Below are 113119 nucleotides of genomic sequence, written 5' to 3'. Positions count from 1 at the left end.
TCACCACGGAGAGTGACGCGCGCCGTGTCGATCCTCACCGACTCGTGGTACACGCCCGGCGCGACCAGCACCAGGTCACCGGGGTGAGCGAGCGACACCGCGTCCGAGATCGTCGGGGCATCGCCAGGCACTCGGATCGTCACATGCGCACCGCTCGGTCGCCGGCCTTCGGCCGATCGGGTGTCGCCGCCGCCGCAACCGACCACAAGTGTCAGGGTGCCCAGTACCGCCGCCACCACCCGGAGAGCTAATCGAGGCATGATCCCAGTCTGGCATGGCGCCCGGTTCCGCGTCTGGTGACGTCCAATTCCGCGCCCGAATCGCCAGGTTGACGGGCACCGGTGATTCCGGTGTGGCACTCTGCACACCATGCACCGAGCCGATCGCCACCCGTCGCGCCGCGCGTTCCTCGATGTCACCGGCACCATGGTGGCCGCCGGTCTGACCGCCGGGTGCACATCGGGCTCCGCCCGGCCAGGCCGGCACGCCCCTTCCGCAGCGGCCACGCCCATGCCGGTTCCGGCGACGGGCCGTCACCAGGCGGGCATCACACTCCCCCGGGTGGCCCAGCCCAACCTGCTCGCCGTGGTGGCCGACCTCGGTGCCACCGTGGCGGCCGGCCCGTTACTGGACGAACTCGGCCAGGCCATCCGGGCGCTCACCGCGGGAAACGACCCGCGACTGCTGGGCCTGCCGCCGGGCGACCTCACCGTGACCGTCGGCGTGGGCCCCCGCCTGGTGCGCACGGCCGGTACCTCGCTGCCCGGTGCGGCCGACCTTCCGCGCTTCTCCCGCGAGCGGATCGCCCCCCGGGCACGCGGCGGAGACCTGCTGATACAGATCTGCGCCAGCGACGCAGTGCTCCTACCGGTCGCCGCCGCCGCGCTCCTGGACCTGGCCGGCGACCGCGTCCACGAACGCTGGCGCCAGTCCGGGCGCCGCGGTACGAACGTGCCCCTCGGGAGCGGCCCTGCCGCGCAACGGAACCCACTCGGTTTCATCGACGGCATCGTGGGCCCGCACACGGCCGCGGAACGACAACGCGACCTGTGGCTGACCGGGCCCGCCGCGGTCGCCGGCGGCACCCTTGCCGTACTGCGGCGGATGGAACTCGACCTGCCGCGGTTCGCCGCCCTGTCCGTGGCCGAGCAGGAAGCGGTCATCGGGCGGCGCCGGGCCAGCGGCGTCCCCCTCTCCGGCGGCACCGTCGCCTCCAGCCCGGAACTCGGCGCCAAGACACCCGACGGACGCTACGTCGTCCCCGCGGACGCCCACGTGCGCAGGGCGAACCCCACCGTGGTCGGTGCCGGCCTGATGCTCCGCCGCTCCTACAACACCGACGAGCCCACCCCCGGCCTGCTCTTCACCAGCTTCCAGAACGACCTGCGGACCTTCACCGCCACCCTCACCCACATGGACACCTCCGACGCACTGCTGCCGTTCACCACCACGACGGCCAGCGCGACCTTCCTGATCCTCCCCGGCTTCGACCGACGGCACCCGCTCGGTTCCCGGTTGTTCGGCTGATCACAGCCGGAGTGGCCGGTCAATGGCGGATCCGCCGGGGGGCCGGTATCCGCCGGGAGCCGGTCGTCACAGGGCGCGGCGGACCGCCTCCTCCAGGAGGTCCACGCCCAGGGCGAGCGCCTGCTCGTCGAAGTCGAAACGGGGCGTGTGGTGCGGCGCGGCGAGATCGGCGCCGATGGCCAGGTAGGTCGCCATCCCGCCGTGCTCCTGGACGCGGCGCATCAGCGCGGTGGCGTCGTCGCTGGCCACCCCGCTCTCCCCGGTGGGGGTGACCAGGCGCAGCCCGCGGGCGGCGGCCGCGGCCTCCACCAGTGCGACCGCGTCGGTGTCCGCACGCGCCGTGGTGACCGAGCCGATCAGCTCGATGTCGACGTCCAGGCCGTACATCTCGGCCGCACCGCGCAGCGCCTGCCGGGCGCGCCGCTCCAGGTCGGCGTTGACGTCCCCGTCGTCGGCCCTGGTCTCCAGGAGCAGTTCGGCCGTGTCCGGCACGATGTTGCTGCTGGTGCCGCCGTGCAGGGCGCCGACCGCGACCCTGGTCACATGGCCGGGGACCCGGGGCAGCCCCTGCACCGCGAGGGTGGCCGCCGCGGCGCCCAGCAGCGCGTTGCGCCCCTCGTGCGGGGCGAGCGAGGCGTGCGCGGCGGTGCCGCGGAACACCGCGCGTATCTTCGCGTTCGCGAGCAGCCCGTCCAGCGAGCTGACCACCGTACCGGTGGGCTGGTTCAGGCCGAGGTGGGCGGCGAGGAGGACGTCCGCGGTGTCGACCGCCCCGCTCGGCACCATGGCCCGTGCGCCGCGCCCGCCCTCCTCGGCCGGCTGGAAGAGCAGGGTGAGGGAGCCGGCGGGCGGCGGGTCGGCGGTGATCCGCTCGGCCAGTTCCATCGCCATGCCGATGTGGCCGTCGTGGCCGCAGGCGTGCATCACCCCCTCGTGCGCGGAACGGAAGCCGGCCCGTGCGGGCAGGTGGCCGTCCGCGTCCGACTCGGTGATCGGCAGTGCGTCGATGTCCGCCCGCAGGGTGAGCGCGGGGCCGGGGCGCCCGCTGTGCCAGGTGGCCAGCACGGCCGTGTTGCCGCCCCGCAGCGACGGCAGATGGCGCTGGTCGGCGCCCTCGTCGGCGGCCCGCCGGTACGCGGCGTCCAGCACCTCGTCGGCGGGCACGCCCAGCCGGGCGCCGGGGCTGATCGCCTCCTCGCCGGCGCGCACCTGCCAGCCGAGGTCGGCCAGCCGGCCGGCGATCAGGCTGGCGGTGCGGAACTCGGTGAAGCCGACCTCCGGGTGGCGGTGGATGTCCCGCCGCCAGCGGACCGCCGTGGACTCGGCCATGCTCCGTTCCTTCCTGCCGTGGTGTGCGTGCTTCGGGCCGCTCGCCCTTGCGGGTGTCCGCGTGCCGGTCCTCGTGGGTGTGCGCCTGCCGCGGTCAGTGCCCCAGTCTCGTGGGCACGCCGGGGCCGAACGGGATTCCGGCGAAGTAGAAGACCGCGAAGAGGGCCACCCACAGCACCGCCACCGGCAGCACGAACAGGCTCAGCCGGGCGAAGACCATGCCCAGGGTGAACCGCCGGTCGTAGCCGCGGGCGGAGAGTTCCAGCATGTAGACGTACGGGTTGAGGGGCGAGACGGGGTGCGTCACCGAGTCGCCGACCCGGTACGCCGCCTGCACCGCCGCCGGGTGGTAGCCGAGGCCGACGAAGACGGGGACGAGCACCGGCGCCAGCACCGTCCACAGCGAAGAGCCCGAGAACACCACCAGCGACAGCAGGGCGCTGAACACCAGCGCCACCAGCAGCGCGGGGAACCCCGTCAGGTGCGCGGTGCGCAGCACGTCCGCGCCCTGCACCGCCAGGTACTCGCCGACGTGGCTCCAGGTGAACATGGCGATGAACTGGCCCGCGGTGAAGGCGATCACGATGTAGCCGAGCATGCCCTGCAACGCCTCCGCCATCAGCCGCGGCACGTCGCTCGCCCTGCGGATGGTGCCGGCGGGGATGCCGTAGGCGATGCCGCAGATCAGGAAGGAGAGCATCACCAGGGTCACGATGCCGTCGAAGAACGGCGACTTGACCAGGCCGCCGCCCGGGCCGCGCAGCGGGCCGCCGGGCACCAGCCAGCAGGCGAAGACCAGCACGAGGAACGCGGCGAGGGCCAGCGCGCCGCACCACAGGCCGCGGCGCTGCTCGGGCGTGACCGCGGCGACCCCGGCGGGCGTCCCGTCCTCCGCGGCCTCCCCCGTGTCGTCCGGCCGGTACGGCGGCAGCGTGGGCTCCACCCAGCGCACCAGCAGGAACCCGGTGAGCAGCGGCAGGACGAGACCCGAGGCGGCCTGGAAGAAGTAGTTCATCACCACGGAGGTGCTGATGCCGAAGCCCTGCGGGGTGACCGAGGCGGTGATGGCGGACAGGTTGGCGTCCAGCGAGCCGATCAGCACACCGGAGGCATAACCGACGGTCGTGGAGGCGAAGCTGCCCAGCATCCCGGCGATCGGGTGCCGCCCCACCGCGCGGAACGCGAGGGCGGCCAGCGGCGGCAGGATCACCATGGAGGCGTCGCCCATCACATGGCCCTGCGCGGCGATGTACGTCACGGCGTACGGCATCAGGCCGCGCGGTACCCGGGACAGCACCGCGGAGACCACCGCCGTCAGGAAGCCACTGCGCTCGGCGACGCCGACGCCGAGCAGCACCGCGAGCACCACGCCGAGCGGCGGGTAGCCGATGAAGTTGGTGACGAAGGTGGCCAGCAGGTGCTGGACGCCGGCGAGGGAGAGCACCGACTCCACCGGCAACGGCTTGTCCGCGCCGGGGATGCGGGCGGTGGCGCCCACGGCGGAGAGCACCGCGGAGACCACCGCCAGCAGGATCAGCAGGTAGAGGAAGAGCAGGAACGGGTGCGGTATGCGGCCGCCGACCCGCTCCACCACGGCGAAGAACCGTCCGAGGCGGCTCCGGTCGAACGCGTCCGCGGTGGCGTCGGCACCACCCGCCGCCACGCCGCCGGCGGACGCGGGCGCTGCGGCGGGCGCGGGCGCTGCGGCGGGCGCGGGCCCGGTGGCAGGTCCGGTCGCGGACGTGGACCCGGACGCGGGCCTGGGCGTGGGCGTGGGCCCGGTGACGGGTCCGGTCGCGGGCCCGGCGGCGGACGGGGACGCATCGCCCGTGTCGGACGGGGACGTGGCCCCGGCGGCGGACGAGGACGTGGCCCCGGCGGCGGGCGAGGCGTCGGCGGCCGACGGGGTGCCCGGAGCCGGGTCGGGGTCAGCCGGGCCGCTCATCGCCCCTCCGGGGCGTCCGGTATCCGCCCGTTCACGGGCAGCGTGGGCACGTCCACCGGCACCGTCTCCGGGTACTTGATGCCGGCGCCGGTGTTGAGCACCACGACCTCCTCGTCGCCGCGCAGCCAGCCGCTGTCCCGCAGCTGCCCGACCGCGGCGAAACAGGCGGCGCCCTCCGGGCAGATGAACGCGCCCTCGGCGTGGGCCAGCGCGGCCTGGGCGGCGAGGAGTTCCTCGTCGGTGACGGCGATCGCGGTGCCGTCGGTCTCCCGGACCGCGTCGAGGACGAGGAAGTCGCCGAGCGCCTTGGGGACGGTGATGCCGAACGCCACGGTGTGCGCGTCCGGGAACGGGGTGCTCTCGCGCTCGCCCCGCTGGTACGCCTCCACGATCGGGGCGCAGCCCGCGGCCTGGACGGCCACCAGGCGCGGCAGGTCGCCGCTGATCCAGCCCAGCTCCCGCATCTCCAGCAGCGCCTTGTGGATGCCGATGATGCCGACCCCGCCGCCGGTCGGGTAGAGGATCACATCGGGCATCCGCCAGCCGAGCTGCTCGACGATCTCGTAGCCCATCGTCTTCTTGCCCTCGATGCGGTAGGGCTCCTTGAGGGTGGAGATCTCCTGGTAGCCGGTGCGCTCGGCGACCGCGGCGGCCACCAGCTTGCCGGCGTCCCCGATGAGACCGTCCACCAGGTACAGCTCGGCGCCGGAGACCACGCACTCGGCGCGGGTGATCTCGGGCGCGTCCACGGGCATCGCCACCAGGCTGCGCATGCCTGCGCGGGCGGCGTACACCGACCAGGCGGCGCCCGCGTTGCCGTTGGTGGGCATGGCGATGCCGGTGACGCCCAGCTCGTGCGCGCGGGAGACGCCGACCGCGGCGCCCCTGGCCTTGAAGCTGCCGGTGGGGATCAGGCCCTCGTCCTTCATCTTCAGGGCGGGCACGCCCACGGCGGCGCCGTAGCGGGGCAGGTCCAGCAGGGGTGTCATGCCCTCACCGAGGGTCACCACGTGCTCGGGCGACCGCACCGGCAGGACCTCGTGGTACCGCCACAGCGACGGGGGCCGGCCGGCTATCTCCTCCCTGGTCACCGTGGCCCGGACCTGCTCCAGGTCGTAACGGGCCAGCAGCGGCGCGCCGACGGGCGAGGTGCCCTGGACCACGTCCGCGTCGTGCCGGGTGCCGGTCCGTGAGCATTCCAGGTGGGTCAGGGCGGAGTACGCGGGCATCGTTCCTTCTCGGGTCTCAGGCCGGGGCGCGTCGGGCCGGGGTGGGGCCGGGGTTCCGAGGCCGGGCTTTCGGGGCTGGTGGTGCTCCTGAGCAGAACCCACGAAGGGATCACCAGTCAAGTGTTCGAGTGCACTCCAGCACGGGTGGGCGGCGCGGGCGCGCCGAGGGCCCCGGACGGCGCTGCGTCCGGGGCCCTCGGGTGGGGGGTGGGGAGTGGCTACCTGGTGCTGTGCACGGGACCGACCTGCAGGTTCTGGATGCCGGAGCCGACGCACTCCTGCTGGTTCCACGGGATGTTCGTGGACTCCTTCTGGTTCGGCGGGTAGACGCGCAGGGTCGGCACCGTGGTGAGGTCGCACTGCTGCTCCGAGTACCCGCCCGGGCCGTCGACGGTCCGGACGTCCGCGTAGGCGTGTGCGTTCGGGATCAGCGTGACGGTCCTGGTGGCGCCGGGCGCCCGGACGGCCGCCTTGCCGAGCTGGACGTTGTGGGCCTTGACGAAGGAGACGCCGGGGTAGCCGGTGAGGCTGCAGGGGGCGGAGCCGGTGTTCTGGAAGACGATCTGGAACATGGTGTGGCCGGCGCCGGCCGAGAAGTTCCCGGCGGTGGCCTTCAGGTTCCGGGTGGCACAGGCCGGGACCGATCCGGCCGCGGCGGAGCCCTGGGTACCGGTCGCCCGCGAGGAGCCGGACGAGGACGACCCGCCGGCCTTGTCGCCCGCCGAGCCGCCGCCCGTCGTCGCGGACGAGCCCCCGGAGGAGCTCCCGGCCGAACCGCCGGATCCGTTCGACGAGCTGCCGGCCGGCGACGCGGGCGCGGAGGACGGGGACGACGACGAGGACGAGTCGTTCGGCCCGCAGGCCGTCAGCGCGAGTCCGACGGCGACGAGCGCGACAGCCGGGATGCCACGGCGAGCGGTCCTGGTGAGCATGGGGGTCTCTCTTCCATACGTGGGGGACGGTGGTGCAGTCACCTGGAGAGACGCCGTCCGGCGGATCAGGTTCGCGTGTGTTACAGGTCGGGGACAGAAGATGTACCTGGCACGGACATTCGTTGCATGCCCGCGGCGCGGGTCGGGGCGCACCCCGGCGCCCGCGGGGCGGGACGGGCCCGCGCCCTGGACTGCGGCGCGGCACGGCGCCCGTGCCGTGGCGTGCGGCCCCGTCCGGCCGGTCAGCTCCTGCTGTCCGCCGCGGCGCCCGCCGCGAAGGTCACCTCTGCCGTACCGACCACCCCGGCGTGGCGGCCGGGTGCGGTCTGGTGGCGCCAGTAGAGGTTGGTGTGCGCTATGACCTGCGCCGGGGCCGGTGCGCCGTACGCCGTGAGGTCCTCCGTGGTGTGGGCGTCGCCGACGAGCGTAACGTCGTAGCCGCGTGCGAGGGCGCCGTGCAGGGTGGAGCGGATGCACGCGTCGGTCTGGGCGCCGGTGACGACGAGCCGGCCCACCGCACGCTTCGCGAGCACCGCCTCCAGTTCGGTGTCCTCGAACGAGTCACCGTACCTCTTGTGCACGAGCGGCTCCTCCGCGCGCCGGGTCAGCTCCGGCACGTAACTCCAGCCGTCGCTCTCCGGCTGGAGCTCGTCGCCGGCGTGCTGCACCCAGATCAGGGGCACGCCCTCCGCACGGGCCCTGCCGACGAGGGTGCCGATGTTCGCGATCACGGCGTCGCGGTTGTGGACGCCGGCCATCACTCCGTTCTGCACGTCGATGACCAGCAGTGCGGTGCTCGGGCGGTCGGGCAGGGTCGTCAAGGGACCACCTCCTGTGTCGGGGCACGCCTGGGTGCCGTCGTCACAGTAGGCCCGGCCACTGACAACGGGCCCCTGCCCGCCGCCGGCCCCCGTCACTGCTGCTGCGTGAGGCCCAGGGAGAACGTGCCCGTGCCCAGCGCCACGGGGTCCACCGTCAGTGTGTAGGTGCCGTCCGCGGGCAGGGTGGGCAGGGCCTTGGCGGTGGTGCCCGTGCCCATGGAGGCCGCGTCCACCAGCCACCGGCCGTCGGGCCCGGAGATCGACAGAGACCAGGCCGTGGGCGGGGTGTCGAGGCCGAGGGTGAGCTGCCGGCCCTTGGTGCCGGCGAACACATAGCGGCCGTTCTGACCGGCCAGGAGGATCCTGACGGGCTTCCTGGGGGCGCCCACGGTCAGCGCACCCCCGGCCGAGTCCGCTATCAGGGCGGCCTTCGTACTGCCGGTCTCGGGAGTGTCGGGCTGGACGACGAGCCGGTGTATACCCGCCGCCAGGGGTCCCCTGAGCGGCACGTCCAGCGCGGCGCTCGTCAGGCTGCCCGCGTACGTGTCCGACGTCGCGTCCGGCGCCCAGTACCCCACTCGGGGGCCGCGGGTGAACGTCGTCCCGCTGAACACGACGGAGGCACCGTCGCCGGCGCGCGCGGTGTACCGGAACTCCAACTGCTGACCGGGGCGCGTGATGCTGCCCGTGGCGGGCTGGGCGCCGGGGGTCAGTGTGATGGGGGCCACCGGCTTCGACAGCCAGAGCTTCATGGTCCCGGTGGTGGCCCGGTCGGTGGTCACCACCACGGCGTATGCCGCACCGGGCGTCAGCCCCGTCAGGTACAGCGCGCGGTTGGAGGTGCCGGAGAGGGCACCGAGGTACGTCCCCTTGCCGCCCGCCGCGGAGACGAGCCATGCCTCGCTGCCGTTCGGCACCGTGTTGTCGGTCACCGCGAAGCCGACGGACGGGGTGTCGGGGGCGGTGAACGCGGCCCTGATCTGCTGGCCGGCGCGGGAGACCGTGGCCGTCACGGCGGCGCCGTCCGCGGTCAGGGGGGCCGCCAGGTCCTTTGAGAGCGTCAGCTTGAGGCTTCCCGTGCCGCCCTCGTGCGGGTTCACCACCACCTGGTAGGCGCCGGTCTCCGGGAGGTCGGGGAGGCCGAGCGTGGTGGCGGCGCCGGCCGACAGGAAGTGGTCGTCGACGATCTTCTTCCCGGAGGGGGCGATCACGCTGACGCCGGTGGCCTTGGTGAAGGTGTTGCCGGTCAGGCCGAGTGACAGGTCGTCACCCGCGCCGGCCTGGAAGCCGGCGGTGGCGTTCTGCCCGAACCTGGCGACCTGTGCGGTGACCGGGCCGCCCGTGCCGGAGAGGGTCCCCGCCTGGACGGGGACGGAGAACACCAGCGTCAGCGTGCCGAGCGAGAGGTCCTGCGGGGCGATCTCCACCGTGTAGGTGCCGGTGGCGGGCAGCACGGGGCTGTCCCAGTCGGCGCTGGACCCGCTGGAGACGAGGAAGCCGTCGCCGAGCGGGTCGCCGTCCGGGCCGCGGACCTCGATGTCGCTGAGGGTCTGGAAACCGGCCGAGGTGACGCCGAGGGAGATCGTGCCGCCCTCCTCGCCGGTGAAGCGGGCTGTCACGTTCTGGCCGGCGCGGTCCACGCGGACGCTCTTCGGGGCGTCGGCCGGGCCGAGCAGGCCCGCGTCCGCGTAGTGCGAACCCGTCACCCGCACGGTGCCGGTGGCGCCGTCGGACGGGTCGAGCAGCAGCAGGTAACGGCCCGTGGCGGGCAGCGCGGGCACGTCGATGTCCCCGGTGGAGTCCGCGGACACATAGGCGGACCTGGCCTCGCTGCCGTCCGGGGCCAGCAGGAGCACGTCGATCGAGGTGTCCATGCCGGCCGTGTCCAGGGCCAGGCTGAGCGAGTCGCCGCCCTCGGCGTCGATGGTCCAGCGGCCGTCCTGGCCGGGCCGCGTCATCGTCGTGCCGCCCGCGGGGCCCGTGAGGTCCAGCGCCCCGCCGGCCGGGTAGGAGACCGTCACGGTGGCGGTGCCGGTGTTGTCCTGGCCCGGGTCGAGGACGAGGGAGTAGGTGCCGGACAGCGGCAGGTCGCGCGCCTCCCAGTCGCCGCCGCCGGAGAACGTCACATACGTGCTGTCGCCGACCTGCCCGCCCTGCGGGTCGAGCAGGTACACGTCGACAGACCAGGAAAACGTGGACGCGGTGAAACCGAAGTCGACGGTGTCGCCGCGCTCGGCGTCGAACTGCACGCGGGCCCGGCCGCCGGAGCGGGTCACCGACACCGGGGCCGGCGCGTCGTCCGTCACCGAGGTGCGCACCGTCGTCTCGAAGTCGTCGTCGCCGGTGTCGTCCCCGGCCGCGCCTGCGTCGTCGCTCCGCGGCACGGTGGGGTTCCGGAAGGGGGAGTCCGGGCCGTCCGCGGCACCCCGGCCGTCCGCGGCACCCCGCCCGCCCGCGGCACCCCGGTCACCCCCGTCACGCCGGACACCCTGATCGGCGTGGACCCCGCCGCCGTCCCGAACACCATGGGTGCGGACGCCATCGCCCTCCCGAACGCCATGGGCGTGGACCCCGTCGCCGTCCCGGATGCCGGCGTCCCGCCCGTCCCCCGCCGGGCCGCCGCGGCCGTCCGGTGCCCCGGCCGCCGCCCGGCCCGTGATCGCGGCCCCGGGCGCCTGCACCACCCCGGGCTCCGCCATGGCCGCCGCGGGCCTCCCGGCCCCGGCCCGCCCCGGCTCGCCCCGGCCGGAGTCGGAGCCGGCCGCCTGGGCCGACAGGGATCCGCATGCCAGGGCCAGCACCAGCGCACCGGCCGCGGCCAGCCGCCGAGCCCCGCCGCGTAAGCCGAACCACTCTCCGCGCCCGTGCACACGCCCTCCCCCAAGCGAACACACAACTCACAGAAATCCCATGACACTTACAGATCTCACCCAACACTTCCCACCTTATGCACAGTCGGTCACCTGTGCGAGGCGCCCCGGCGTGAATGGCCGGAACCGCCACCCGCCATCGGCCCGGGTCGCCTGTGGTCCGGGGACCGCGGCAGGGCAGGATGACCGGATACCGCCCCGGGCGCTGCCGTGCCCGGGCGGAACCGCCCGGCCCGCTTCGGCGTCGGGTTCCGTGAACGTCAGGGCCGGGGCCGGCCGTTGGGTGCGGAGGGGGACGGTGGGGTTGCCGAGGAGAACGTGGCTCGGGTGGGGCGCGCTGACGGCGTGCGGCCTGCTGCTGGGGGCCTGCACGGATGCGGGACACACGGCGGACGACGGGAAGCCCCCGGCGTCCGCGCGCGGCACGGACGGCTCCTCGCCGCCCGGCGGCGCGCACGGGACGCCGGGTGGCGACGGCACCACGGAGGCGTTCCCCTCCAGGGACGCCGACCCGGCCAAGGTGCCGCGGACGACCGGGCGGGCGAGCGAGCTCGTCCGCAAGGTGATCGCCGATCCGGAACTGATCGGCTCCGGCGCGCACCCCGCGACGCCCTACGAGAGCGATCCGGACACCTGGGCGGTGCTGGCCGACGGCTGCGTCTGGCAGCGGAGGAGCCTGCCTGACGACGTCCTCGCCACCCTCACCCGCCATGTGGAGTTGCCGATCGGCAATGGCCGGCCGGCGCGGCTGACCTTCACCGTCACCGTGCACCGCACGACGCTGGACGCCGCCTGGGAGCAGGCCGGGATGCTGGACGAGGCGATGGGCTGCCCGGAGCAGACCCTGGGCCCCGGCGAGCGGCTGACGGGGCTCACGTCGTCGGCGTTCGCCTACGGCGAGAACTCCAACTACTACAGCGACGACGTGCTGAGAGAGCGGGGCCAGTGCCGCAGCGCCACGGCGGGCGGCCCCTACGCATACCTCTGGACTCAGGCCACGTTCGGCCCCGTCGTGGTGAGCGCGGCCTCGTGCGGGGGCCGGGACGACGGCGACAATCCGGCGGTGGAGTCGGCCCAGTCGACGCTGGTGCAGATGGTGCAGCGGGCGAAACAGGAGATCGGCCGGGTGGCCCGGCCCGGTTCCGGTTCCGGCTCCGGTTCCGGTTCCGGTTCCAAATCCAGTTCGGGCTCCGGCTCCGCTTCCACATCCAGTTCCGGCTCCGGCTCCGGCTCGGAGGCACGAGGGATGGCGCGGACAGCCGGTACGAGGGACACCCCGGGCATACGGACACGGGCAGCAGAGGCCATCCGGGACACACCGAGGACAGAGGACACCCGGAACACACGGAGAACCGCCGGACGCACCCCCGCGCCCGGCCTGGAAGGGGAGACCGCATGATGGAGCCGCTGCTCCCCTCCGACCCGGCGTGGCTCGGCGAGCACCGGCCGCTGCGGCGGCTCGGCGCGGGCGGCATGGGCGTGGTCTACCTCGCGCGGACCGCGGCCGGCGAGCTGGCCGCCGTGAAGGTGATCCAGCCCGAGTACGCCGACGATCCGGAGTTCCGGACCAGGTTCCGCCGCGAGGCGGCCGCGGCCCGGCGGGTCGAGAGCCCCTGGGTGGTACGGGTGACCGGTGCCGACCCGGAGGCGCCGGCGCCGTGGCTCGCCACCGCCTTCGTGCCGGGGCCCTCGCTGGCCGAGGCCGTGGCGTCCTGCGGCGCGCTGCCGCTTGACGCGGTGCGCGTGCTGGGCGGGGTGCTGGGGCGGGCGCTGGCCGCCGTGCACGCCGCGGGCCTGGTGCACCGGGACGTCAAGCCCGGCAACGTCCTGCTGGCCCTGGACGGGCCGCGGCTGATCGACTTCGGCATCGCGCGCTCCACGTCCGCCGAGGAGACGGTGCTCACGTCCCCGGACGTGGTCGTGGGCACCCCCGGCTTCCTCTCCCCCGAACAGGCACAGGCCGGGCGGGCCGAACCGGCGAGCGACGTGTTCGCGCTGGGCTGCGTGCTGGCGTACGCGGCCACCGGCCGCCCGCCGTTCGGCACCGGGGCGGCGAGCGCCGTGCTGTACCGCACCGTGCACGGCGAGCCGGACCTCGCCGGCATCGAGGACCCCGCGCTGCGCGCGCTGCTGGAGCGGTGCCTCGCCGCGCACGCATCCGACCGGCCGTCGGCCGGTGAGGCGGCCGGGGAGCTGGCGGCAAACGCCCCTGAGGGCTCCGTCGACTGGCTGCCCGACCCGGTGGTGCGGATGATCGCCGACCGGTCCGCCGAGCTGCTCGACCTGCCCCCCGTCTCCCCCACAGAGGCGGCGGGGCCGCGGGAGACCACCACGGTGCGGGAATCCGCCGGGGTGCGGGAGACCACCACGGTGCAGGGGCCCGCCCGGTCACCGGGACGGCGGCGGTTCCTCGCCCTGGGAGCCGGGGGCGCCGCCCTCCTCGCGGCGGGCGGCACGGCGGCGTGGTGGGCCGCACGGCCGGACGGCGGCGCGGCTGCGGGCACCGGCGACCGCTGGGTGCTCGGCGTGCAGGCCGACCTGAGCGGCCCGCAGCGGACCGCGGGCCGGGCGCAGGAGCGGGCGGCCCGGCTGGCCGTCGAGCAGTTCAACTCCCGTACGGAGCGGCCCTTCACGCTCGGCCTGCGGGTCGAGGACGACCGGGGCACCGCGTCCGGGGCCGAGGCGGCCGCCCGCCGGCTCACCGGGGACGGGACCGTGCTCGCCGTCCTCGGGCCCACCGGCTGGACGTCCGCGCAGGCCGCCGTGAAGACGTACGAGCTGACGCGGACCCCGCTGCTGACCGTCTCGGAGCTGTCCGTCTCGGCGTCCAACGGAGCCCTCCTCGCCGAGTCGCTCATGTACTTCCACGCCGCGCCGCTCGGCATGGTGGGCGGCTTCATGACGGACACCGCGCTGGCCGCCGCGGGCGTACGGCGGCCGGGCCTGCTCGTGGACCGCGCGGGGCGGCTGGGCGGGTGGGAGACCTCCGAGATGGCGTACAGGTCCGCGGCCGGCCAGAAGCTGCACGTGTACGCCCGGTATGTGCCCGCGATCGCCCCCGACCCGTCCACCGTCCTCGCCGACATGCTGGACCAGGGCGTCGACGGCCTCTACTACACGGGCACCGCGGAGCGCGCCGCTCTGGTGGCGCGGGCGCTGGCCCGGCGGGGCTTCGACGGGCCCCGGTTCCTCGACCCGCCCGCGGCCACGGACGCGTTCACCGCCGCCGCGGGCCCGGCCGCCGAGGGATGGCGGGTGCTGACGCCGTACATCAGCCCCGACGCGCCGCCCGTGCGCGCCTTCGCCACCGCGTACCGCAAGCGCTACGGCACCGCGCCGGGCATCTGGGCGGCGGAGGCGTACGACGTCGCCCGGCTGGTCGCCGACCGGCTCACCGCCCTGCGGCGGGCCGGCGGGCGGCGGCCGAGCCGCGCCCAGCTCGCCGCGGCGCTCCTCAAGGCGGACTTCAAGGGGCTGACCACGACGTACGCGTTCGAGAAGGACCGGACGCTGCGGCTGGGCCAGCTGTACCAGTGGCGGGTCACCGGCGGCCGGTTCCGGTACGCCGGTGTGGTGCCGGTGGGCTGAGGACGGGGGCGGCGGATGCGGGCGCTGAGGGCGGAGGACCCCGCGGAGCTGGGCGGCCACCGGCTGCTGGCCCGGCTCGGCGCGGGCGGCATGGGTGTGGTGTACCTGGCGCGCACGGGGGCGGGCGAGCTCGTCGCACTCAAGGTGATCCGGGCCGAGCACGCGGCCGATCCGCACTTCCGGGCCCGGTTCCGGCGCGAGGCACGCCTCGCGGCCGAGGTGCGCGGACGCTGGGTGGTGCGGGTCACGGACGCCGACGCCGAGGCCCGCGCGCCCTGGCTTGCGACGGCCTTCGTGCCCGGTCCCGCGCTGTCCGAGGCCGTGGACGCGCAGGGTCCGCTGCCGGCGCACACCGTGCTCGTCCTCGGCCGGCGCGTCGCCGGCGCCCTCACGGACCTGCACGCCGCCGGTCTCGTCCACCGCGACGTGAAGCCCGGCAACATCCTGCTCGCCCGCGACGGGCCCCGGCTGATCGACTTCGGCATCGCCCGGGGCGCCGGGGCCACGGCCCTGACCGCGCCGGACGCGGTGCTCGGCACGCCCGGGTACCTCGCGCCCGAGCAGGTCCGGGCCCACGAGGACACCGCGGGCCCCGCGAGCGACGTCTTCTCGCTGGGCTGCGTCCTGGCGTACGCGGCGACGGGCCGCGCCCCGTTCGGCACCGGCGCGCCCGCCGCGGTGCTCTACCGCACCGTGCACGAGGACCCGGACCTCACCGGCCTCGCCCGGCTCCCCGCCGCGGCCCGCACGGCGATCACCGCCTGCCTCGCCAAGGACCCGGCGGCCCGCCCGACCACGACGCAACTCCGCACGGCCCTGAGCCGCCCCGAGAGCCCACCCGACCCACGCCTGGCCGTCTGGGGCGGCTGGGGCGGGCCTGCGGGGGGCGGGGGTGGCACGGGTGGCACGGACGGCACGGACGGCACGGACGGCACGGACGGCCGGAACGACGCGGCGGGCCGGGGCGACACGGACGGCCGGAACGACGCGGACAGCCGGGGCGACACGGACGGCCGGGGCGAAGAGTGGTTGCCGCCCGGTGTGCTGCGGCTCGTCGCCGAGCATGCCGCCCGGGCGCTGGACCCGCCGCCCCGGCTGGCGCCGCCCGCGGGCGGGGACCGGGGCACGATGGCGGAGGAGGCCTCCGGGGGGCCGGATACGGCAACGGCCGGACCGCCGGCGCGCTCACGGCGGCGGTTCCTGGTGGTGGGCGGGGCGGCGGCGGCCACCGTCCTCACCGCGGGGGTCGGCGCGGCGGTCCTGGCCGGACGCCGCTCCCCCTCCGGCGCCCCGCCCACCTTCGCCATCGGTCTCCAGGGCGTGGGCACCGAGCAGGAGCGCGGCGCCCGGCTCGCGGCGGCCGAGCACAACGACCGCTCCGGCACCCGGTTCCGGCTCGCCCTGACCGCCGTCGGCGACCACGGGCGGGCCGCGGAGGCGAAGGCGGCGGCCCACCGTCTGATCGGCGACCGGGCCGTCCACGCCGTGCTCGGGCCCGCCGCCGAGGCCGCGGTGCGCGCCGCGGCGCCCCTGTACTCGGCGGCCGGGATGCCCCTGGTGCTGGTCGCCTCGGACGGTGGGACGCCATCCGTCACGCGCCTGCCCACCGTGTGCATCACCCGGGTCGCGGACGACGCGCTGGGCGTCTCGTTCGCCCGCTACCTCACCGTGGTCCACCCCACGCGCCGCACCGCCGTCGTCGAGGACCGGGCCGGGGGCCGGCCGGCCGCCGACCTGATGCAGTACTTCCGCGCCCAGCCGCCCGGCGGTGGTACGGCCACCGTCCACCCCGTGGCCGCCGGGGACGACGTCGCACCGGCCGTCACGCGGGCGCTGGCCACCCATCCGGACGCGGTCGTGTACGCGGGCACGTCGCCGGACCGGGCCGCCGCCTGTGCGCGTGCGCTCGCCTCGGCGGGCTTCACGGGGGCGCGGGTCGCCATCGAGCCGGTGATGCGGCCGGCCTTCCTGCGGGCGGCGGGCGGGGCGGCCGAGGGGTGGGTGGTCGCCGCTCCGTACGCCGACCCGTCGGCGATGGCCACGTCCGCGGCGCGGGCGTTCACCGCGGCCTACCGTGCGCGCCACCACGCCTCCCCCGGCCCGTGGGCCGCCGAGGCGTACGACGCAGTCGGGCTCCTCGTCCGGGCCCTGGAGGCGGTCGGGGGCACCGCCGGGGCCACTCGGGAACGGCTCGCGGACCAGCTTCCGCGCACCTCGCTGAACGGCGTGGCGAAGCCGATCCGCTTCGCCGCCTCGGCCACCCACGATCTGGATTCCCCGGCGGGTTTCCTCTACCAGGCCCACGGGGGCCGCTTCCGCTTCCTGGGCCGCGATGACCAGGTCGGTGCGACGGGAACGCCGAGGACTTAGGGGCCCCAGGCCGCCCCGGGGGCGCGGGCCTGCGGCCTGGACGCAACGGGGCGGACCCTTTCGGACGGTGCTGACGCGACGGCTTCGTCGCGGCGTGTCGCGCAGTTCCCCGTGCCCCCACCCGGGCCAGGGTGACCCCGGCACCAGCAGCACCCGGGGGGGCACGCGGAACCACCCGCGCGACCACCCACCGACAGCGGCCAGAACACGACAGAGACAGCCTCCTCCGGACGGTGGCGAACCGACCGTCTCGTCGTGACCGGTCGCGCGTCCCCGGCCGGTCCTGGGGGTGCGGGGGCCACCCCGGGGACCAGCGTGTGGCGACCTCCGGCGCCGCACGGGCGCCTCGGCGAGCGGTGCGAGGACCACGACGCGGTCGAATCCCGCGGCGAGGCGCACGTTCACGGCGGAGACCGTGCCGCCGTCGGTCCGCCCCCAGCGCCGGCATGCTCCAGCGGCCGGACGCCGGCCCCGGCCCGGCCTGACGGCACCCCGGCACCCCGGCACCCCGGCACCCCGGCACCCCGGCATCCCGGCATCCCGGCATCCCGGCACCGAACACCCAGTACCGCACCCGCCCCCGCGCCGACGCCGCGTCAGCCGGGCGGCCCGTCCGGCGGATCCTGAGGCCCCCCGACCAACGCCTCCAGCTCCCGCACCCGGCGGTGCAGGGCCTGGACGGAGGTGAGCAGCACCCCGATGGCGTCCACGACGGGGATGGTGCGGCCGTCCGCGGCGAGTCCGATGACGGCCTGCCAGTCCTGCGCCATGGGACCGAGATGGCGGACGCCCTCGGGTTCCCAGTGGTAGCGCCAGGTGCTGAGGGGCAGGGCGGCGACGGCATCGAGCACACGCCGGCCGTCGACCGGCCCCCCGAACGTTCCACCGACCGGCCCACCGACCGGCCCACCGACCGGCCCACCGACCGGCCCACCGACCGGCCCACCGACCGGCCCACCGACCGGCCCACCGACCGATCCACCGACCGGCCCACCGACCGATCCGGCGGCCTGTCCGTCGTCCAGGCCGTCGACGGGCCCGCTCTCCGGGCCACCGCGAACGTGCGGTGGCCCGGAGGGCGCAGCGGGGGCCTGTGTCATCGGCTCCACGTCACGGGCCGCACGTCGCACTTGAGGGTGCGGTCGCTGAGCAGACCGCGCAGCGGGAGGCTGGGCAGGCTGATGAGGCTGGCCGTGTCCTGGCACTCGCAGGCCTCCGCGGCCGGGGCGGCGAGCCCGTCCGCGCTGTCCCGGATCCGCCCGGCCAGCGCCCCGGCGCCCTCCGCGGACTCCGCGGACTCCGCGGACTCCGCGGACTCCGCGGCCCCGGCGGCCCCGGCGGCCCCGGCAGGGGACGGCACGCCCGCGGCCGGCACAACCGGCTCGGCAGGCGCAACCGGCGCAATGGTCTCGGCGTCCCCGACGATCCCGGCGTCCCCGACGGTCTCAGGCTCCCCGGCGGGCGCGACGGACTGCTCAGGTGCGGTGCTGTTGCTGTGCATGGGCAAGAATCCCTTCCATCAGATCGATCTTGGTGGTGCGGCAGTGGGCCGTCTCCGTGGTGTCCATACGGCCGGTCTCGAAGTACTTGTTGGCCGCCTGTCCGCCCCGGCAGTAGGCGAAGTACTCGCAGCTGTCCCGGCAGGCGCGCACCCCGTCCAGGGCCTCGGCCACCCAGGGCACGTCCGGCGCCTCCGCGACCAGACGGGTGAGCGGAGTGGTGAGCACGTTGCCGGTGGCGAAGGAGCCGTACACGGGGTGTGTGAAGCCGGCCAGCTCCGGGCTGACGGGAACCACCGCACCGTCCTGGCACACCATCGGCAGCGGCGGCAGCGGGCGGGACGCCCGCCGGGCAGCGCGGCCGGCCAGTTCGGCACGGACATAGCTGTACGCCTGCTCGAACTCCCGTACGCGCAGCCGCGGATCGGCCTGCCAGCAGGCGGCCAACTCGGCCCAGAACGCCACCACCGGGCCCCCGGCGCGCGGGCCGGGGAGCGTGTGCACGCCCTTGCGCTCGGCCAGGTTCACGCCCAGCCGGCGGCAGCCCAGTCCGACCGCGAAGGCGTACAGCTCGCGCGCCGCCCGCGGGCAGGGGTCGGTCACGACGGCGATCAGGCCGAAGGGAATGCCCGCGGCGCGCAGCAGCGCCGCCCCGCGCAGCGCCTTGGCCGTGCTGTCCCGGCCGCCACGGTCGACGCGGGCGGCGTTGGCCGCGCCGGGGCCGTCGATGCTGATGTCGACGGCGACGGGCCAGGACGCGAACAGTTCGCACCACGCCTCGTCGATCAGAGTGGCGTTCGTCTGCACGCCGTGCTCCACCGGATAGGGGCCGTCCTCCCCCGGAGAGGGACCGCCCTCCACCGGATGCGGGCCGGGCTCCCCCGGCCCACCGGCCGCGGCGGGCGGGGTGGCCGGGCCGAACCTCTCCAGCAGCCGCCGGAAGTACGGCAGGCCCACCGCGAGCGGCTCGCCACCGTGCCACAGCACCCGTACCGGGTGCGTGCAGGCCCACTCGCGTACCCCCGCGGCGACCGCGTCCGCCACGGCGAGGGGCATCCGCTTCGCGATCGCCCTGTCGGGCAGATAGCAGTAGGCGCAGTCCAGATTGCACAGCGTCGTGGGCTGTACCAGCACGGTCGCCGCGGTCGCGGCCAGCCGCACGGGGGGCGGTGCCGCAGCCTCCGCGCCGGCGTCGGCTCCTGCGCCGTCACCGACGTCGGCGTGGGCGCGGGCGTCGGCGTGGGTATCGGCGTCGGCCACGGAGAGGGCGGTATCGGCGCGCGGCATGGGATGAATCATGACAATCACTCCAGTCGGCACGGAATGTGACACACCGGCCGGCGGTCGAGACGTGGCAGAAACCGCCCCTTCTGCCGGGCGGCGACCCGCGGCTCCCGCTGCGGCCGGTCGCACAGCCCCCGCACCCCGAGGGGCCACCCGGCACGATCGGCGCACCCTCAGACCCACCCGTACGGGCGACCCATCCCCCGGCCGCCTTGACGCCCTTCCCGCCCCGCCGCCGGGCCCGGCGGCGCGAAACAGCCCCGGAGCGGCCTCGAACACACCGTGTCCATGCGACCACTGTGTGTAGACGGACGCCTGCTGGGCAGGATGTTCCCGAAACCGTGCGGGCCCCCCTGCCCGGGCGCTTTGTCTTCTCCGCACAACCGCTTCGCGCAACGACAGCCGGAATGCGCGCCTCCGCACCCCTTCCGCACACGATCGAGCGATCCCGGTGACGCCGTTCCGTGGGCATGCTCTTGGCTGCCCTTGCCGGCCTGGCGGCCGGTGTGACGGCAGCGTGCGGTGCACGCTCGCGAAGCTGGAGCAATGAACGGTCTCCGGTTCCCCTTCGATCGCAGGAGGCCTCGACGTGTCGAACGGACACCTCTCGTCCCCACCCCGCAGTCCGGTGCGCACCACGGCGCTGGACCGGATCCCGAGAAGCGCCCTGTGGACGCTGCACCACCGCAGCGCGAGACTGGCCGACCCCATGGCGGAACGTCTCCTCGCACAGTGCGAACCCCTCGGCGAGGCAGGCCTCGGGCGCCGTACCGCCCTCATGGCCGACTACTTCCTGGAGCGGGTCATGCTCTTCGACGGGGAGGTGACGCGGTTCCTGGCCCGGCACCCGGCCGGCACGGTGGTCTCGCTCGGGGAGGGCCTGGAGACGCAGTTCTGGCGGGTGGACAACGGCCGGGTGCGCTGGCTGACGGTGGACCTGCCGGAGATGATCGCGCTGCGCCGGGAGCTGCTGCCGCACGAGGAGCGGCAGCGGACTCATCCGGGCTCCGCGCTGGACGACACCTGGATGCACCGCGTCGACCCGGCGTCCGGGGTGCTGGTCCTCGCCCAGGGTCTCTTCATGTACCTGCGCCCGCGTGAGGTGTTCGGACTGATCCGGGAGTGTTCCCTCCGCTTCCCCTCCGGCACCCTCGTCTTCGACACCCCGCCGCCCTGGTTCGCCCTGATGACCCGGCTCGGCCTGGCGCGCTGCGGGTCGTTCCGCATCCCCCGGATGCGGTTCAGCATGTCCAGCTCGGGTCTCGGCCGGCTGCGCCCGGTGCGCCCGTACGTCGAGGAGGTGCGGGCGCTGGTGTCGGCGACGCCGCCCGGGGCGTGGCGGCGGGCCGTGCGGCGCTGGCCGCGGCTGCCGCTGGGCCGCACCATCGGCGTCACCGTGCGGGTGGACTTCCCCGCCGCGCCCCGGGAGACGGCATGAGGTGCCCGGCGGCGACCGATCTGGGCGCCCTCGGCCCGGAGTTCGACCGGGATCCCCACCCGGTGTACGCGGCGCTGCGGGACGCGGGTCCCGTGCACCCGGTGCGGCTGCCCGGCGGCGCGCCCGCCTGGCTCGTCGTCGGGTACGAGGCGGTCCGCGCCGCGCTGGCGGACCCGCGGTTGTCCAAGGAGTGGAGCAATGCGTCACCGGCGCTCGGCGTGCACACCGTCGCGTCCGGGCGCCATATGCTGCACACCGATCCGCCCCACCACACGCGGCTGCGCAAACTGGTCGGCCGGGCCTTCACGCCGCGGCACGTCAAGGCGCTCGGGCCGCGCGTCAGGCAGCTCGCCGACGAGTTGCTCGACACCCTGTTCGCCGGGCCCGGTGACACGGCCGACCTGGTGGAGGCGCTGGCGTGCCCGCTGCCGATCCGCGTCATCTGCGAGCTGCTCGGGGTGCCCTCGGCCGACCGGGACGCGATCCGGGAGCTGTCGCGCCGGGCGACCCGGCACCAGGACGCCACCCGCAGCACGACCCGCTACCTGACCGCCCTCATCGGGGAGAAGCGGCGGCACCCCGGGGACGACCTGCTGAGCGAGCTGATAGGCATCAGGGACGAGGACGGCGACCGGCTGGACGACGAGGAACTGCTGGGCATGGCCTGGCTCCTGCTCGTCGCCGGCCACGAGACGACGGCCAGCCTGATCGCGTGCGCCGTTTTCACCCTGCTCGGCCACCCGGACCAGCTGGCCGCGCTGCGCGGCTCGCCCGGCCTCCTCGACGGCGCGGTCGAGGAGGTCCTGCGGTACCAGAGCCCCGTGGAGACCACCACCTACCGCTTCACGACCGGGCCGGTCACGATCGGCGGCACCCTCATACCCGGCGGCGGGGAGCTCGTCCTCCTCGCCCTGGCGGACGCGGGCCGCGACCCGGCGCGGTTCCCCCGCGCCGGCGAGTTCGACATCCGCCGAGACGCCCGCGGCCACCTCGCCTTCGGCCACGGCATACACAACTGCCTGGGCGCGTCCCTCGCCCGCCTGGAGTGCCGCACGGCCCTGCGGACGCTGCTGGAGCGCTGCCCCGACCTGCGGCTCGACGTCCCGCACGAGGACGTCGTATGGCGCTCGGGCCTGCTGATACGGGGTCCCGAGCAGCTGCCCGTCAGATTCCGCTGAACCCCCAGGCAGAGCAGGAACCCCCACCGCATGCAGAGCACGCCGAACGCCTTCTGTCCCGACCGCTTCCTGGCCGACGCCCGCCGGACCGCCGCCCGGATCGACGCGCCCTTCTGCGCGGCGACGACCCGCAGGGCCGTCGACGTCTTCGCGGAGGGCTTCCACACCGGCGCCGTGCTGTGGAAGACCACGAGCCGCCCAGGTGACGCCCTCAGTTACCGCTTCTACTCCCGCATCCGCTCCGACACCACGCAGACGGCGGCCAGGGCGGGGCTGATCCCGCCCGGCTCCCCGGTGACCGGCCTCATCAGGTCCTGGAGCGCCCTGAACGACGGCGCGGCGACCCAGTCGTGCGACTTCGACGCCCACCGGGGCCTGGCCAAGTGCTGGGTGTACCTGGGCGGCACGCTCCCGCTGTCGGAGGTGCTGGGCGCGGACCTCGTGCCGGAGCCGCTCCGGCGCCAGGAGACGCTGCTGCGCGAGCGGGGCCTGGACCACGTACGGTTCCTGGCGGTCGACTACCGCAACCACACCGTCAACCTGTACTTCCGGGTGCGCGGGCCCTACGGCGGCGCCCAGCACCACGGCATAGCCGGCCTCGCGGGGAGCCCGGCCCCGCAGGAGCGGACGGTGCGCGAGATCCGCGGCTGCCTCCCCAGGCAGCACTATCTGGCGGCCGTCACCCTCTCCCTGACCACCGGGCGTGCCGAACGGGTCTGCTTCTACGCCACGCACATCCCCGAGCCGCTCTTCCCGGACGCCGGTACCCGGCTGACGCGGTTCTTCACCGCAGCGCCGTCCCACGACCCCGTCGACGTGAACGTGATCGCCTTCTCGTTCGGCCCGCCGGGCACCGCCTACCTGAAGGGCGAGCGCAGCTACTGCGGCGACCTCGCCGGGCTCTTCGCCGACTGGAACGTCCTGGTCAGCGGCACCGACCAGACCGATCCCGTCCTGATGTCCACGGTGGCGGCCAGGCACTGACCCCGCTCCACGCTGTTGTGCACGAATCCCCCTGTCGATGCTGCCGAGAAGGACCGTTCGATGACCGTACTGCCCGTCAAGAGGGCGACGCCCACGCTGGTGTACCCGGCCCGCCTGACGCCCCGGGAGCTGACCCGGGCCGCGGCGCCGCTGCGCATCGGCCTCACCGACGAGGCGCGGCGGCGGGTCGTCGCCTGCCAGGAGTACCTGCACTCGTGCCTGCGGAGCGAGCGGGAGATCTACGGTTCGACGACCGGCTTCGGGCCGCTGGTCTCCTACGGCGGGTGCGCCGACCCGGCCGATCAGTGCGAGAACCTGATCAGCCATCTGGAGGTGGGCCAGGGCCCGGACCTGCCGCCTGATGTGGCCCGTGCGGTGATGCTGGCCCGGTACTGGTCGCTGGCGCAGGGGCGGTCGGGGGTGGCCCCGGCCGTGCTCGACGCCCTGGCCGCCGCGCTGGCCACCGGCATCTCCCCGGCCATCCCGGAACTGGGCTCGCTGGGCGCCAGCGGGGACCTGGCGCCGCTCGCGCACCTGGCCCGCTGTCTACAGGGCCGCGGCCACGCCTACCTGGACGGCCGCCGGATGCCCGCCCCGGAGGCCCTGGAGACGGCCGGCCTGACGCCGCTGGTGCTCACCGGACGGGATGCCCTGGGTCTGGTCAACGGCACCTCCGTGACCGCCGCGGTCGCCGGGCTCGCGCTGGCCCGGCTGACGTCCTCGCTGTCCGCGGCCGTGGCGCTCACCGCGCTGCTGGCCGACATGCTGGGCTGTGCCGACGCGTTCACCGCCCCCGACCTGGCCGACGCGCTCGGGCACAGCGGCACCGTGCGCGCCGCCGCGATGCTGCGCGGGCGCCTCGCGGGACTGCGGCCCACCGGCACGCGGCCGCTGCAGGAGCCGTACTCCATCCGCTGCACCCCGCAGCTCCTCGGCGCCGTCTGCACCACCCTCGGCCACGCCGACCAGGTCATCCAGGACGACCTCAACGGCGTCAGCGACAACCCGCTGTTCTTCCCCGAGCACGACGTCGTCGCGCACGGTGGGAACTTCTTCGGGCAGCAGGTGGCCTTCGTCAGCGATGCGCTCACCCTCGCCGCGGTGCAGATGGCCAATCTGGCCGAGCGGCAGCTCGACCTGCTGATCGACCCCGGGCGCAACGGCGGGCTCAACCCGGTGCTGGCGGAGACGCCCGGCCGGGACCACGGGGTGCAGGGCGTGCAGCTCACCGCCACCGCCATCGTCGCCGACATGCGCCGCCGGGCGGTGCCCGCGAGCGTCCAGTCGCTGCCCACCAACCACCACAACCAGGACATCGTGCCGTTCGGCACCCAGGCCGCGCTGGGCGCGCTCCGGCAGGCGGCGTCGCTGCGGCTGGTGCACGGCTCGCTCGCGGTGGCGCTGCGGCAGGCGGCGCACGTCGGCGGGCGGACGCCCACGGCGCGGGAGAGCCGGGGCCTGCTGGAGACGCTGCGGGCCGTGATCGGCCCCGCGGGCCGCGGGACGCCGCTGCACACGATGGTCCGGATGGCGGCCGACGTGCTGGACGACGAGCACACCCCCGGCCTCTCCCCCCGCACCGCGCCGGCGCCGGCCGAGGACGTGGCCGGATGAGCCGCTGCCTGCCCGCCGGAATGCCGCCCCACCTGGACTACCCCGACTGCTCTGCGGCCGCGGTCCTCGCCGGCGCCGCGCACCGCTGGCCGGACCGCACCGCGCTGCTCGACGGCGGCCTGGCGCTGACGTTCGCCGAGGTCCACGACCGTGCGCTCAGGGTCGCCGAAGGGCTGCGGGCGTGCGGCGTGCGCGCGGGCGAGGCGGTCGCCCTGCACCAGCCCAACTCGGCGTGGTTCACGGTCACCTACTACGGGGTGCTGCTGGCCGGCGGTGTCGTGGTGCCGGTCAACCCTTCGCTGCCGCCCGCCGCAGTCCGCGCGCAGTGCGAGGACGCCGGCGTGGTCGCCGTCCTCACCCACCCGGTGGCGCTGGCCGCGCTGGAGGCGGCGGCGCCCGCCGGTCTCCGGCACACGGTCGTGGTGCCCGGCACCGCGGCCGCACCCGCGCCGGCCGGGGCGCAGGACCACCGCCAAGTGCCGCTGGGCGACCTGCTGGCCTCGGCCGCGGGAGAGCCGAGCACGGTGCGCGGGGACGACCTGGCCCACCTGTGCTTCACCGGGGGCACGACGGGGCGCCCCAAGGCGGTGCGGGTGCTGCACCGCAACGTCGTCTCCAATGTCCTGCAGATGGCCTGCTGGGCGGCCGCGGCGCTGCCCTGCGGGACCCCGGGCGGCGGCCTGACCCTGGCGCCGCACGCACCGGCCAGGACCGCGAACACGGTCCCGCCGGGCCGCGGCACCACCATCGCCCAGGCCCCCATGCACCACACGATGGGGCTGGTCGGGCAGAACTTCCACACCGTCATGGGCACCAGCGTGGTCATCGGCGGCCGGTTCGACGCGGCGCGCTTCGTACGCACCGTCCAGGCCCACCGGGTCACCTCGGTGACCGGCGCTCCCCCGCTGTTCCGCGCGCTGCTCGCGCTGCCTGGCGTGGAGGATGCCGACCTGACCTCGGTGCGCGTCGTCACGTCGGGAGCGGCACCGGTCGATCCGGGCACCCTGGACCGGCTGAGCGCGCTCTTCCCCCGGGCCTGCGTCGTCCAGGGCTACGGCCTCACCGAGTCGACCATGGGCCTGTGCGCGCACCCCATGGACCGCGACCGGCCCGCCCCGCCCGGCACGGTGGGCGCGCCGCTGTTCGACACCGACATCGAGATCCGGGACCCGGAAAGCGGCGAGCGGCTGCCGCCGGGCGAGGTCGGCGAGGTCTGGGCGCGCGGCCCGCAGATCGCGGCCGGCTACCACAACGCCCCCGCCCTGACAGCCGCGCAGTTCACCGCCGGCTGGCTGCGCACCGGCGACCTGGGCCACCTGGACGGCGGCGGCTGGCTGCATCTCGCGGGGCGCGCCAAGGACATGCTCATCTACAAGGGGTACAACGTCTATCCGGCGGCGCTGGAGGACCTGCTCCACCGGCATCCCGCCGTCGCGCAGGCCAGCGTCATCGGCGCCCCGGACCCGGAGGCCGGCGAGGTCCCCGTCGCCTATGTCGTCCCCCGGGAGCGGCACGGCGCGTGTCCCGGTCTCGCGGCGGACCTCATGCGCTTCGTCGCCCTGCGCGTCGCGCCGTACCAGCGCATTCGGGACGTCCGCTTCCTCGACGCGCTGCCGCTGTCGGCGGCCGGGAAGGTACTCAAGACGGAGCTTCGCCGACTCCATGCCGGCCTGGTAAGCAACGCCACGTAACCCAAAGCGCCACCACGCGGTTCTCGTGGTGGTTCATCAGTGACGACGGGAGACGCCCATGGCAGCAACCCCGCGAGAAGAGAAGCTCACGCGTGTCTTCAACGCCTTCGACCAGGACGGCAACGGCTACCTGGAACCCGAGGACTTCCAGGCGATCGTCGACGCGCTGGCGGAGGAGTTCGGGCTGACGGGCTCCCGCAGGCACCGGGCTCTCGCCAACTCCTTCCATGTGCTCTGGGACGAGCTGCTGCTGCACGGCGACACCGACAACGACCAGTCCCTCTCACTCGCGGAGTTCGTGGACAGCTACGAGCAGGCCATCGCCGACAGCAGCCGGGTCAATGTGGTGGACTACATCGGCTCGGCCATGTTCGACGTGGTCGACGCGGACGGCGACGGCTATGTGGACGGGGACGAGTTCGCCCGGCTGCAACGGGCGTTCCGGGTCACGGCGGAGAACGCGTCGCAGACCTTCACCGCGGCCGACGCCGACGGGGACGGGCGGCTCACGCAGTCGGAGTTCCTCCAGGGCTTCCGGCACTATTTCACGACGTCCAACTACAACAAGCCGGGCAGTTGGTTCTTCGGCAAGCCCGACTGAACGACGGCGCCGTGGCGGGTCGTGTGTCCGCCGGCCGCTACCCCGTGCCGGCCGCGTCCTGCGCGGGTGCCGGGATCAGATGGAAGTCCGCCGGGTCCGGGCGGCGGGTGCGGGCGGCGTACTCGGCCATGTAGCCGGGCCAGTTGGCGACGTTCCGGCCGTCCGCGGTGCGGTACCACGACGCGCAGTGGTTCCACACGGTGCCCTCGAACCCGGCCTGGACCTCGCGGTCGTAGGCGGCCTGCGCCTCGGGCCGTACGTCCAGCGCGGCGGCGCCGTGCTCCCGCATCAGCTCCAGGGCCCGGCGCAGGAACGCGGCCTGGGCCTCCAGGAAGAAGATGATCGAGCCGCCGGAGGTGTTGGTGTTGGGCCCGTACATCAGGAACAGCGAGGGGAAGCCGGCCACCATGATGCCCAGGTGGGCCTGTGCGCCGCCGGCCCACTGCCGGCTCAGCGCGCGGCCGCCGGTTCCGGTGACCTCCATGGGGGCCATGAAGGTGTTGGTCCTGAAGCCGGTGCCGTAGATGACGCAGTCCACGCCGTGCACCCGGCCGTCGGCCGTCCGGGGTCCCTCGGGTGTCATCAGCTCGATGGGCTCGGTGACCAGTTCCACGTTCTCGCGCGCCAGCGTGCGCAGGAACGTCGAGCTGAGCAGCACCCGCTTGCAGCCGAACGGATGGTCGGGCCATGCCCTGCGGCGTAGTTCTGGGTCCCTGAGCTGCGTCCGCATGAACGCGGACGACAGCAGCGTGCCGACGCGGCCGAACGTCCGGGGGTGGCGGATGCAGCGAGTGATCGTCTCGACGTAGTGGTAGGCCAGGGCGCGCCAGGCCCGGCGTGCACCGGGCACATGTCCGAGCAGCCAGGTCAGCGGCGCGGGGGTGGGTCTGCTCCGGCGCGGCAGGAACCAGTTGCCGGTGCGCTGGAAGACGGTGAGCCGGTCGGCCAGGGGGGCGATCTCCGGGACGAACTGGGCGGCGCTTGCGCCCGTGCCGATCACGGCGACGCGCTTGCCGCGCAGGTCGTAGGAGTGGTCCCAGCGTGCCGAGTGGAAGCTCACGCCCGTGAAATCCGCCAGGCCGGGGATCTCTGGCAGGGCGGGGCGGCTGAGCTGACCGGTCGCCAGCACCAGGACGTCCGCGGTGCGCCGCTCGGCGCGGCCGGAGGGCCCGGTGCTGTGCACCGTCCAGCGGCGGGTGGGCTCGTCCCAGGCGCAGGACGTCACGGTGGTGCGCGTGGTGATGCGCCGGTCGATGCCCAGGGCGGCCGCGGTCTGCCGCAGGTAGTCGAGGATCTCCGGCTGGGGCGAGAAGACATGCGGCCAGTCGGACCGCTGAGCGAACGAGAAGGAGTAGAGGTGGCTGGGCACGTCGCAGGCCGCGCCCGGGTAGCGGTTGAAGTGCCATGTGCCGCCGGGCTCCGGACCGGCCTCCAGCAGCTGCACGTCCTCGTGCCCGTGCCGGAGCAGCTCGGCCGCGACGGCGATTCCGCCGAACCCTGCCCCGACGACGATCACCGACGGTCCGGGAGCGGTGCGCTGCCTGACATCCACGGGTGTCAACGTACGACGCCGCGCCGTCCTCCGTCACCGGGCCGGCCCGGAACCACCCTTTCGTGAGCGCCGCCCCGCGGCGTGTCGCCTTGTGGTAGAGGCGCCTCTCTGCGCCCCGGCCGGCACGCCGGGACGGTGGCTCCTTTGCGCCCTTCCGCCTCGTCATTGAAGATGCAAGTATTCGCGTGCCGCCGCCGGGTTCGGCCGCACCGGCGCCGCCCTGGGCCCCCGCACCGACGTGCACCCGGCCCCCGTCGCCCCCTACGAAGGAGACCCCCATGACCAGACGCACCGGTAAGCTCGCCGCCACCGCCACCGCGGTCACCGCCACCGCGCTGTTCGCCCTCGCGGGCGGGGCGGGGTTCGCCTCGGCGGCGGACGTCGGCGACGTCACCTTCTACACGGGCACCAACCAGTCCGGCGGCAAGACGCCCGCCTCCCTGGACGACCCGGGCACCTGCCGGAACCTGCCCGCGCCCGCCCTGTCCGGCCTGAACTACACCGTCAACCACGTCGAGGTCTACTTCAACGCCGACTGCCGGAAGGGCGCGCCCGGCACCTCCGGCGACCTGTACTACGTCCTCGGCAGCCTGCACACGGGCAACTTCCCGTATGCGGCGGTGAGCTACCGGGTGCGGCCGGCCGGCTGAGGCCTCGTCCGAAGGTCCGGCGCCCGGCCGGTGGGGGCACTCCGGTGCCCGTGCGGCGGTGCCCGGCTGGGGGGCTGTGCCCCGGTGCTCCCAAGGGGCGCGGGGACCTGCGCGACCAGCCCCCGCGCGCCTGCGGCGGGCCGGGTCCGGCCACCGGCCGGTGGAGGGCGGGGCGCCGGGCGCAGCCCCACGGCGGGCCCCGCCCGGGACCGGGGACTCAGCGGCTCACCGGGGTGGACGGGTGCAGCAGGTCCGGGATGCCGATGCGCTCCATGAAGTGCGTCCGCTCGCGCTCCGCGGCCTCCAGCACACGCCCCGCGCCGTCGTCGGCCGGGTCCACCACCGTGCGGAACGGCCGGGTCCCGTACTCCATGCCGACCACCCGGGCGATGGCGTCCGCCACCTGGCTGACGTCGCCCTCGGCCGGCATGAGAGCCGCAAGCCGTTCGTTCACCTGCGCGGTCAGGCCCTGGTAGCGCCTGTCGTACTCGGCTTCGAGGTCCGTGTCCGCCGGACCTCCGGCGTGTTCGAAGTGCTCGGTGCCCCTGGTGAACGACCCGGGCACGATGGTCGCCGACTCGATGCCGAACCGGGCGACCTCCAGGGCCACCGTCATCGCCAGCGAGTCCATGGCGGCCTTGGCGGCGGCGTACGGACCGAGGAACGGCGGGAAGCCGCCCCACGCGGTGGAGCTGGACACCCACAGCAGGAGCCCGCGGCCGGCGCTCCTCATGTGCGGGAGCGCCGCCTTGTTGACCCGCTGCGTGCCGAGCACATTGGTGTCGAAGACCGACGTCATCTCCTCCGGGGTGAAGGACTCGGTCGCGCCCAGCGTCATGTGCCCTGCGTTGTGCACCAGCGTGTCCAGCCGCCCGCACTCGCCGATGACCGTCTCGATGGCCCGGTCGGCGGAGTCCTGCGAGAGGACGTCGAGTTCGATGGGGCGCAGGTCGATGTCGTGCTGCCGGGCGTAGTCCTGCACCTCGGCGGCACGCTGGGCGTTCTTGCCTCGGATGTCCCGCATGGTGGAGTACACCGTGTTGCCCGCATGGGCGAGCAACCGCGCGGCGAGCGCGCCGAAACCGCTGCTCGACCCGGTGATCAGGACGACCTGCCGGTCGGACGGCGGGGGCTGCTCGGAGAATCGGGACGTCATGACATCACTTCCTTGTCGGCTCGACCGGTCGGCGGCAGGTCAGAAGGTGATCACGGCACGGCCGCCGGACCAGGTGCCGTCGACCATCCGCGTGAGGGTGGCCGGCGCATCGTCGAGGGAGATCGGGACGATGTCCGGCAGGATGTTGTGCTGGGTGGCGAAGTCGACGGTGGCGCGGGTGTCCTGCGGGGAGCCGGACGGCGAGGCCATCACGTGCAGCCGGTTGAGGATCATCGGCTGGGTCGGCAGCTCCAGGGGATCGGGGCCGTAGCCGAGCAGGACGAGCGTGCCGCCGGGTGCCAGGCCGCCCAGGGTCGCCGCGGCCGCGGCGGTGGACGGCGTGCTGTTGATGACGAAGTCGGCTCCGTGGCCCCAGGACTTGAGCGCGGCGGCCGGGTCCTGGTCGCCCGTCGCGATGTAGCGCTCGGCGCCCAGCTCCTTCGCCCGCTCCTCGTTCCGGTGCGAGCGGCCGAGCACGGCCACCCGGGCGCCCATGGCGATGGCGAACTTCACCGCCATGCTGCCGATGGCGCCGGCACCGAGCACCGCCACCCTGGAGTTCTCCCTGACGCCGGCCCTGCGCAGGCCGTTGTAGGCGGTCAGGCCCGCGCACATCAGCGGGGCGCCGGCGACCGGGTCGAAGCCCGCGGGCAGCGGTGTCACAAAGCCCTCGCGGAACAGTCCGTACTCCGCGTAGCCGCCGTCGGTGACGATGCCGGTGATGCGCTTGTGCGGGCAGAGGATCTGCTCGCCGCGGGCGCAGTAGTCACAGCGCATGTCCGAGTCGTAGAGGAACTGCGCCCCCACCGGCGTCCCCTTCTCCGGCCAGGTGACGCCCTCGCCGAGCTCCGCGACGACCCCGCTCACCTCGTGCCCGGGGATGGTCGGGAACCTGGCGAACGGGTATTCGCCCTTGACCAGGGTGACCTCGGAGGCGCACATCCCGCAGGCGACCATCTTGACCAGGATCTCTCCCGGGCCGGGGCTCGGCACGTCGCGCTCCACGAGCTCCAGTTCGGCGTTGGGACCGGGCAGTACGGCAGCACGCATAAGGTCTCCTCACAGCTGCGACGGCCTGACCGGGCCGGGCCCGTTCACCTGCGTGATCGGGTCGTCCGATCGGGTCCCCCGATCAGGTCGCGCGGCGGTTTCCGCAGGTCATTCGCAGATCGTGCGATTCTCGGCGGGCGCGGACGCCCACCAGTTCAGGGTGAGCCCGACCGAAATGTCGGGTCCAATACCTTTTACGCATTACCGGAGCCGGGAGCCCCCTGCGGGGCGTGCGCACCGCGCGCCCGGCCGGGACGCGACGCGAGGCCCGTCACCGCCTCAGGGGGCTACTGTCACCGCCCCACGGGCACCGGCCCACGACGGTCGGTCACCGGAGGCGGCGAACGGAGACCTCATCCCCGTGCCGGGGCATGCCGCCGCACGGGCCGCGCCGGCCCCGCAGCGGGGGCCGCGCCCCCGGCGGGGGAGGCCGCACCCTCAGCCACGGAGGCCGAACCCCCGTCGGCCGCGGAGTCCGTGCCCTCGGCCGCGGAGTCGGCGTCTCGTGGTGCCAGGGCGGACAACAACTGCGCACTCTCCACGAGGAGTTCACCGCAGACCGCGGCAGCGTCCCCCGGCCGTTCGGCGAAGTCCGCGGCCAGTCGGTCGTGGATCCGCCAGGCCTCGTCCCGGGCCCGCCTCAGCCGGTCGGGCGCCGCCCGGCGTTCCGCCCCGGCACGGGGCCTCGGGTCCGTACCGGTACCGGAACCGCAGCCGTCCCCCGGGCGCCCCGCCGCCCGGGGCTCCGCACCGGCCTCGAGCAGACGCGCCTCCGCCTCGCAGAGGACCGCCGCCCGCTCGGCCAGCTCCGCGTACCGGGCGAGGAAGGCCGTGCCCGGCACCGTCAGGCGGGCCTGCTCGCCGGTGGTGGAGTCCAGGGTGCGGGTGATGGTCACGAGGTGGCCGGCGACGCTCTCCCAGCGGGCGTCGTGCTCCGCCGCCGGGGGCGGCGGCCCGGCGCGGCGCAGCCGGGCGCCCGGATTGGCGCGGGCGCTCTCCGCGGTCCACCGCCGGGCCTCGGAGACGGCCCCCGGGATCCGCGCGAGCCGGCGGGCACGGTCGTGCCAGGCGGCGGCGTCCGACGAGGTCCACTCGCCGCCCAGCGCGCCGGCCATCGCGTGCAGCAGCGCGGCGCTGTCGCGGGGCAGGCGGTGCAGCTGTTCGCGTACGTTGCGCAGATGGACCGGGGGCAGGACGAACGCGTTGACGGCGATGCCCAGGGCGGCTCCGATCAGCGTCTCCAGCAGCCGGTGGCCGACCGCGGAGAGGGAGTACGCGCCGTCGGTGATCACGAACAGCGCGGTGGTGGCCCCGTAGAGGCCCTGGGCCCCGAAGCGGCGGTGGCTGCCGAACAGCACCATGACCGGGAGGGCGAGCAGCATCGCCCCGAGGGTGCTGCCGCCGGTCGCCGCCATCGCGGCGGCGGCCCCCAGGGTGCCGGTCATGATGACCGCGAGCTGTTGCAGCCCGGAGCGGACCGAGCGGTAGACGGTGGCCTCGACGAGGGTGAGGGCCGTCCAGGGGGCGAGCAGGGCCAGGGGCGCCTGGAGCCACCAGCCGGTCAGCGCCCAGGCGGCGACCGCGGAGCCGGCCGCCTTGCAGGACTGCACCGCGGTGTCCCGCTCGGGGCCGGGGCCGCGCACCGCACGGGCCGCCGCCCGGCGCAACTCCCCCGATTCCCACGCCAGTCGCCTGCGCACCACCGCCAGCCGCCCCACCGACGCCAACTCCGCCAACTCCCTTCCTCGTGTCCCGCCGGGAACGCGGCGCGTACGCGGCCGCGCCGCGCGTCCGACTCGGAACGCCGCCGACCCGACGGCATCGTCGCGGTCGCGCGCGGTTACCCACCGGCCGGTGGTCCGGCAACGACAGAAACCCCCCTTCGGACGGCGACGCCCCGCAGGCAACCGTCGCGGCCGATCGCGCCCACGCGACTCAGACCCCCCACCGCCTGAAGGGCGTTGGAGGCCGGCGGCCCCGGACAATTGCGCGTGCCCTCGCCCCAAGGGGCCGAAACCCGGCACGGCGTGACGCCCGCCCGGGCGCGTACCGTCCACGCCCCCGGCAGCCGCGCGGCACGGCGGGCGGCAGGGGCCGGCGGTACACGCGCGGCCCGACGGGTAGGCGCACCGCGGCCGGGAGCCGGGAGCCGGGAGCCGGCCGCCGGCCGCCGGCCGCCGGGCGCCGGGCGCGGGCCGGCACACAGCCGGAAGACGCCCGCGGAAGGCGAGCGGACACACGGCCGGGAGACGGCCGCCGGAGACGGGCCCCAGGCGCCCGCCGGAGCCTGAGGGAGGGGTGGGTCAGGCCCGCCCGGGGCCGTCCTGCTCGGTAGGGTGGCGGCATGCAGACCCGGGGGAACACACTCAAGTTCGCGGCGGTACTGGCCATGTCGGCGCTGGCCCTGACCGGCTTCACGGGCCGCGGCCACGGTTACGGACACCACAGCAGCGGCGGGGGCGGGGGCGGCTGCAGCAGCTCGCACCAGGACCACGACAGCTCCTCGGCGTCGTCCTCGGGCGGCTCGTCCTCGTCGTCGGGGGGTTCCTCCTACGACGACTCGTACGACGACAGGTACGACACCGGCACGTCCGGGAGCGGCACGAGCGGCGGCACGTCCGGCGGCGGAACCGGCGGTACCCACCGGTACCCGACCCACCGGCCCACGTCCTCCGGCTCCCCGTCCGGTGACGACCGGCCGAAGGACGCCAAGGCCCGGCTGGTGCGCTGTGCCGGCAGGAAGACCCCGTACGCGACCGCCGAGGTCACCAACGGCAACGCTGAGTCCGGCCGCTTCTACGTCTCGGTGACCTTCGTGGACGCCGACGGCATCACCGTCACCGACCGGACCGAGGAGGTCAGGGTGCCCGCCGAGGGCAAGGCGACCGTCAGGCTCCCGGTGGGCGGCGAAGGCCTCGCCGACCTGGTCGACCACTGCGACCTCGACCCGATCGCCGTCCCGGTCACCCGCTGAAGCCACGCGGGCACGGCACCGCCCCGCGCCCCTGCCGGGACCACCGCCCGGCGCCCGCCCACCCCGGGGTTCAGCTCCCCCGGGGTGGGCGTTGTCACAGGTGAGGTGGCTGTGGTGGCGCGGGCAGACGCAGGAGGATTGCGAGGGTACGTTCCCCGAGGCGGCGCAGGCCGGTGGCTGTAGGAGATCAGAGTGCGAGGATTGGCCTCCGGTGTGTCCGGATTCATCTTGATGGCGGCGGTGACGTGCGCCGCGGTCGCCGCGGTGGCGCTCGCGGCGGCCGTCACCCCGTGGTGGTGGATACCGGCCGGCGTGCTGCTGGCGCTGACCGCGCTGGGCGCGTGGGACGTCCTCCAGCGGCGGCACTCGGTGCTGCGCAACTACCCGATCCTCGGCCACCTGCGCTTCCTGATGGAGGCCCTCAGGCCGGAGCTCCAGCAGTACTTCATCGAGCGCAACTACGACGGGCGCCCCTTCGACCGCGACGTCCGGTCCCTCGTGTACGAGCGGGCGAAGGGCACGGACGCCGAGGAGCCGTTCGGCACGGAACGCGACGTCTACGCCGACGGGTACGAGTTCCTGGTCCCGTCGATGGCGCCGAGGCCCGTGCCCGACGAGCCGCCGACGGTGCGCGTGGGCGGCCCGGACTGCACCCGCCCGTACGACATGGCGCTGCTGAACGTCTCGGCGATGAGCTTCGGTTCGCTGTCCGCCCAGGCGGTGCTGGCCCTCAACAAGGGCGCGGCGCTCGGCGGCTTCGCGCACGACACCGGCGAGGGCGGCCTGTCCGACCACCACCTGCGGCACGGCGGGGACCTGATCTGGGAGATTGGCACCGCCTACTTCGGCTGCCGGACCCCCGACGGCCGCTTCGACGAGCGGAAGTTCGCCGCCAAGGCCGCGCACGAACAGGTCAGGTGCGTGTCCCTGAAACTGTCACAGGGGGCCAAGCCCGGCATCGGCGGTGTGCTGCCCGGGAGCAAGGTCAACGCCGAGATCGCCCGCGTCCGCGAGGTGCCGCTGGGGCAGACGGTGATCTCGCCGCCGTACCACCGGGTGTTCGGCACCCCGCGGGAACTGGTCCGCTTCGTGGCCCGGATGCGGGAGCTGGCGGGCGGCAAGCCGACCGGGTTCAAGCTGTGCCTCACCTCACGCCGGCAGTTCCTCGCCGTGTGCAAGGCGATGCTGGCGGAGGACGTGACCCCGGACTTCATCGTGGTGGACGGCGCCGAGGGCGGCACCGGCGCGGCCCCGCTGGAGTTCGCGGACCACCTCGGCACCCCGCTGACGGAGGGCCTGACGACGGTGCACAACGCCCTGGTCGGCACCGGGCTGCGGGATCGGATCAGGATCGGGGCGAGCGGGAAGGTCGCCACCGGCGCGGACATCGTCAAACGCCTCATCCAGGGCGCGGACTACACCAACGCCGCGCGGGCCATGATGTTCGCCGTCGGCTGCATCCAGGCGCAGCGCTGCCACACCAACACCTGCCCGGTGGGGGTGGCCACCCAGGACCCGCGCCGGGCCCGGGCGCTTGACGTCGCCGACAAGTCGGAGCGTGTGCACCGCTTCCAGGAGGCCACCGTGCACAGCGCTTTGCAGATCATGGCGGCCATGGGGGTCACTGACCCGGCGGGACTGCGCCCGCACATGCTGCGCAGGCGCGTGGACGCCACCACGGTGCTCTCGGGCGCCGAGATGTACGACCTGCTCCAGCCCGGGGAGTTGCTCGCCGAGCCGCCGCGCGGCTGGGCGCAGGACTGGGCCGCGGCGGACCCCGACGAGTTCACCGTCTGAGCGGGGCGGGCGGGCGCGCCTCCTGGGCCCGGGCCGGAGCCTGAGCGGCCCCGGGGCCTGGGCGGTCCCGGGGCCGGTGGTGGCCGACCGTGCGGCCCGGTGGTGTTCACCAGCGGTACCAGCGACGGCGGCTGCCGCCCTCTACCGAACGGAAGACGAAGCCGAGCAGCCAGACCACCAGCACCACGAGCGCGATCCACCACAGCAGCTTCACGGCGAAGCCGACTCCGAAGAGAAGCAGGGCAAGTAGGAGTACCAACAGCAAAGGACCCATATGTCGTTCACCTCCGGTCCTGCGGGTGCCCCTGTGGTGGTGGCTTCATGCGCCGACCGTGAAGACGGCGCGAACACGTGTGTGGGTACGGCCGGGTGGGTGCGGGGGCGGGGCCGGTCGGGCGGGGGCCCGGGCGAGAGCGGCGGGTGGCGGCGGCGACCGGGCCGGACGCACGGGGAGGAGCGCGGGCGCCGGGTGGACGACGGCGCCCGGTGGCCGGGGAGCGCCGGACGTCAGACGGGGTCCAGGACGACGGTGAAGTCCCGGAGTTCGTAGCTGCGGATGGCCGGTTTGAACCCGACGCGGGGCGCGCTGCGCATCCGCAGGCCGGGCTCGGCGAAGAGGCGGGTCAGGAAGACGTCGGTCTCCAGGATGGCGATGTCGGCGCCGGGGCAGCGGTGGGGACCGTCACCGAACGAGAGCACGGGCGGGGCGGCGCCCCGCCGGCCCCCGCCGCCCCGGCCGGGGCACAGGCGCTCCGGGTCGGGTCCGACGGCGCCGGGGTCCACGTTGACGCTGTCCACATGGATCTCGACGAGCGCACCGGCCGGCAGCGTCACGGGGCGGGGGCCGGGACCCGGGTGGCCGGGGTCGTGTCCGCTGCCGGGGCGCACACGGTCGAGGGTGCGCCCGGAGCCGGTGGGGTCCTGGCCGGGACCGCCGGCGACGTCGCGCGCGGCGCCGGGGTCCGGTTCCTCCGCGGGCAGGTCGACGGGGGCGGTGGTGCGGCGGCGGAGCATCGCGATGACGGGTTCGAGGCGCAGGATCTCGTCCAGCAGGGCCAGCCGTTCGGGCTCGCCGGCCGCACGGTAGCGCGCGAGCAGTGCGGCGTCCGTGAAGAGGTGCCAGGCCGCGACGTTCACGAACTCCCGGGTGGTGACCATGCCGGCGGCCGCGAACGTCAGACACTCGCCGAGGATCTCGCCTGCCGAGCACCCCTCGTCCAGCAGGTGCGAGATGAGGTCGTCGCGGCGCCGGGCGCGCCGGGCCCGCACCGCCGGCCGGACGTCCGCGGCGTAGACCCGCAGCCAGTTCACGTTCTGGCGGACCATCCAGTACAGCCCGCTCGGGCTGGTGAGGCCCGGGGTGCCGAACTTCTCGGGGAAGAAGCGCTCAAGGCGGCGCTGGATGCCCGGCCTGCTCTCGGTGAGCCCGATGACCGCGGAGGCGACCTCGATGGCGAGCCGGAAGCCGAGGTGGGACAGGTCGGCCTCGCCCGCCGCACGCAAGGTCGCGAGCTGGGCCTCGGCGACCCGCTCCATGATCGGGCGGTAGTGCTCGGCGACCCGGCGCGGGGTGAAGAAGCGCGCCGTCTGGCGGCGGTGTTCGCGGTGCTCGGGCCCGTCCCGGTAGAGGACCGGCCGCCGGAAGGCCGCGGGCATCCGCTCCATCGTCTCGACGCCCAGCCCCGCCTGCACGGTGTCGGTGCTGCGCAGCACGGCCCGCGCCGCGGCGTACCCGCGCACCTGCCAGACGCCGTCGGGCCCCTGGTGCACCGGGCACTCCCCGTCCCCTGCCCGCACCCCCGGCGCCGCCGCCCACTCGATCTTGCGCCGCCCGCCCGCCGCCACGTCCGCCATCCGCGGCACCTCCCGTCCCCCGGCGAGAACCCGACTCCCCGCCGCGCACACCCCCGGCCCCCGTACCGTACGGCGCCGGCACCGACACGTCAGCAGCACGAGTCGGCCGCCTGAACGGCAGCATCCGGCCACTCGGGCGCGGTCGTCCTACGGGGTCGGCCCGGGCGGGGGTGTCCGGGCGGGGGTGTCCGGGCGGTGGTCCCGGAGCGCCGTGGGAAAGGGGTCCGGGCCGTGCGCCCCGGTGGGCTGTCCGCCGGGGCGTCTAAGCTGTGCGGCCGTTGATCCACATCCCGCGCACGAGGAGTGATGGCAGTGGCCGGCATCGACACGGCACGCACGGTGTTCGACACCTTCGACGTCAACAAGGACGGGTTCCTCACGTCCGCCGAGTTCCATCAGGTCCTCGCGGAGCTCGGCGCCGCGGACCTCACCGTGGAGCAGGCGCAGGCACTCCTTGACCGGCAGGACACCGACGGCGACGGCACGGTGTCGTTCGAGGAGTTCTGGGCGGCGTACCAGCGGGCCGGGCGCGGCTAGGGGCGGCCAGGGGCTGTCATCGAGCTCCCGTCGTTCGCCCGGAGGGCGGGCTGCGCGGCGGGAGGCGCGTGCTCTCGGCATGCCGGGCGCGAAGCCCTCGTACCGGGGGGATCTGACCCGCTGACCTCTTCAGGCGAGCCGGACCCGGCGCCATCCGTCAACGGGCAGGACCCGTGATCAGCGGGCGCAGTCGATCGAACAGTGTCTTGTCCTTGTAGAACTGCGCGATTTCGACCCATTCCTCGTCGGCGTAGTGGGAGAAGTTCGACGGGCAGGACAGGTCAGCGGTCTCGTCGCCCCGAAGCGTGAACGTCGTGACCAACCGCGCTGTCCTGGTTTCGTACACCTTGAAGGTGAAGGTCGCCGGGAACACCTCACTACGCACCGTGGCGTAGTCGCACGTGCCAATCGGTGTGTCGCTTCGCAACCGCACATCCACCAGGCAGATGAGCAGCTGCGCCTGCGACTCCTTGGACCTGTCCGGTGGGAAGGTCTCGTCCTCTGGAGGTATCCACTCCTCCGGCCACGAGATGGTGGTGAAGACGCGACGGTGGGGCTTCTGGTCCTCCTCGCGCGGCTCGGCGTCCTCCACCACCGCCAGGTGCGGCCCTCGGCCGGCATATGTACGCCCGCGCGGCGAGAGAGCGTTCATGGCGTCGCGCGGGAGACGGGGGTTCACCGACAGGCCCCGGTCTTCCGAGCGGGGTGGGCGTGCGGGACAGGGCGCCGTCTCCGGCCGGTTCACGCCTCCGTCCCGCCCTCGACGAACAACAGTCGGCGGTCCAGGGCGTCCTGGCGGTACTCCAGTGCCTCGGCGTACTCCGCGGAGGCGTACCACCGCCGGGCCTCGGCCATCGAGGGGAACTCAACGATGATCATGCGGCGGGAGCCGGGCCAGTCGCCCTCCACCGCATCCGGGCGGCGGCCACGCGTCAGGTAGCGGCCCCCGTACCGCGCGATCGACGCGGCGGCCAGCCGGCGGTAGACGTCCGCGCGCCGCTCGTCCAGGATCTCCACCTCGGAGAGGACATACGCCGGCATGCCCGGTCACCTCCTTCACACCTTGACTCTCCAGATAGCTTTCCGGCGAGGCAGATAGGATGATAGGCAGTGGCCACGGGTGAAGGGAAGGAGGCCCACGTGGGCCGACGGGCGGAGCCGGTCGATCGGGCCGGCGGGGGCACCCCCGACCGGGTCGACCAAGTCGTCCAGGCGTGGCGGCGCGAGTTGCCCGAGGTCGTCGGGCCGGCCACGGAGCTGGCCAAACGGATCACCCTGCTCGCCGCCGCGCTGGCGGAGGCGACGGGCGCCGAACTGCGCGCGTTCGCGCTGACGGTCGCCGAGTACGACGTCCTCGCCGCCCTCCGCAGGTGCGGCCCTCCGTACCGCATGAAGCCGAGCCACCTCGCCGACGAGTTGCTGCTCTCCTCGGGCGGCACCGCCAAGGTGCTCAAGCACCTGGCCGCCCGCGGGCTCGTCGAGCGGCGTCCGGACACCGAGGACGGCCGGGTGTCCTGGGTCTGCCTGACCGCGGCGGGTGCCGATCTCGCGGAGCGCGCGGTACGGGCCTGCGGCGCGGCCCAGCAGGAGCTGTTCCGCGGTGTGCCGCAGGAGGCCGTCACGTCCACGACCGACGCCCTCCGGGCGCTCACCGCGCGCGTCGCCACGCGTTACCGCCGTGAAGCATGATCTCAACGGGACGGTCATCGACGGGTGGTGAAGTCGCGAACTGCCGCCCCCCGCACCCCGCCCGGTGACCCCTGGAGGTCCTCGTGAGCCAGCCGCAGCCGCCCGCCCTAGAACAACCGACCCAGGAACAGCTGGACGCCTACATACACACCAGACTCGCCCTGGCCGGGGTCGACCTCGGCCTGCTGCCCGAGCGGCCCGACCCCGCCACGGGCGTCCCCACCCGCGACCAGGCGATGGCCTCGCTGCGTGCCTTCGTCTCCACCACCCCCGCCGCGATCGGCGGCTGGACCCCGCCCGCCGACGGCAGCCCCGCCTGGGCCTACGCGCAGCAGGCCGTGCCGCCGGTGCTGTACCCCTCGATCGACGAGGGCCGCACCGAGTCCCGCCCCGGGGCGGGCGCGTGACCGCCCGCGACGAGGGGCGCAGGGTGTTCCTGGCCCGCTCCGCGGCCGCGCTGACCGCGACGGCCACCGCCACCGCCCTGCCCGCCACCGCCCTGCCCTCCGCCGCCCTGCCCTCCGCCGCCGCGTCTGCCGACGCGTCCGCGTCCGCGGCCTCCGCCGCCACGGCCTCCGTCGCCGCCGCCTCCCCCGCCGTGGCGCGGCCCTCGGTGCCCGACATCGACGTGCGGGAGGCGGCCCGCCGCGATCCCACCGAGGCCACGCTCGCGGAGGCAGCCGTGCTTATGCGGCGCCGGAAGCTGACCGCGAGCACGCTCGTCGAGGCCCATCTCGCCCGTATCACCGCCTTCGACGGTGTCTACCAGGCCTACGCCACCGTCACGGCGGACGCGGCGCGCGGCGCCGCACGCGCGGCGGACCGGGGCGAAGGACCGCGCGGGGTGCTCAGCGGCATCCCGCTGTGCGTCAAGGACAACTACTTCACCGCGGGCGTCCCCACCCGCTGCAACTCGTTCATCTTCGAGGACTTCGTCCCCGACCAGGACGCCACCGGCGTGGCCCGGCTGACGGCCGCGGGCGGCATCGTCCTGGGCAAGGGCCAGATGGGGCCGCTGGCCACCACCCGCGCCACCACCCCGAACGGCACCGTCACCACCGTCAACGCCTGGACGCCCGGCGATCCCGGCGTCGACCCCGGCGGCTCCTCCACCGGCCCGGCCTGCGCCGTCGCCGGCCGGATGGCCACCTCTTCCATCGGGACGCAGACGGGCGGGTCCATCGTCCAGCCCTCGAACCGGCAGAACCTCACCGGCCTCAAGCCCACCATGGGCCGGACCTCCGCGCACGGCATCATCCCGCTGTCCTACACCCGGGACCACTCGGGGCCGCTCGCCCGCGACGCCCTGGACGCCGCCCTCATGCTCACGGTCCTGGCGGGGCCCGACCCCCATGACCCGCGCACGCTCGGCCTGCCCCCGCTGCCCGACCTCGTGCGCGCCGCGACCCCGGTCACCGCGGCGGGCCGGGTGCGGATGCGCAGGGCGACCCGCATCGGCGTCCCGGCCGAGTTCACCTCGTCGGCCACGCCCACCGCGAAGGCCTTCCTGACGGCGCTCGACGCGCTCCCGGGGATCACCCTCGTCGACGCCGCGTACCCCGACGACTGGGGCCTGCTGACGGGCACGTTCAACGACGCCCGGCTGTGCGAGCGGACGGAGCCCTTCCGGTACTGGCTCCGGCAGGACCCGCGCAAGTTCGGCGTCTCACTCCTCAGCTGGTTGCAGGGCCTGATGCTCTCGGGCGACGAGTGGATCACCGCCCAGCGCGCGAAGAACCACCTGCTGCGCGCGGTGCTCGACGGTGTCATGGGCCACTGCGACGCCCTGCTGCAGACCGGCCCCGTCCCGTTCGACATCCTCGGCCTGCCCGAGCTGGCGCTGCCCATCGGCTTCGAGAACGGCATCCCCCAGGGCGCCATCCTGGGCGGCCACCCCTACGAGGAGGACCGCCTCCTGGAGATCGCCGCGGCCTACCAGGCGACGACCGACTGGCACACCCGCCGCCCACCGGACCCGGCCACCCCGTCGGCCTCCCCGCACACCCTCCTGGCCTCGCGCCCCCGCCTCACCCCCCACCAGGCAGCCGCCCAGTCCGCCTGACCCCCGCCATCCCCGGGGCCCGCTGGTCGGGCGGGCCCTCGGGGGCGGCGGGCCCAGGCACTCGGCACTCAGCACGCAGGCGCTGCGGCCCGGGCCGGAAGCGGACTCCGCCCCCGTCGTCCTGAGGAGTGCCCCCTCCCGATCCGGCTCTCAACTGCGAAGGTACGACGCGCCGTTGACGTCCACGATGGTGCCGCTGGCGAAGGCCGCCTCCGGGGAGGCCAGCCAGAGGACGGCGGAGGCGACCTCCTCCGGGCGGGCCACGCGGCCGAACGGGGACTGCTGTCGTACCGCCTCGCCCTGGGGGCCGTCGAGGACCGGGCGGGCCATCTCCGTCTCCACGAAGCCGGGGGCGACCGTGGCCACGCTGATGTTCCGCGGGGCGAGCGCCACGGCCATCGACTGGGCGAAGGCGTTCAGCGCGGCCTTGGACGCGCCGTACGCCGGGCAGTCCGGTTCGCCGCGGAACGCGCCGCGGCTCGACACGTTGACGACCACCCCGCCGCCCGCGGCCACCAGGTGCGGCACCGCGCAGAACGTGGCGTTGGCCGCTCCGGTGACGTTGGTGGCGAGCGTCGCCGACCAGGCCGCCTGCCACTGCTCGTACGAGGTGCGAAGCGGCGGGTGCGCGAGGAAGACGCCGGCGTTGTTGACCAGCACGTCCAGCCTGCCCAGGCCCTCGGCGGCGCCGTCCACGGCGCGCCGCACCGCGTCCGCGTCGGCGAGGTCCGCCCGGACGGTGAGGTGCCCCTCGCCGGGGAGCGACGCCACCACCTGCTCGGCAGCCTCGCCGGAGCTGTTGTAGTGCACCGCGACCCGGTCCCCGGCGTGTGCGAACGCCTCCGCGACGGCCCGGCCGATGCCCCGGGACGCGCCCGTGACCAGCACCCCGCGGTTCATCGGGCCACCTCTGCGACACCGGCGAGCAGTCGCCGCACGTCCTCGCCGTCCGAGTACGGGGCGAGCCCCGCCCGTACCGCGCCCGTGTCGCCGAGGCCCAGCACGCGCGAGGCCTCCAGCGCGTAGAAGCTGCCCGCCGGCGCGTTCACCCTGAGCCGCGCGAGCCGCTCGTAGACCTCCCCGCCGGGCACGCCCGTCACGGAGAAGAGCACCGTAGGCGTGCGGCGGGCCGGCGCGCCGTGCAACCGCACCCCCGCGATGCCCGACAGGCCCGCCAGCAGCTCCGCGAACAGCTCCTCCTCGTACGCCTCCACGGCGCGCAGCGACTCCAGCAGCCGGCCCCGGCGGTCCGCCGCGGACGAGGCCAGGGCGGCGAGGTAGTCCACCGCCGCGACGGTGCCGGCGAGGATCTCGTACGGCAGGGTGCCGAGCTCGAACCGTTCGGGCACCGCGTCGGTCGAGGGCAGCAGCTTGTCCGGGCGCAGCTCCTCCCACCGGCCGGGGTCCGCGACGACGACACCGAGGTGCGGGCCGAAGAACTTGTACGGCGAGCAGGAGTAGAAGTCGGCGCCGAGCGCGGCGACGTCGACCGGCGCGTGCGGTGTGAGGTGCACCCCGTCGACGTAGAGCAGCGCCCCCACCGCGTGGACGGCGTCGGCGATGGCCGGTATGTCCGGGCGCGTGCCGATCACGTTGGACGCCCCGGTGACCGCCACCAGTCTGGTGCGGGGCGACAGCGCGTCACGGACGGCGTCGGTGCCCAGCTCGCCGCTCGTGGGGTCGAACCCCGCCCACCGCACCACCGCGCCCGCGGACTCGGCGGCCTGGACCCACGGCCGGATGTTGGCGTCGTGGTCGAGCCGGGTGACGACGACCTCGTCGCCGGGGGACCACCGCCGGGCCAGCGCCCGGGACACGTCGTACGCCGCCTGCGTCGCCGACCGGGTGAAGACCACCCCGCGCGGATCGCAGCCGAGCAGGTCCGCCATGGCCTGCCGGGCGTCGCCGACGATCCGCTCGGCACGGCGCTCGGCGGCCGTCACCGTGCCGCGGTTGGAGATGCCCGAGCACATCGCCTCGGCCATCGCCTCGGCGACCTGCCGGGGCACCTGCGTGCCGCCCGGCCCGTCGAAGTAGGCCACGCCGTCCCGGAGGGCGGGGAAGTCGTCACGGATCCTGGAAGCCTGAAAGCTCATGCGCTCATCCTGCCCCGGGAGCCTCCCGCGTCACGCACGGGGCCGGGCACGCGCGGTGCGCCCGCGGCGGGCCACCGCGCCGAGCCCCTTACGGTCCGCTGCCCGGCCAGCGGCAGGTCGGGGCTGGTCGCGCAGGTCTCCGCCCCGCCGGCTTCTTCATGGCCATGGACGTGCCGGAGCACCGCTCCAGCTCGGAGCCGCCGAGGCGCCCGGCGGACGGGTCTTTAGATGCGGTTCTTCAGGTCGAATCAGGATGGAATCACGTCAAAGCGCTCCGCGTGCCCCGAAATGCGGTCGCTCCCCGTGGTAAGCCGGACCTCTCGACCAGTCTGGTGTCGGCGGCGGCAGGGGGAAGGGGATGCCGGTAGGTGAGCGGGTTCGGCGGACCGGTGCCTGGTTGTCCAGGAACAGCGGGAACGCACTGCTGGCGGTCGTCGTGGGAGCCATCGCCACGGGCGTGGTGACCGTGGTGACGACCGAGGTGACGGAGGAGGACAAGCCGCCCACGTGTCCCGGGGAGGCATGTGACGGCCGGAACCCCGAGGACGAGGGGTGCGGCAGCGACGCCGCCGGCTGGAAGCCCGTGGCGGACAACCCGGTGCTGCTGGAGGCCCGCTACAGCACACGGTGCCGGGCGGCGTGGGGCCGGATCAACGCCGGAGAGCCCGGTGACCGGGTCACGGTCCAGGCGGTGGGCGGCCCGGTACGGGAAGCGACGATCAACTACGACACGGACCAGTTCACCCGGATGGTGGCCATCCCCGATCCGCACGACTTCACGATCGAGGTGTGTGCCCTGCCCGCGTCCAAGCCGGACCGCAAGGGCACCTGGGAGCAGTACTGCATCCGCGCCACGGAGGCGACCACCTGGCGTTGACGCAGCGGCTCGGCACCGCCGTGCGGAGGGTCGCGGCGGGCGACGGCGCCCGGCCGCCGCCCGGCCGTACGTGGTGTGGCGCGACCGCGCGACGACGCCAGGTGGCGGCCGGGCGCCCGGCCGCCGCCAGGCGCCCGGCCGCCACGACCGCGTCCACGGTCGTGGCGGTCCCAAGGGCTGGTACCGAGGGGGCGATCCCCAGGGAGGAGAGCCCGCAGGGCCGGGGCCCCGCGGAGCACCCCTCCGGCGCCCCCGCGGCCGGCCCGGCACGCCGCCCGCGCCCCTCGGCTCAGAGCCCCGCCGCCGTGCGCAGCGCGTCCGAGCGGTCCGTGCGCTCCCAGGTGAAGTCGGGCAGCTCGCGGCCGAAGTGGCCGTAGGCCGCGGTCCGGGCGTAGATCGGGCGGAGCAGGTCCAGGTCGCGGATGATGGCGGCCGGGCGGAGGTCGAAGACCTCGGTGACGGCCCGCTGGATACGGTCCACGGGGACCTGCTCGGTGCCGAACGTCTCGACGAAGAGGCCGACCGGCTCCGCCTTGCCGATCGCGTAGGCGACCTGGGCCTCGCAGCGGCGCGCGAGGCCCGCGGCGACCACGTTCTTGGCGACCCACCGCATCGCGTACGCCGCCGACCGGTCCACCTTGGACGGGTCCTTGCCGGAGAACGCACCGCCGCCGTGCCGGGCCATGCCGCCGTACGTGTCGATGATGATCTTGCGGCCGGTCAGGCCCGCGTCACCCATCGGCCCGCCGACCTCGAAGCGCCCGGTGGGGTTCACCAGCAGCCGGTGGCCGTCCACCGCCAGCTCGATGCCGTCGGCGCGCAGTGAGTCCAGGACGTGGTCCACGACGTGCTTGCGGATGTCGGGGACGAGGAGGGAGTCCAGGTCGATGCCGCCCGCGTGCTGGGAGGAGACCACGACCGTGTCGAGGCGGACCGCCCGGTCGCCGTCGTACTCGATGGTGACCTGCGTCTTGCCGTCCGGGCGCAGGTAGGGGACCGTGCCGTTCCTGCGGACCTCCGTCAGGCGGTGCGCCAGACGGTGGGCGAGGAATATCGGCAGCGGCATCAGCGTCGGCGTCTCGTCGGTGGCGTAGCCGAACATCAGGCCCTGGTCGCCCGCGCCCTGCCGGTCGAGTCCGTCCGCCTCCCCGCCGGCCGCGGCGCCCTCGATCCGCGACTCGTACGCCAGGTCGACGCCCTGCGCGATGTCCGGGGACTGTGCGCCGATGGACACCGACACCCCGCAGGAGGCTCCGTCGAAGCCCTTCGTGGAGGAGTCGTAGCCGATTTCGAGGATCTTGTCGCGCACCAGCTGGGCGATGGGTGCGTAGGCCTTCGTGGTGACCTCTCCGGCCACGTGCACCTGGCCGGTGGTGATCAGGGTCTCGACGGCGACCCGGGAGGCGGGGTCCTCGCGCAGCAGGGCGTCGAGGATGGTGTCGCTGATCTGGTCGGCGATCTTGTCCGGGTGTCCCTCGGTGACGGACTCGGACGTGAACAGGCGGCGGCTCACTGCTGGCTGGTTCCTTCCCTGATGGCCGTCAGCGCGGGCTGACCGGGCGGACCGGGCGGACTGAGGAGGCTCACGAGTAGTCCTCGAGCGTCCCGCGGCGGCGGACGTCGACGGTGACGCAGTGGAAGCCGCCGCTGAGGGTCCGGGCCTGGCGCATCGGCAGCGGGGCCACGTCGATGCCGCGCTTCTCGATCTCGCGGATCAGCGGCACCTGCTTGTCGTTGATGACCGCGAGGTCGGGGCGGACCATGATGAAGTTCATGCCCTGCCAGATGGAGGCGCGCGGGTAGTCCCAGGCGTAGCCGGTGTCTGCCATCTCCGGGCACCAGATGATGTCCCAGTTCTTGAAGCAGAGCGGGATCTGGTCCGCCGTGATGCGCTCGGGGTTGAGCACGACCAGGCCCGGCCGCACCACCATGATGGTGGTGTCGATGTGGGTGCCCTCGTAGGCGCCGCGCAGGAAGTGGACGCGGTACTCGTCGCCCAGGGTGCGCTGCAGCCACTCGCCGCCCATCTCGTTGCCGCTGCACGAGACGAGGTAGACGATGTCCTTGCCGACGCGCATGACGTTGGCGGCGTCGAAGACCGGCTCCAGGTTGTTCAGGGCGTTGCCCGTCTCGGGGCGCACCCGGTAGGTGTCGTCGAGGAGGCGCGGCTTGGGCGCGGAGATCCAGTGGGCGCCGCTCTTGAAGTAGTCGAGCAGGATGTCCTTGTACGCCAGCGGCTCGAAGTAGCGGGTGCGCAGCGCCATCGGGGTCTCGATGACGGTCCGCCCGACCGGCAGGATGACGTCGCGCGGGCAGTAGTTGTACTCGCCGTCGGCGGACCAGTCGGGCGTGGCGAACGGCACGGAGTGGTCGGTGACCTTGGGCCGGCGCACGGTGACGCCCTCGCCCTTCAGGAGCGTCACCAGGCCTTCGAGGTCCTCGTTGGCCTCGTCGATGACCTTCCGCTCGTAGGGTCCCGTCGGTATCCGGTCGGGGGTGTCGTGCTGCTCGCAGTAGTCGAGCGCGAACAGGCCGAGGTCGGGCGAGGGGACGCGGGCGCCGTCGGCGACACCGACGATCATCTCCTCCAGCGGGTCCCACTCGTTGTGCACGTTGACCAGGGACATGGCGGCTTCCTCTCAGGTGGCGGCTCGGTGGACGGCTCGGTGGGGGGCTCGGGGGGCGGCTCGGGGGTGCGGCTCAGGCGGGCGGTCCGGGTGGACGGCCCGGGGACGCGGCTCGGGTGGCCGGCCCGGACGGACGGCGCCTGGGGTGCGCTCGGGCGGTCCGGGCCGGGTGGCTCACTCGGGCAGGTCGAACGGCAGCGTCAGGCCGTCGTGTGCCCGCACGCAGGCGCAGCCCCGGGTGGTCGGCAGGTTCGGGATGACGTCGAGCAGCAGGCCCCGCAGCCGCTCGGTGTTCTCGCGGAACACCTCGAAGACGTCGGTCGCGGTGACGCCGTCGCCGGCCTCGGTGCCGGCGTCCAGGTCGGTGACGAGCGCCACGGTCGTGTAGCAGAGGGCCAGCTCGCGGGCGAGGACGGCCTCGGGGTGGCCGGTCATGTTGACGATGGGCCAGCCCTGCCGGGCGTACCAGCGGGACTCCGCGCGGGTGGAGAACCGCGGGCCCTCGATGACGACCATCGCGCCGCCGTCCACCGGATGCGGCCCCGGCCGGCCGGCCGCGGTCTTCAGCACGGTCTCCCGGCCCGCCTGGCAGTAGGGGTCGGCGAACGGGACGTGCACCCCGCCCTCGTCGAAGTACGTCTGGACGCGCCCGGAGGTGCGGTCGACGATCTGGTCGGGCACCAGCAGCGTGCCGGGGCCGTAGTCGGGGCGCAGCGAGCCGACTGCGCACGGCGCGAGGATCTGGCGCACGCCGACGGAGCGCAGCGCCCAGACGTTGGCCCGGTAGTTGATGCGGTGCGGCGGGAACTCGTGGTGCAGTCCGTGCCGCGGCAGGAACGCCACCGGGCGGCCGCCGACCTCGGAGACCAGCAGGGGCCCCGACGGGGCGCCGTAGGGCGTGTCGACGTGCACCTCGCGGGCGTCGGAGAGCAGCGAGTAGAAGCCGCTGCCGCCGATCACGGCGATCTCGGCCCGTACGGGCGCGGCGCTGGTGCTCATAGCGGGGACTCCTCAAGGGTGGGGGCGGTGGCGTCGCCGCGGGCGTACGCGGTCAGGCGCCGGACGGCTTCTTCGAGGATGGGGCGCTGCTTGCAGAAGGCGATCCGCAGCAGGGAGCGGCCGGCGTCCTCGTGGTCGTAGAAGGCGACGCTGGGCAGCAGCACCACCCCGGCCCGCTCGGCCAGCTCCCGGCTCAGCCGCCTGCCGTCCGCGTCGCCGAGGGAGCGGGCGTCGACCTGGAGGAAGTAGCTGCCCTGCGAGGGGTGGACGCGGATACCGGCCGCACCGAGCCCGGCGACGAGCAGGTCGCGCCGCGCCTCGAGCTCGGCCCGGTGCCCGGGGACGGTCTCCGCACGGCGGGCGAGGCCCTCCGCCACGGCCAGCTGGAAGGGGCCCGCGCCGGCGAAGGTGAGGAACTGCTTCACGGAGGTCAGCGCCCGCACCAGGTGGGCGGGGCCGCACGCCCAGCCGACCTTCCAGCCGGTGACGTTGAACGTCTTGCCCGCCGAGGACACCGCCAGGGTGCGCTCGCGCATCCCCGGCAGCGTGGCCAGGCTCACGTGCCGCACGCCGTCGTAGGTGAGGTACTCGTACACCTCGTCGGTGACCGCGACCAGGCCGTTGTCCCGGCACAGCGCCGCGATCAGTTCGAGCTCCTCGCGGGTGAAGACCTTGCCGGTGGGGTTGTGCGGGCTGTTGAGCAGCAGGACGCGGGCGCGCGGCGTCACCGCGCGGCGCAGCTCCTCGGGGTCGAAGCCGAAGCCGTCGCCGCCGGGCCGCAGCAGCACCGGGCGGCGCCGGGCCCCGGCCAGGGAGATGGCGGCCGCGTAGGCGTCGTAGTACGGCTCCATGACGATCACCTCGTCGCCGGGGCCGCACAGGGCGAGCAGGGCGGCGGTGACCGCCTCGGTGGCGCCCATGGTGACGACGATCTCGGTCCCGGGGTCGTAGCCGAGGCCGTACTCGGCGAGCCGCTGCTCGGCGATCGCGGTGCGCAGCGCGGACAGGCCGGTGACCGGCGGGTACTGGTTGGCGCCCTCGCCGATCGCGCGGCGCGCGGCGTCCAGCAGGAACGCGGGGCCGTCGCTGTCGGGGAAGCCCTGGCCGAGGTTGATCGCGCCGGTGCGCAGGGCGATCTCGGTCATCTCGGAGAACACCGAGGTCTCCAGGGCGCCGTGCCGGGGGTGCAGAGCGGTGTCAGGCAACGGACCTGCTCCTTGCCGTCAGGGTCGTCACGTCGACGTCGGTGAAGTCGGCGGCCGTCGGGTGTCCGGTGACGGGGGTGGCGCCGCCGTCCGGGCGCGTGAGGCCGAGGGTGGCCCAGCCGGCCTCGCGGGCGGCGTCCAGTTCGCCCCGGTGGTCGGAGCAGAACAGGATCCGGGCGGGGTCGGCGGCCAGCCGCCGCGCGATGCTCCGGTAGGAGTCCACGGACGTCTTCGGGCCGGGGTCGGAGGCGTCGAAGTGCCGGGTGAAGTGCGCCAGCAGGTCGCCGTGGTCGGTGTGCCTGAACCACTCCCGCTGCGCCAGCACCGAGCCCGACGAGTAGACGTGCAGGCGGTGTCCGGCCTGCCGCCAGCGGGCCAGCGCCGGCGGCACATCGGCGTACACGTGCGAGGTCAGCTCCCCGCTGGCGTACCCCTCCTGCCAGATCAGGCCCTGGAGGGTCTTCAGCGGCGGCGCCTTCACGTCCCTGTCGAGCCAGTCGAGCAGGACGGGAAGGACGTCCGCGCCGGTGCCGCCGGCCGCGCCGCGAACGCCCGCGTCCGCGCCGCCCACCAGGGCGCGCACCTCGCGCACCACCTGCCCGACCTCCGGCAGCGGCCGCTCCAGCCAGGCGGCCAGCCGGGCCCGCGCGTACGGGAAGAGGACGTCGCGCACATGGCTCAGGGAGCTGGTGGTGCCCTCGATGTCGAGGACGATGTCGAGCGTGACGTCCGACTCGGCCGCCCTCACGGGCGTTCGGCCCAGATCTGGTCGAGGTCCGGGAAGCGGGAGGCGACCGACTCCGGCAGGAAGTCGCCGACCCACCCGTCCTCGGTCTGGAAGAACCGCACCGCGGTGAAATCGGGCTCGCTGCCCATGTCGAACCAGTGGACCGTGCCGGCCGGCACCGACAGCAGGTCGCCCGCCTCGCACACCACGGCGTGCACCCGGTCCTCGATGTGCAGGTAGAAGCAGCCGCGGCCCTGGGCGAAGAAGCGGACCTCGTCCTCGGCGTGCCGGTGCTCCTCCAGGAACTTCGCGCGCGCTGCCGCCGCCTTCCCGGACCACGCCTCGTCGCCGTCGTCGCGCCGCATGCGGGCCACGTCGATCAGGGTGTAGGACCCCTCGCGCGCGACCTTGTCGATCTCCACCCGGTAGGCGTCCAGCACGGCCTGTTCGCCGGCGTCGGCCGCGAGGCCCCGGTCGGTGTCCCACTGCTCGTAGTGGACGCCGTACTCGGCGAGCGCGGAGGCGATCTTCGCCGGGTCCTCGGTGACCAGGAGGGTGCTCCCCGGGTCCTGTTCGGGCATGGTGCGCAGCAGCGTCATCGCGACGTCCTCTCCGCTCGGTCGGTGAGCAGCAGCAGGTGGGCGAGGCCTTCCAGGCACTCGAGGCGGTTGCGGGCAGAGCCCAGGTCCGGGCCCCAGACGGTGGCCCCGTGGTGCGAGATGAGCAGGGCGGGCGGCGCGTCGGCCGGCGGGCGGCGGAAGTGCTTCTCGACCTCGGCGCCGATGCGCGGCACGTCCGCCCAGTTGGCGAAGACCGGCACGGCCGTACGGGACGGGTCGGCCAGGCCGAACCCCTTGATGAGCTCGAACCCGGTGATCCGCACGGCGTCCTCGCCGCGCGTCGACGCCAGCGAGGCGAGGGCGGTGGCGTACGGCACATGGGCGTGGATCACCGCACCGCAGTCGGGCAGGGCCCGGTACAGGGCGGTGTGGATGGTGGTCTCCGCCGACGGCCGCGGCCCGCCGGCGTCCAGCGGGCGGCTGTCGCTCACCCGCACCGGCACGACGTCCGCGCCGGTCAGCTCGCCCTTGGCGCGGCCGCTCGCGGTCAGCAGGGCCAGGTCCTCGGCCGGCCGGGGCCGGACGGAGAGGTTGCCTGACGTGCCCTCCAGCCAGCCCTTCGCGTACAGGGCACGGGCTACGGACGCCAGCTCCTCGGCGGTGTCCCGGTCGGTGGTGACGGGCACGTGGGACCACTCCTCATCGGGGTTGGGGGCCTTAAGGAAACGGGCATGCGGCGCAAAGCGGGCATGCGGCGGGAAGGCGGGGCCGGGGCACGGCTGGTCGGACGTCCGGGTCGCCGGGGCGCCCTCGTGGCGCCGACCACCAGTCCTACCAGCACTTCGGGCCTCTGGACGTGGCCGCCGAGTGCCATGGCCGATGCGGTCAACGTGGCCCCGGACCGGCCCTCCTGGCGCGGCGGTAGGTTCGCTCTGCACCCGCAGCACCGAAGCCGCGAGAGGACACCCCTTGATCATCGGAGCACTCGCGCAGGGATTCGCCCTGAGCGCCGGCCTCATCATCGCCATCGGGGCGCAGAACGCCTTCGTCATCCGGCAGGGTCTGCAGCGCAAGCACGTCCTGACGGTGGCCGCGGTCAGCAGTCTCTGCGACTCGGCGCTGATCGCGGTCGGCGTGGCCGGGGTGGGTACGGCGATCGCGGCCAGCAGCACGGTCACCGCGATCGCCACCTGGGGCGGTGTGGCCTTCCTCGGCTACTACGGCCTGTCGTCGTTCCGCTCGGCGAGCCGTCCGAAGAGCCTCGACGACGTCCAGGGGCAGGCGCAGACGTCCTCGGTGCGCAGCGCGGCCCTGGCCGCCCTCGCGCTGAGCCTCCTCAACCCGCACGTCTACCTGGACACGGTGGTCCTGGTCGGCGGCATCGGCGCGCAGCACGAGGGGCTGTCGCGGGCGGCGTTCGCGGTGGGGGCGATGGCGGGGTCGACGTCGTGGTTCTTCGCCCTGTCGTACGGGGCGAGCAAGCTCGCGCCGCTGTTCCGCAGGCCGTCCGTGTGGCGGGTGCTCGACGTGGTCATCGGCTGCATGATGTGGGCCGTCGCGGTCGGTCTCGTGGTGTCCTACTTCGACCGCACGTGACGCGCACCGGTGGCCGCTCCGGACCACGTCCATGGCCACGTGCATGGCCAGGCCCGTGATCGGATTCCCGATCACGCCCGTCACGCATCCGACTTCACGACCACGACACGTACTCAAGGATCGGGACCCAGCAGGAGGCAGGACACCGTGCCACGGCTTTTGGTCATCCAGAACAGCGTCACCGCGCCCAAGGGCGAGATAGGCGAGTCGCTGCGGGAGCTCGGAGTGGAGTGCGACGTCGTCCTCGCCGCGCGGGACGCCCTGCCGTCGTCGCTCGCGTACCACGCCGTCATCGTGCTCGGCGGCGGCCAGAACGCCGCCGACGAGGACCACCACCCCTACCTCGCCCAGGAGAAGCGGCTGCTGCGGCAGGCGGTGGCCGAGGGCGTGCCGTGCCTGGGGATCTGCCTGGGCGCCCAGTTGCTGGCCGACGCCATGGGCGGTGACATCGTCGCCGGCGAGGAGATGAGCTTCGGGTTCTGCCCGGTGCGCCTGACCGACGCCGGAGCGCGCGATCCGCTGTTCGCGGGGCTGCCACGCGAGACGCACATGTTCCAGTGGCACACCGACTCCTTCACGCTGCCGCCCGGCGCCGAGGCACTGGCCGTGTCCGACCAGGACCCGGGCCGGCAGGCCTTCCGGATCGGCCAGTGCGCGTACGGCGTGCAGTTCCACGTGGAGCTGACGGCCGCCCTGCTGCTCGACTGGCTGGCCGCCGCGGCCGACGCGCCGCCCGGTGAGGCGGTTCCGGCCGAGGTGGTCGCCGCGGCGGCGGTGAACGCGCCGAAGCACCACCGGGAGTACCAGCGCAACGTACGGCGGCTCCTCGCCAACTTCCTCGGGCTCGCGGGGCTGTCCGCGGCGGCGGAGACGGGCGCCCGGGCCGGTGCGGACGGTGCGGTGGCCGCGCGGGCCTCGGTGTCGTGACCGCACGGGGACCGGTCGTCCTCGCCGGGCGCGGGGCGCGGGAGATCGCCGCCAGCGTCGAGGAGGCGGTGGCCGACCACCGGCTGGCCCCGGGTGAGCTGTTGCCCCCGATGCGGCAGCTGGCCGCCGACCTCGGCGTCAACCCGAACACCGTCGCCGCGGCCTACCGGCTGCTGCGGGAGCGGGGCGTCATCGTCACCGACGGCCGGCGCGGCAGCCGGGTCCGCCCGCACACCGACCTGGTCCCGGCCGCCGCGGCACACGTTCCGGACGGGGTGCAGGACCTGTCCAGCGGACTGCCCCCGCGCGCACTCCTGCCGGTCCCGGCCCCCGGCGACGTCCTGCGGGCGCTGGCCGAGGACGGCGAGCCGGCCGCCGCGTCCCTGCACGCGGCGGCGGTGGCCGACGGTGTCCCGGGCGACCACACCGCCGTCGCGCACAGCACCCTCGACGCCGTCGAACTCGCCCTCGGCACCGCGCTGCGGCCCGGCGACCCGGTCGCCGTCGAGGACCCGGGATGGCCACGCCTGTCCGACCTGCTCGCGGCGCTGCGGCTGACGCCCGTGCCGGTCCCGGTGGACGACGAGGGGCCGCTGGCCGGGGCGCTGCGGGACGTGCTGGCGTCCGGGGCGCGGGCTGTGGTGGTGACCCCGCGCGCCCAGAACCCGACCGGAGCGGCCCTCTCCGCCCGGCGCGCGGCGCGCCTGCGCGAGGCCCTCGCCGGCCGGCCGGACGCCCTGGTGATCGAGGACGACTACGCGTCCGCGGTGGCGGGCACCCCCCTGCACACGCTGGCCGGGGGCACCGGCCGCTGGGTCCACGTGCGCTCCACGTCCAAGGTGCTCGGCCCCGACCTGCGGCTCGCCACGGTCGCGGGGGACGCGGAGACGGTGCGGCGGATGACGACGCGCCAGCGGGTCCGGGGCGGGCAGGTGAGCGGGGCGCTGCGGCGGTTGGTGGCGGCGGTGGCGCAGGCGCCGGGCACCCGGGCGGCGCTGGCCGGCGCGGCGGGGCGGTACGGCGCACGGCGCCGGGAGCTTCTCGCCGCGCTGGCCGAGCGGGGGGTGCGTGCGCACGGCGCCTCGGGGCTGAACGTGTGGGTTCCGGTGCCGGACGAGACGGCGGCGTTCGGGGCGCTGCTGACGCGGGGCCGGCTGGTGGCTCCCGGGGCGCGCTTCCGCATGCGCGGCGGGCCGGGGCTCCGGGTGACGGTGGCGTGGGAGGGCGAGGAGGACGTGCGGGCGCTGGCCGACGACCTGGCGCACGCGGTGAGGTCGGGGCTGGGGCAGGTCGTGGACTGAGCCGCGGATGAACGCGGCCGGCGCCGCCCGTACGCTCCCTGCGAAGACTCTCTCGCGACCGTGCGCACGCATCCCCTGTCTCTCACGACCATGCGCACGCATCACCTGTCACGAGCCGTCCCCCCACGCCTCTCCCCCACGCACCGCCCGTCACCGCCCGCCCGTCACCGCCCGGCCGTCACCACCCGGCCGTCACACCCCGTCCGTCACGCCCCCTTCCGCCAGCCTCCGCATCTGCTGGCGGGCCGCCGCCGCGTCGCCCTGACCGGCCCGCTCCCCCAGCCGTCGGGCGATGGCCTCCCGCTGCTCCACCGGGCGGTGGTCGTCGTACTTGAACTTGGCAGCCACCGAGGTGATCCGGATGCGCAGGCCCTGGATCACGGAGAGCTGGCGGCCGTAGGGCGGCCGGCCCACCGCGACCGGGCCGTGCTCGCCCGCGGGCTCGTGGTGGGCGAGCTGGCGGCGGAGCAGCTCGGCCTTCTCCTCCGGGTCGGAGACGATCCGCGCCTCACCGGCGAACTGGACGGACGCGTAGTACGTGGTGGGGACGCCGTGCCGGTCCGGCTCGCCGTCCTTGGCCCGCCACGCGGCGGGTATGTACGTGTAGTCGTCGACGACGCTCAGGGCGACCGCCGGCCGGGCCGCGACGGCCTCCCACACCGGGTTGGCCCGGGCGAAGTGCAGCAGCAGCTCGTCGCCGGCCAGCAGGAAGTGCGTGGGCAGTGCCAGGGGCGGGCGTCCGTCGGGACCGTTGACCAGCAGCTGGCCGAAGTCGCGGCCCTCCGCCAGCCAGGCGCGCCACTCTCCGTCGTGGAACGCCGCGTCCCACGGGTGGATCATCATCGGTGGTCACTCCTGGTGGTCCTGGGCCGCGTAGGTGAAGACGCCCGTGGTGCAGGTCGAAGGGTTCGTACCATAGTTGACGATCGCTCCCGCCCCGGCGGGCGACGCCCGCACGTCCGTGCCCGCGTAGCCGGCGGGCGTCACGAAGACGCCCCAGGTCGCGATCCAGTCCCGGACGCCGCCGTCGTCCGGTGAGACGACCGGTTCGGCCCGCGGCACCACGCGCCGCTGCACGATGCAGTGCCCCTTGGCGGCCCCGGTGGCGACCGCCTCGCGCCACTCGCGCTCGTCCGTCTCCCAGCCGACCAGGACGCCGCTGCCGCCGAAGTCCCGGAGCGGCTTGACCACCAGGTCCGTGCGGTTCTCGACGCAGTACGCGAGCAGGTCCGCGCCGTTCCCCGGGCCGCCCAGCAGCCGTGTCCACGGCAGGAACTCGTCCACCAGGTCCCGCTCGGCCGCCGTCAGATGGCCGCCCAGGGCCGGGTCGGAGAGCAGCGCCAGCGTGCCCTTGTTGGAGTACAGGGAGCTGTCCATCGGCGTGAACAGCACGAGCCGGCGCTCCTCGTGCGCCCGGAACAGCGTCTCGGCGACGCGCGCGGCACCGGGGTCGTCGCACACGTCGTCGACCGTGAAGAAGCGCAGGACGACGTCCGTCTCCGCGTCGCCCACGACGACCCGTCCGCCGCGCTCCCGTGCGCTGTCGAGGGAGCACAGCCGGACCGGCAGCCCGAGCCTTCGCGTCATCTCCGTGAACGCCGTCAGCAGGTGCCGGAAGCGGACCAGGCCGGCGGCGGTGGCGACGACGGCGACGCTCGGGGCCTCCTCGCCGAGGGCGTCCCGCGCGGCGGCGCGCAGCGACTCGACGATCCGCTCGCCGGTGTGGACGTAGCCCAGGTCGTGCCGCGCGGCGAACTCCCGGAAGGCCGGGGTGCCCAGCAGGGCCCGCTGCAACTCGGCCCGGTCGGTGCCGCCGAGGTCGCTGGCGATGTTGAACTCCAGCATCCGGAAGGCGGTGCCGTCGTGGTACAGGTCGGCGCGGCCGTAGCGGACCGGCCGGCCCGCGGCGAACCGGCGCAGCACGGCCGCCCGCGCCGGCTCGATGCCGAGGACGGCACAGTAGTGGTCCAGGTCCCCCTCGAACACCCGCTCGGGCAGCTCCCCGATCAGCCGGAACAGCGTCTCGACCTTCCGGGCCGCCCCGGCCATCCCGGCCTCGGGCACGAACAGCGGCCTGGGCAGGGTCCGCGCCCGCCAGCACGCCTCGTACGCCGGCGGCAGCACGGTGTCGCGCACCACGTGCCGCAGCGGGCTGCCGGGCTCCGCGCAGGCGCGCACGTACTCCTCGGTCACCGGATCGGTCATGCCCGGGCCTCCTCGGCGTGCGTGCGGTACGCGCTGCTCCACGGCTCCGAGTCGGCGCGGCCCGCCCCCGGGCTCGTCCCGAGCCGTTCGGCGGCCGCGGCGGCCAGCCGCTGGAGAGGCACGGCGACCACGAAGGGCCGCAGGAGCGGGGGGACCGAGGCGAACGGCATGTCGCTCTCCTTGTCGTCACTGCTGATGAACACCGGTGCGCCGAGGGAGCGCAGCAGCGCGGCGCGCGCGTCGGCCAGCGGCCCGCCGGGGCCGTTCGGGCGCAGCACGCAGCCGACCGAGCCGGCCGGGGACACGGCCGCGAGCTCCTCGCGGACGGCGTCCGGGTGCACCCCAGCGGCCGGGCGGTGGGTGGCGCGGGTGAGGGCGAGCGCGGCCTCGGCGGCGACCGGCTCGTCCGGGCCGCCGCCGACGACGAGCAGGCGCACCGGATCCGCGCCCGCCACGGCCTTGACCGCGTCCGGGGACAGGGGGAGGTCGAGGGTGCGGCGCAGCGCGTCGGGCAGGTCGTCGGTGACCGGCTCGTCCGGGTGCCCGGCGAGCGCCGCCCAGGTCAGCCGCAGCAGCGCGGTCAGCTCCGCGGCCCGTGCGGCCGGGCGCGGCAGGCCGCCGTCCCCGGCCCCGAGGACGGCGGTGGGGCACACCACGGCGGCGGTCGGCCCGGCCGGCGGCGCGGCGCCGTCGCCCACCAGCACCAGCTGGTCGTCGGGTCCGAGCAGGCCGCACGCCGTCACGTCCTCGGCGTGCACCGCCGCCGACCGCACCCGCCCGCCGCTGAGCGACCGCAGCCACTGCGCCGCGACGCGGCAGGAGTGCACCGACGCGCCGGCCCCGGCGAACACCACGGGCCGTGCGGGGTCGAGGCGGGCGAGCGGCGGGCGCTTCAGCAGCTCGGCCACCGTGTCCGCCTGCTCGTCCACCGCACGCTCGTACTCCCCCGCCGCCGCCCCGAGCCGCCGGTAGTGGTCCGCGTTGGCGGCGAAGGGCCGCTGGTAGAGCGAGAGGTCGACCAGGCGGCCCCGCTTGTAGCCCATGCTCTCCAGCACGCCCCGGTGGCGGTAGCCGGCCCCCGTGAACAGGCGGACCGACCGCTCGTTGGTCGAGGTGATCACCGCGAGGACGCCCGCCAGACCGCTCCGCTCGGCGTGCCGGGTGAGCCAGGCCACCAGTGCCCCGCCCACTCCCCTGCCCTGGTGGCGGGGGTCGACGTACACGGAGATCTCGGCGCTGGCCCGGTAGCCGCCGCGGGCCGCGAACGGGCTGAGCGAGCCGTAGCCGACGAGGCGGCCGTCCAGACGTGCGGCGACGGCCGGGTAGCGGTCGGCGTGCCCGGCCAGCCACGCCGCCGCCCGGCCCGGCGACCACTCCTCGGTGTCGAGGGTGGCGTCGGTCCAGCGCACGGCGTGGTTGTAGATCCGCCGCACCACGGGCAGGTCCTCGGGCGCCAGGGCCTCGATCCGGACCGGGCCGCGGGTGCCGTGCCCGGCCGGCCGCTCGGTTCTGCCCCTCACGCGTCTGCCGCTCACGCGCTGTTCAGGGCACGCCGGTAGACGCCGGTTCCCTCCGTGGTCGGGAACACCGCCTTCAGGTCGTACGCCTCGTCGAGGTGCCGGTGGAAACCGGCGTACTGCCGCTCGTTGTTGGTGATGCGGCCCGCGAAGTAGGCGTTGTCGGTGAGGTTCTCCAGCAGCATGTTGTGGGCGACCAGCATGCCGCCGGGGCGCACCGCGGGGCTGGTGGCGCGCATGATCGGCTCGTAGATGGCCTTGTCGCGCAGCTGCGGGTCCGGGTGGTCCTTGGGGCCCTCGGCGTCCAGGACGCACAGGTCGACGTCGGCGAGGGAGCGGCCGTAGCCGATCGCGTCCTGCGTCACGTACTCGACGCCCTCGTCCAGGCCGAGCGCCGCGAGGTTCTCGCGGGCCAGGCGCATGGTGTCCTCGTTGATGTCGATCAGGGTGGCGGTGCCGCCTGCGGCGATGATGCCGGGCATGGCCCACACCGCCCAGTAGCCGTAGTAGGAGCCGGGGAAGACGGTGCGGCGCGGGGCGACGACATGGGCGAGGGCGAAGAGCAGCCGCGCCTCCTCGGGGAAGATGTACGTCTTGTAGTCGCCGTGCCGCCAGGTGGCGGCGACCGCCGCGTACAGGTCGGCGAACTCGTGGGCGGGGTAGTCGGTGGAGTCGATGAAGCCCCCCTCGCGCAGCTGCCGGAGGATCGTGTCGGTGTACGCCCACTCGTTGGGGTACAGGCGCGCGGACAGGTTGAACTGGTCCTCGTTCAGGCCGATGCTCTCCGGCCGCACCTGCCCGGAGCCCAGCCAGGCGCAGTACGCGGCCCGGCCGAGCTCGCCGCGGCGGAAGGCCCGGTACTCGGCGAAGGGGGACAGCGCCTCGTCGATGATGACGTGCGCGGGTCCGGTGGCGACGGGTCGGGCCTGAAGGATCGTCACGTGGTACTCCCGTTGGTGAGGTGGTCGGTCGTACGGGTGTGGCTCGGTTCCGCATCGGCCGCGACCGGGCCGCCGGTACCGCGGCGGGGTGCCGTCAGGGCGGCGACCAGCAGCGCGCACAGGGCCAGCAGCCACCACAGCGCGGTCGCGGAACGGTCCAGGACCGTGGTGACCAGCAGCGGTGTCAGCGCGTTCGCGAAGCCGATGAAGATCTGGTGGAAGGCGAGGTGGGCGCCGCGCTGGTGCTCGGGCGCCAGCGTGGTCAGCAGGGTCAGCAGTCCCTGCGAGGAGAGCAGTTCGCCGAGCGTGTACACCGCCATGCCGAGCAGCAGGACGGCGGTGGCGACGCCCGTGGTGAGCCGTCCGGCGGCGACGAGCGCGGCGAGCAGGGCGATGTGCAGCACCGCGCCCATGGCCACCAGCACGGCGGGACGCAGCCGCTCCACGCGGTGCGCGACGGGCACCTGGGCCACCGCGAGGAGCACGGTGTTGACGGCGAACAGCACGCTGACCGTCCAGGCGGGCGAGCCCACGTGCCGCAGCAGGTGCACCGGCAGGGCCGTCTCCACGCCCACCGCGATCACCCACAGCCCGGCCCCCGCGGCGACCACCGTGAGGAACGGGCGGTTGCGCCACGGGCGGGCCGCCGCGACGCCACCGCCGGCCCCGCGGGCGGCCGCCGGCCGGCGGGCGGGCAGCGGCAGGTACACCAGCGAGGTGACGGCGACGCACAGGGCGTTGGCGACGCCCACCGCGATCAGCCCGTCGCCCTGCGCGGAGGCCGCGAACCCGGCGGTCAGCGCGCCCAGGCCGAAGCCGGCGTTGAACATGGCCCGCGACAGCGCGAGCCACCGTCCGGGCGGCCCGTCGCCGGCCAGGGCCGCCGCGAGTGCGGGCGTCGCCGCCTGCTCGGTGCGCAGCGCCAGCGCCACCAGCACACTGACCGCGACGAACTGCCAGAAGTTCCGCACGGCCGGGTACGAGCCGAACGCCGCGGCCCGCACGGCCGTCGAGACGAACAGCACCCGCTTCGGGCCGAACCGGTCGATCAGCCGCCCGGCGAGCGGCAGCAGGGGCAGCGCGACCAGCGCGGCGAGGGTGAGCCCGGTGCCGATGCGGGTGAGCGAGACGTCGAGCACGGCCTGGAAGTACAGCAGCGAGAACGGGTAGTAGACGCCCATGCCCACGGCGCTCGCGAGGGCGGCCGCCGCGAACCAGCCCGCGCCGCGCTCCCGCGGCAGCGCCTCGGCCAGCCGGCTCAGCACGTCACGGCCCGCAGCATCAGCAGCGCCGTGTCGGCCCAGCGGGCGGCCTCGGCCGGGGTGCCGGCCCGGACCACCAGGTGGCCGAGCACGTCGGCGTTGCTGGCCGGGCGGCGCACGGTGGCACCGGGACGTACGTACACCTCCACCTCGCACACGCCCGGCAGCCGGTCCACCAGGTCGCGGCCCTCGACGGCGCGCAGGGTGCCGCTGTCCGCCGCCGTCAGGTAGCGGGAGGCCGCCGCGCCCCGGTACGAGGCCGTGGCGCCCGGCTCGCGGCCCGCGTGCGCCTTGATGACCTCGGCGAGCAGGTCGAGCCCGGTGGCCTCCCGGATCACCCGTCCGACCTGGGCTCCGCCCATGCGGGCGTTGATCTCCACCAGCCGCGGTCCATCCGCCGTCATCTTGATCTCGACGTGCGCGGCACCGAAGTCGTGGCCGATCGCCTTCAGCGCGTCCAGGGCGGCCGTCGCCGCCTGCGCGGCCACCCGGTCGGGCAGCTGGGTGGGGAAGGTCTCCCCGGTCTCCACGAAGTGGGGGTGGGCGGTGAGGGACTTGTCGGTCACGCCGATCACCTGCGGCCCCTGACCGGTCGTCAGCACCTCGACGCTGACCTCGTAGCCGGTCAGGTACTCCTCCACCAGCACCCCGCCCGGCCGCGGCAGGCCGCGCAGGTCGGTGTCGGACGCGGTCAGCACGCCGTAGTGCTCCGCCACCTCCCCGGGCGTCCGGCACAGCCTGACCCCGATGCTGGCCGCCTCGGTCAGCGGCTTGATCACACACGGGAACCCCACGGCCCGAGCGGCCGCCACGGCCTCCCCGGCCGAGTCCACCCGGTGGTACGCGGGCACGGGCACGCCCAGGTCACGGCAGATCTCCCGGGTGCGGGCCTTGTTGCGGGCCGCGTGCGCCGCCTCGGGCGCGAGGCCGGGCAGTCCGAGGGCGCGCGCGGTCTCGGCGACGACGGTGACGTAGTAGTCGATCACCGCCATCACCCCGCACAGCTCCCCGCGCTCGTGGTAACCGCGCAGCGCCTCGGTGACCGACGCGCTGCTGCGGGTGTCGGCCTCGACGACCGCGTCGACGGTGCCCTCGATCAGCGCCCGCGAGGCGTCGTCGACCGCGTACCGGCCCAGGTCGTCGGTCACGAGGACGGGGCTGAGGCCCAGCTCCCGGGCGAGGGCCAGCGGGCGCAGGCCGAAACTGCCCCGGCCGGTCTCGACGAACGCGAGCACGGAAGCGTGGGGCATGGCGGCGTCGGGCATGGGTGGTCCACCTCGGTAGTCGTGCCGTCGGTCGGGCGGGGCGAGAGCGTCGGGGCGGGGCGGGACGTGCGGAAAGGGCCGGCCGGGGAACGTCCCGGGAGGGCGGGGCGGGCGGTCAGCGGGGCAGCGGCAGAAGGTGGGCGTGCTGGGTCCGGGCGACGCAGCCGCGGGAGAGCTTGGCCTCCTCGCTGCCCAGGCCGTAGTGGATGGCGTCGATGCCGCGGCGGGCCGCCTCCTCGACCGGGGCGTAGTAGAGCGTCTCGAAGTAGAGCGCGAGCTTGCCCTGGTAGGCGTAGTCGAAGCCGGCCTGCCGCGCGTACCAGTGGTCCTTGAAGCGCAGCAGCGTGCCGAAGCCGCGGATGCCGCCGTCGCCGACCGCGAGCGTCACGGTGACGTCCTCGCCGTAGACGTCGAGCATCTCGGTGAGCACCTGCTCGGTCTGCGCGGCCGTCCAGGCGACGCCGTACTTGGCCATGAGCCCCGCCTCCAGCTCGCCGAGCCGGGGCACCAGGTCCCGGGTGAGCGGCTGCATGCGCAGCTCGATCCCGGCCTGGCGCAGCTTGCGCCGCTCGGCGCGCACCCGGCGGGCGCGCTTGGCGGACAGCCGGCCGAGGTAGGCCTCGAAGCCGCCGGGGCCGACCGGGAGGGTGCTGTAGCGGCCCGAGACATGGGACAGGTAGCCGCGCGCGGCCAGCACCTCGCGCAGTTCCGCGTCGTCCTCCTCCACGAAGGGGAACGCCACCGACCCCGCGCCCTGCTCGGCCGCCGCCTCCTCGGCCCGCGCCACCAGGGCGTCCAGCACCCGACGGCCGGTGTCCGGGCGCCGGACCACCCGGCTGCGGCCCATGTGCCGCCCGCCGCACACCAGCGTGGGCAGCAGGCTGCCCGGGTCCGAGTCCGGCAGCGCGGCGAGCACCTCCGCCGCCCCCGCCCTGCCCGCCTCGGCGCACGCCGTCAGGAGGGTGTCGGGGCGGCCGAGCACCCAGGGCGCCTTCTCGTCGGCCAGGGCGGTCGCGAGCCCCGCGAGCAGCGTGGAGTCCCGTTCGGCGAGCAGGTAGCGGATCGGGCAGCCCGCGGTGCGCTCGGCCACGGCGAGCCAGCGCCCGCCGAGGAACAGGTCCTCCGGGCGCAGCAGTGCCGCCCAGCTGTCGGCCGGCAGGTCCGCGGCGGCGGTGACCGCGCGGATGCCGGTGGGTTCATCGCTCATGGGGGAGATCCTTGAGTTCGCGCCCGGGCCCGCGCCAGGTGTCCGGACTGGCCATGGCGGGCCCGGCCGCACCCGGCCAGCAGCTCGCGTCTCCGGGCCGCGGGTGCGGGTGGTGGACTGGGGCCCCGCCCCGGGCGGGGATCCGGTGGGACACGGCGGGCACGGCCCGGACGGGGCCGGGCGCGGAAGGTGGCAGGGTGATGACGGTCGATCGGCTGGCGGGACGCGGTGACGAGCTGTTCGTGTACGGGAGCCTGATGTTCCCCGACGTCCTGCGGGCGCTCCTGGACCGGGTGCCGGCGCACCGCCCCGCGGCCGTGACCGGCTGGCGGGCCGCTCCCTTGCGGGAGAGGCCCTTCCCGGGGCTGGTTGCCGCCCCGGGCCGGTCGGCGGACGGCCTGGTGCTGAGCGGACTCGCCGAGGCCGAGTGGCGGCTCCTCGACGCCTATGAGGCCCCCTGGTACGCACTGCGGACCATCCGCCTGGATGACGGCGGCCACGCCTCGGCGTATGTGTGCCTCGCCGGCGACCTGCTGCTGCCCGGCCGGTGGGACCGGGAGCGGTTCGGCCGCCGGGAGCTGCCGGCGTATCTCGGGCGGTGCGCCGCCTTCCGCACGGCCTACGGCGAGGGGGCTTCTGATGGATCTCCGTGGGAGAAGGAGCGGCGTTCGGTGCGTACTCTCGGCGTGCCGGGTGCAAGTCCTCGTACTGGGCGTACGTGGGCTTGTGCCCGGTGCGGCGAGAGTACGTGCCGGGCGTCGCGACGCCACGGAGATCCATCAGAAGCCACCTAGGGCCGGATCACAGCAGCCCCGCCTTCTGGAACTCCTCGGTGACACCGGGCAGTTCCAGCACCCCGAGGCCCGCGAACAGGCGGATGGTCTGCGCGGCGGCGGCACGCGCGTCCGCGGTCACCACGTCCTCCGGCAGCACCTCGGCCACGATCTCCCTGGCGGTGTCGTCGTCGAACCCGTACTGCCCCAGTTCCCCGCGCATCGCCTCGGTGTCGGGCGCCAGGAACGCCAGGATCAGGTGGGGCACCAGCAGCCCCGCCGTCCGCCGCTCCCGTGCGTCGAGCTGGCCCCACAGGTGCTTGGCGAAGAGGGAGAAGTACGTGTGGTGGCGGCCCTCGTCCTGGGCGTGGTCGCGGATCGCCTCGCGCACCGCGGGGACGATGTCGCTGTCCTGCGGCAGCTCCGCCAGGGAGCCCGAGATGAGGGTCTCGGAGACGATCACGAACACCAGCTCCGCCAGGTACCGGTAGTCCGCCCTCGCCTCCTCCTGCAACTGCTGGAGCCTGAGCATGAAGTACGGCACGTCGGGCAGCCGCGGCTCGATGCCCGTGCGGCGCACGGTCTGGCGGATGAGGTCGACCGAGAACAGGGCGTGGTAGGCCTCGTCGCAGTACACCTTGTACGCGTCGAACCGCATCTCCTCCGGCAGCCGCGCCCCGATCGTGCCCTGCGCGATGCCCAGGGCCGTCCGGTTCACCACGAGGTGTTCGAGCTTCGTCGTGAAGTCGAGGTAGCGGTACAGGTGCTGGACGAGCACTTCGCGGTAGGTGCCCGGGGGGAGTTCCCGTACGCGCTTGTGCCGGGCGAGCGGAACGAGATCCTCTGCGAAATAGGGGAGCCCGGCGTCGGCGTCCCCGATCACCCGCCGCTGGGCAGCGCGTACGGCCGAGCGTTTGTCCCAGGCGCGGAAAGGGCTGCGGTAATCGGCGTCCGGCGTTCCGTCGGGTGCGCCGGGGAATTCCGCCTCCGAATCGGGATCTTCGGTTCCGGGGGTCGTTCTGCCGTTGAGGAGTAATTGTTTGGGACAGTACGTGAGAGCGCTGCATCCGACGAACAGACCGACTATTCCACACATGTCATTCCCCCGGTACCGTGCGCGCCGCGTACACGGGCACCGACAGCCGGTCCCGGCCGCCGAGTTGCGCGAGCTCCACGAGGACGGCGACCGCGACGGCGGTGCCGCCGCCCTGCTCCACCAGCTTCACGGCGGCCGCGGCGGTGCCTCCGGTGGCCAGGACGTCGTCCACGATGAGCACGCGGTCGCCCGGGGACAGCGCGGAGGCGCTCAGCTCCAGGGTGTCGGTGCCGTACTCGAGGTCGTACTCGACCGCGTGCACGGGCGGGGGCAGCTTGCCCGGCTTGCGGACCGGCACGAAGGCGCACCGGGCGGCCCGTGCGACGGCGGTGCCGAGCAGGAAGCCGCGGGCCTCGACGCCGACGACCCGGTCGAACTCCCCGCGGTAGCGGTTGAGCAGGGCCCGCACCACCCGGTCGAGCAGCCACGGCTGGGTGTAGACGGGCGACAGGTCCTGGAACCGCACGCCGGGCTTGGGGAAGTCGTCGACGAAGTCGGTGTAGGCGTCGATCTGCGCGGCGAGGTCCTGGCAGTCGGAGGCGAAGACGCGGCGGTCGGTGACCACGGCGCTGATCAGGCCGGACGGCGTGATGTCGAAGGCCGGGTTGTAGACGCCGGAGCCCTCGGGCGCCATCCGGCGGCCCGCCACGTCGGTGACCTCCCCGGGGCCGCGCTCCTCCACGACGATGCCGCTGCCGTCGGCGAGCCGGTCGTCCACGGTGGACTCGGGGGCGACCACGACCAGCGGGACGTGGTGGCGGTCGGCGGCGACGGCGAGGCCGTAGGTGCCGATCTTGTTGGCGGTGTCGCCGTTGCGGGCGATGCGGTCGGCGCCCACCAGGACCACGTCGACGAGGCCTTCGGCCATGGCGAACGCGGCCGCGGAGTCCACGCAGATCCGGTACGGCACATGTGCGTCGGCGAGTTCCTTGGCGGTCAGGCGGGAGCCCTGCAGCAGCGGCCGGGTCTCGTCGACCAGCACCTCCTGGATGCGGCCGCGCGCGGCGAGTTCGAGGATGGCGCCGAGTGCCGTGCCGCCGGCGGCGGTGGCGAAGCGGCCGGTGTTGCAGTGGGTCAGCACCCGTAGCGGGCGGCCGGGGAGCACCTCCTCGATCAGGTCGGCGGCGCGGCACGCGGCGGCCCGGTTGGCGGCGGCGTCCTCGGCGAGGATCGACTCCGCCTCGGCGAGGACGGTGGCCGCGCCCTCCGGCAGCCGGCGCAGCACGCGCCGCACCGCCCAGGAGAGGTTGACGGCGGTGGGCCGCGCCTGCGCGATGCGCTCGGCGTCCGCCCGAACCGCGGCCTGCGCCTCCTCGGTCCATTCGCCGGCCTGGGCATGGCGGTGCGCCGAGAGGGCTACGGCGAATGCCCCGGCTATGCCGATGGCGGGCGCTCCTCTGACCGCGAGGGTGCGGATTGCGTCGATGACTTCGTCCACGGTGGCCAGGTGCAGGATTTCTTCCTCGTGCGGCAGCAGTCGCTGGTCCACGGCAAGGATCTGACCATCGAGCCACGAGATTGAGTATCTCAAGGAATTCCCCGCAGAGACTGGTCGGCGGCGGCACGTCCGTGCCCTTCACGGGGCGTGAGCCAATCATTTGCGGATGCGAGAACTCAAGAGGGAAAAGGGATAAGTGAATGACCGTGTGCGGCATGTCCGTCAGCGGCCAGTTGGGGCCGCGCCCCGAGGGCGGGCCGCGTTCCGAAGGGGCGCGGGGAGCCGCGCGGGCGTCCACGGCGGGCCGGCGGCGGGCACGGGCCGGGCCCCTTGCGGACTCGTGCCCGGCCACCGGCCGGCGGTGGTTGGTCGCGCGGCTCCCCGCGCCCCTGTGAACGGGGCTTCGCCCCGATCAGCTCGCGCGGGCCGGGGCCGGGGCGTGGCCCGTGCGCAGCAGGCCGAGCTCGGCGGCGCGGGCGCCGGCCTGGAACCGGCTCTGGGCACCGAGGTGGTCCATGACCTGCACGATGAGCCGGCGGAAGGTACGGGGGGAGACGCCGAGGGCACGGGCGATGGCGCTGTCGGTGCGGCCCTCGGAGAGCAACCGGATGATCATCATCTCGCGGTCGTGCAGATCGTGCGTGCCCGACCGGGCGTCGAAGGGCCGTACGGCCTCGGAGTCGACCCAGCAGAACTCGAACATGTCGCTGAGCAGCCCCACGAGTTGGGGACTGGACGTCTCCAGGATCACCAGCCGGCCGTCGGAGGCGTTGGAGGAGGTGAAGGCGACCTGCCCGTCCACCACGATCAGCCGGAAGGGAAGGCAGGGCGCGACCCGCACGCTGACGCCGGCCGTCGCCAGCGCGCGCAGGTACGAGCCGCCGTGCGGCAGCCGCTGGGTCGCGGTGAGGTGGATCGAGCGCAGGGCGACGCCCCGTTCCGCGGCCCGCTGGTGCCGCACCCGGTTGCGGGCCAGCCCCTCGGGGCCCGTCGGCAGCCACGGGTTCAGGCTGAGCACCTCGCGCCGGGCGCGCACGAGGGCGTCGTCGAGGGTTTCCGCGGCCTCGTCGCAGCCGTACATCTGCCAGTGCGCCTGGTCGTGCGCGCCGTCCAGGGATGCTCCGGAGACGAGTTGGTTGCTGAGCGTGGACAGGGCGGCGGACAGGGACTCCTGGAACTGCAACTGGGACACGAGGTAGCGCTGCTGGGTCTCCAGGAGATGGGCGACCAGGATGTCCGGCGCCCCGGGCACGATGCCGTGGTCGCGCCACTTGGCGAGGCCGGCGGTGACCAGTTGGTGGACCAGTTCGCCGACCCAGGGGGACGGCATGCCCAGCCGCAGCGCGAGGTCGTCGACGTGCAGTGGTTCGGTCGTGTTGACAAGCAGACGCAGGAGCGTGAGCTCCGCCTCTAACCCGTCCTCCACCCTGCGCACACGTATCTCGGGCAGTGCCCCGGGAGGCGTCTTCACCAGCGGATCCGCAGGCATCGAGTGGTTCTCCCTTCCCTGACGTCCCCCCGTATTCGTTCGCTCACGCTAAGCCAGTTGCCTAAAGTTGTCAAAGGTTGCCAACAGTGATGGGTGGGGCTACTTTGAGGGCGCAACCACGGCGGCGGCGGGCGACCTCCACCGCCGGGCGGGGCGTCCGGTGACCATGCCGGACGGTCCGCCCAACGCGGCTCCGGGCCGGGACACGGAGCACCGTGCGCCAGAAACGCGTCACATGCGGGAAAACGGCGCCGGAAGCCCGCCCCGGATTGATAGGAACGGCCTGCAGGCCCGAACCATCCGCACCATGCGCACCACCACGAGGCACGACCCGCCAAGCGCCATACACCACACGACGGATTCCCCGTCGCATCGCCTAAGGACCAGAGAATGAAGCTTGCGCTGCGTACCCTCACCGCCCTGAGCCTCGCCGCAGTCGCCGTCTTACCCGTCGTGGGCGCCGCCCCCGATGCCGCCGCGGCGACCACCAGCATCGACTGGCCCGCGACCACGACAACGACGGGAGACCCGAGCGAGACAATTGACTGGCCGTAGCCCGGGCAACATGCCCTAAGATGCATACTCCCGGCAAAGTTGCCCTCACCAGGCAATCCTTGCCACCGAGTGGGCCCGGGCAGGAGACCCCAGGAGGCACGCGTCGCAGGCGGACGTGTGCCTCCGCTGCTTGGTTTCCCCCGGAGCACACACATCCCCCGGATCCCACCGGGATCCTTCACACACACGGTCGACAGGACGGGGACGGCGATGCTGAGGCAGCCGGAATTCGGGCGCCGACTGCGCCAACTGCGCACCGAGCTGGGCAAGTCCAGAACCGACCTGACCGGCCCCGGCATGTCGGCGGCATACCTGTCCCGCCTGGAGTCGGGAGCCCGGCCCCCCACCGAGCGGGCCGTCGCCCACCTCGCAGAACGCCTCGGCGTCCCGACCGAGGCCCTCGCCGAGCCGCCCAGCAGCGACCTCACCGACCTGCTCGCCACCCTGACGCTCTCCGAGGCCCGCAAGGACGCCGAGATGCTCACGATGCTGATCCAGGCCTACGACGAGGCGAAGGACGCCGACGAGCTCACACGCTGGCAGGCCCTGGCCCAACTCGCCCGGCTGCACGGCTCGCTGGGCGACTTCACCTCCGAACGCGACGCCCTCACCCGGCTCAAGGACGTCAGCAACACCCTCGGCCGCCCGGCCCTCCAGGTACACGCCCGTATGCGGCTGGCGCGCTGCGCCCGCAACCTCGGCGAGCCGGCCACCGCCCGCGAGGAGGTGCGGCAGGCGCTGGCCATCGCCGACGAACACCAGCTGCGCGTGCCCACGGCCGACCTGATCCGCGGCAAGCTCCTGCTCGCCTCCGCGGAGGCCGAGCTGGGGGACCTGGCGGAGGCGGCCCGGATCAGCGACGCCGTCTGCGGGGAACTGTGCACCACCGAAGGGGCGCTCGCCGCCGAGGCGTACTGGACGTGCGCGACGGTCAGCACCCGGCGCGGCAACGGCACCCACGCCGCCGAGTTGATGAAGAAGGCGCTGGCCGCGCTCGACAGCCGCGAGGACCTCGACCTGTGGCTCCGGCTGCGCCTGGCCGCGGCGTCGCTGGCGTTGCAGTCGGCACCGCCGAACACCGTCGAGGCCGAGACCCGCCTGCACGAGGCGGAGTCCGCCCTCCGGCTCGCGGGGGCACCGCGCCAGCAGCAGGAGTTCCTCTTCCTCCAGGCCGAACTCGCCTTCCACCAGGGCCTGCTCGCCCGCGCGGCGGACCTCTGCGCCAGGGCGCGCTGCGGTGAGCAGCTGATGTCCTATCGCGACCAGATCCGCCTGGAGGCCCTCAGCGGCCTGATCGACGCGCACGGCGGCGTCCCTGGCTCCCTGCAGCGCACCCGTGAGCTGGCCGTACGGGCCCAGGAGTCCGGCATGCCGGACCTGGCGACGGACCTGTGGCGGGCGATCGCGCTGACGGAGGTCCCGTAGGGGCAAAGGCGGCGGCACGCCGGAGCGGCGGGGCCGGCGGGTCGGTGAGCGGTCCCGGCCCGTCCGCGGGGCCGGATCGCCACGTAAGGTATCTTTTCGGCTTCAAGGGGTCGGTCGGGGTGGTCGTGCGGGCACCGTCTGCCGACGCGGGGGCCGATCGGGTTCGTCGTGAACCAGGGCGCCCTCGTCGTGCACCAGGACGTCACGGCACCGGCCGACGACCCAGGCCCATCCACCGAGTCACCGAAGCACGCGCCACCCGTGCCCGAGGTGCCCGACGACCCGCGCATTGGAGCAGAGATGCCGCCCACCACCCCCCTCGAAACCTGGCTCGCCAAGGCGTCCGTGGCGCACGACGTCGTGGCACTGCGCCCCGACTACCGGGCACTGCTCGTGGCCGTCGAAGGCCTGCGCCCGGGTCCCAGCGACGAGGTCAGCGAACGCCTGCTGGCCGGGGCCGAGAAGGTCGCGCGGGAGCGCGCCGCCCGGCAGCCGCTCGCGGAGGACCCGCGTATCACGGCGTGGCACGAGGCGTTCCGGGCCGCGGGGATGAAGCCCAAGCGGACCCGTCCCAGCGTCGAGGCGCTGCTGCGCAGGATCGACGCCGGGCTGCCCAGGATCGACCGGATCACCGACGTCTACAACGCCATTTCCGTCGCCCATGTCCTGCCGCTGGGCGGTGAGGACCTCGACCGCTACGAGGGCGCGCCCCGGCTGCTGCGGGCGACCGGCGAGGAGCGCTTCGAGACGACGGCGTCCGGCGAGCCGGTCGTCGAGTCGCCCGACCCGGGCGAGGTGGTGTGGACGGACGACCTCGGGGTCACCTGCCGGCGCTGGAACTGGCGGCAGTGCACCCGCACCCGGATCACCGGCGAGACCACCCGCGCGCTGTTCATCCTGGACGCCCTCGACCCGGTGGACGCCGCCGAACTGGCCGAGGCCGGCGAGGAACTGGTGGCCGGCCTGCGGGAACTCTCCCCCGACACGACGGCCGTGACCCGCCTGGTCACCGGCGAACCCGGCGGGGACGCCTGACACCTGACGCCCGTCCGGCCCCAGGGGCGCCCGCCATCGGCGGGCGCCCCTCTAGTGTGCTCGGGGCACCCCGGGACGGATCCGAGGCCTCGCCGGCACCGGCGTGCCGGGCTTACGCGATGATCAAATTATTTACACATGGAACCTTTACAACGGCCGGTGGACGGCGGGCGACGGCCATACCTTGTTCGATACACCGCGCCCCGCGCTCGAAACTCGAATGTGAGCTCGACCGCATGTGACCTTTTCTCTCAGGAATGTGAATATCCAGCGGGCGACACCCCTCACGTCATTCGTTCCACGATTGCAAATCGACCGCCGAGTGACGCCGGAACTCTCGTTCGAATGCCGAGCAGAGATGCCTCGTGCTTAGATCATTCGCGTAGCCGCAAGGCCGGACGGCAGCCGTCGACATGGGGCTGCCTCCCACGCCGCCCAGGCAGTTGGGAAAGACCGCCTCCCTCTGTTGCCCGCCTGACCGTGCGTCACCGCAGGCAATGAGCGACCCGCCCCCATTCCGGCGACGGCGGCAATCCGAGAACCGTTGTGAAGGGAAGTTTCACCATGAGCTCCGCCCCCAAGTTCGAGACCCAGGAAATCTCCGACGCCGACCTGGACACGGTGTCCGGCGGCCTCGGCGACTCGCTCACCAACGTCAGCCCGACCGTGACCGGTCTCGCCTCCGTGGACGGCCCCCTCGCGGCCGTGGCCAGCTCCGTGGCGCCCGTGGTGAAGATCAACGCCTCGGGTGTCTCGGGTCTCGTCGGCAACGCCTGACACCTCCTGAGTAACCCGGCATGTGCGTGCCCCGGTCTCGCGAGCGAGACCGGGGCATTCGCGTTGCGCACGGCGCTCTCCGACGTCTCCGGCGAAGGGCGCGGGCCCGGCGCCGGAGACGTCGGTGAGAGCGTTGGCTACTTGCCGGTGCCGACCGGGTCCACCGTGAGGGCGGGGACGGAGTCGCCGGAGGCGGCGATGTTGATGCTGGTGGGCAGGGTGTGGGAGTGGGTCTCGTTGGGCGGGGTGACGATGAGACGGGTGAAGGTCACGCCGGTGCCGCCGGAGGTGTTCGGCGGGTAGTGCAGGGTGAAGCGGGTCTCCTCGCCGGGCTTGATGCCGACCTTCGGCGGGGTGAGCTGGCTGCGGGTGGCGCTGATGGTGCCGTCCTTGCCCTTGAGGTCGACGCCGGGGAAGCCCTGGAGCGTGCAGGTGGTGGAGCCGGTGTTCTTGAGGTTGACGAGGAGATCGCCCTCGCCCATGCCGTGCGAAGTGCTGAAGGCGAGCTGGGCGGTCCTGCAGGCGCCGGAACCGGTGGTGCCGCGCCCGGCGGACCCGGCGGCGGAGCCGCCTGCCCCGGATTCCATGGTGGTGGCCTTCTGGCCGGCGGACGAACCGCTGCCGGCGGAGCCCCGGGAGGAGGAGTCATGGGTGCTCGCGGAGGCGTCGCCGCCACCCTGGCAGGCGGTGAGCGAGAGGCCGGCCGCGACGGCGAGGGCGGCGATGGACAGGGTCCGGACGCGCATCATGTCTCCTTCGGTGCAACGCTGCCCACTCGGCACGAGTGGGCCTTACCGAGCACTGGGACTCGGGGCGGCACCTGGGACGTTCCGCGAGAAGGGCCCCTGATACGTGGCTGTTGCCTCTAATACGTGGCCGTTACACACGACTCCGGGGCGGCGGTGGGCTCCGGGAACGGGGCCGGGGCAGGCCTCTCCGGGACCGCGCCCGCTACCGGAGCCGGGGTGGTGCCCGCGGCCGGGGCGGGCCGCGTCCTGCGGCCGTGCAGCACGGCGCCCGCTCCGATGGCGGCCACGATGATCATGCCCCCGGCGACGAGGGCGCCCCGTGCGCCCGCCCCCTCCATGAGGAGCCCGAGCAACGGCGGCCCGGCGAGTCCCCATCCGGTGCTCGCGCTGCGCCAGACGCCGAGGACGCGCCCGCGCATGTGCGCCGGCGGGTCGGTCTGGAGCACGGTCGTCCCGGCCGTGTCGGAGACCGACTCGACGATGGCCATGGGCACCACGAGAGCGATGAGCACCGGCAGGACCGGTGCGAGCCCCGCGGCCACCTGGAGGAGCGCGCCGATCGCGGCCAGCGCACCGACCAGCCGCACCGAGGGCCGCTGCATCCGGCCGGCGAGGACGGCACCGGCGATGCCGCCCACGGCCAGCGCCGTCGACACGGTTCCGAACTGTGCGGCGCCGCCGGCCAGCGGCCCGGTGACCAGGACGGCCAGCGTCAGCCCGTAGTTGCGCCCGAAGACCGCGCTCACCGCGGTGATCAGGGCGAGCGCGACCAGCCGGGGCCTGCGCAGGAAGAACACCAGCCCGTCGCGGGCTCCGGAGCCGGACGCCCCGGCCCGCCGCCGGGACGCACCGGGCCGCCGGCCGAGTGCCCCGGACCACCGCGGCCCTCTGGACGGCACCGCCTCCGCCGTGGCCGGGGCTCCGGCCGGGGCGCGGCGGCCGGGTGTCACGGGCCGCAGGAACGGGATGACCGCCGCGACGAAGAGGAACGAGAGCCCGTTGGCCGTGTACGCGGCGGCGGTGCCGAACCCCGCGACGGCCACCCCGGCCAGGGCCACGCCGATGAGCCGGCCGGCGCTGTGCACGAGGGATCCGACGGCGATGGCGGACGGTACGTCCCTGGTCGGCACCAGATCGTTGCCCAGCAGGGCGCAGGCGGGCCCGTCCACCGTGGCGATCAGGCCGGTCACCGCGGCGAGGACCATGAGCAGGGGCATGGTGAGCAGGTGGCACGCCACCAGGGCGGCCGTGGTGAAGGCCACCGCGCCGAGCGTGGCCTGGCTGACGGACGCGGTGAGCTTACGGGGCCAGGCGTCGACCGCCGCGCCGCCCATGAGGCCGAGCAGCAGACCGGGCGCGGCCTGCACCGAGAGCGACAGACCGGTGGCCGCGGCCGAACCCGTGATCTGGAGCACCAGGAGGTTCTGGACGGTGAGCTGCATCCACGTGCCGGCGTTGGAGACGAGATTGGCCGTGGACCACCACCGCATGCTGCGGTGGCGCAGGCTGCGCCAGGGCGCGCGGTCGCCGCTCCGTTCGGCGGCGCGGGACAGGGGTCCGGAGACCAGGGAGGAGAGCGTCATCGCAGGGGCCCGTCGGGTGGGGGCAGGCGGGGAAGAGGCCCCGGTACCCGGGGCGGCTGGCGACTGCGGCAGCGATGCTTCCATGTTCACAGACCGACCGTTCCCGCACCGTCGCGCCGGCCCGGCCCAGGACGGGCCGCGCCCTCAAGACCCCGGAGCCGCACAGGTCATGGCGCTGTCCGTGAGGTCCCTCACAGGGACCGGCCTGCACGGCACCGTGGCCGGCGGTGTGCCGTCCGTCACCGGGTCCTCCCCCCGGCACGGGGTCTTTCCCCCCGCCACCGGGTCCTCCCGCCACCGGGTCCTCCCGGCACGAGGTCCCCCCGCCACCGGGCCCTTCCACGCCACCTGGTCCTCCCGCCACCTGGCGCGCGGGCCGCATCGGGTGTTCCGGTCGCCGACGGGTGTCAGGCCCCGGGTGTGGACACCGTTTCGGCCGCCGGGCGGGTGGGGGCCCGGCGGGGGCGACGCAGGATGCCGGCCGCCGCGGCGGCGACGACGCAGCACGCCACCGGGAGGAAGAACGTGAGGTTGAGCGGCAGGACCCGGGTCAGCGGCCCGATGACCGCGGGCCCGGCGAGCATGCCGAGGTAGCCGAGGCCGGCGACGCGGGAGACGTTGACGCCGGCCGCGCCCTGCTCGGTGTGCCCGGCGGCACTGAAGAGCTGGGGGACGCAACCGGACAGGCCGGCCCCGAACACCGCCCAGCCGAGCAGGGCCAGGGGGATCCAGGGCGAGAGGGCCGCCACGGTCAGCCCGAGCGCGGCGGCGGACGCGCCGTGGCGGAGGATGCTCACCGGGCCGAGGCGCGCGGCCACCCGGTCGGCGAGCAGGCGGCCGATGGTCATGGTGGTCGCGAACGCCCCGTAGGCGAGGGCGGCGGTGGCGGCGGGCGCGTCCAGGACCGTGCGCAGGTGGAGCACGCTCCAGTCGTTGGCCACGCCTTCACAGAGCATGATCATGAAGGCCAGCGTGGCCAGGGCCCAGACGTGCCGGGACGTCCTGCGGCGGGCCTTCACGTCAGGGGTCACGACGTCAGGGGCCGCGGCGCCGGCAGGGGCGGCGGGGGCGGCGGCGTCCGGACCGCCGGTGCCGTCGGCCGTGGTGCTGCCCGGCTTCCCGGTGCCGTCGGGGCGCAGCAGCACGGGAGCCCCGGCCGCGCTGACCGCCAGGCCGAGGAGCGCCACCGCGCCGAGGGTCGCCGGTGGGCTCCACCCCCAGCTGAGCGTCCGGGCCCCGGCCAGCGAGGCGAGCACGCCGCCGATGGAGAAGGCGGCGTGGAAGGCGGACATGACGGGCCGCCGGTAGCCGTGCTCGACCTGGACGGCATGGGCGTTCATGCTGACGTCCAGGCAGCCGTTGCCGACGCCGAGCACCAGCAGCGCCGCCCCCAGCGCCCAGGCGTTCGCCGCCAGTCCGGGCAGGACCAGGGCGGCACTGCACAGCGCCGCGCTGAGCGGTACGACGGTGCGGGCCCCGAAGCGGTCGGTGAGGGGGCCGACGGCCTGCATGCCCGCGAACGCTCCCGCGCCGAGCAGCAGCAGAAGCCAGCCGAGCAGGGCATGGCCGATCCCGACGCGGTGCTCGATGCCCGGGACGTGGACGATCCACATCCCCATGAGGAAGCCGTTCAGGGCGAAGTAGGCGAAGGTGGCCAGCCGGCCCAGGCGCAGATGTCTCTCCATGCCGCGAACATATCGAACACGCTTTACTTGCGAAAGATTGCGTTTCGAACGCCAGAGGTGTTCAATCGGGGGCTATGACCGGCACAGATCGACTGAGGCAGATCACCGAGGCCGTCCGGGAGGCGGGCCGTCTCGGCGTCGCGGAACTGGCGGGGCTCACCGGCGCCTCGGAGATGACCATCCGCCGCGACCTGGAGGTGCTGGCCGCCCAGGGGGTGCTGGAGCGCTACCGCGGCGGAGCCAGGAGCCTGCTGCTGCGCGGCGAGGAGCCGCCCTTCGCGCTGCGGGTCCGGGAGGGCGTCGAGGTCAAGCGGCGGATCGCGGCCGAGGCGGCCCGGCTGATCGCCGACGGCGAGTCCGTCGTCCTCGACAGCGGCACCACCTGCCTGGAGGTGGCCCGCGCCCTGGAGCACCGCCGGCTGACCGTGCTGCCGCTGTCCCTGCACGCCGTGAACGCCCTGGCCGACGCCCCGGACCTGACGCTGCTGGTCCCCGGCGGCCGCCCGCGGCGGGGCGAGCTGGCCCTGACCGGGCCGCTGACCGAGGCGTCGCTCGCCGCCCTGCGCTTCGACACGGCGATCATCGGCTGCTGCGGGCTGACCGTGGCGGACGGCCTGACCGCCTACGACCTGGAGGACGCCGCCGTCAAGCGCGCCGCGATCGCCTCCGCCCACCGTGTCATCGCCGTCGCGGAGGCCGCCAAGCTCTCCCGCACCGCCCTCGCCTTCGTCGCCCCCGCGGCCGCCCTGCACGCCGTCGTCACCGACGCGTCGGTCCCCGACGACCAGGCGGGGCAGCTGGCCGCGGCGGGCGTGACGCTACGGAAGGTGTGACCGCCCGTCCCGGCACGGCCGGAGGCGTCCTGAACGCATGGCCGGTCGCTGCGGCCGGCACGGGCGGGGCCGGTCAGGATCCGGCGGCGACGGGGGTCGCGTCCGGCGCCGCCTCCTCCGGTCCCTCCGGCTCCCCCGGGCTCCCCGGCTCCTGCGGTTCCCGGGTCAGCCTCCGTACCGCATCCTGCATGTGATCGTCCATCAGCCGCAGCAGCCGTTCCTCGTCGCCGGCGCGCATGGCGTGGATGATCTCCGCGTGTTCGTCGACCATCACGTCCGGCGCCGGGTACTTGTCCTGCAGCGCCGTGATGCACATCCGGGTCTCCACGAAGAGCGTCTGCGCCATGCGCCTGAGGCGGGGGCTGCCCGACTCGTCGACGAGGACCTGGTGCAGCTCGGTGTCCGCGGCGCTGAGGGCGGCGTGGTCGCCGCGCTTCGCGGCGTCCGCCATGGCGCGGTGCACGCGGTCCAGCCGCTCCGCCGAGGCCTCCGGGTCCCGGCGCAGGATGAGACGGCAGGCGGCGGACTCGACCGACGTCCTCGCGAGGTAGATGTCCCGCACGTCGTCCTCGGTGAGGGTCGTCACGAAGACGCCGCGGTGCGGCTCGCTGTAGGCGATGCCCTGCTGGACGAGCCGCTGCATCGCCTCGCGCAGCGGCCCCCGGCTCACCCCGAGCTCCGCGGCCAGCTCGGCCTCCCCCAGCTGGGAGCCGGGCGCCAGGGTGCCGTCCATGATCGCCTCGGTCAGCTGGTGCGCGATCGAGATGGCGGCGGGCTCACGCCTGACAGGCTGCAACCTCTTGGCTCCCGGCATGTCCTCTCTCTCCTTCTTCGTGCCCCCGTCACCTGTCCTGACGGAACAGGCGTCCGAGACCGTCCCGCGGGGTGGTGTCCCCCGCGAGCCGCAGCCCCTCCCAGACGGTGACCTGGTTGGCTGTCAGGACGGGCTTGCCGACGGCCTGCTCCAGGTCGTCCAGCCACGCGGCCGTGTGCAGCGCGGTGTCCGGGAGCAGGACGGCCTGCGCGTCCTCGTGGTCGTTGGCCATGGCCAGGTCGAGAACCTGCTCGCGAGAGAGCGTACCGACCTCGGCCGCCGTGATGATGCCTCTCCCCGACACCTGTGCCACCCGCACCCCCGAGTCCTCGAGGAAGCGGACGAAGTACTCGGCCACGTCCTCCGGATAGGTGGCGCCGATGGAGACGCTGGTCACGCCCAGCGCCTCAAGCGCGTGCGCGAAGGCGAAGGAGGTGCTGGACGCCGGGACCCCCGCGGCCTGGGCCAGCTCCTCGGCCTGCTGACTGGCGCCCCGCCACCCGTAGATGAAGCTGGCGCTGGTGCAGGCCCACACCACCGCGTCGACGTCGTACCGCTTGAGGTCCGCCAGGCCCTGGGTCAGCCGGTGGATGGCGCCCATCTCCAGCAGGGCGTCCACCCGGTGGGCGTCCTCGCCCATGTCCGTGTGCACCAGCGGCAGCCGGACGCCCCCGCCGACCAGGCTCTCCAGCAGCGGGTAGTCGTCCTCCGCGGAGTAGCCGGGGTAGAGGAAACCCACCGTCGTCATGCGGTCAGCCAACTGCGATCGCCCTCTCGAAACCGGACGGAGCGCGGTGGCCGCGCTCCGTCGTACTCCGCCGTTTTCCGGTGCCGTTCCGCCTGCCGTTCCGACACACTCCGGACCGGGCACCGAGAAGCTGTAGATTGTTGACAATCCTACGGAGCCGACCCTACGGTGTCAATCGATTCGAGCGGCCCCTCCCGTGCCGCCGGACGCCGGGCCGGGCCGACCGCACAGCGCACCGACCGACCGCACCCACCGACCGCACACCGCATGCGAGCCGAGGCGCACGGCATGCGAGCCGAGCCGCACGTCGCAGCGACCCGAAGGGCTGTCATGAGGACGACCGAACTCCCCCTCGTCGTGGTGCTGGGAGGACCGGGGGACGCCGGGCCGCCACTCCTCGACCGGATCAGGGACCGGGCGCGGCTGCGGCAGGTGGGCGAGGCCGGTCTCGCCGGCGCGCTGCGCGAGGCCGACGCCCTGCTGGTGTGGGACTTCGGCACCGACGCCCTGCCGGCCGCCTGGCCCGTCAGCGGCGGGCCGCGCTGGGTGCACACCGCGAGCGCGGGCGTGGACAGGCTGCTCTTCCCCGCGCTGCTGCGCTCCGGGGCCGTGCTCACCAACTCGCGGGGCGTCTTCGAGCAGCCCATCGCCGAGTACGTGGCGGGTCTCGTCCTCGCCATGGCCAAGGACCTGCCCGGCACGCTCGACCGCCGGCGCTCGCGCGTCTGGCAGCACCGGGAGACGGAGCGGGTGGCGGGCACCCGCGCGGTGGTGGTCGGCGGCGGCCCCATCGGCCGTGCGGTCGCGCGGTTGCTGGGCGCCCTCGGCCTGAGGGTCGCGCTGGTCTCCCGTACCGCGCGTGAGCGGGACGCCGAGTTCGGCAGGGTGCACGGCTTCGGCGAGCTGGCCGGGCTGCTGCCGGACGCCGACTGGGTGGTGAGCGCCGCGCCGCTGACCGCCGAGACGGCGGACATGTTCGACGCGGCGGCGTTCGCGCGGATGAAGCGGGGCGCCCGGTTCGTCAACGTCGGCCGTGGCCCGCTGGTCGTGGAGGACGACCTGGTGGCGGCGCTGCGGGACGGCCGTCTCGCGGGCGCCGCGCTCGATGTCTTCCGCCAGGAGCCGCTGCCGGTGGACAGCGCCCTGTGGGCCGTGCCCGGACTGCTGGTCTCCCCGCACATGTCGGCCGACACCCACGGCTGGCTGGAGGATCTCGCGGAAGTGTTCCTCGCCAACTTCTCACGCTGGGCCGCGGGGGAGCCGCTGCGCAACGTCGTCGACAACACCTTGGGGTACGTGCCCGTGGGCGGCGGCGCGCCGGGCGACACCCCGCACACCGAGGAGGCCTCGCCATGACCGCACCCACCGACCGGACCGCCGGTGGCCGCCGGACGGAGAACACCAGGAGGAGCACGGGGAGCACGGACGGGACCGGGGACTCGGCACGCACCGGGAGCACGCAGCAGGGCGACGCGCAGGACGGCGCGCAGGGCGACGCGCAGGGCGGCGCGCAGGACGGCCTGTGCGCAAGCACGGCGACCGAACTGGTCGCGGGCTACCGGGACGGAAGCCTGTCGCCCGTCGACGTGGTCGAGGCCGTGCTCGCCCGTATCGAGCGGCTCGACCCGCCGGTGAACGCCTACTGCCTCGTCGACGCCGAGGCGGCCCGCCGTGACGCCGCCGCCTCCGCGGAACGCTGGCGGCGGGGCGAGCCGTGCGGGCTGCTCGACGGGGTGCCGGTCTCCATCAAGGACCTGCTGCTGACGAGGGGGTGGCCCACGCTCCGCGGCTCCCTGAGCACGGACCCCGGCGCGCCCTGCGAGGAGGACGCCCCGTCGGTGGCGCGGCTGCGCGAGCACGGGGCGGTCCTCGTCGGGAAGACGACGAGCCCGGAGTTCGGCTGGAAGGGCGTCACCGACAGCCCGCGCACCGGCGTCACCCGCAACCCGTGGGACGTGACGCGTACGTCCGGCGGGTCGAGCGGCGGCAGCGCGGCGGCGGTCGCGGCCGGTCTCGGCCCGCTCTCCGTGGGGACCGACGGCGGCGGCTCGGTCCGTATCCCCGCGGCGTTCTGCGGGATCTTCGGCCTCAAGCCCACCTACGGGCGGATCCCGCTCTACCCCGCGAGCCCCTTCGGCACGCTCGCGCACGCCGGGCCCATGACCCGTACGGTCGCGGACGCCGCGCTCATGATGGACGTGCTGTGCGGGTCCGACGACCGCGACTGGTCCGGGCTGCCCCCGTACGAGCGCGGCTTCCTGGCCGGGTTGGAGGGGAACCCGGCCGGCGAGGGAGGGGGCGTGCGCGGGCTGCGGGTGGCGTACAGCCCGACGCTCGCGGACGCCCCCGTCGATCCCGGGGTGGCCGCACGCGTACGGCACGCGGCCGACGTCCTGGCGGCCCTCGGGGCCGAGGTCGAGGAGGCCGACCCCGGTTTCGCCGACCCGGTCGGGGCGTACCACACGCTGTGGTTCTCGGGCGCCGCGAAGGTGGTGGAGCACCTGACCCCCGAGCAGTTCGGGCGGCTCGACCCGGGGCTTCAGGAGGTGTGCCGCTCGGGCGCGTCGATGAGCGCGCTGGACTACCTGGGCGCCGTCGACGAGCGGATGGCGCTCGGCGTGCTGATGGGCCGCTTCCACCGCACGTACGACCTGCTTCTCACCCCGGCCCTGCCGGGCACCGCGTTCGAGGCGGGCCACGAGGTGCCGCCGGGCAGCGGCCTGACGAGGTGGACCGGCTGGACGCCCTTCACCTACCCGTTCAACCTCACCCAGCAGCCGGCGGCCAGCGTGCCGTGCGGGGTGGCCGCGGACGGGCTGCCGGTGGGCGTCCAGCTGGTCGCGGCCAGGCACCGGGACGACCTGGTGCTGCGCGCGTCCCACGCGCTGTTCGAGGCACTGGCGGCCGAGGGCACGGTGTCGGCGGCACCGGTGAGCCCGCGCGGCTGAGCGCCGGGCGCCCGGGACGGGCGCATGACCGGGGGCGGTGGTCCCGGGGATTCCCGGGACCACCGCCCCCGGTCATGCGCCGGGTGCCGGCGCCGTGCGCCTCCGTACGGGTCAGGCCCGCCGGAAGACGAGTGACTCGCCGACCACGCCGGACAGCCACAGGTCCTGGGCCGCCTCGGCCATCCGGTCGAGACCGTCCACGATGGTCGCGAAGATGGTGGCCGGCACGAAGCCGGTGTCCGGGTTGAGCAGCAGGTTGTTGCGCTCGTAGAAGAGGGCGAGGTCGACGATGCTCTCCTCGGCCTGCGGCCGCCCGCCCTGGGCGTAGCCGTGCGAGCTGGTGTTCAACTGCCAGTTGGCGAACGAGAAGTAGGCGACGTCACCCGGGATAGGCGTGATCGTCGGGTTCTCGGTACCCGGCTCCTGGGCTGCGAACGCCGGCACCAGCGTGTAGATCTCGTTGCGCGCGTACTTGCCGTGGAAGACGTCCTTGCCGAGCGGCAGGGCGTTCCACACGGCCTCGCAGGTACGCGGCGCCCGGTCGTCCAGCAGCTTCGCCACGCAGCTCACGCCGCGCTTCTCCAACGAGATCTCGATGTGGCGGTCCATGTACGACGTGTTCCTTCGCTCACCGGCCGACCGGCCGGGTTGGTGTACGGGATGTGTACGGAGGGGGCACGACCTCGTCTGCCCCGTGCGCCCATGGCGATCCGACCGTTTCGTGCGGGCTTGTCGCGCCCGCGCGGCGGAGCCGCATGCAGACACAGCCCCGCGCCCCTGATCGGGCGCGAAGCGCCCGTCGAAGGGGCGCGGGGAACTGCGCGACCAGTTGGATCGAAACCACCGGATCGCCACCGGCCGCACAGGGCAGACGCGGCCGCCCCCGGGGCCCCGGGGCCCCACGGGAATCAGGACAGGGGCATGGCCAAGTACCGGGTTTCGAGGAACTCCTCGATCCCGGCCCGACCCCCCTCACGGCCGAGCCCGGACTGCTTCACGCCGCCGAACGGGGCGGCGGGGTTGGACACGACGCCCTTGTTCAGCCCGATCATCCCGGTGTCCAGCCGCTCCGCGATCCGGAAGGCGCGCCGCAGGTTCTCCGTGAACAGGTACGAGACCAGCCCGTAGGGCGTGGCGTTGGCGGCCGCCACCACCTCGTCCTCGTCGCCGAAGGGGATCACGGGCGCCACCGGCCCGAAGATCTCCTCCTGGAGCAGCGCGGCGTCCGCGGGAACGTCCACGAGCACGGTCGGGGCGTAGAAGTAACCGTCGCCCGCCGGCGACTCGGCGCCGGTCAGCGCCTTGGCCCCGCCGTCCAGCGCCTGGCCGACGAGCTGGCGCACCTTGCCGCGGCCGTCCTCGTCGATCAGCGGCCCGACCTCGACGCCCGGCTCGGTGCCGCGCCCGACGACCAGGCCGCCCATCCGCCGCGCGAGCCGCCGGGCGAACTCGCCGGCCACGCTCTCGTGCACGTACAGGCGGTTGGCGGCGGTGCAGGCCTCGCCGATGTTGCGCATCTTGGCCTGCATGGCGCCCTCGACGGCCGCGTCCAGGTCGGCGTCCTCGCAGACGATGAACGGGGCGTTGCCGCCGAGCTCCATCGACACCCGCAGCACTTCCTGCGCGCTCTGCGCGATCAGCAGCCGACCGACCGCCGTGGAGCCGGTGAAGGAGACCTTGCGCACCCGGCCGTCCCGCATCAGCGGCTCGACCACCTCGCCCGGCCTGCTGCTGGTGATGACGTTGAGCACGCCGTCGGGCAGCCCGGCCTCGGCCATGATCTCCGCGAGCATCAGCATGGACAGCGGGGTCTGCTCGGCCGGCTTGACGATCATGGTGCATCCGGCGGCGACCGCGGGCCCGATCTTGCGGGTGCCCATGGCGAGCGGGAAGTTCCACGGCGTGATCAGCAGCGCGGGGCCGACCGGGCGGCGCATGACCAGCAGCCGGTCCTTGCCGTCCGGCGAGACGGCGTAGCCGCCGTCGATCCGGACCGCCTCCTCCGCGAACCAGCGGAAGAACTCGGCGGCGTACGCGACCTCGCCGCGCGCCTCCGCCAGCGGCTTGCCCATCTCCAGGGTCATCAGCAGCGCGAGGTCGTCGATCCGCGCATGGATCAGCTCGTAGGCCCGGCGCAGGATCTCGCCGCGCTCCCGCGGCGGGTGGGCTGCCCAGGACTCCTGCGCGGCGTGGGCGGCGGCCAGCGCGTCCAGGGCGTCCGCGGCGCCGGCGTCGGCCACGGTGCGCAGCGGCCTGGCCACGGAGGGGTCCTCGACCTCGAAGACGGCTCCGGACGCGGCGGGACGCCAGCCGCCCCCGATGTAGAGGCCGGTCGGGACGGCGTCCACCACCGCCCGCTCGTGTTCGGCCTGTGTGGTCACTGCTTACCCCCAGTGCTTTCGATGGACTCCCGTCTCCGCGTGCCGGCCTTCGGATCTTCCGGTGCTCCGGTCGGAGGGGGTCATGGACAACGAGCCGCGTCCATGCTTGCATGAATGTAGGTTGTTGACAATCCTACGATCAACAATCCGTTCCGCACATGCCGTGGCCGGTGCCGCCCACCGCCGCGGCCACCCGCGCGCCCACCCATGAAGGAGCCGACCATGAGCCAGCTCTCCCCCGTCCTCAAGCAGGCCACCCCCGTGCTGGCCGCCCGGGCCGAGGGCGTCTACGTGTACGACGAGGACGGCCGCGCCCACCTGGACTTCACCGCCGGCATCGGCGTCACCAGCACGGGCCACTGCCACCCGCGGGTGGTGGAGGCCGCCCAGCGCCAGGTGGCGACGCTGGTGCACGGCCAGTACACGACGGTCATGCACCGCCCGCTGCTCACGCTCACCGAGCGGCTCGGCGAGGTGCTGCCCGAGGGCCTCGACTCGCTGTTCTACGTCAACTCGGGCAGCGAGGCGGTGGAGGCCGCCATGCGGCTGGCCAAGCAGGCCACCGGCCGGCCGAACATCGTCGTCTTCCAGGGCTCGTTCCACGGCCGCACCATCGGCGCGGCGTCGCTGACCACCTCGGCGGCCAAGTTCCGCTCGGGCTTCGGCCCGCTGATGCCGGGCGTGGCGATCGCGCCGTTCCCCAACGCCTTCCACTACGGCTGGGACGAGGCGACGGCGACCGAGTTCGCGCTGCGCGAACTGGACCAGCTGCTGGCGACCGTGACCGCCCCCGCCGACACGGCGGCCTTCATCGTCGAGCCGGTGCTCGGCGAGGGCGGCTACGTGCCGGCCACCACTGCGTTCATGCGCGGCCTGCGGGAGCGGGCGGACCGGCACGGCATCCTGCTGATCCTCGACGAGGTGCAGACCGGGTTCGGCCGCACCGGCCGGTTCTGGGGCCACGACCACTTCGCGGGGCGGGCCGACCTCGCCGACATCCTCGTCACGGCCAAGGGCCTGGCCAGCGGCTTCCCGCTGTCCGCCATCGCCGCGCCCACGCACCTCATGGAGAAGGCGTGGCCCGGTTCGCAGGGCGGCACCTACGGCGGCAACGCGGTCGCGTGCGCGGCGGCGATCGCCACCCTCGACGTCATCCAGGACGAGAAGCTGGTGGAGAACTCGGCCGAGCGGGGCGCCGAGCTCGTCGCAGGCCTGCGCGAGGTCGCGGCCCGGTACGCGCCGGACGGCGGGCGGGGCATCGGCGACGTGCGCGGCCTCGGGCTGATGGCCGCCACCGAGTTCGTCACGGCGGAGGGACGCCCCGACGGGGAGACCGCGGCCCAGGTCCAGGCGGCCGCGGGACGGCGCGGGCTGCTGCTCCTCACCTGCGGCGCGCAGGGCCAGGTCGTCCGCATGATCCCGCCGCTCGTGGTCACCGCGGAGCAGGTGAGCGACGGCCTGGGCCGCTGGTCCGAGGCGGTGGCCGAGGTCCTCGGCTGACCGGACCGCACGGCCCGGTGAGGGCCGGCACGGCGCGGCGGCGAGGTGCCGGCGCGCGCCACGGGCCGGCGGGCCCTCCTCGGTGAGGCCGCCGGCCCGTTCCGGATCTGCAGACGGTTCAACTGTTCAGGGGTTGACGCATCACCATGGCTTCCCACCCGCCGGTCTTCCCGGTGGCCCACCGCGGGCGCATCGTGGTTGCGCGCGCAGTTTCCCGCGCCCCTATCGGGGCGCGAACGCCGATATACAAGGGCGCGGGGCCGTCTCCGGGGACACCCCACACCTTCAGGCCAGCGGACGAGGCCCGCCGCACGGGCGCGACCAACCCCCACCGGCCGGCGGGCAGACAGACGGCCTCACCGGACTCTTCCCGGTGGCCCGCGACTCTCAGGGCAGGGCGGTGGCGGGTACGTGTGGCCTGGCTCGGAGACGGACCGCGTCCTGGCTGGGTGGTGTGCCGAACATGCGGCGGTACTCGCGGCTGAACTGCGAGGAGCTTTCGTAGCCGACGGTGTGGCCGACGCCGGTGACGTCGGAGGGGCGGCTGGCCAGGAGCAGCCGGGCTTCCTGGAGGCGGATGCGCTTCTGGAACTGGATGGGGCTCATTCCGGTCACGGCGTGGAAGTTGCGGTGGAAGGCCGACACGCTCATGCCCGCCGTCCGTGCGAGGTCCTCGACTCGGAATGACTCCGCGTAGTGCTGTCGGATCTGCTGGACCGTGCGGCTGATGTGGGCCAGTCCGCTGTCCGCCAGGCCGAGCTGGCGGATGGCGGGACCCTGCTCGCCGCGCAGCAGGTGCCAGAGGATCTCCCGTTTGACCAGCGGGGCGAGGATCTTGCGGTCCGCGGGCCGCTCCAGCAGCCGCAGCAGCCGGACGATGGCATCCAGCATTTCCGAGGGAGCTTGGCTGACCGCGATGCCTGCGGGTGCGGTGGGTGCCGGGGCAGGCAGGTCGCGGGGGTCGGCGTCCAGGAGCAGCTGAGCGATGTCGGCGGGGTTGAGGGTCATACCGAAGCCGAGGGTGGGCTGCCCGGTGTCGATGACGTGGCCGGTGACGGGGAGGTCGACCGAGGTGACGAGGTACTGACCGGGTCCGTACTCGTACAGACGCTCGCCCAGGGCGAGGCGCTTGCCGCCCTGGGCGATGACCGCGAGCACGGTGCCGGACATGCCCGCCGCAGGTGCGCTGCGCTGGTCGAATCTGCATGCCTGGATGCCGTCGATGGCAGTGGTCAGATCGGGGCGCGCATGCCGGTTCACCAGCTCGCACATCTCGTCCAGAGGCATGCTTCCAGTCTTGCACGAACCGGTCTCAGCCTGCTCTGTCACAGCAGGATCAGGCAAGGATGTGCGCGTACCGGGGCAGCGTGTGGCGCGCGGCGCGGCCCGGTGGCCTGCGCGAGGTGCCACCGGGCGGCAGCAGTGGCCCGGGCGTGCGGGAGGGCCGTGCTCGCGGTGGTGCATCGCGGGGCCCGGTCAGAGGTTCTGGCCGCCGGAGACTTCGATGTCCTGGCCGGTGATCCAGCGCCCTTCCTCGGAGACCAGCATGGCGATGACCATGCCGATGTCGTCGGGTTCGCCGATCCGCCCGAGCGCGAACGTCTTCGCCAGGTCCGGAATGATCTCCGGGTTCCTCGCGAAGGCGTCATCGGCGAAGCGGGTGCGGGTGGCGCCAGGGGCGACGGAGTTGACGCGAATGCCGCGGGCGCTGAACTCCTTGGCCATGTACCGGGTGAGGACCACCACGGCGCCCTTGAGGGCCGCGTAGACGGAGTAACCGGGCGCGGTCACCTGGGGCAGCGTGGAGTTGCTGGTCAGGTTGACGATGGCGGCGCCGTCGGCCAGCAGCGGCAGCAGGGTCTGGGTGAGGAAGAACGGGCCCTTGAACAGGCCGTCGGTGAGCTTGTCGAATTCCCGCTCGGTGGTCTCCTCGATCAACGCCATCCCGGCGAAACCCGCGTTGTTGACCAAGTGGTCGAAGGAGTCCCGGTGGAAGGTCTCGCGCAGGGCGTCGGCCACGGCATCGTGGAAGGCAGGGAAGCCGGCCGTGTCGCCGATGTCCAGGTGCAGCGCCACGGCGGTGCCGCCCACCTGCTCGATCTTCCGGACGGTGTCCTCGGCGCCCTGCTCGTTGGAGCTGTAGGTCAGGATGACACCGGACCCACGCTTGGCGATCTGGACGGCCGCGCTCTGGCCGATGCCGGAACTGGCGCCGGTGACGACGGCTACCTTCATCTGTCGTGCCTCCTGGACATCCGGAGCCCGAAGGCTCCGTACGGGGTGTGACACCTCAAGGCAACCGCTTCACCGCCCTCGCGGGAAGAAAGATCCTCCCGTTCTCTTGCCCGATCCTGCTGCCCTCCTGGGTGCTGCCGGACTGGCCCCCTCTGCGCCCGTCGGGACCCGCCCGTCGGGACCCGCCCGTCGGGACCCGCCCGTCGGGACCCGCCCGTCGGGACCGCTACGAGAAGACGGGGAGACGCGGCCACCCGTGAACTCCAGCCGCGGTTCCCCACCGGCTGCCCGCGGCCCGCCGCGCGGGGGGCGCACCGGCTGCCCCGCGGCGAGCCGCGGGCGTTCCTCACCCCTGGCGTGCCGCCCGGCGCAGCGCCAGGACCAGCGCGTTGACGACCGGATCGGCCGCGCCGCCGGCTCGCGTGGCGATGGAGACCGTACGGGTCAGCCGAAGGTTCTCCACCGGCCGCAGGGTCACGTCCGCGGCCAGTTGCTCCACGACGAGGCGGGGCACGAGCGAGACGCCGAGCCCCGACTGGACGAGCGCGAGCACCACGGAGTAGTCGTCGCTGGTGTAGTCGAGGCGCGGCCGGAAGCCGGCGCTCTCGCACGCCCGCTCCAGCACCGTGCGCAGCGAGTCGTCCCGGCGCGGCGCGATCCACCGCTCGTCCCGCAGTGTCGCCAGGCTGTGCGGCCCCTCGGCGTCGGCCCGCGGGTGGCGGCGGGGCAGGGCGAGCAGCAGGGGCTCGTGGAGTATGGAGTCCAGTTCGACGCCGGAGTGCGGCAGCCTGGGCAGCAGGTTGTACTCGTACACCAGGGCGATGTCGATGCGGCGCATCCGCAGGTCGACCAGGCTGCGCGCCGGCTCCTCCTCGCTGAGCACCACGTTCAGGTCCGGGTGGTAGGCCTGGCAGGCGGCGATGGCCGGCGCGGCCACCGCGCCGGCGGCGCTCGGGAAGGCCGCGAGACGCACCGTGCCCCGCACCCTGTTCTCCAGCGCGGACACCTCCGCTCGGGCCCGCTCCAACTGGGTCAGGATGATCTCGGTGTGCGCCACCAGCACCTTCGCCGCCTCCGTCAGCAGCAGCCGCCTGCCGTCGCGGACGAACAGCGGAGTGCGGGCCTCCCGTTCGAGCAGCGACAGTTGCTGCGAGACCGCCGAGGGGGTGAGTGCGCACGCCTCGGCCGCGGCGGCGACCGTGCCGTGCGCGGCAAGCTCCCTGAGCAGCCTGAGTCGCCGTACTTCGAACATGTAGGAACACTAACGGCAGCCCCCGGAAAATCTTGCTGGTCCTGCGGTCCGGACGGACCTCACACTGACGCTCGTGACGACCGAAACGCCGGTGGCCGCCGACGTCACGGCGGCCGCGGGACGCCTTGGCATCCCCGAACACGAGAGCAGAGTGGCCGCCCTGCGCGCAGCGATGGGCGAGCGGAACCTCGCGGCCGTGGTGCTCGCCGGGCCCGAGAGCATCTACCACCAGACCGGCCTGGACCACCTGGGGTACTTCGCCCTCACCCTGCTCGTCGTGCCGGCGGCCGGTCAGCCCGTGCTGATCGCCCGGCAGATGGAGCACACACGCTCCGCGCCCAGGTCCCGCAGGTGCGGCACGCCGCGTACGCCGACGGCCGGGACCCCGCCGAGGTGACGGCGCGCACCGTGAGCGGCCTCGTGCCGCAGGGCTCCCGCGTCGGCGTCGAGAAGCAGTCGATGTTCCTGCCGCCGCCCTGCTCGACCGGGTGCGCGCCGCGACGCCGGGCCTCGTGTGGGCCGACTGCTCGGCCTTCCCGACGGCCCTGCGCATGGTCAAGTCGGCCGGCGAACTGGCCCGCGTACGACGGGCCGCCGAGGTCTCCGACGCGGCCATGCGGGCGGCGCCGGCGACCGCCGCGCCCGGTGTCAATGAGCGCACGGTGGCGGCCAGGACCCACCAGGCGATGATCGAGGCCGGCGGCGGGCCGCCCGGCTTCGTGCCCCTGATCCGGTCGGTCGCCCGCCTGCCGCAGGAGCACGTCACCTGGTCCGACCACGTGTTGCGGCACGGCGAGGCGCTCTTCGTCGAGCTGTCCGGGTGCGTGCAGCGGTACCACGCGCCGCTGAGCCGCGTCGTCTACTGCGGCGCGGCGGTGCCCGGCGCCGAGGTGGCGGCCGCGGCGGCGCGGGCCGGCCAGGAGGCCGCGCCGCACCCGCACGACCACGTCACACCGCACCTTCCCCGTCCATATCGCACCTTCCCCATCAGGAGAATGAGGAGTTCCTTGGACATCACCTTCCTCGGCGGTCCCGCTCCGCAGCGGGGCGTGGGGGTCATCGCGCCGTTCGACTTCGCCCTGGACCGAGAGCTGTGGCGCTGGGTTCCCGACGACGTCTCCCTGCATCTGACCCGGACGCCGTTCGTGCCGGTCGAGGTCTCCCCCGACATGGCGAGGCTCGTCAGCGAGCACGAGACCCTGCGCGGTGCGGCCCTCGCGCTGAGCGCCGTGGGCCCCGAGGCGGTGGCCTACGCGTGTACGTCCGGCAGCTTCATCGACGGCATCGCCGGCGAACGGTCCATGTGCGCGGCGGTACGTCAGGTGGTGCCGGTTCCCGCGACCACCACATCGGGCGCGCTGCTCGACGCGCTCGCGGAGTTCGGCGCGCGCAGGGTCGCCGTCATCACCCCGTACACCAAGTCGCTGACCGACGCGCTGGAGCAGTACCTCGCCGAGGGCGGCGTGACCGTGACCGGGCGCGCGTACCTCGGCCTGACGGAGAAGATCTGGCACGTGACGTACCAGGCGGTCCTGGACATGGCGCGCGGGGGCGTCGCCGAGGGCGCTGACGCGCTGTTCATCAGCTGCACCAACCTGCCCACGTACGACGTGATACCGCAGGTGGAGGCGGAGCTGCGGATACCGGTCCTCTCCGCGAACCAGGTGACGATGTGGGCCGCCCTGCGCGACATCGGCGTCCGCGCCGTCGGCCCCTACCAGGCCCTGCTCGACCCGGCGGCCCGCTCGGTCCTGCCCGGCCCCGCGGGACCGCCCGCCGGACCGCCCTTCGGGGACGCGCCGGAGGAGGTCTTCCGCGAGGGCGAGGGATCCGACACGCCCATGGTGTGAGCACCCCCGTCGGCCGGCTCGTGCCCCATGTCCGGCCCGCGGACCGGCCGGTCCCCGGGTCGGCGGGTCCCCGGATCGTCCCCGAGTCGGCCCGTCCCCGGGTCGGCCGGTCCGCGGATCGGCTCGTCCCCGGCCTGGCCCGTCCGCGGGCTGGCCCGTCCCCGGGTCGGCCGGCCCCCGGGCGTGCCGTTCCGGTCGGGAGCCGGTCGAAGAGCGGTCGATGACCGGACCGGGTCTTCACCCCCACCGGCTCCGCTGCTTCGCTGGAACACGGTGACGGTGAGGGTTGACGGGCCGCAGTGGGGGGTGCGGGTGGGCGACGAGGAGAGCGGGGGCGTCCAGGGGCTGCGGGTCTGGGCCTCGGACGCGTTGGAGCGGGCGGCGCGGCTGTTCCCGGCCATGGGAGGAACCGAGGCACCCGCGGAAGCGTACGACGGTTCGATAGCGGAGCTCACCTCGCTGAGCCGCCTGCTGGATCACGACCCGGCGCTGCGCAGCAAGGTGACGGTGGTTCTCGGATCCGTGTTCGCCACGCGGTACGTCCACGGTGCCGGCGCGGCCGAGGACCGGGAACGGGCGCTCGAGCTGCTGCGGCAGGCGCGGGATCCGGCGTCGCCGATCGGGGCGGCCACGACGGCGGAGGGCCGGCGGTGGGCCGCGATGTTTCTGCTGACGCTGGTCGTACCGCTACGGGAGATGGGGGGCGGGGCCGGGGAGGCCCCCGCTTTCTCCGTCGTCCTCGACTGGAGCGCGCAGCACCTGGGGTCCGAGGCGTACCAGGCCACCATGGCCGAGGCACGGGCTCTCGCGGAAGAGGTGGCGGAGTTGCCGCTGCGGCCGGAGCTTCTCGCGCAGATGCGGCAGACCAGCACGCTGCTCTCGGCACTCCCGGGTATCAACCTTCCCCAGGACGCGGACAAGTTGATCGCCATGCTTCCCCCGGGCTTCGCCCACGCGGACCAGCTGCGGATCCTGCTGGACCTCATGTCGGGGCTGTTGTCCGGGCCCGGCAGCGCCGCAGGGGCAGCGGCGTCCTCCGGCATGCGGCGGAGTGAGGACCCGGCACCGGATGCCGCTCCGGCGCCGCACCCGGAGGCGGCTCCTGCCACCGACCCCGTTCCGGCATCCGGTGATGCCGACGTCGATGACGTCTCCCTCACCCTGAGGGTCCTGTTCCCCGCACTGTTCGACGTGATGGAAGCCATGCGGAGCGGCACACCGGAGGCGGTCAACAGGTGCCTGGGGCGGATGCGCGCCGTGCACGAACAACTGCCGGACGGCCATGAACTGGCGGGCCTGATCGAGAACCTGACCGGTTTCATGCTGTACATGAGCAAGGGCGTCGGCGGCACCCTCCAGGACCAGTCGGCCGCCCGCCGGTACATGGCGGGCATGGCCGAGCACGTGGAGCGGTTCGTGGGGGACTTCGCGGGGCCGACGGCCGACGAGTTGAGGTTCATGGGCCGCGTGGTGACCCTGACCGTCCATGCACGCGACGCCGAGGAGACGGGAGACGCGGAGACCCTTCGCTCCCTCGGGGACCAGCTGGCCGCTCTCGAAGAGACCGCACCGTCGGACTATTGCCGCTTCCACGTCCAGATGGTCCTCGGCCAGGCCCGCACGGGTCTCGGTACGCTCACCGGCGACAAGGAGATGCTCGTGCGCGGGGTCACGCTTCAGCAGCAGGCCGTGGCGAGCGGGGGCGGGGGGCTGGTGTTCCCCGAAGAGTGGATCGCGGCGCTCTCCACCGATGTCGACGCGATGCGGGCCGCCCTCGCCCAGGACCCCAGCCTGCTCCGCCGGCACGCACCCGCCTCGCCCGGCACTCCGGCGCATCACCGCTGGGCCTCGGCCCTGTCCCTGGTCACGCGCTACCGCCTCACCCATCACCCGGGAGATCTCGATGCCGCCATCACAGAGTTGGAGCAGGTCCGTGACGGCATACGGCAGGGGCAGATGCCCCACTTCACCGCCGATGCCCTGTGGACACTGGCCGAGGCCTACCAGACACGTCTGCGCCACACGCACGACACGGCGGAACGGGACGCCTGCCTGGACACCGCGATGGAGGCCCTGCACGCCACGGTCACGGACGTCGTCCTCCAACTGGGCGCCGAACACGGCCTGAAGGCCGCACGCTCCGGTGCCAGCCGCGGCCTGAAGGCCGCCCTGTGGGCCGCATCCCACGGCCGGCCGGACGAGGCCGTCGCCGCCCTGGAGCTGGGCCGGGCCATGGTGCTGCGGGCCGCCTCGACCGCACGGGCCGTACCGGAACTCCTCGAAGCGCGCGGGCACCACGACCTCGCCGAGGCCTGGCGGGCAGCCGCCGCGCCCGGCGGCGACGGCTCCGCGGTGTCCGGCGGGCTCCCCGCCGAGCTGCCGAGCACCCTGCGCCGCCAGGCCCTGGAGGCGCTCGGCTACCGGCGGCGCGGCGGGCTGCTCGGCACACCGACGCCGGGCGAACTCGCGGACGGCGTCGCCGAGGGCGGGGCGGACGCGCTGGTCTACCTGGTCCCCGGCACCGGCGGGCTGCCGGGCATGGCACTCGTCGTGGGCCGCGGCACCGGCGTCGGGGTGGGCCCGTTGCCGCTCCTCGCCGAGTCCGCGAGCGGCCCCCTGGAGCACTACCTCGACGCGACCGCCGCGCGGGACGCCGACGTGGCCGACCCGGCCGCCGGACGGGCCTGGGAGGAGGCCCTGTCCGCGCTGTGCGACTGGGCGTACCAGGTGCTCGCCCCCGTCCTCTCCGGCATCGAGACGCGGCTCACCACCGGCGGGCGGCGCGGGGACGGACCGCCCAGGCTCGTCCTGGTGCCCTGCGGCCGCCTGGGCATCGTCCCCTGGCATGCCGCGCGGCTCCCCGCGGCGGTGCCCCACGACCACCTCTGCCAGGCCATGGTCGTCAGCTATGCGGCGTCCGGCAGCCAGTTCCTGCGCACGGTGGGACGCGCACCGCGCGACCCCGCCGCCGCCCCGGTCCTGGTGGCCGACCCGCGGATGGACCTCACGCACGCCGAGCGCGAGGTGACGGCGTTGCGGGACGCCTTCTACCCCACGGCGGTGATGTGCGGGGAGTTCTTCGAGCCGTCCGTGGTGCCGGAGGCGGCGGGCACCCCCGACGAACTCCTCGGCCTGCTCGCCGACGGCCCCTCGCTGCTGCACGTGGCCTCGCACGGGTCGGCGGGGGTGCGCCCCACGACGTCGGCCCTGCACCTCGCCTTCCCGGGCCGCACCGGCGAACTCCCGGCCGACGCGGGCGGACCGGGGGCGGAGCCGGACCTCGGCATGCTGACCGTGGCGCGGCTGCTCGACCGGCCGGCCGGCGAACGGACGGACGCGGACGGTCCGTTGGTGGTCCTGAGCGCCTGCCAGACCGATCTGAGCACACGTGAGCACGACGAGGCACTGACCCTGACCACGGCGTTCGTCTCGGGTGGGGCCCGGGACGTCGTCGGATCGCGGTGGACCACGCAGGACGGTGCGTCGGTGCTGCTGATGGCGGTGTTCCACCACTACCTGGCGGTCGAGGGGTACAGCCCCGTCGACGCGCTCAGGGCGGCGCAGCTGTGGATGCTCGACCCGCACCGCGGGAATCCGGGGTCGCTCGGCGGGGAGCTGCTGCGCGAGATCGGGCGGCCGGGACTGGAGCGCCTGCCGGTGTGGGCCGCGTTCATCCACCAGGGCCACCCGGGCCCGGGAGCGGGGCGGGCATGAGTGAGGGCCAAGCACATCCGGAACGAGGGCTGCTCGACCTGGTCGCCGAGCACCGGGAGAGCATCCGCGAGTGCCTCGACGCCGCCCGGTACGAGGTGCTGCTCGCCCGGCTGCGGGCGCTCGCGGCGACGGCGCAGGACGACGGCAGGGCCGTGCGCAGGGCACTTCAGGGCGTACGGCTCGCGCTGCTTCCGCTGCCGCTGGACCATCCGGTGCGGCGGGCGTTGGACTCCGTCCGGCTCGCCCCCGCGCCCGCCGGGCCGCCGGCCGTGGCGGGGGCGCGTGAGCTGCTGGCCCGGCTGGTGAGCCCCGCGCCGCCCCCGGACACCGCGACGATCATCGCGACCGCCCAGCGCAGGCTGCTCCGGGCGCCCTCGCTCTCGGCGCAGGAGGTGCGCGCCCGGCTCGGCGGGCCGCCGCCGCCCGAGCTGATCAGGCTTCCCGATCCCCAACGCGGCGACCGCTACCCGGAGTTCCAGTTCACCGCCGGGGGCGGGGCGGCCCGCGAGGTCGTCCTGGAGGTCAACCGCATCCTGCTGGCCGATGTGGACCCCTGGGGCGCCGCGGACTGGTGGCTCGGCCGGAACGCATGGCTGGGCGGGCCGCCCGCCTCGCTCCTCGGCACGCTGCCCGACCACCACCTGGTCGGTGCGGCGGCGGCGCTGGTGGAGGGGGACTGATGCCCGGCACCCACCCCCCTTCCCGGTACGCGCTGAAACCCCACCGCGAGGTGCTTCCGGCCGGTACGGAACTGTGGCGGGTGCACGCGTCCCGGTGGCCCGCGGAGCAGTTCAAGCCGTTCCGCGCGGGCCGCCTCTACGGAGGACGCTTCGACGGCACGGCCGACGACCCGTACTCCTGTCTGTACGTGGCGAAGGACCCGGCCACCGCGCTCGCCGAGACGCTGCTGCGCTCGCTGGACTTCGATCCGGAGACCGGGATGCGGCTCGCCCCCCGGGCGGCCGTCCGGGGCAAGTCCCTCAGCATGATGCGGACCAGGTGCGAGGTGTGCGTCGTCCCCCTGCTCACCGGGGAGCAACTCGCCGCCGTCTGCCAGGACGCCTGGCTCCTGGAGGGCGAGGAGGAGGAGCACTACGCGCGGACGCGGCCCTGGGCGAGCCGGATCCGGGCCCACGCCCCGGACATCACGGGGCTGCTCTGGCAGTCCAAGCGGAACCAGTCCCACCACGCCCTGGTCCTCTTCGGCGACCGCTTCGACTGCATCGACGGCAAACCGCTGGAGGTGCTACCGGGGCACGGCATCGCGGACCTCGGCGGTGCCACCGGCATCGACGAGGCCAACAGACTGCTCAGGCCGCTGGGCTCGGCGATCGTGCCCTAGGGCCGCCCAGGGCCTGTCTGACGGTTCCCGCGGGGCCCGGGACTCCGCCGCTGCCTTGAGGGCGTGGGGGCACCCCCCGCACCACGCCGCGCCGCGCTGCCGGGCACGCCCGCGTACGCCCCGTACGAGGGCGGCCCTCCGCATGGCGATGCACGGCACCACACGGCACCGGGCGGCGCGGGCCGATCCGACGCGAAGGGTCGGACAGGCCCCAGGGCACGTACCGGGTTGCGATCGATGAACACCGCGGCTGTCAGGGCGGCCGCCCGCGGTCAGCCCGTCCAGGGGGAGGAGTACCGGTCGGCGAGTCTGGCGACCGCGGTGGGATCGAGGGGCTGGAAGGACTTCTCCCCGAGACTGAGGAGGACCGCGCAGGTCTGTTCGAGCTCGACGGCCGTGTCGACCGCCGCCCGCATGGTCGTGCCGGCCGCGATGGAGCCGTGGTTCTGCAGCAGCGCGGCACGGAACGGGAAGTCCAGGGCCTCGATCGCGTCGGCCTGCGAGGCGTCTCCGGGGTCGGCGTAGGGGATGAGCGGGGTCTGGCCCACGCGCATCACGAAATACGGCGTCACCGGGGGGATCGCGCTGGTCACGGTCCACGGGACGGTGCATGAGACGGCGGTGGCGTTGAGCGAGTGGACATGGACGACGGCGGTCGCGTCGGCGTCCCGCCGGTAGAAGGCGCGGTGGAACGGGAACTCCTTCGACGGACGCGGCCCGTACAGGTGCGTGCCGCTGAAGTCGAGCACGGAGAGCCCGTCGGCGGTCAGCGCGGCGAGATCCGCCCCGGTGGGCGAGATGACGATGTGGTCCCCGTCACGCATGCTGATGTTCCCGGACGAACCGGGGCTCATGCCGGTGGCGGCCACCGCGGCCGCCGCCTCGACGAGCTCTTCCCTGATCTCCTGTGCGATCACTTCTCGCTGTCCGTCCTCTCGTTCTGGATGGTTCGCTCCAGCGCGCTCCACGCCGTGGTGAACATGTCGACCGGCCCGAAGTTGCCTGATTTCAGTGCGACGGCGAGGAGCGCGCCCTCGCTGGTGGTCGCGGCGCCCCAGGCGACTCCTGGGGAGATCGCCGGTCCGATGCGGAGCCCGGTCACGCGCAGGTCGGCCAGGACCCTTCCGGAGCTCTCCCCGCCCGCGACGATCAGCTGGGTCACCCCGGCATCCACGAAGCCGCGCGCGATCGCGCCGATGGCCCGTTCGACCAGCTCCGCGGGCGATTCGGCGCCCGCCGCGGGTTCGTGGTGCGCGATGTCGTCGAGGGAGTCGACCGAGTAGACCAGGGGTGTCGCCGCAGGGTCCGCGGCCCACTCCCCCACGGCCCACTCGATGACGCCGGCAACGGCCGTGTCGAAGTCCTCGCGCAGCGAGGCCAGGTCCAGCTTGCGCCAGGGCACCCGGTCCCGGGCGTTCGCGATCTGGTCCCGGGTGCGCTGCGACGCGCTGCCGCAGAGCACGGCGCGGCGGCCCGGCCGGGCGGTGATGTCACGTGCCCGGGGGTTCTCCCGCGGGGCCAGCCCCTGGGCCAGTCCCGAGCCGCCGGTGACGAGCCGCAGGTCCCGGCTCCCCTCCATGATCGTCCTGAGATCGTCCGTGGTGATCGTGTCCACCACGGCCGACACCGGGCTCTCCTGGGCACCGAGTCGGGCGAGGGCCGCCGCGACCGCCTGCGGTCCGGAGCGGACGGTAGGCAGTGTGATCCGCGCGACGCGCCGGGCCGTCTGGGGTGCGAGCAGCCGGGTCACGCTCGAATCGAGCATGGGAGTCAGCGGATGGTGCCGCATCGGGCTCTCGTGGAGGAGCTCGTCGCCCACGAAGAGGTGCCCGCGGTACACCGTGCGCCCGGCGTCCGGGAAGCCCGGGACCACGATGGTCACCGTCTCGCCGAGGTACTCGGCGACCGCGTCGACGACGGGTCCGATGTTGCCCTGCGGGGTGGAGTCGAACGTGGAGCAGTACTTCACGTAGAAGCGTGCGCAGCCGAAGTCCTCTAGCAGGCGCGCTGCGGCGAGGCTCTGCCGGACCGCCTGGTCGACCGGTGCCGTGCGCGACTTCAGCGCGATCACCACGGCGTCGACGTCCTCCGGGGCGCCGGCGGGGGCCATCCCGGCGGAATCCAGTGGGCCGAACAGGACGACGGTGCGCAGCCCCTGTCCGACCAGGTTTGTCGCGAGGTCCGTCGCGCCGGTCACGTCGTCGGCAATGCAGCCCCACTGCACCACGTGGTCCTCCTCGGGTTGGCCGGGACCCATAGCAGTCCATGATCCTATCTGTGAAAAAATGTTATCAGCCTGTCGACATGTGTGAAACTTCGTGTAGAGTCCGTCCCCAGTCGCAACCAGTGTCCGATCACGACCGTTTTGCGATCCGGCGGAGGCGCCGCGTTCCAGCCGCGTCCCCTGCCCCGCGAACCGTGTGCGGGCACCACAGGAGGTCGATCCGTGAACCAGTCATCGTCGGAGGGAGGCGGCGTGCAGCCGACCGGGATCAGGCGCGCGGCAGTGGTGGGCTCCGGTTACATGGGCGGCGGGATCGCGCAGGTCCTGGCTCTGGCCGGGGTCGACGTCGTGCTCGGTGACGTCGACGCCGAGCGCGCCGAGGCCGCGCGTCGCCGCCTGATAGAGGAGGCCGGCCGCTTCGTGGAGCGGGGCCTGTTCGAGCAGGGCGCCGTCGAGACCATCACCGCGGGCCTCAGTGCCGCGGAGAGCGTCGAGGCGGCCGTGGCCGATGTGGACTATGTGACGGAAGCCGTCTTCGAGAGCCGGGAGGTCAAGAAGACCGCCCTCGCGAGGGTCTCCGCGGCGGCTCCCCCCTCGACGATCATCGGCACCAACACGTCCGCGATCCCCATCGAGGAGCTGGCGGCCGCGGTCGAGCACCCCGAGCGGTTCCTGGGCGTGCACTGGATGAACCCCGCGCCGTTCGTGCCCGCGGTCGAGCTCATCCCGCACTCCGGCACCGCGGCGCCGGTCGTCGACACGGCCGAGGCGCTGATGACCGCGGCCGGCAAGACGCCCGCCCGGGTCGCCGACAGCCCCGGCTTCGTCGCCAACCGGCTCCAGTTCGCCCTGTACAAGGAGGCCGTGCGCGTTGTCGAGGAGGGTCTCGCGACCCCCGAGCAGATCGACACCGTCGTCAGCAACGCCTTCGGGTTCCGGCTGGCCCTGTTCGGTCCGTTCGCGATCGGGGACATGGCCGGGCTCGACGTGTATGCGGCATCCTACGAAAGCCTCGCCGCCGAGTACGGCGAGCGCCTGGCGGCCCCCGGGCTGCTCACCGAGACCGTCGCGGCCGGGAATCTCGGCCTCAAGAGCGGGCGCGGCTTCCTCGACATCCCGTCCGAGAAGGCGGCTGCCCTGGTCGCCTACCGCGACAAGGCGTACGCGGCGCTGAGCGCGCTGCGCAGGCAGCTCGGCCCGGCCCCGGGCCTGTAGGCCGCCCCGGGAGCCGCCGGCACACCCCACCGACTGTCGAGAACGGGAAGACTCATGGGCGACCTGGAAGCCAACCTCATTCCGGAGCAGCGGCGCGAGAAGCTGATCACGCTGCTGCAGCGAGATGTCATCCTGAGCATCGCGCAGCTCACCGAGCTGCTCGGGGTCTCGCACATGACCGTGCGCAGGGACATCGCCTCACTGGAGCGGGACGGCCGGGTCACCTCGGTCCCCGGAGGGGTCCGGCTCGCGGGCGTGGTGCGCTCCGAGCCGGCCTTCGCGGCCAAGTCGCTCAGCGAGATGGCGGAGAAGGCGGCGATCGCGGGGGTCGCCGAGACGCTCCTGCACGACAACATGGTCATCTACCTGGACGCGGGAACCACGACGGGCGCTCTCGTCCCGGCGCTCCGCGCCCGGACCGGCATGACCGTCATCACCAACGACTTCGCGATCGTCGAGCAGCTGATGGGCGCCGAGCACGTGGAGACCATCCACACCGGCGGGCGGCTCGAACACGCGAACCGCTCCGCGGTGGGCCGGCTGGCCGCGGAGATGCTGCGCAAGATCAATACGGACCTGGCGTTCATCAGCGCCAGTTCCTGGGACATCGGGCGGGGTGTGACCACGCCGTCCGAGGCCAAGGTCGACGTCAAACGGGCGGCGCTGGAGTCGGCCTCGGAGGCCGTGCTCACCGTCACCAGTTCGAAATTCGGAACGTTCGGCATGTACGACATCGTGGACCTGCGGAGATTCAACCGGATCATCACCGATCACGGTCTCCCGAAGGCGGCGGCCGACCGTATCCGTGCCTCAGGTATCTCGCTGGAGCTGGCGAGTGTGAACCAAACCGGCGAATGAGCCGCATTCAACACCATCGAAGTGCCAGCAGGAGGCTGACAATGATGTCTCTCACGAGTGGTATCGGGACGGGTACGGACGACACCAGAACGTCCCTGGTCTCCCCGGGAAGGCGGCGCTACGTGATCGCCGCGGTCCTGGGGCTCGTCACCTGCCTCGGTTACATGGACCGGGTGAATTTCTCGGTGGCGGGCAGCGAGATCATCAAGGCGTTCGGCCTGACGACGGGCGAGTTCGGCCTGACGACGTCCGTCTTCAACTGGGCCTATGTGGCCCTGATGATCCCGCTGGCCGTCATCGCCGACCGGCGGGGCGTCCGCCGGGTGCTGGCACTGTCCATCGTGGTGTGGTCCCTCGGCGCGCTGTTCACCGGAGTCGCCGTGGGGGTCGGCACCCTGATCGTGGCACGCCTGCTGCTCGGCGGCGGCGAGGCCAGCACCTTCCCGTCCGGGAACATCGCCGTGCGGGAGTGGGCGCCCGCGAGGGAGCGCGGCATCTTCACCGGCGTGCTCAACGCCGGAACCGTGGTGGGCCCCGCGGTGGGCGCGATCGTGGCCGCCTACCTCGTGGTGGCGCTCGGCTGGCGCGGGTCCTTCTTCGTCGAGGGTGGCATCGGCGTGCTGGCGGGCCTGCTCTGGTACCTGGTCTACAAGTCCCCCGAGAAGACCACGTGGCTGAGCGGCGCCGAGCGCGCGATGATCCTGAAGGAGCGGGAGGGCTCTCCGGAGAAGACGGCGGCCGCTCCGATGAGCATCGGGAAGCTGCTGCGGACCAGGACGGTCTGGGGTCTGATGATCACCCAGGGCTGCGGTGTGTACACCAGCTACCTCTTCCTCAGCTTCCTGCCGCTCTACCTCACCACCGAGCGCCACCTGAAGATCCTCAGCTCCGGCTGGGTCACGGGTCTGACCTACGGCATCGCCGCGGTGGGCAGTGTGATCGCCGCCAGGATCAGTGACCGGGCCCTGCGGAGGTCGGACGTGCTCCGCGGAGGCCGGCGCAAAGCGGTCGCCGTCGTGATGCTGCTGACTCTTCCGCTGCTGGCGCTGCCCTGGGTGCACAGCACCGCTCTGGTCGTCGCCCTGATCGCCTGGGTGCTCATCATGGACACCGCCGCGATCACCCTGAACTGGGCACTGACGAGCGACCTGATCGTGGACAAGGCCTCCAGCGGCCGCACGTTCTCGCTGACCGGCGTGGGCGGCAACCTCTTCGGCCTGCTCGCCCCCATCGTCACCGGCTACCTGGTCGACTGGACCGGCAGCTACACCGTCCCCTTCCTCGTCGCCGCGGCCCTCCTCCTGATCGGTGCGGGGGTCACCTGGACGATGTCGAGGAAGCCGCTGCAGCCCACGCGGCCCGAAGCGGTCTGAGCCACGCGGCCACAGGAGAACGAATGAACGGCACATACACTCTCGACGTCCTGGTCAACGGCTTCCCGGGGACGACCCTGACGCACGGCGGTCTGGGATGGTGCAGCGTCTCCGTCCTGCGGGACGGCACGCGGACCGTCGTGGTCGACGCGGGTCCCCCGGCCTACGTGGAGATGCTGCACCGGGAGCTGGACGCACGCGGGATCCGCCGGGAGGACGTCACGGACGTGCTGACGACGCACCTCCACTGGGACCACATCGGCAACTTCACCATGTTCCCCAACGCCACCCTGACGGTCGGCCGGGTGGAACTGGAGTGGTCGGCGCGGCAGCCGCCGGAGACCCCCTTGGTCGCGGACCTGCACGTGCGCCGGCTCCTGGAGCTGGGCGACCGCGTACGGACCGTCGACGACGGGGACGAGATCGTCCCCGGCATCACGGCCATCGCCGTGCCCGGCCACACCCCGGGGCACATGTGCTTCCGGGCGGCGGTCACCGGGGGCGATGTGCTCTTCGCCGGGGACTCAGTCAAGAACCGCTACGAGCTGTCCACCGGGGACGTCCACTCGTCGCTGGACTTCGAGGCCAGCCGCGCCAGCGTCGCACGACTCCGCTCGATCATGGAGCAGGACCCGTCGGTCGTGATGGTCCCCGGCCACGACGCGCCGCTGACTCTGGTGGACGGCGAAGTGACCCTGACGGAGCCGCTGGTGGCCGAGCTGTCGGTCTACCTCGACCCCCGCACGGGCGCGGTCTCGCGGAACATCACCTAGGAGGCCCTGGGCGGCCCCAGGACCTGTCGTCGAACGTCAGGCCCCGGCTCCGGCGGAGAGTGTGTCCGTGGACGCAGCCGGGGTGAGGAGACGCCCACATGAGGTGAGGGCGCCCTGCCTCCTCCGATCGATCCGGTGCTCGCCGGATGATGACGGGCCCCGCACCGCAAGGGGATGCTGCGGCGCCCGCGGGGGTTTCAGCCGGTCGGGTAGGCGCCGAGGTGGCGGTAGGAGGGCCAGAGCTGGGGCCACGGGGCACGTGGATGGTGGCATACGGAGAGGGCTGTGCCCTGTTCCGGGTTGTTGATGTGCAGGCCGTTGTCGACGTGCGCGAGGACCGCGCACCGGCCGAAGTCCGCTCTGAGGCGCGGGGCGGGTACGGCCCAGGCGATGACCACGTCGGCCTGCTGCGGTGGCGGTCCCCAGCGGTGCAGTTCGTTGTGTCCGCTGTAGAAGGCCGGCAGGCCGTGGGCGGGGCCGAAGCGGTCCAGGGCCCCGGCTTCGCCGTAGTTGTCGGCGATGACGACCGCGTGCGCACGGTCGCGCGCCGGTAGCCGCTGGTAGACCGCTGCCACCTGGGCGACCGCGTGCGACCAGCCGACCGAGTCGGTGGACAGAGCGTTGACCGGGAGCGTGGCCAGGGAGCGCTCGGGCAGGACGGGCAGCTCGAAGGGGAGCTGGAGGACCGCTGCCATGGACAGGGCGGTCGCGACCAGCGGCAGGCGGCGTGTCCTCCGGTTCATCCACCGGTCGGCCCGGGCGCATCCCGCGGCGTACAGCGCGATCAGGAAGCCCCCGGTGTAGTCGGGGCGGTTTCCGGCGAGTGCCCACGTTGCCGCCGCGGCCAGGAGGAATCCCGCGCCCACGGCCCTGGCCGGCCGCCAGGACGGCTCACGAAGAACACCGACCAGCCCGGTGGCCCAGAACCCGGTCATCACGGGGCCGAGGATCAGCGCCAGGCCCGGGAGGAACAGTGCGCGCTCCATGGGGTCGACGGCGGCGCCCAGGGCGCGCGCCATCTCCAGCTGCGGGAAGCCGCTGGCCGTTTGGTAGACGATCAGGCTGGGCGCGGCCAGAAGCAGCGCCAGGGCCGTTCCGGCATACAGCCGGCGGTCCCGCAGCACGGCGCGGGGCCCCGTCACCGTCGAGGCCGCCAGTACCGACAGCGGCAGCAGCGCGACGGTGTACTTCGCGTAGAGGGCGATGCCACAGACGGCACCGGCCACGATCCAGTACCGGCCGTCACCGCGCAGCAGGGCTCGGAGCATGCACAGCAGGACGGCCGTGCCAGCCGTGACGTCCACGCTGGTGGTCAGCGCGCAGTGATCGAACCTCAGCACCAGGAGCGATGTGCCAAGGCCGGCGGCGGCCAGTACCTGGGCGCGCCGTACGGCGCCGAACTCCGCGGCGATCCGGGCTCCAAGGAGCACCACCACAGCGGCGCACACGGCAGAAGGCACGCGGACTGCCCACAGGCTGTCTCCGAAGACCTCCGTCGAAGCCCGCACCAGCAACGGCAGCAAGGGGGGCTCGTCGACGAACCCCCAGGCCGGTCCGTGCTTGCCCAGCAGCCGGAAGTACATCTCGTCCGGGTGGTATCCGTACGATCCGGCGAAGACCAGCAGGATGCCGGCCACCGCACCCGCGACGGCTACCGCAGGCCTCCAGGCCACCGCGGTGGCCAGCGCGTTGTCTGCTGCCGACGGCCCGGCACTGCGTGCCCGGGAGGCATCAGGCTTCGTCATGACATGACTTCCGACGGGAGCGAGGGCTCGCAGCCCGCTGGACCGCTCGATGGCACGCCGGCTGATCCCCGCTTCCATCGTCGCAGCGACAGCCCTACCCGGAGATCACCCACACGGGTGCTCTCCGCCCGGAGCCGAGCGGGTTCGCCGCCCAACGGGCACGCAACACGCCCGTAGAGCAGCGTCACCAGAGGGCCGGCAGGCGCCGGGGGCTCCGGGTGATGGCACCTTGACGCCGTTCGATGGCGTCCGCCGGGGCGGTGAGGGCGCTCCGTACCGCACACGTGGCGGAGTACGCGGACCCCGCCTTCGTCCGGCACGACGACTCGCAGGCCCAGTCCACCGGGACGGCCCTGAGCTGGGGGCCCAGCCCGGTCTGCGGCTCGTGCTGCTGCTCACGTCCAAGGGCGGCGCCGGGGTGTCCGGGTCCGCGATCGCCGTGCCGGCGCTGACCCCGAGCGCGACCCACACGATCCCGGTCAGCAGCATCGCCCTGGTGCTGGGCGTGCACAGCATCCTCTCCGCCGCCTTCGTGTTCACCGACATCGCGGGCAACTGCGTGGCGACCCTGGTCGTCGGCGAGTGGGAGAAGGCCGTGGACCGCGCACAACTGCGCACCGAACTCGAACGCGGGCCACCGGGCCGCCTGACGGCGCGGGCCGTCGCCGGCAGCGGGCCCGCCGGGCATCCTGTGCATGGCGGGGCCCCGGTCACGGAGACGCCGTGACCGGAGCCCCGGGATCAGCTACCGCGGAAGGTGCGGACCCGCGGTCAGTTCCGGTACCGGAACACGATCCGGCCGCGCGTCAGGTCGTACGGCGGGAGCTCCACCAGTACCCGGTCCGCCAGCATGATCTTGATGTAGTTCTTGCGGATCTTCCCGCTGATGTGCGCGAGCACCTGGTGGCCGTTCTCGAGCTCCACGGTGAACATGGCACTGCGCAGGCACTCGACGACCCTGCCCTCGACTTCGATGACGTTCCTGTTCCTCGTCATCGCACCAGCTCCAGGTTGCTGCTCACCGGCCGGGCGCCGATGCCCTCGAAGAGCCCCGAGGCTGCCCGGTTGGACTCGTGGACTTCGGTCCACGCCTCGGCGAACCCGCGGTGGTGCAGCGTCCGAAGCGTGTGGGCCAGCAGCGCCCGCGCGATGCCGCGGCGCTGCTCGCCGGCCCGGACCGCGACCAGCCCGATACGCGGCCGGCGCACCGTCACCACCCGGAGCAGCCCCAGGTAGCGGTCCGGGGCCGCGGCCACCGCGTACTTCGACGGGTCGACGATGGTGTCGCCTTCGGGGCGGGTGATCACCTCCGCCGGCATCGACTGCCACCACCCGGCGGTCGCCTCGACTTCGGCACGGATCGCGCGGTCCACCGCCCGCAGCGGACTCTCGTCCGCCTGACCGGCGGGCACGATCGTCACGCCCGGAGGCGGCAGGACCTCCCCGAGCCCCGTGACCCGCGGGTCGGTCGGCACGACGTACTCCCACTCGCGGCGCCGGATCGTGAAACCGGCCCGCCGCCAGGCGGCGGTCAGCTCGCCGTCGGCTTCGTCGACCAGCGTGTACAGCGGCGCCGGCAGTTCCGCCAGCATCGCCTCGGCGAGCCGGTCGAAGGTGGCGTCGTGCCAGGCGTCGATGCTGACGAACAAGCGTCCGTCGGGCCGGTGCTCCGCATGCCCGCGGCCGACCACCAGGTCGTCATCCAGTGCATGCCATTGCCTGTCCGCGACGCGCGTGATCATCACCGCGTTCTCGCTCAGGCCGGATGTGAAGGGCTTCGTGTTCATCGGAGTCTCCTTCCAGGAGTGCCTCGATCTCAGGCGCTCCTGGCGACACCGAACGTCAGCCGCCGGACCGTGACGGGTTGAGGGAGCACCCACGGGTAACTGTGTTCACGGGGCTCACCTCCATACGACGACTTCACGGTCCACCACGAACGTAACAGCGGGGCGCCGCCTCCCTCAAACCCTTTTCCCGCGGACCGCGAGGCGTTGGCATCCCCTGTTGACGTTGCCCGCCACCCTGGTTAGTTTTCTGAACCGGTAAGAAATCTGAACCGATTGGGGTTGCCGACGATGCCTGGCAGGGCCGGATCGACCGCGGACGACGACTGGGGCGGCTTCGGGGAACTGCGCGGAGCCGCGCTGGAGAGCGCGGATCTGGCCCGGACCCTGGCCCGCAGCACCGAGGAGCAGCGGTCGTTGCCGGAGCAGCTCGTGGCCGCGCTGGTCGACGGCGGGCTGTGCCGCACGGGCGTCCCGAAGGCCCTGGGCGGTCCCGAGGTGCCACCCGCGCAGGTGCTGCGCTCCGCCGAGGCGGTGGCCCGTGGCGACGCGTCCGCCGGGTGGTGCGTGGCGATCGCCGCGACCACCAGCCTGCTGAGCGCCTACCTGCCGGCCAAGGGCGCCGAGGAGGTCTTCGGCGACCCACGGTCGGTGGGGGCGGGTGTGTGGGCGCCCCGCGGCAAGGCCCGGCCCGTGGACGGCGGCGTGCGGGTCTCGGGCCGCTGGTCCTTCTGCAGCGGTGTGACCCACGCGGACTGGCTGCTCGCCGGATGCGTCCTCGCGGACCCCGACGCCGCGGAGGGCTCCGCGCCGGTGCTGCGGGTCGTCGCGATGCCCACGGCCGAGCTGGAGGTCCTGGACACCTGGCACACCGGCGGCCTGCGCGGCACCGGCAGTCACGACGCCGTGGCCGACGACGTGTTCGTCCCGGCCCACCGGGTGGCGTCGGTGGTCGACGGGCCGCCCGCGGACGCCGCCCCGCTGCACCGCTTCCCGCTCTTCGGCTTCTTCGCCCTGTCGGTGGCCGCGGCCGCCCTCGGCAACGCCCGTGGCGCCGTCGACGACCTCGTGGCGCTGGCGACCGTCCGGCGGCCCTCCGGTTCGAGCCGGACGCTCGCCGAGCGTAGCTCGACGCACTCCGCGGTGGCCCGCGCCGAGGCCTCCCTGCGCGCCGCGCGCCTGCTGTACTACCAGTCGGTGTCCGAGGCGTGGGACGCCGCACAGGACGAGGCCCCGGTCCCGGACGGCCTGCGGGTGGGGCTGCGCCTCGCCGCCACCCACGCGGCCCGGACCTCGGCCGAGGTGACGTCGGCGATGTACGAACTGGGCGGCGGCGCGGCCGTGTACGAGGACTCGCCCCTGCAACGCAGGTTCCGCGACGCGCACACCGCGACCGCCCACCTCCAGGTGAACGCCGCCACCTTCGAGGTGGCGGGCCGCCACCTGCTGGGCCTGCCGATCCGCACCGACCAGCTGTGAGGACGGCGCCCCGGCCCCGCGCCGGGAGCCGGCACCACACCCGCACACCCGAGCCCCGCACACCCGAGCCCCGCGCACCCGCCCCCGCACACTCCAGCCCACCGCATCCGCACCTCCGCCCCCGCACCCACACCCGCACTCGCGCCCGCACCCGCACCCGCACCCGCACCCGCACCCGCACCGAAGAAGGAGCCCCCCACGTGACCCGGACCAACGCCCAGTACCGCCTGGCGGCTCGGCCCGTCGGCCTGCCCAAGGCCTCGGACTGGAAGTACGTCGAGGAACCGGCCCCGCGGCCCGGCGAGGGCGAGTTCCTCGTGGCGGTCGACTACCTGTCCATCGACCCGGCCATGCGCTCGTGGATGAACGAGGGCCGCTCCTACGTACCCCCGGTCGGTCTGGGCGAGGTGATGCGGGCCGCCGGAATCGGGCACGTCGTCGAGTCGCACCACCCCGGCCACCCCGTCGGCGAGGTGGTGAGCGGCACCTTCGGCGTCCAGCGGTACGCGGTCAGCGACGGCAAGGGCGTCGCCGCGGTCGACCTCTCCCTCGGCGAGGCCCCCGTCCACCTCGGCGCGCTCGGCTTCAGCGGTCTCACGGCGTACTTCGGCCTGCTCGACATCGGCCGTCCGGAGCCCGGCCAGACGGTGGTCGTCTCCGCCGCCGCCGGTTCCGTCGGCAGCCTGGCCGGGCAGATCGCGAAGATCAAGGGATGCCGTGCCATCGGCATCGCGGGCGGCCCCGACAAGTGCCGCTACCTCGTGGACGAGCTGGGCTTCGACGGAGCCGTCGACTACAAGGCCGGCTCCGTGCGGGCGCAGCTGAAGGACCTCGCCCCGGACGGCGTGGACGTGTTCTTCGACAACGTCGGCGGCGACATTCTGGACGACGTGCTGGCCAGGCTCGCGCGCGGCGCCCGGGTGGTGCTCAGCGGAGCCGTGTCGCAGTACAACTCCGCAGACGGCATGACGGGGCCGTCGAACTATATGCAACTCCTCGTCAAGCGGGCGTCCATGACGGGGTTCGTCATCTTCGACTACGCGGCGCGGTACGCCGAGGCCAGGGTGGAGCTGTCCGAATGGCTGCGCTCCGGCCGGCTCAGGGAGCGCACCCATGTGGTCGAGGGCGGCGTCGAGCGGTTCCCCGAGGCGCTGCTCGGGATGTTCGCGGGGGAGAACACCGGCAAGCTGGTCCTGGCCCTGTGACCGGCGACCCGGCGCGGCCCGGACGACGCCCCAGGCCGGACACCCCGGCCCGACTCGGAAGGGACGCCGGGACGGACACCCCGGCGCACCCCGGAAAGGAGTCGGGATCGGACGCCCCGGCGCTCCCCGGTAGGGGCGCCGGGACGGACACCCCGGCACGTCCCGGGCCGCGCTCCGGGTCCGTCGAGCGCGACCTCGCCCACCGCTTCGACGCGGAGTCGGTCGAGCGGACCCTGAGGCTCGTCGGCGAACGCTGGACCCTGCTGATCCTGCGCGAGGCGTTCCTCGGCGTCCGCCGCTACAGTCGCTTCCAGCGGAACCTGTCGATCCCCCGCCCCACCCTGTCCGCCCGGCTGGCGACCCTGGTCGACACGGGCCTGCTCGCCCGGGTGAAGTACGCCAGTGACCCGGACCGGTACGAGTACGTGCTGACGGAGGCGGGGCGGGACCTCTTCCCCGCGGTCGCCACGTTGATGCGGTGGGGCGACCGGCACCTGGCCGGACCGGACGGGCCGCCCATCGTGCTCCGGCACCTGGACTGCGGCCACCGTGCGGACGTCCGCCTCACCTGCACCACCTGCGGAGGCGAGGTGAATTTCCACAACGTCGCGCCGGAACCGGGCCCCTCCTGGGCCCGGGAAGGCGAGCACCACCCCGCCACGTAAGGCCCATTGACACGCCGGTGTTCCTCGGTACCTTGAGGGCTGCACAGTATGTCGCACATCGTTCGAAATCTCGAATAGTCGTCACGACATCTCGAACGTCCCCCACATCGCGCACCTCCGGGACATGGAGCGCGACACCACGGGCCCGGCCGAGGGCCCCGGCATACGAGAGGCCAGGCATGAGCCGACACCTGCGCAGGCGGCACTTCCTCGCGGCGGCAGGCGGGGCCGCCGCCCTGGCGGCGACGGGCGGCACCCCCGCACTCGCCGCACCCACGACGGCACACGGCGGGCAGGCAGCCGCCCCCGCCGCCCCTGCCACCCCCACCGCGTCCAGAAGACCCCGCGCGGCAACCGCCGTCCGCGCCTTCCCGCTCACCGCGGTCAAGCTGCTCCCCGGCGTCTTCCGCGACAACCAGGCGCGCAACTCCGCCTATCTGCGGTTCGTCGACATCGACCGCCTGCTGCACACCTTCCGCCGCAACGTCGGCATCGCCAGCTCCGCCCAGCCGTGCGGCGGCTGGGAGGGACCCGACGTCGAACTGCGCGGCCACAGCACCGGCCACCTGATGTCCGGACTCGCCCTGGCGTACGCCAACACCGGGGACACCGCGCTGCGCGACAAGGGCGCCCGGGTGGTCGCCGCGCTCGCCGAGTGCCAGGCGCGCTCACCGCAGGCCGGGTTCCGGACGGGGTACCTGTCGGCGTTCCCGGAGAGCTTCTTCGACCGGCTGGAGGCCAGGACCGACGTCTGGGCGCCGTACTACACCATCCACAAGATCATGGCCGGTCTCGTCGACCAGTACCAGCTGGCCGGCAACCAGCAGGCCCTGGAGGTGGTGCTGCGCCAGGCCGCATGGGTGGACGCCCGCACCGCACGCCTGTCGTACCAGCAGATGCAGGCGGTGCTGGAGACGGAGTTCGGCGGGATGGCCGAGGTGCTGGCCAACCTGCACGCGATCACCGGCGACGCACGATGGCTGACGGTGTCCGAGCGGTTCTACCACGCCCGCGTCCTCGACCCCCTCGCCCGGAACGAGGACCGGCTCGCCGGGCTGCACGCCAACACCCAGATACCGAAGATGGTCGGCGCGATGCGGCAGTGGGAAGAGGGCCTGGACGCCAAGTACCGCAGCATCGGCGAGAACTTCTGGAAGATCGTCACCGACCACCACACCTACGTCATCGGCGGGAACAGCAACGGTGAGGCGTTCCACGAGCCCGACGCCATCGCCTCCCAGCTCTCCAACGGCACCTGCGAGAACTGCAACAGCTACAACATGCTGAAGCTGACCCGCCTGGTGCACTTCCACGCCCCCGACCGCGCCGACCTGCTCGACTACTACGAGCGCACCCTGTTCAACCAGATGCTCGGCGAGCAGGACCCGGACTCGGCCCACGGCTTCAACATCTACTACACCGGTCTGGTCCCCGGCGCGTTCAAACAGCAGCCGTCGTTCATGGGCTCCGACCCCAACGTGTACTCGACGGACTACACCAACTTCTCCTGCGACCACGGCACCGGCATGGAGACGCAGGCCAAGTTCGCCGACACCGTCTACACCCACGACGACACGCGCCTGCTGGTGAACCTCTTCATCCCCTCCGAGGTCACCTGGACCGAGAAGGGCGTCGTGTGGCGGCAGACCACCAACTTCCCGGACGAGGCGGGCACCACGCTGACGGTGGTGTCGGGGAGTGCCACGCACCAGTTGTCGGTGCGCATCCCGTCCTGGGCGAGCGGCGCGCAGGCCACCGTCAACGGCACGCCGCTGCCGGCACCCGCGCCGGGCAGCCGCCTGACCGTGGACCGCGCCTGGCGGCCCGGCGACACGGTCAAGGTCTCCCTGCCGATGCGGACCACGATCGAGCCGACTCCCGACAACTCCCGCGTGGCCGCGGTGCTGCACGGCCCCGTCGTCCTGGCCGGCGGCTACGGAACGAGCCGGCCGTCGCGGATGCCCACGCTCACCACCGGCTCAATACGCGCGGCATCGGCGCCCCTGACGTTCACGGCCACCGCCGACGGCAGGACGGTCACCCTGGCGCCCATCGCCCGCACACACCACCAGTACTACACCGTGTACTGGGCCACGAGCTGACGCACGGCACCGGTGGACGCAGGCACCGGTGGAGGCCGATCCACCCCCGTCAGAGCGATCGCAGCGACAGCGAAGAAGAAGGGCATCCCCCCATGCGCATGCTCCGTGGTACCAGAGCGAGAACCGTGGCCGCGGTCCTGACCGCGGCAGCCGCCCTGCTCGCCGCCGGCGGGCTGAACCCCGCGCTGGCGGCCCCGGCGCCAGCCCACCCGGCGGCATCCGCACACATACCGTCAGCGGCGCGGATACCGGCACACACGAACGCGGAGTCCCCGGGCACCGCCGGCATCGCCCGGCCGCCCGCCGACGACCCGGCGTCACGCGGCGCCGTCGCACCTATCGCCGGCGAGGTCCCGGGCCTCACCGGAAAGGCCGCGCAGCGGGCGGCCGGCGGCGCGGCCGACCGGTTCCGGCAGCTCACCTACGAACGGACGCACGCCGCCACCGGGCAGAGCCCTGCCGCCCGGGCCACGCGGGACACACAGGACTCACAGGACTCACAGGCCGCCCAACTGCACACGACCTGGGGCGTGAACCTGCCCAACGGCGCCAGCCTGGGCCTGCAGGCCACCCAGAGCGTCGTGCCCGGCGCCAAGGCCACCAGCGGCGGCGACTACGTCTACGCGCCGACGGCCATCCCGGCCGGCGGCGCGTGCATGGAGATGACCACCGCCTACACGCCGGACGGTCCCGACCTGTGGGCGTGGGACTGGTGCGGCGGACGGGACCGGGTCGGCAAGCTCACCCCGATGGACTCCGCCTTCCTGTCCACCTACACCACCACGGTGAACGGCAGGCCCGCCTACAACGTGGACATCCACCGGACGTCGGCCGCGTCCAACACCTGGACGTCCTACCTGTACAACTACCGGACGCACGCCTGGGACAGCTACTTCACCAGCTCCGGCAGCTACGACCTGCCGCAGTTCCCGTTCGGCTGGGACATGTTCGAGGTCTACACCTCGGTGAACCCCGCGACCGGCGCCGGCTACTACTGCGGGGACATGGCCGGTCAGACCTTCGAGAGCAGCGGCATCCGCGTGCTGTCCGGATCGACGTGGACGCCCGCCGCGCCGGGCAACAGCACGCCCGACAGCACCCCGCCGCCGCCCGGCAGCAGGTTCGACTGCCCGTCGCTGCGCCTGGCCCTCGCCCACGCCAACGACGACTGGACGGCACAGGTCGGCTGAGCCGCCCGCCCCGTCGCCGCCCCTCGGGAGCGGCCCTGCCCTGCCCGGTGCCACCCTGATCGGCCCAGCCGACTGAGCCGACGGGGTCCGCCGTCCTACGCTTGGCTCCGAGCGAGGCAGGGGGCGGAATGGAACACCGGGGCAGCCGCAACGATCTCAGAGACAGCACGGTCAACGGGCCGGTAATTCAGACCGGCTCGATCGGGCAGCTGAACCTCGGCTACGATCGGCAGAACGACCTGCCCCCCGACCTGGCGGCGGTCGACTGGGCGCACGCGGTCTTCCACTCCTCGGTGTGGACGCACATCCCCGCCGAACGCGACGCGGCCCCGTTCCGTCTGCACAGCGCGCAGGTGGCCGCTGGTCTGGCCCGGCTGCGGGACCACGTCGGACAGGCCTTGGCCGACGATCCGTGGCCGGACCCGGACCTGGCCGCCCGCTTCCTCGCCCGGATCGAATGGCTGCTCGGCGAGCCCGCCCAGGAGGCACCGCTCGACCTGTACCCGGCCGAGGCGGCGCTGTTCGTCCTCGCCCCGTTCCTCTACCAGGCACACTCGCTCGACCTCGCGTCGGGGCTGGCCGCGGTCGGCCCCGGCGTGCTGAGGCGCTCGGAGCGTGCGACGGAGGAGCGCCGGTCCTTCGAGGCCTTCGCCGAGGGGTATGACGTCCTGGTCGCCCGGGCACTGCTGCGTCCGGCAGCCGAGGCCCCCATAGGCTGGTGGCTGTTCCACCGCTGGCTCCTGCAGGCCGG

At 73.9% G+C, this 113119-nt stretch carries 98 protein-coding genes and 1 pseudogene (2 of these 99 only partly in view); 47 read left to right on the top strand and 52 right to left on the bottom strand.

Features of this window, described 5'->3' with window-relative positions; all coding sequences use genetic code 11:
• Window positions 1-131 carry the 5' portion of a right-handed parallel beta-helix repeat-containing protein gene (locus tag ACSMXW_RS24430; RefSeq protein ID WP_485799360.1) on the bottom strand. Its footprint begins 1081 nt before the window's first position, so only the first 131 of its 1212 coding nucleotides appear in the window; the start codon lies at window positions 129-131; its stop codon lies beyond the left edge, outside the window.
• A gap of 238 nt (window positions 132-369) precedes the next feature.
• Between ACSMXW_RS24430 and ACSMXW_RS24425 the strand changes: the two genes are divergently transcribed.
• Complete coding sequence (locus ACSMXW_RS24425) at window positions 370-1527, top strand: Dyp-type peroxidase (protein ID WP_485799359.1); 1158 nt, start codon at window positions 370-372, stop codon at window positions 1525-1527.
• 66 nt (window positions 1528-1593) lie between these two features.
• Here ACSMXW_RS24425 and ACSMXW_RS24420 read toward each other — a convergent pair whose 3' ends face one another.
• The 6 genes from ACSMXW_RS24420 to ACSMXW_RS24395 form a co-directional block, all read right to left on the bottom strand.
• The gene (locus ACSMXW_RS24420; RefSeq protein ID WP_485799358.1) at window positions 1594-2856 is read right to left on the bottom strand and encodes an amidohydrolase; all 1263 of its coding nucleotides are present in this window, start codon (window positions 2854-2856) and stop codon (window positions 1594-1596) included.
• A 94-nt stretch (window positions 2857-2950) separates the two neighbouring features.
• Window positions 2951-4801 carry an AbgT family transporter gene (locus ACSMXW_RS24415; RefSeq protein ID WP_485799357.1) on the bottom strand — a complete coding sequence of 617 codons (1851 nt, stop codon included), beginning with the start codon at window positions 4799-4801 and terminating at the stop codon, window positions 2951-2953.
• Window positions 4798-6030 (bottom strand): threonine synthase, encoded by a 1233-nt coding sequence (locus ACSMXW_RS24410; protein WP_485799355.1) that lies wholly within the window; start codon window positions 6028-6030, stop codon window positions 4798-4800. Before ACSMXW_RS24410 ends, ACSMXW_RS24415 begins: the two co-directional genes overlap by 4 nt.
• Before the next feature lie 218 nt (window positions 6031-6248).
• On the bottom strand, window positions 6249-6962 hold the full coding sequence (locus ACSMXW_RS24405) for a DUF4232 domain-containing protein (RefSeq protein WP_485799353.1): 714 nt from the start codon (window positions 6960-6962) through the stop codon (window positions 6249-6251).
• Between the two features lie 242 nt (window positions 6963-7204).
• Window positions 7205-7783, bottom strand: coding sequence for a cysteine hydrolase family protein (locus tag ACSMXW_RS24400; protein WP_485799352.1), 579 nt, complete (start codon window positions 7781-7783; stop codon window positions 7205-7207).
• A 92-nt stretch (window positions 7784-7875) separates the two neighbouring features.
• Complete coding sequence (locus ACSMXW_RS24395) at window positions 7876-10653, bottom strand: hypothetical protein (protein WP_485799350.1); 2778 nt, start codon at window positions 10651-10653, stop codon at window positions 7876-7878.
• 304 nt (window positions 10654-10957) lie between these two features.
• Here ACSMXW_RS24395 and ACSMXW_RS24390 point away from each other — a divergent pair, with 304 nt between their 5' ends.
• From ACSMXW_RS24390 to ACSMXW_RS24380, 3 genes are read left to right on the top strand one after another with little or no spacing between them, the layout of a single operon-like run.
• Window positions 10958-12052 carry a hypothetical protein gene (locus ACSMXW_RS24390; protein ID WP_485799349.1) on the top strand — a complete coding sequence of 365 codons (1095 nt, stop codon included), beginning with the start codon at window positions 10958-10960 and terminating at the stop codon, window positions 12050-12052.
• Window positions 12052-14241: a bifunctional serine/threonine-protein kinase/ABC transporter substrate-binding protein gene (locus ACSMXW_RS24385; protein ID WP_485808269.1), complete on the top strand. Its 2190-nt coding sequence runs from the start codon at window positions 12052-12054 to the stop codon at window positions 14239-14241. Before ACSMXW_RS24390 ends, ACSMXW_RS24385 begins: the two co-directional genes overlap by 1 nt.
• Before the next feature lie 15 nt (window positions 14242-14256).
• Window positions 14257-16611 (top strand): bifunctional serine/threonine-protein kinase/ABC transporter substrate-binding protein, encoded by a 2355-nt coding sequence (locus ACSMXW_RS24380; protein ID WP_485799347.1) that lies wholly within the window; start codon window positions 14257-14259, stop codon window positions 16609-16611.
• Window positions 16612-17207: 596 nt separating this feature from the next.
• Here the strand turns inward: ACSMXW_RS24380 and ACSMXW_RS24375 are convergent.
• The 3 genes from ACSMXW_RS24375 to ACSMXW_RS24365 are packed head-to-tail and all read right to left on the bottom strand — an operon-like array spanning window position 17208 to window position 19397.
• Complete coding sequence (locus ACSMXW_RS24375) at window positions 17208-17711, bottom strand: tail fiber domain-containing protein (RefSeq protein ID WP_485799345.1); 504 nt, start codon at window positions 17709-17711, stop codon at window positions 17208-17210.
• Entirely contained in the window at window positions 17708-18112 is a 405-nt protein-coding gene (locus ACSMXW_RS24370) for a hypothetical protein (RefSeq protein WP_485799343.1), read from the bottom strand. Before ACSMXW_RS24370 ends, ACSMXW_RS24375 begins: the two co-directional genes overlap by 4 nt.
• Entirely contained in the window at window positions 18087-19397 is a 1311-nt protein-coding gene (locus ACSMXW_RS24365) for a radical SAM protein (RefSeq protein ID WP_485799341.1), read from the bottom strand. The genes ACSMXW_RS24370 and ACSMXW_RS24365 overlap by 26 nt, the downstream gene beginning before the upstream one ends.
• A gap of 586 nt (window positions 19398-19983) precedes the next feature.
• Here ACSMXW_RS24365 and ACSMXW_RS24360 point away from each other — a divergent pair.
• From ACSMXW_RS24360 to ACSMXW_RS24335, 6 genes are read left to right on the top strand one after another with little or no spacing between them, the layout of a single operon-like run.
• The gene (locus tag ACSMXW_RS24360; RefSeq protein WP_485799339.1) at window positions 19984-20832 is read left to right on the top strand and encodes a class I SAM-dependent methyltransferase; all 849 of its coding nucleotides are present in this window, start codon (window positions 19984-19986) and stop codon (window positions 20830-20832) included.
• Window positions 20829-22010, top strand: a complete 1182-nt coding sequence (locus ACSMXW_RS24355) for a cytochrome P450 family protein (RefSeq protein WP_485799337.1) — start codon at window positions 20829-20831, stop codon at window positions 22008-22010. Before ACSMXW_RS24360 ends, ACSMXW_RS24355 begins: the two co-directional genes overlap by 4 nt.
• A gap of 30 nt (window positions 22011-22040) precedes the next feature.
• Window positions 22041-22994 carry an aromatic prenyltransferase gene (locus ACSMXW_RS24350; protein WP_485799335.1) on the top strand — a complete coding sequence of 318 codons (954 nt, stop codon included), beginning with the start codon at window positions 22041-22043 and terminating at the stop codon, window positions 22992-22994.
• Between the two features lie 60 nt (window positions 22995-23054).
• Window positions 23055-24608: an aromatic amino acid ammonia-lyase gene (locus ACSMXW_RS24345; RefSeq protein WP_485799333.1), complete on the top strand. Its 1554-nt coding sequence runs from the start codon at window positions 23055-23057 to the stop codon at window positions 24606-24608.
• Window positions 24605-26299 carry a class I adenylate-forming enzyme family protein gene (locus ACSMXW_RS24340; RefSeq protein ID WP_485799331.1) on the top strand — a complete coding sequence of 565 codons (1695 nt, stop codon included), beginning with the start codon at window positions 24605-24607 and terminating at the stop codon, window positions 26297-26299. The genes ACSMXW_RS24345 and ACSMXW_RS24340 overlap by 4 nt, the downstream gene beginning before the upstream one ends.
• 58 nt (window positions 26300-26357) lie before the next feature.
• The gene (locus tag ACSMXW_RS24335; protein WP_485799329.1) at window positions 26358-26900 is read left to right on the top strand and encodes an EF-hand domain-containing protein; all 543 of its coding nucleotides are present in this window, start codon (window positions 26358-26360) and stop codon (window positions 26898-26900) included.
• A gap of 37 nt (window positions 26901-26937) precedes the next feature.
• Here ACSMXW_RS24335 and ACSMXW_RS24330 read toward each other — a convergent pair whose 3' ends face one another.
• Window positions 26938-28452, bottom strand: a complete 1515-nt coding sequence (locus ACSMXW_RS24330; RefSeq protein WP_485799327.1) for a flavin-containing monooxygenase — start codon at window positions 28450-28452, stop codon at window positions 26938-26940.
• Between the two features lie 278 nt (window positions 28453-28730).
• Between ACSMXW_RS24330 and ACSMXW_RS24325 the strand changes: the two genes are divergently transcribed.
• Entirely contained in the window at window positions 28731-29102 is a 372-nt protein-coding gene (locus ACSMXW_RS24325) for a hypothetical protein (protein WP_485799326.1), read from the top strand.
• A 217-nt stretch (window positions 29103-29319) separates the two neighbouring features.
• Here ACSMXW_RS24325 and ACSMXW_RS24320 read toward each other — a convergent pair whose 3' ends face one another.
• The 3 genes from ACSMXW_RS24320 to ACSMXW_RS24310 form a co-directional block, all read right to left on the bottom strand.
• Window positions 29320-30258, bottom strand: coding sequence for an SDR family oxidoreductase (locus tag ACSMXW_RS24320; RefSeq protein ID WP_485799324.1), 939 nt, complete (start codon window positions 30256-30258; stop codon window positions 29320-29322).
• Between the two features lie 39 nt (window positions 30259-30297).
• Window positions 30298-31308 (bottom strand): alcohol dehydrogenase catalytic domain-containing protein, encoded by a 1011-nt coding sequence (locus tag ACSMXW_RS24315; RefSeq protein ID WP_485799323.1) that lies wholly within the window; start codon window positions 31306-31308, stop codon window positions 30298-30300.
• 353 nt (window positions 31309-31661) lie between these two features.
• Entirely contained in the window at window positions 31662-33044 is a 1383-nt protein-coding gene (locus ACSMXW_RS24310) for a hypothetical protein (RefSeq protein ID WP_485799322.1), read from the bottom strand.
• A 608-nt stretch (window positions 33045-33652) separates the two neighbouring features.
• On the opposite strand from ACSMXW_RS24310, the gene ACSMXW_RS24305 reads away from it, so the two are divergent.
• Together ACSMXW_RS24305 and ACSMXW_RS24300 are read left to right on the top strand one after the other, a co-directional pair.
• Window positions 33653-34282, top strand: coding sequence for a hypothetical protein (locus ACSMXW_RS24305; RefSeq protein WP_485799321.1), 630 nt, complete (start codon window positions 33653-33655; stop codon window positions 34280-34282).
• 231 nt (window positions 34283-34513) lie between these two features.
• Complete coding sequence (locus ACSMXW_RS24300) at window positions 34514-36079, top strand: FMN-binding glutamate synthase family protein (RefSeq protein ID WP_485808267.1); 1566 nt, start codon at window positions 34514-34516, stop codon at window positions 36077-36079.
• Between the two features lie 106 nt (window positions 36080-36185).
• Here ACSMXW_RS24300 and ACSMXW_RS24295 read toward each other — a convergent pair whose 3' ends face one another.
• Both ACSMXW_RS24295 and ACSMXW_RS24290 read right to left on the bottom strand, forming a co-directional pair.
• Window positions 36186-36353: a DUF5670 family protein gene (locus ACSMXW_RS24295; RefSeq protein ID WP_485799320.1), complete on the bottom strand. Its 168-nt coding sequence runs from the start codon at window positions 36351-36353 to the stop codon at window positions 36186-36188.
• A gap of 233 nt (window positions 36354-36586) precedes the next feature.
• Window positions 36587-37933 carry a cytochrome P450 gene (locus ACSMXW_RS24290; protein ID WP_485799318.1) on the bottom strand — a complete coding sequence of 449 codons (1347 nt, stop codon included), beginning with the start codon at window positions 37931-37933 and terminating at the stop codon, window positions 36587-36589.
• A gap of 312 nt (window positions 37934-38245) precedes the next feature.
• Here ACSMXW_RS24290 and ACSMXW_RS24285 point away from each other — a divergent pair, with 312 nt between their 5' ends.
• Window positions 38246-38470, top strand: coding sequence for an EF-hand domain-containing protein (locus ACSMXW_RS24285; RefSeq protein WP_485799316.1), 225 nt, complete (start codon window positions 38246-38248; stop codon window positions 38468-38470).
• Between the two features lie 157 nt (window positions 38471-38627).
• Here ACSMXW_RS24285 and ACSMXW_RS24280 read toward each other — a convergent pair whose 3' ends face one another.
• Entirely contained in the window at window positions 38628-39122 is a 495-nt protein-coding gene (locus ACSMXW_RS24280; RefSeq protein WP_485799314.1) for a hypothetical protein, read from the bottom strand.
• Window positions 39123-39211: 89 nt separating this feature from the next.
• Window positions 39212-39511 carry a DUF1330 domain-containing protein gene (locus ACSMXW_RS24275; protein ID WP_485799312.1) on the bottom strand — a complete coding sequence of 100 codons (300 nt, stop codon included), beginning with the start codon at window positions 39509-39511 and terminating at the stop codon, window positions 39212-39214.
• A gap of 99 nt (window positions 39512-39610) precedes the next feature.
• On the opposite strand from ACSMXW_RS24275, the gene ACSMXW_RS24270 reads away from it, so the two are divergent.
• The 3 genes from ACSMXW_RS24270 to ACSMXW_RS24260 all read left to right on the top strand — a co-directional run bounded on the left by ACSMXW_RS24270 (window position 39611) and on the right by ACSMXW_RS24260 (window position 42221).
• Window positions 39611-40159 carry a MarR family winged helix-turn-helix transcriptional regulator gene (locus ACSMXW_RS24270; protein ID WP_485799310.1) on the top strand — a complete coding sequence of 183 codons (549 nt, stop codon included), beginning with the start codon at window positions 39611-39613 and terminating at the stop codon, window positions 40157-40159.
• A gap of 83 nt (window positions 40160-40242) precedes the next feature.
• A complete protein-coding gene (locus ACSMXW_RS24265; protein WP_485799309.1) occupies window positions 40243-40566 on the top strand; it encodes a hypothetical protein in 324 nt (107 codons plus the stop codon).
• Complete coding sequence (locus ACSMXW_RS24260; RefSeq protein ID WP_485799307.1) at window positions 40563-42221, top strand: amidase; 1659 nt, start codon at window positions 40563-40565, stop codon at window positions 42219-42221. The genes ACSMXW_RS24265 and ACSMXW_RS24260 overlap by 4 nt, the downstream gene beginning before the upstream one ends.
• Window positions 42222-42371: 150 nt before the next feature.
• Here ACSMXW_RS24260 and ACSMXW_RS24255 read toward each other — a convergent pair whose 3' ends face one another.
• Window positions 42372-43121, bottom strand: a complete 750-nt coding sequence (locus ACSMXW_RS24255) for an SDR family NAD(P)-dependent oxidoreductase (RefSeq protein ID WP_485799305.1) — start codon at window positions 43119-43121, stop codon at window positions 42372-42374.
• The gene (locus ACSMXW_RS24250; protein ID WP_485799303.1) at window positions 43118-44317 is read right to left on the bottom strand and encodes a cysteine desulfurase-like protein; all 1200 of its coding nucleotides are present in this window, start codon (window positions 44315-44317) and stop codon (window positions 43118-43120) included. Before ACSMXW_RS24250 ends, ACSMXW_RS24255 begins: the two co-directional genes overlap by 4 nt.
• A gap of 397 nt (window positions 44318-44714) precedes the next feature.
• Here ACSMXW_RS24250 and ACSMXW_RS24245 point away from each other — a divergent pair, with 397 nt between their 5' ends.
• Complete coding sequence (locus tag ACSMXW_RS24245; protein ID WP_485799301.1) at window positions 44715-45194, top strand: DUF2690 domain-containing protein; 480 nt, start codon at window positions 44715-44717, stop codon at window positions 45192-45194.
• Between the two features lie 289 nt (window positions 45195-45483).
• On the opposite strand, the gene metK is transcribed toward ACSMXW_RS24245, so the two are convergent.
• From metK to mtnB, 7 genes are all read right to left on the bottom strand, one after another.
• Window positions 45484-46707, bottom strand: a complete 1224-nt coding sequence (gene metK, locus ACSMXW_RS24240) for a methionine adenosyltransferase (RefSeq protein WP_485799299.1) — start codon at window positions 46705-46707, stop codon at window positions 45484-45486.
• Between the two features lie 70 nt (window positions 46708-46777).
• Window positions 46778-47821: an inosamine-phosphate amidinotransferase 1 gene (locus ACSMXW_RS24235; protein WP_485799297.1), complete on the bottom strand. Its 1044-nt coding sequence runs from the start codon at window positions 47819-47821 to the stop codon at window positions 46778-46780.
• 174 nt (window positions 47822-47995) lie between these two features.
• Window positions 47996-48820 carry an S-methyl-5'-thioadenosine phosphorylase gene (locus tag ACSMXW_RS24230; protein WP_485799296.1) on the bottom strand — a complete coding sequence of 275 codons (825 nt, stop codon included), beginning with the start codon at window positions 48818-48820 and terminating at the stop codon, window positions 47996-47998.
• Window positions 48817-49965, bottom strand: a complete 1149-nt coding sequence (locus tag ACSMXW_RS24225) for an aminotransferase class I/II-fold pyridoxal phosphate-dependent enzyme (protein ID WP_485808265.1) — start codon at window positions 49963-49965, stop codon at window positions 48817-48819. Before ACSMXW_RS24225 ends, ACSMXW_RS24230 begins: the two co-directional genes overlap by 4 nt.
• Before the next feature lie 52 nt (window positions 49966-50017).
• A complete protein-coding gene (gene mtnC, locus ACSMXW_RS24220) occupies window positions 50018-50773 on the bottom strand; it encodes an acireductone synthase (protein ID WP_485799295.1) in 756 nt (251 codons plus the stop codon).
• Window positions 50770-51351 carry a 1,2-dihydroxy-3-keto-5-methylthiopentene dioxygenase gene (locus tag ACSMXW_RS24215; protein WP_485799294.1) on the bottom strand — a complete coding sequence of 194 codons (582 nt, stop codon included), beginning with the start codon at window positions 51349-51351 and terminating at the stop codon, window positions 50770-50772. Before ACSMXW_RS24215 ends, mtnC begins: the two co-directional genes overlap by 4 nt.
• Complete coding sequence (gene mtnB / locus ACSMXW_RS24210; protein ID WP_485799293.1) at window positions 51348-51998, bottom strand: methylthioribulose 1-phosphate dehydratase; 651 nt, start codon at window positions 51996-51998, stop codon at window positions 51348-51350. The genes ACSMXW_RS24215 and mtnB overlap by 4 nt, the downstream gene beginning before the upstream one ends.
• Before the next feature lie 283 nt (window positions 51999-52281).
• Between mtnB and ACSMXW_RS24205 the strand changes: the two genes are divergently transcribed.
• From ACSMXW_RS24205 to ACSMXW_RS24195, 3 genes are all read left to right on the top strand, one after another.
• Window positions 52282-52908: a LysE/ArgO family amino acid transporter gene (locus ACSMXW_RS24205; protein WP_485799292.1), complete on the top strand. Its 627-nt coding sequence runs from the start codon at window positions 52282-52284 to the stop codon at window positions 52906-52908.
• A gap of 147 nt (window positions 52909-53055) precedes the next feature.
• Window positions 53056-53835 carry a type 1 glutamine amidotransferase gene (locus tag ACSMXW_RS24200; RefSeq protein WP_485799291.1) on the top strand — a complete coding sequence of 260 codons (780 nt, stop codon included), beginning with the start codon at window positions 53056-53058 and terminating at the stop codon, window positions 53833-53835.
• Window positions 53832-55136 (top strand): aminotransferase class I/II-fold pyridoxal phosphate-dependent enzyme, encoded by a 1305-nt coding sequence (locus ACSMXW_RS24195; protein ID WP_485799290.1) that lies wholly within the window; start codon window positions 53832-53834, stop codon window positions 55134-55136. The genes ACSMXW_RS24200 and ACSMXW_RS24195 overlap by 4 nt, the downstream gene beginning before the upstream one ends.
• 192 nt (window positions 55137-55328) lie before the next feature.
• Here ACSMXW_RS24195 and ACSMXW_RS24190 read toward each other — a convergent pair whose 3' ends face one another.
• The 7 genes from ACSMXW_RS24190 to ACSMXW_RS24160 form a co-directional block, all read right to left on the bottom strand.
• On the bottom strand, window positions 55329-55979 hold the full coding sequence (locus ACSMXW_RS24190) for an FMN-binding negative transcriptional regulator (RefSeq protein ID WP_485799289.1): 651 nt from the start codon (window positions 55977-55979) through the stop codon (window positions 55329-55331).
• 6 nt (window positions 55980-55985) lie between these two features.
• On the bottom strand, window positions 55986-57341 hold the full coding sequence (locus tag ACSMXW_RS24185; RefSeq protein WP_485799288.1) for a hypothetical protein: 1356 nt from the start codon (window positions 57339-57341) through the stop codon (window positions 55986-55988).
• Window positions 57338-58861 carry a GNAT family N-acetyltransferase gene (locus tag ACSMXW_RS24180; protein ID WP_485799287.1) on the bottom strand — a complete coding sequence of 508 codons (1524 nt, stop codon included), beginning with the start codon at window positions 58859-58861 and terminating at the stop codon, window positions 57338-57340. The genes ACSMXW_RS24185 and ACSMXW_RS24180 overlap by 4 nt, the downstream gene beginning before the upstream one ends.
• Before the next feature lie 11 nt (window positions 58862-58872).
• Window positions 58873-59799, bottom strand: a complete 927-nt coding sequence (locus ACSMXW_RS24175; protein ID WP_485799285.1) for an O-methyltransferase — start codon at window positions 59797-59799, stop codon at window positions 58873-58875.
• Window positions 59796-61064, bottom strand: a complete 1269-nt coding sequence (locus ACSMXW_RS24170; RefSeq protein WP_485799284.1) for an MFS transporter — start codon at window positions 61062-61064, stop codon at window positions 59796-59798. The genes ACSMXW_RS24175 and ACSMXW_RS24170 overlap by 4 nt, the downstream gene beginning before the upstream one ends.
• On the bottom strand, window positions 61058-62326 hold the full coding sequence (locus tag ACSMXW_RS24165) for an ATP-grasp domain-containing protein (protein ID WP_485799283.1): 1269 nt from the start codon (window positions 62324-62326) through the stop codon (window positions 61058-61060). Before ACSMXW_RS24165 ends, ACSMXW_RS24170 begins: the two co-directional genes overlap by 7 nt.
• Window positions 62327-62441: 115 nt before the next feature.
• Window positions 62442-63533, bottom strand: coding sequence for a GNAT family N-acetyltransferase (locus ACSMXW_RS24160; protein ID WP_485799282.1), 1092 nt, complete (start codon window positions 63531-63533; stop codon window positions 62442-62444).
• Between the two features lie 200 nt (window positions 63534-63733).
• On the opposite strand from ACSMXW_RS24160, the gene ACSMXW_RS24155 reads away from it, so the two are divergent.
• Window positions 63734-64327, top strand: coding sequence for a gamma-glutamylcyclotransferase family protein (locus tag ACSMXW_RS24155; RefSeq protein WP_485799281.1), 594 nt, complete (start codon window positions 63734-63736; stop codon window positions 64325-64327).
• A 7-nt stretch (window positions 64328-64334) separates the two neighbouring features.
• On the opposite strand, the gene ACSMXW_RS24150 is transcribed toward ACSMXW_RS24155, so the two are convergent.
• The 3 genes from ACSMXW_RS24150 to ACSMXW_RS24140 form a co-directional block, all read right to left on the bottom strand.
• Complete coding sequence (locus ACSMXW_RS24150) at window positions 64335-65189, bottom strand: diiron oxygenase (protein ID WP_485799280.1); 855 nt, start codon at window positions 65187-65189, stop codon at window positions 64335-64337.
• A gap of 214 nt (window positions 65190-65403) precedes the next feature.
• Window positions 65404-66933, bottom strand: a complete 1530-nt coding sequence (mtnA, locus tag ACSMXW_RS24145; RefSeq protein WP_485799279.1) for an S-methyl-5-thioribose-1-phosphate isomerase — start codon at window positions 66931-66933, stop codon at window positions 65404-65406.
• Between the two features lie 319 nt (window positions 66934-67252).
• Window positions 67253-68329 (bottom strand): helix-turn-helix transcriptional regulator, encoded by a 1077-nt coding sequence (locus tag ACSMXW_RS24140; protein ID WP_485799278.1) that lies wholly within the window; start codon window positions 68327-68329, stop codon window positions 67253-67255.
• 390 nt (window positions 68330-68719) lie between these two features.
• Between ACSMXW_RS24140 and ACSMXW_RS24135 the strand changes: the two genes are divergently transcribed.
• The 4 genes from ACSMXW_RS24135 (at window position 68720) to ACSMXW_RS24120 (ending at window position 72121) form a co-directional block, all read left to right on the top strand.
• Window positions 68720-68884, top strand: a complete 165-nt coding sequence (locus ACSMXW_RS24135) for a hypothetical protein (RefSeq protein WP_485799277.1) — start codon at window positions 68720-68722, stop codon at window positions 68882-68884.
• Window positions 68885-69094: 210 nt separating this feature from the next.
• Complete coding sequence (locus ACSMXW_RS24130) at window positions 69095-70309, top strand: helix-turn-helix domain-containing protein (RefSeq protein ID WP_485799276.1); 1215 nt, start codon at window positions 69095-69097, stop codon at window positions 70307-70309.
• A 300-nt stretch (window positions 70310-70609) separates the two neighbouring features.
• Complete coding sequence (locus ACSMXW_RS24125; protein WP_485799275.1) at window positions 70610-71344, top strand: B3/B4 domain-containing protein; 735 nt, start codon at window positions 70610-70612, stop codon at window positions 71342-71344.
• 564 nt (window positions 71345-71908) lie between these two features.
• Window positions 71909-72121, top strand: coding sequence for a type A2 lantipeptide (locus ACSMXW_RS24120; RefSeq protein WP_485799274.1), 213 nt, complete (start codon window positions 71909-71911; stop codon window positions 72119-72121).
• Between the two features lie 137 nt (window positions 72122-72258).
• Here ACSMXW_RS24120 and ACSMXW_RS24115 read toward each other — a convergent pair whose 3' ends face one another.
• From ACSMXW_RS24115 to ACSMXW_RS24105, 3 genes are all read right to left on the bottom strand, one after another.
• The gene (locus tag ACSMXW_RS24115) at window positions 72259-72870 is read right to left on the bottom strand and encodes a DUF4232 domain-containing protein (protein ID WP_485799273.1); all 612 of its coding nucleotides are present in this window, start codon (window positions 72868-72870) and stop codon (window positions 72259-72261) included.
• 116 nt (window positions 72871-72986) lie between these two features.
• Complete coding sequence (locus ACSMXW_RS24110; protein WP_485799272.1) at window positions 72987-74453, bottom strand: MFS transporter; 1467 nt, start codon at window positions 74451-74453, stop codon at window positions 72987-72989.
• A gap of 407 nt (window positions 74454-74860) precedes the next feature.
• Complete coding sequence (locus ACSMXW_RS24105) at window positions 74861-76138, bottom strand: MFS transporter (RefSeq protein WP_485799271.1); 1278 nt, start codon at window positions 76136-76138, stop codon at window positions 74861-74863.
• Between the two features lie 74 nt (window positions 76139-76212).
• On the opposite strand from ACSMXW_RS24105, the gene ACSMXW_RS24100 reads away from it, so the two are divergent.
• Window positions 76213-76971, top strand: coding sequence for a DeoR/GlpR family DNA-binding transcription regulator (locus ACSMXW_RS24100; RefSeq protein WP_485799270.1), 759 nt, complete (start codon window positions 76213-76215; stop codon window positions 76969-76971).
• A 73-nt stretch (window positions 76972-77044) separates the two neighbouring features.
• On the opposite strand, the gene ACSMXW_RS24095 is transcribed toward ACSMXW_RS24100, so the two are convergent.
• A complete protein-coding gene (locus ACSMXW_RS24095) occupies window positions 77045-77785 on the bottom strand; it encodes a GntR family transcriptional regulator (protein ID WP_485799269.1) in 741 nt (246 codons plus the stop codon).
• A gap of 28 nt (window positions 77786-77813) precedes the next feature.
• On the bottom strand, window positions 77814-78533 hold the full coding sequence (locus tag ACSMXW_RS24090) for a maleate cis-trans isomerase family protein (RefSeq protein WP_485799268.1): 720 nt from the start codon (window positions 78531-78533) through the stop codon (window positions 77814-77816).
• 330 nt (window positions 78534-78863) lie between these two features.
• On the opposite strand from ACSMXW_RS24090, the gene ACSMXW_RS24085 reads away from it, so the two are divergent.
• Together ACSMXW_RS24085 and ACSMXW_RS24080 are read left to right on the top strand one after the other, a co-directional pair.
• Entirely contained in the window at window positions 78864-79889 is a 1026-nt protein-coding gene (locus tag ACSMXW_RS24085; RefSeq protein ID WP_485799267.1) for a D-2-hydroxyacid dehydrogenase, read from the top strand.
• Window positions 79886-81481: an amidase gene (locus tag ACSMXW_RS24080; RefSeq protein ID WP_485799266.1), complete on the top strand. Its 1596-nt coding sequence runs from the start codon at window positions 79886-79888 to the stop codon at window positions 81479-81481. Before ACSMXW_RS24085 ends, ACSMXW_RS24080 begins: the two co-directional genes overlap by 4 nt.
• Window positions 81482-81592: 111 nt before the next feature.
• Here the strand turns inward: ACSMXW_RS24080 and ACSMXW_RS24075 are convergent, their stop codons facing one another.
• Both ACSMXW_RS24075 and ACSMXW_RS24070 read right to left on the bottom strand, forming a co-directional pair.
• Complete coding sequence (locus ACSMXW_RS24075; RefSeq protein WP_485799265.1) at window positions 81593-82090, bottom strand: DUF3830 family protein; 498 nt, start codon at window positions 82088-82090, stop codon at window positions 81593-81595.
• A 299-nt stretch (window positions 82091-82389) separates the two neighbouring features.
• Complete coding sequence (locus ACSMXW_RS24070) at window positions 82390-83829, bottom strand: NAD-dependent succinate-semialdehyde dehydrogenase (protein ID WP_485808264.1); 1440 nt, start codon at window positions 83827-83829, stop codon at window positions 82390-82392.
• 255 nt (window positions 83830-84084) lie between these two features.
• Here ACSMXW_RS24070 and ACSMXW_RS24065 point away from each other — a divergent pair, with 255 nt between their 5' ends.
• Entirely contained in the window at window positions 84085-85362 is a 1278-nt protein-coding gene (locus ACSMXW_RS24065) for an aspartate aminotransferase family protein (RefSeq protein ID WP_485799264.1), read from the top strand.
• A gap of 387 nt (window positions 85363-85749) precedes the next feature.
• On the opposite strand, the gene ACSMXW_RS24060 is transcribed toward ACSMXW_RS24065, so the two are convergent.
• The 3 genes from ACSMXW_RS24060 to ACSMXW_RS24050 all read right to left on the bottom strand — a co-directional run bounded on the left by ACSMXW_RS24060 (window position 85750) and on the right by ACSMXW_RS24050 (window position 88849).
• Window positions 85750-86649 (bottom strand): AraC family transcriptional regulator, encoded by a 900-nt coding sequence (locus ACSMXW_RS24060; RefSeq protein WP_485799263.1) that lies wholly within the window; start codon window positions 86647-86649, stop codon window positions 85750-85752.
• Window positions 86650-86838: 189 nt separating this feature from the next.
• Complete coding sequence (locus ACSMXW_RS24055) at window positions 86839-87597, bottom strand: SDR family NAD(P)-dependent oxidoreductase (RefSeq protein ID WP_485799262.1); 759 nt, start codon at window positions 87595-87597, stop codon at window positions 86839-86841.
• A gap of 346 nt (window positions 87598-87943) precedes the next feature.
• Window positions 87944-88849 (bottom strand): LysR substrate-binding domain-containing protein, encoded by a 906-nt coding sequence (locus ACSMXW_RS24050; RefSeq protein ID WP_485799261.1) that lies wholly within the window; start codon window positions 88847-88849, stop codon window positions 87944-87946.
• A 73-nt stretch (window positions 88850-88922) separates the two neighbouring features.
• Between ACSMXW_RS24050 and ACSMXW_RS24045 the strand changes: the two genes are divergently transcribed.
• From ACSMXW_RS24045 to ACSMXW_RS24020, 6 genes and pseudogenes are all read left to right on the top strand, one after another.
• The gene (locus ACSMXW_RS24045) at window positions 88923-89246 is read left to right on the top strand and encodes an aminopeptidase P family N-terminal domain-containing protein (RefSeq protein ID WP_485799260.1); all 324 of its coding nucleotides are present in this window, start codon (window positions 88923-88925) and stop codon (window positions 89244-89246) included.
• Window positions 89247-89400: 154 nt separating this feature from the next.
• A pseudogene (locus tag ACSMXW_RS24040) lies at window positions 89401-89766 on the top strand (M24 family metallopeptidase); the annotation flags it as partial.
• A gap of 90 nt (window positions 89767-89856) precedes the next feature.
• On the top strand, window positions 89857-90699 hold the full coding sequence (locus ACSMXW_RS24035; protein ID WP_485808262.1) for a maleate cis-trans isomerase family protein: 843 nt from the start codon (window positions 89857-89859) through the stop codon (window positions 90697-90699).
• 273 nt (window positions 90700-90972) lie between these two features.
• Window positions 90973-94413: a CHAT domain-containing protein gene (locus ACSMXW_RS24030; RefSeq protein ID WP_485799259.1), complete on the top strand. Its 3441-nt coding sequence runs from the start codon at window positions 90973-90975 to the stop codon at window positions 94411-94413.
• Entirely contained in the window at window positions 94410-95093 is a 684-nt protein-coding gene (locus tag ACSMXW_RS24025) for a hypothetical protein (protein ID WP_485799258.1), read from the top strand. Before ACSMXW_RS24030 ends, ACSMXW_RS24025 begins: the two co-directional genes overlap by 4 nt.
• The gene (locus tag ACSMXW_RS24020) at window positions 95093-95755 is read left to right on the top strand and encodes an RES family NAD+ phosphorylase (RefSeq protein WP_485799257.1); all 663 of its coding nucleotides are present in this window, start codon (window positions 95093-95095) and stop codon (window positions 95753-95755) included. The genes ACSMXW_RS24025 and ACSMXW_RS24020 overlap by 1 nt, the downstream gene beginning before the upstream one ends.
• Window positions 95756-96027: 272 nt before the next feature.
• Here ACSMXW_RS24020 and ACSMXW_RS24015 read toward each other — a convergent pair whose 3' ends face one another.
• Both ACSMXW_RS24015 and otnK read right to left on the bottom strand, forming a co-directional pair.
• Complete coding sequence (locus ACSMXW_RS24015; RefSeq protein WP_485799256.1) at window positions 96028-96672, bottom strand: class II aldolase/adducin family protein; 645 nt, start codon at window positions 96670-96672, stop codon at window positions 96028-96030.
• Window positions 96669-98012 (bottom strand): 3-oxo-tetronate kinase, encoded by a 1344-nt coding sequence (otnK, locus tag ACSMXW_RS24010; protein ID WP_485799255.1) that lies wholly within the window; start codon window positions 98010-98012, stop codon window positions 96669-96671. Before otnK ends, ACSMXW_RS24015 begins: the two co-directional genes overlap by 4 nt.
• A 189-nt stretch (window positions 98013-98201) precedes the next feature.
• Between otnK and ACSMXW_RS24005 the strand changes: the two genes are divergently transcribed.
• From ACSMXW_RS24005 to ACSMXW_RS23990, 4 genes are read left to right on the top strand one after another with little or no spacing between them, the layout of a single operon-like run.
• Window positions 98202-99194 (top strand): 3-hydroxyacyl-CoA dehydrogenase family protein, encoded by a 993-nt coding sequence (locus ACSMXW_RS24005; protein ID WP_485799254.1) that lies wholly within the window; start codon window positions 98202-98204, stop codon window positions 99192-99194.
• Window positions 99195-99248: 54 nt separating this feature from the next.
• On the top strand, window positions 99249-100052 hold the full coding sequence (locus ACSMXW_RS24000; RefSeq protein ID WP_485799253.1) for a DeoR/GlpR family DNA-binding transcription regulator: 804 nt from the start codon (window positions 99249-99251) through the stop codon (window positions 100050-100052).
• A 41-nt stretch (window positions 100053-100093) separates the two neighbouring features.
• Window positions 100094-101425 carry an MFS transporter gene (locus ACSMXW_RS23995; protein ID WP_485799252.1) on the top strand — a complete coding sequence of 444 codons (1332 nt, stop codon included), beginning with the start codon at window positions 100094-100096 and terminating at the stop codon, window positions 101423-101425.
• A 23-nt stretch (window positions 101426-101448) separates the two neighbouring features.
• Window positions 101449-102198, top strand: coding sequence for an MBL fold metallo-hydrolase (locus tag ACSMXW_RS23990; protein ID WP_485799251.1), 750 nt, complete (start codon window positions 101449-101451; stop codon window positions 102196-102198).
• A gap of 197 nt (window positions 102199-102395) precedes the next feature.
• On the opposite strand, the gene ACSMXW_RS23985 is transcribed toward ACSMXW_RS23990, so the two are convergent.
• Entirely contained in the window at window positions 102396-103943 is a 1548-nt protein-coding gene (locus ACSMXW_RS23985; RefSeq protein WP_485799250.1) for a glycosyltransferase family 39 protein, read from the bottom strand.
• A gap of 385 nt (window positions 103944-104328) precedes the next feature.
• On the opposite strand from ACSMXW_RS23985, the gene ACSMXW_RS23980 reads away from it, so the two are divergent.
• Window positions 104329-104670, top strand: coding sequence for a hypothetical protein (locus ACSMXW_RS23980; RefSeq protein ID WP_485799249.1), 342 nt, complete (start codon window positions 104329-104331; stop codon window positions 104668-104670).
• A gap of 44 nt (window positions 104671-104714) precedes the next feature.
• Here the strand turns inward: ACSMXW_RS23980 and infA are convergent, their stop codons facing one another.
• Both infA and ACSMXW_RS23970 read right to left on the bottom strand, forming a co-directional pair.
• A complete protein-coding gene (gene infA, locus ACSMXW_RS23975) occupies window positions 104715-104939 on the bottom strand; it encodes a translation initiation factor IF-1 (protein WP_485799248.1) in 225 nt (74 codons plus the stop codon).
• Window positions 104936-105730, bottom strand: a complete 795-nt coding sequence (locus ACSMXW_RS23970; protein ID WP_485799247.1) for a GNAT family N-acetyltransferase — start codon at window positions 105728-105730, stop codon at window positions 104936-104938. Before ACSMXW_RS23970 ends, infA begins: the two co-directional genes overlap by 4 nt.
• Window positions 105731-106018: 288 nt before the next feature.
• Here ACSMXW_RS23970 and ACSMXW_RS23965 point away from each other — a divergent pair, with 288 nt between their 5' ends.
• The 6 genes from ACSMXW_RS23965 to ACSMXW_RS23940 form a co-directional block, all read left to right on the top strand.
• Window positions 106019-107206: an acyl-CoA dehydrogenase family protein gene (locus tag ACSMXW_RS23965; protein WP_485799246.1), complete on the top strand. Its 1188-nt coding sequence runs from the start codon at window positions 106019-106021 to the stop codon at window positions 107204-107206.
• Between the two features lie 200 nt (window positions 107207-107406).
• Window positions 107407-108411: an NADP-dependent oxidoreductase gene (locus ACSMXW_RS23960; protein ID WP_485799245.1), complete on the top strand. Its 1005-nt coding sequence runs from the start codon at window positions 107407-107409 to the stop codon at window positions 108409-108411.
• Window positions 108408-109076 carry a winged helix-turn-helix transcriptional regulator gene (locus ACSMXW_RS23955; protein ID WP_485799244.1) on the top strand — a complete coding sequence of 223 codons (669 nt, stop codon included), beginning with the start codon at window positions 108408-108410 and terminating at the stop codon, window positions 109074-109076. Before ACSMXW_RS23960 ends, ACSMXW_RS23955 begins: the two co-directional genes overlap by 4 nt.
• Before the next feature lie 179 nt (window positions 109077-109255).
• Complete coding sequence (locus ACSMXW_RS23950; RefSeq protein WP_485799243.1) at window positions 109256-111178, top strand: glycoside hydrolase family 127 protein; 1923 nt, start codon at window positions 109256-109258, stop codon at window positions 111176-111178.
• Between the two features lie 92 nt (window positions 111179-111270).
• Window positions 111271-112368 (top strand): hypothetical protein, encoded by a 1098-nt coding sequence (locus ACSMXW_RS23945; RefSeq protein ID WP_485799242.1) that lies wholly within the window; start codon window positions 111271-111273, stop codon window positions 112366-112368.
• 128 nt (window positions 112369-112496) lie between these two features.
• Window positions 112497-113119, top strand: the start of a protein-coding gene (locus ACSMXW_RS23940; RefSeq protein ID WP_485799241.1) for a wHTH domain-containing protein. It continues 3220 nt past the right edge of the window; 623 of the gene's 3843 nt are visible here — the first part of the coding sequence; it begins with the start codon at window positions 112497-112499; its stop codon lies off the right edge, out of view.

Source organism: Streptomyces sp. DSM 116793 (assembly GCF_057320905.1).
The sequence above is the reverse complement of the archived record's forward strand: the minus strand, read 5'-3'. Positions and strand labels throughout refer to the sequence as shown.

Excerpts from the sequence above, each read along its gene's own strand:
- ACSMXW_RS24060 (WP_485799263.1), bottom strand. The coding sequence starts at position 86,649 with ATGCCTCTGGACGAGATGTGCGAGCTGGTGAACCGGCATGCGCGCCCC.
- ACSMXW_RS24345 (WP_485799333.1), top strand. The coding sequence starts at position 23,055 with ATGACCGTACTGCCCGTCAAGAGGGCGACGCCCACGCTGGTGTACCCG.
- ACSMXW_RS24080 (WP_485799266.1), top strand. The coding sequence starts at position 79,886 with ATGACCGCACCCACCGACCGGACCGCCGGTGGCCGCCGGACGGAGAAC.
- ACSMXW_RS24095 (WP_485799269.1), bottom strand. The coding sequence starts at position 77,785 with ATGCCGGGAGCCAAGAGGTTGCAGCCTGTCAGGCGTGAGCCCGCCGCC.
- ACSMXW_RS24225 (WP_485808265.1), bottom strand. The coding sequence starts at position 49,965 with ATGACCGAGATCGCCCTGCGCACCGGCGCGATCAACCTCGGCCAGGGC.
- ACSMXW_RS24325 (WP_485799326.1), top strand. The coding sequence starts at position 28,731 with ATGACCAGACGCACCGGTAAGCTCGCCGCCACCGCCACCGCGGTCACC.
- ACSMXW_RS24365 (WP_485799341.1), bottom strand. The coding sequence starts at position 19,397 with ATGCCGCGCGCCGATACCGCCCTCTCCGTGGCCGACGCCGATACCCAC.
- ACSMXW_RS24320 (WP_485799324.1), bottom strand. The coding sequence starts at position 30,258 with ATGACGTCCCGATTCTCCGAGCAGCCCCCGCCGTCCGACCGGCAGGTC.
- ACSMXW_RS24000 (WP_485799253.1), top strand. The coding sequence starts at position 99,249 with ATGGGCGACCTGGAAGCCAACCTCATTCCGGAGCAGCGGCGCGAGAAG.
- ACSMXW_RS24090 (WP_485799268.1), bottom strand. The coding sequence starts at position 78,533 with ATGACGACGGTGGGTTTCCTCTACCCCGGCTACTCCGCGGAGGACGAC.
- ACSMXW_RS24065 (WP_485799264.1), top strand. The coding sequence starts at position 84,085 with ATGAGCCAGCTCTCCCCCGTCCTCAAGCAGGCCACCCCCGTGCTGGCC.
- ACSMXW_RS24185 (WP_485799288.1), bottom strand. The coding sequence starts at position 57,341 with ATGACCGATCCGGTGACCGAGGAGTACGTGCGCGCCTGCGCGGAGCCC.
- ACSMXW_RS24425 (WP_485799359.1), top strand. The coding sequence starts at position 370 with ATGCACCGAGCCGATCGCCACCCGTCGCGCCGCGCGTTCCTCGATGTC.
- ACSMXW_RS23965 (WP_485799246.1), top strand. The coding sequence starts at position 106,019 with ATGCCTGGCAGGGCCGGATCGACCGCGGACGACGACTGGGGCGGCTTC.
- ACSMXW_RS24375 (WP_485799345.1), bottom strand. The coding sequence starts at position 17,711 with ATGACACAGGCCCCCGCTGCGCCCTCCGGGCCACCGCACGTTCGCGGT.
- ACSMXW_RS24130 (WP_485799276.1), top strand. The coding sequence starts at position 69,095 with ATGCTGAGGCAGCCGGAATTCGGGCGCCGACTGCGCCAACTGCGCACC.
- ACSMXW_RS24155 (WP_485799281.1), top strand. The coding sequence starts at position 63,734 with ATGACGGTCGATCGGCTGGCGGGACGCGGTGACGAGCTGTTCGTGTAC.
- ACSMXW_RS24335 (WP_485799329.1), top strand. The coding sequence starts at position 26,358 with ATGGCAGCAACCCCGCGAGAAGAGAAGCTCACGCGTGTCTTCAACGCC.
- ACSMXW_RS23985 (WP_485799250.1), bottom strand. The coding sequence starts at position 103,943 with ATGACGAAGCCTGATGCCTCCCGGGCACGCAGTGCCGGGCCGTCGGCA.
- ACSMXW_RS24350 (WP_485799335.1), top strand. The coding sequence starts at position 22,041 with ATGCAGAGCACGCCGAACGCCTTCTGTCCCGACCGCTTCCTGGCCGAC.
- ACSMXW_RS24235 (WP_485799297.1), bottom strand. The coding sequence starts at position 47,821 with ATGTCCCTGGTCAACGTGCACAACGAGTGGGACCCGCTGGAGGAGATG.
- ACSMXW_RS24050 (WP_485799261.1), bottom strand. The coding sequence starts at position 88,849 with ATGTTCGAAGTACGGCGACTCAGGCTGCTCAGGGAGCTTGCCGCGCAC.
- ACSMXW_RS24340 (WP_485799331.1), top strand. The coding sequence starts at position 24,605 with ATGAGCCGCTGCCTGCCCGCCGGAATGCCGCCCCACCTGGACTACCCC.
- ACSMXW_RS24020 (WP_485799257.1), top strand. The coding sequence starts at position 95,093 with ATGCCCGGCACCCACCCCCCTTCCCGGTACGCGCTGAAACCCCACCGC.
- otnK (WP_485799255.1), bottom strand. The coding sequence starts at position 98,012 with ATGGGTCCCGGCCAACCCGAGGAGGACCACGTGGTGCAGTGGGGCTGC.
- ACSMXW_RS24305 (WP_485799321.1), top strand. The coding sequence starts at position 33,653 with ATGCAGACCCGGGGGAACACACTCAAGTTCGCGGCGGTACTGGCCATG.
- ACSMXW_RS24105 (WP_485799271.1), bottom strand. The coding sequence starts at position 76,138 with ATGGAGAGACATCTGCGCCTGGGCCGGCTGGCCACCTTCGCCTACTTC.
- ACSMXW_RS24415 (WP_485799357.1), bottom strand. The coding sequence starts at position 4,801 with ATGAGCGGCCCGGCTGACCCCGACCCGGCTCCGGGCACCCCGTCGGCC.
- ACSMXW_RS23950 (WP_485799243.1), top strand. The coding sequence starts at position 109,256 with ATGAGCCGACACCTGCGCAGGCGGCACTTCCTCGCGGCGGCAGGCGGG.
- ACSMXW_RS24190 (WP_485799289.1), bottom strand. The coding sequence starts at position 55,979 with ATGATGATCCACCCGTGGGACGCGGCGTTCCACGACGGAGAGTGGCGC.
- ACSMXW_RS24125 (WP_485799275.1), top strand. The coding sequence starts at position 70,610 with ATGCCGCCCACCACCCCCCTCGAAACCTGGCTCGCCAAGGCGTCCGTG.
- ACSMXW_RS24230 (WP_485799296.1), bottom strand. The coding sequence starts at position 48,820 with ATGAGCACCAGCGCCGCGCCCGTACGGGCCGAGATCGCCGTGATCGGC.
- ACSMXW_RS24255 (WP_485799305.1), bottom strand. The coding sequence starts at position 43,121 with ATGAACCGCGGGGTGCTGGTCACGGGCGCGTCCCGGGGCATCGGCCGG.
- ACSMXW_RS24075 (WP_485799265.1), bottom strand. The coding sequence starts at position 82,090 with ATGGACCGCCACATCGAGATCTCGTTGGAGAAGCGCGGCGTGAGCTGC.
- ACSMXW_RS24110 (WP_485799272.1), bottom strand. The coding sequence starts at position 74,453 with ATGACGCTCTCCTCCCTGGTCTCCGGACCCCTGTCCCGCGCCGCCGAA.
- ACSMXW_RS24405 (WP_485799353.1), bottom strand. The coding sequence starts at position 6,962 with ATGCTCACCAGGACCGCTCGCCGTGGCATCCCGGCTGTCGCGCTCGTC.
- ACSMXW_RS23990 (WP_485799251.1), top strand. The coding sequence starts at position 101,449 with ATGAACGGCACATACACTCTCGACGTCCTGGTCAACGGCTTCCCGGGG.
- ACSMXW_RS24290 (WP_485799318.1), bottom strand. The coding sequence starts at position 37,933 with ATGGCGGACGTGGCGGCGGGCGGGCGGCGCAAGATCGAGTGGGCGGCG.
- ACSMXW_RS23945 (WP_485799242.1), top strand. The coding sequence starts at position 111,271 with ATGCGCATGCTCCGTGGTACCAGAGCGAGAACCGTGGCCGCGGTCCTG.
- ACSMXW_RS24380 (WP_485799347.1), top strand. The coding sequence starts at position 14,257 with ATGCGGGCGCTGAGGGCGGAGGACCCCGCGGAGCTGGGCGGCCACCGG.
- ACSMXW_RS24250 (WP_485799303.1), bottom strand. The coding sequence starts at position 44,317 with ATGAGCTTTCAGGCTTCCAGGATCCGTGACGACTTCCCCGCCCTCCGG.
- ACSMXW_RS24420 (WP_485799358.1), bottom strand. The coding sequence starts at position 2,856 with ATGGCCGAGTCCACGGCGGTCCGCTGGCGGCGGGACATCCACCGCCAC.
- ACSMXW_RS24115 (WP_485799273.1), bottom strand. The coding sequence starts at position 72,870 with ATGATGCGCGTCCGGACCCTGTCCATCGCCGCCCTCGCCGTCGCGGCC.
- ACSMXW_RS24410 (WP_485799355.1), bottom strand. The coding sequence starts at position 6,030 with ATGCCCGCGTACTCCGCCCTGACCCACCTGGAATGCTCACGGACCGGC.
- ACSMXW_RS24025 (WP_485799258.1), top strand. The coding sequence starts at position 94,410 with ATGAGTGAGGGCCAAGCACATCCGGAACGAGGGCTGCTCGACCTGGTC.
- ACSMXW_RS24275 (WP_485799312.1), bottom strand. The coding sequence starts at position 39,511 with ATGCCGGCGTATGTCCTCTCCGAGGTGGAGATCCTGGACGAGCGGCGC.
- ACSMXW_RS24355 (WP_485799337.1), top strand. The coding sequence starts at position 20,829 with ATGAGGTGCCCGGCGGCGACCGATCTGGGCGCCCTCGGCCCGGAGTTC.
- ACSMXW_RS24140 (WP_485799278.1), bottom strand. The coding sequence starts at position 68,329 with ATGCCTGCGGATCCGCTGGTGAAGACGCCTCCCGGGGCACTGCCCGAG.
- ACSMXW_RS24385 (WP_485808269.1), top strand. The coding sequence starts at position 12,052 with ATGGAGCCGCTGCTCCCCTCCGACCCGGCGTGGCTCGGCGAGCACCGG.
- ACSMXW_RS24300 (WP_485808267.1), top strand. The coding sequence starts at position 34,514 with ATGGCGGCGGTGACGTGCGCCGCGGTCGCCGCGGTGGCGCTCGCGGCG.
- ACSMXW_RS24370 (WP_485799343.1), bottom strand. The coding sequence starts at position 18,112 with ATGCACAGCAACAGCACCGCACCTGAGCAGTCCGTCGCGCCCGCCGGG.
- ACSMXW_RS24135 (WP_485799277.1), top strand. The coding sequence starts at position 68,720 with ATGAAGCTTGCGCTGCGTACCCTCACCGCCCTGAGCCTCGCCGCAGTC.
- ACSMXW_RS24085 (WP_485799267.1), top strand. The coding sequence starts at position 78,864 with ATGAGGACGACCGAACTCCCCCTCGTCGTGGTGCTGGGAGGACCGGGG.
- ACSMXW_RS24295 (WP_485799320.1), bottom strand. The coding sequence starts at position 36,353 with ATGGGTCCTTTGCTGTTGGTACTCCTACTTGCCCTGCTTCTCTTCGGA.
- ACSMXW_RS24100 (WP_485799270.1), top strand. The coding sequence starts at position 76,213 with ATGACCGGCACAGATCGACTGAGGCAGATCACCGAGGCCGTCCGGGAG.
- ACSMXW_RS24160 (WP_485799282.1), bottom strand. The coding sequence starts at position 63,533 with ATGAGCGATGAACCCACCGGCATCCGCGCGGTCACCGCCGCCGCGGAC.
- infA (WP_485799248.1), bottom strand. The coding sequence starts at position 104,939 with ATGACGAGGAACAGGAACGTCATCGAAGTCGAGGGCAGGGTCGTCGAG.
- ACSMXW_RS23970 (WP_485799247.1), bottom strand. The coding sequence starts at position 105,730 with ATGAACACGAAGCCCTTCACATCCGGCCTGAGCGAGAACGCGGTGATG.
- ACSMXW_RS23995 (WP_485799252.1), top strand. The coding sequence starts at position 100,094 with ATGATGTCTCTCACGAGTGGTATCGGGACGGGTACGGACGACACCAGA.
- ACSMXW_RS24055 (WP_485799262.1), bottom strand. The coding sequence starts at position 87,597 with ATGAAGGTAGCCGTCGTCACCGGCGCCAGTTCCGGCATCGGCCAGAGC.
- ACSMXW_RS24215 (WP_485799294.1), bottom strand. The coding sequence starts at position 51,351 with ATGACGCTGCTGCGCACCATGCCCGAACAGGACCCGGGGAGCACCCTC.
- ACSMXW_RS24315 (WP_485799323.1), bottom strand. The coding sequence starts at position 31,308 with ATGCGTGCTGCCGTACTGCCCGGTCCCAACGCCGAACTGGAGCTCGTG.
- ACSMXW_RS24165 (WP_485799283.1), bottom strand. The coding sequence starts at position 62,326 with ATGCCCGACGCCGCCATGCCCCACGCTTCCGTGCTCGCGTTCGTCGAG.
- ACSMXW_RS24120 (WP_485799274.1), top strand. The coding sequence starts at position 71,909 with ATGAGCTCCGCCCCCAAGTTCGAGACCCAGGAAATCTCCGACGCCGAC.
- ACSMXW_RS24280 (WP_485799314.1), bottom strand. The coding sequence starts at position 39,122 with ATGAACGCTCTCTCGCCGCGCGGGCGTACATATGCCGGCCGAGGGCCG.